Annotated in this window: 94 protein-coding genes and 1 pseudogene (1 of these 95 running past the window's edge); 56 read left to right on the forward strand and 39 right to left on the reverse strand. The window is 59.5% G+C overall.

All coding sequences use genetic code 11. The features are described 5' to 3' along the window. Positions 1–177 precede the first annotated feature (177 nt). Both AP059_RS15665 and AP059_RS15670 read right to left on the reverse strand, forming a co-directional pair. Positions 178–1,671, reverse strand: a complete 1,494-nt coding sequence (locus tag AP059_RS15665) for a CoA-acylating methylmalonate-semialdehyde dehydrogenase (RefSeq protein WP_059761707.1) — start codon at positions 1,669–1,671, stop codon at positions 178–180. An 81-nt stretch (positions 1,672–1,752) separates the two neighbouring features. Beyond that, on the reverse strand, positions 1,753–3,102 hold the full coding sequence (locus AP059_RS15670) for an aspartate aminotransferase family protein (RefSeq protein WP_048364310.1): 1,350 nt from the start codon (positions 3,100–3,102) through the stop codon (positions 1,753–1,755). Between the two features lie 123 nt (positions 3,103–3,225). Here AP059_RS15670 and AP059_RS15675 point away from each other — a divergent pair, with 123 nt between their 5' ends. The 3 genes from AP059_RS15675 to AP059_RS15685 all read left to right on the forward strand — a co-directional run bounded on the left by AP059_RS15675 (position 3,226) and on the right by AP059_RS15685 (position 5,903). Next, entirely contained in the window at positions 3,226–4,146 is a 921-nt protein-coding gene (locus AP059_RS15675) for a LysR family transcriptional regulator (RefSeq protein ID WP_059761706.1), read from the forward strand. Between the two features lie 61 nt (positions 4,147–4,207). Continuing rightward, on the forward strand, positions 4,208–4,810 hold the full coding sequence (locus tag AP059_RS15680; RefSeq protein WP_059761705.1) for an IMPACT family protein: 603 nt from the start codon (positions 4,208–4,210) through the stop codon (positions 4,808–4,810). A gap of 409 nt (positions 4,811–5,219) precedes the next feature. Further along, positions 5,220–5,903 carry an SDR family oxidoreductase gene (locus tag AP059_RS15685; protein WP_059761704.1) on the forward strand — a complete coding sequence of 228 codons (684 nt, stop codon included), beginning with the start codon at positions 5,220–5,222 and terminating at the stop codon, positions 5,901–5,903. A 34-nt stretch (positions 5,904–5,937) separates the two neighbouring features. On the opposite strand, the gene AP059_RS15690 is transcribed toward AP059_RS15685, so the two are convergent. Then, a complete protein-coding gene (locus tag AP059_RS15690; protein ID WP_059761703.1) occupies positions 5,938–7,023 on the reverse strand; it encodes a calcium:proton antiporter in 1,086 nt (361 codons plus the stop codon). A 224-nt stretch (positions 7,024–7,247) separates the two neighbouring features. On the opposite strand from AP059_RS15690, the gene AP059_RS15695 reads away from it, so the two are divergent. Continuing rightward, the gene (locus tag AP059_RS15695; protein WP_059761702.1) at positions 7,248–8,201 is read left to right on the forward strand and encodes an adenosine deaminase; all 954 of its coding nucleotides are present in this window, start codon (positions 7,248–7,250) and stop codon (positions 8,199–8,201) included. A 69-nt stretch (positions 8,202–8,270) separates the two neighbouring features. Here AP059_RS15695 and AP059_RS15700 read toward each other — a convergent pair whose 3' ends face one another. Further along, positions 8,271–9,176 (reverse strand): LysR family transcriptional regulator, encoded by a 906-nt coding sequence (locus AP059_RS15700; protein WP_059761701.1) that lies wholly within the window; start codon positions 9,174–9,176, stop codon positions 8,271–8,273. Positions 9,177–9,298: 122 nt separating this feature from the next. Between AP059_RS15700 and AP059_RS15705 the strand changes: the two genes are divergently transcribed. Beyond that, the gene (locus AP059_RS15705; RefSeq protein WP_059761700.1) at positions 9,299–10,312 is read left to right on the forward strand and encodes a zinc-binding alcohol dehydrogenase family protein; all 1,014 of its coding nucleotides are present in this window, start codon (positions 9,299–9,301) and stop codon (positions 10,310–10,312) included. 124 nt (positions 10,313–10,436) lie between these two features. Next, positions 10,437–10,607 carry a hypothetical protein gene (locus AP059_RS23080; protein WP_371260596.1) on the forward strand — a complete coding sequence of 57 codons (171 nt, stop codon included), beginning with the start codon at positions 10,437–10,439 and terminating at the stop codon, positions 10,605–10,607. Between the two features lies 1 nt (position 10,608). Here AP059_RS23080 and AP059_RS15710 read toward each other — a convergent pair whose 3' ends face one another. Both AP059_RS15710 and AP059_RS15715 read right to left on the reverse strand, forming a co-directional pair. Next, positions 10,609–11,805, reverse strand: a complete 1,197-nt coding sequence (locus AP059_RS15710) for a multidrug effflux MFS transporter (protein WP_059761699.1) — start codon at positions 11,803–11,805, stop codon at positions 10,609–10,611. A 118-nt stretch (positions 11,806–11,923) separates the two neighbouring features. Beyond that, positions 11,924–12,130 carry a heavy-metal-associated domain-containing protein gene (locus AP059_RS15715; protein ID WP_059761698.1) on the reverse strand — a complete coding sequence of 69 codons (207 nt, stop codon included), beginning with the start codon at positions 12,128–12,130 and terminating at the stop codon, positions 11,924–11,926. A 147-nt stretch (positions 12,131–12,277) separates the two neighbouring features. Between AP059_RS15715 and AP059_RS15720 the strand changes: the two genes are divergently transcribed. The 3 genes from AP059_RS15720 (at position 12,278) to cueR (ending at position 15,558) form a co-directional block, all read left to right on the forward strand. Then, a complete protein-coding gene (locus AP059_RS15720) occupies positions 12,278–12,658 on the forward strand; it encodes a hypothetical protein (protein ID WP_059761697.1) in 381 nt (126 codons plus the stop codon). Between the two features lie 97 nt (positions 12,659–12,755). Continuing rightward, on the forward strand, positions 12,756–15,143 hold the full coding sequence (locus tag AP059_RS15725) for a heavy metal translocating P-type ATPase (protein WP_156425772.1): 2,388 nt from the start codon (positions 12,756–12,758) through the stop codon (positions 15,141–15,143). 13 nt (positions 15,144–15,156) lie between these two features. Further along, positions 15,157–15,558 (forward strand): Cu(I)-responsive transcriptional regulator, encoded by a 402-nt coding sequence (cueR, locus tag AP059_RS15730; RefSeq protein ID WP_059761696.1) that lies wholly within the window; start codon positions 15,157–15,159, stop codon positions 15,556–15,558. A 13-nt stretch (positions 15,559–15,571) separates the two neighbouring features. Here cueR and AP059_RS15735 read toward each other — a convergent pair whose 3' ends face one another. Genes AP059_RS15735 through AP059_RS15745 form a run of 3 tightly spaced genes read right to left on the reverse strand, consistent with a single transcriptional unit; the run spans position 15,572 to position 18,329 of the window. After that, complete coding sequence (locus AP059_RS15735; protein WP_059761695.1) at positions 15,572–16,378, reverse strand: sulfite exporter TauE/SafE family protein; 807 nt, start codon at positions 16,376–16,378, stop codon at positions 15,572–15,574. A gap of 7 nt (positions 16,379–16,385) precedes the next feature. Beyond that, complete coding sequence (locus AP059_RS15740; protein ID WP_082706723.1) at positions 16,386–17,951, reverse strand: bifunctional protein tyrosine phosphatase family protein/NAD(P)/FAD-dependent oxidoreductase; 1,566 nt, start codon at positions 17,949–17,951, stop codon at positions 16,386–16,388. A 48-nt stretch (positions 17,952–17,999) separates the two neighbouring features. Next, positions 18,000–18,329 carry an ArsR/SmtB family transcription factor gene (locus AP059_RS15745; protein ID WP_059761694.1) on the reverse strand — a complete coding sequence of 110 codons (330 nt, stop codon included), beginning with the start codon at positions 18,327–18,329 and terminating at the stop codon, positions 18,000–18,002. Between the two features lie 92 nt (positions 18,330–18,421). Here AP059_RS15745 and AP059_RS15750 point away from each other — a divergent pair, with 92 nt between their 5' ends. Next, entirely contained in the window at positions 18,422–19,285 is an 864-nt protein-coding gene (locus AP059_RS15750; protein ID WP_059761693.1) for an MBL fold metallo-hydrolase, read from the forward strand. A gap of 46 nt (positions 19,286–19,331) precedes the next feature. Here the strand turns inward: AP059_RS15750 and AP059_RS15755 are convergent, their stop codons facing one another. After that, a complete protein-coding gene (locus AP059_RS15755; RefSeq protein ID WP_048364325.1) occupies positions 19,332–20,225 on the reverse strand; it encodes a PA4780 family RIO1-like protein kinase in 894 nt (297 codons plus the stop codon). Between the two features lie 207 nt (positions 20,226–20,432). Then, positions 20,433–21,227 (reverse strand): AraC family transcriptional regulator, encoded by a 795-nt coding sequence (locus AP059_RS15760; protein ID WP_059761692.1) that lies wholly within the window; start codon positions 21,225–21,227, stop codon positions 20,433–20,435. A gap of 82 nt (positions 21,228–21,309) precedes the next feature. Here AP059_RS15760 and AP059_RS15765 point away from each other — a divergent pair, with 82 nt between their 5' ends. After that, positions 21,310–22,341: a bile acid:sodium symporter family protein gene (locus tag AP059_RS15765; protein WP_059761691.1), complete on the forward strand. Its 1,032-nt coding sequence runs from the start codon at positions 21,310–21,312 to the stop codon at positions 22,339–22,341. Between the two features lie 58 nt (positions 22,342–22,399). Here the strand turns inward: AP059_RS15765 and AP059_RS15770 are convergent, their stop codons facing one another. Next, positions 22,400–23,674 carry an acetyl-CoA C-acetyltransferase gene (locus tag AP059_RS15770; protein ID WP_059761690.1) on the reverse strand — a complete coding sequence of 425 codons (1,275 nt, stop codon included), beginning with the start codon at positions 23,672–23,674 and terminating at the stop codon, positions 22,400–22,402. Between the two features lie 122 nt (positions 23,675–23,796). Here AP059_RS15770 and AP059_RS15775 point away from each other — a divergent pair, with 122 nt between their 5' ends. The 7 genes from AP059_RS15775 to AP059_RS15805 all read left to right on the forward strand — a co-directional run bounded on the left by AP059_RS15775 (position 23,797) and on the right by AP059_RS15805 (position 30,762). After that, a complete protein-coding gene (locus AP059_RS15775) occupies positions 23,797–25,149 on the forward strand; it encodes a 3-oxoacyl-ACP reductase (protein ID WP_059761689.1) in 1,353 nt (450 codons plus the stop codon). Positions 25,150–25,152: 3 nt separating this feature from the next. Then, entirely contained in the window at positions 25,153–26,007 is an 855-nt protein-coding gene (locus AP059_RS15780; protein ID WP_059761688.1) for a MaoC family dehydratase, read from the forward strand. Between the two features lie 149 nt (positions 26,008–26,156). Then, entirely contained in the window at positions 26,157–26,462 is a 306-nt protein-coding gene (locus tag AP059_RS15785) for a MazG-like family protein (RefSeq protein ID WP_048364331.1), read from the forward strand. Then, positions 26,459–27,208 (forward strand): methyltransferase domain-containing protein, encoded by a 750-nt coding sequence (locus tag AP059_RS15790; protein WP_059761687.1) that lies wholly within the window; start codon positions 26,459–26,461, stop codon positions 27,206–27,208. Before AP059_RS15785 ends, AP059_RS15790 begins: the two co-directional genes overlap by 4 nt. A gap of 24 nt (positions 27,209–27,232) precedes the next feature. Continuing rightward, positions 27,233–27,859, forward strand: a complete 627-nt coding sequence (locus AP059_RS15795) for a DUF4136 domain-containing protein (protein ID WP_059761686.1) — start codon at positions 27,233–27,235, stop codon at positions 27,857–27,859. Positions 27,860–27,883: 24 nt separating this feature from the next. Then, complete coding sequence (locus AP059_RS15800; protein ID WP_059761685.1) at positions 27,884–28,483, forward strand: DUF4136 domain-containing protein; 600 nt, start codon at positions 27,884–27,886, stop codon at positions 28,481–28,483. Positions 28,484–28,758: 275 nt separating this feature from the next. Beyond that, positions 28,759–30,762: a pilus assembly protein TadG-related protein gene (locus tag AP059_RS15805; RefSeq protein WP_059761684.1), complete on the forward strand. Its 2,004-nt coding sequence runs from the start codon at positions 28,759–28,761 to the stop codon at positions 30,760–30,762. Here the strand turns inward: AP059_RS15805 and AP059_RS15810 are convergent. Together AP059_RS15810 and AP059_RS15815 are read right to left on the reverse strand one after the other, a co-directional pair. Beyond that, positions 30,759–33,512 carry a PAS domain-containing sensor histidine kinase gene (locus AP059_RS15810; RefSeq protein ID WP_059761683.1) on the reverse strand — a complete coding sequence of 918 codons (2,754 nt, stop codon included), beginning with the start codon at positions 33,510–33,512 and terminating at the stop codon, positions 30,759–30,761. The genes AP059_RS15805 and AP059_RS15810 overlap by 4 nt on opposite strands. Then, a complete protein-coding gene (locus tag AP059_RS15815; protein WP_059761682.1) occupies positions 33,509–33,949 on the reverse strand; it encodes a TadE/TadG family type IV pilus assembly protein in 441 nt (146 codons plus the stop codon). Before AP059_RS15815 ends, AP059_RS15810 begins: the two co-directional genes overlap by 4 nt. A gap of 71 nt (positions 33,950–34,020) precedes the next feature. On the opposite strand from AP059_RS15815, the gene AP059_RS15820 reads away from it, so the two are divergent. Both AP059_RS15820 and AP059_RS15825 read left to right on the forward strand, forming a co-directional pair. Then, positions 34,021–34,494: a prepilin peptidase gene (locus AP059_RS15820; RefSeq protein WP_082706722.1), complete on the forward strand. Its 474-nt coding sequence runs from the start codon at positions 34,021–34,023 to the stop codon at positions 34,492–34,494. 119 nt (positions 34,495–34,613) lie between these two features. Beyond that, on the forward strand, positions 34,614–35,393 hold the full coding sequence (locus tag AP059_RS15825) for a response regulator transcription factor (RefSeq protein ID WP_371260594.1): 780 nt from the start codon (positions 34,614–34,616) through the stop codon (positions 35,391–35,393). 127 nt (positions 35,394–35,520) lie between these two features. Here AP059_RS15825 and AP059_RS15830 read toward each other — a convergent pair whose 3' ends face one another. From AP059_RS15830 to cpaB, 8 genes are read right to left on the reverse strand one after another with little or no spacing between them, the layout of a single operon-like run. After that, on the reverse strand, positions 35,521–35,790 hold the full coding sequence (locus AP059_RS15830) for a DUF3613 domain-containing protein (protein WP_059761679.1): 270 nt from the start codon (positions 35,788–35,790) through the stop codon (positions 35,521–35,523). A 13-nt stretch (positions 35,791–35,803) separates the two neighbouring features. Next, on the reverse strand, positions 35,804–36,496 hold the full coding sequence (locus tag AP059_RS15835; protein ID WP_059761678.1) for a tetratricopeptide repeat protein: 693 nt from the start codon (positions 36,494–36,496) through the stop codon (positions 35,804–35,806). Between the two features lie 14 nt (positions 36,497–36,510). Further along, complete coding sequence (locus AP059_RS15840; protein ID WP_059761677.1) at positions 36,511–37,395, reverse strand: type II secretion system F family protein; 885 nt, start codon at positions 37,393–37,395, stop codon at positions 36,511–36,513. A gap of 1 nt (position 37,396) precedes the next feature. Further along, positions 37,397–38,281: a type II secretion system F family protein gene (locus AP059_RS15845; RefSeq protein WP_059761676.1), complete on the reverse strand. Its 885-nt coding sequence runs from the start codon at positions 38,279–38,281 to the stop codon at positions 37,397–37,399. Positions 38,282–38,291: 10 nt separating this feature from the next. After that, positions 38,292–39,569, reverse strand: coding sequence for a CpaF family protein (locus AP059_RS15850; RefSeq protein ID WP_059761675.1), 1,278 nt, complete (start codon positions 39,567–39,569; stop codon positions 38,292–38,294). Then, complete coding sequence (locus AP059_RS15855; RefSeq protein ID WP_059761674.1) at positions 39,566–40,756, reverse strand: pilus assembly protein; 1,191 nt, start codon at positions 40,754–40,756, stop codon at positions 39,566–39,568. The genes AP059_RS15850 and AP059_RS15855 overlap by 4 nt, the downstream gene beginning before the upstream one ends. Next, a complete protein-coding gene (locus tag AP059_RS15860) occupies positions 40,753–41,979 on the reverse strand; it encodes a type II and III secretion system protein family protein (protein ID WP_059761673.1) in 1,227 nt (408 codons plus the stop codon). Before AP059_RS15860 ends, AP059_RS15855 begins: the two co-directional genes overlap by 4 nt. 27 nt (positions 41,980–42,006) lie before the next feature. Then, positions 42,007–42,942, reverse strand: a complete 936-nt coding sequence (gene cpaB, locus AP059_RS15865; protein WP_059761672.1) for a Flp pilus assembly protein CpaB — start codon at positions 42,940–42,942, stop codon at positions 42,007–42,009. A 343-nt stretch (positions 42,943–43,285) separates the two neighbouring features. On the opposite strand from cpaB, the gene AP059_RS15870 reads away from it, so the two are divergent. Both AP059_RS15870 and AP059_RS15875 read left to right on the forward strand, forming a co-directional pair. Then, positions 43,286–43,513: a Flp family type IVb pilin gene (locus tag AP059_RS15870; protein ID WP_082706721.1), complete on the forward strand. Its 228-nt coding sequence runs from the start codon at positions 43,286–43,288 to the stop codon at positions 43,511–43,513. A gap of 65 nt (positions 43,514–43,578) precedes the next feature. Then, positions 43,579–43,989, forward strand: coding sequence for a response regulator (locus AP059_RS15875; RefSeq protein WP_059761671.1), 411 nt, complete (start codon positions 43,579–43,581; stop codon positions 43,987–43,989). Between the two features lie 108 nt (positions 43,990–44,097). Here AP059_RS15875 and AP059_RS15880 read toward each other — a convergent pair whose 3' ends face one another. From AP059_RS15880 to pbpC, 3 genes are all read right to left on the reverse strand, one after another. Next, the gene (locus AP059_RS15880) at positions 44,098–45,780 is read right to left on the reverse strand and encodes a ShlB/FhaC/HecB family hemolysin secretion/activation protein (RefSeq protein ID WP_059761670.1); all 1,683 of its coding nucleotides are present in this window, start codon (positions 45,778–45,780) and stop codon (positions 44,098–44,100) included. 182 nt (positions 45,781–45,962) lie between these two features. After that, entirely contained in the window at positions 45,963–47,864 is a 1,902-nt protein-coding gene (locus AP059_RS15885) for a collagen-like triple helix repeat-containing protein (RefSeq protein WP_082712471.1), read from the reverse strand. A gap of 381 nt (positions 47,865–48,245) precedes the next feature. Further along, a complete protein-coding gene (gene pbpC / locus AP059_RS15895; RefSeq protein WP_082706801.1) occupies positions 48,246–50,588 on the reverse strand; it encodes a peptidoglycan glycosyltransferase PbpC in 2,343 nt (780 codons plus the stop codon). Positions 50,589–50,675: 87 nt separating this feature from the next. On the opposite strand from pbpC, the gene AP059_RS15900 reads away from it, so the two are divergent. After that, entirely contained in the window at positions 50,676–50,969 is a 294-nt protein-coding gene (locus tag AP059_RS15900) for a hypothetical protein (protein ID WP_048364350.1), read from the forward strand. 48 nt (positions 50,970–51,017) lie between these two features. Here AP059_RS15900 and AP059_RS15905 read toward each other — a convergent pair whose 3' ends face one another. Then, entirely contained in the window at positions 51,018–55,910 is a 4,893-nt protein-coding gene (locus AP059_RS15905; RefSeq protein WP_059763395.1) for an alpha-2-macroglobulin family protein, read from the reverse strand. A 174-nt stretch (positions 55,911–56,084) separates the two neighbouring features. Here AP059_RS15905 and AP059_RS15910 point away from each other — a divergent pair, with 174 nt between their 5' ends. Then, positions 56,085–57,431 (forward strand): MATE family efflux transporter, encoded by a 1,347-nt coding sequence (locus AP059_RS15910; protein WP_059763396.1) that lies wholly within the window; start codon positions 56,085–56,087, stop codon positions 57,429–57,431. 75 nt (positions 57,432–57,506) lie between these two features. Here the strand turns inward: AP059_RS15910 and speA are convergent, their stop codons facing one another. The 4 genes from speA to AP059_RS15930 all read right to left on the reverse strand — a co-directional run bounded on the left by speA (position 57,507) and on the right by AP059_RS15930 (position 61,857). After that, positions 57,507–59,423, reverse strand: a complete 1,917-nt coding sequence (speA, locus tag AP059_RS15915; RefSeq protein ID WP_048364353.1) for an arginine decarboxylase — start codon at positions 59,421–59,423, stop codon at positions 57,507–57,509. A 217-nt stretch (positions 59,424–59,640) separates the two neighbouring features. Then, positions 59,641–60,012: a translation initiation factor Sui1 gene (locus tag AP059_RS15920; RefSeq protein ID WP_048364354.1), complete on the reverse strand. Its 372-nt coding sequence runs from the start codon at positions 60,010–60,012 to the stop codon at positions 59,641–59,643. 225 nt (positions 60,013–60,237) lie between these two features. Next, positions 60,238–60,786: an NUDIX hydrolase gene (locus tag AP059_RS15925; protein WP_059763397.1), complete on the reverse strand. Its 549-nt coding sequence runs from the start codon at positions 60,784–60,786 to the stop codon at positions 60,238–60,240. Positions 60,787–60,789: 3 nt separating this feature from the next. Next, on the reverse strand, positions 60,790–61,857 hold the full coding sequence (locus AP059_RS15930; protein WP_048364356.1) for a DUF2333 family protein: 1,068 nt from the start codon (positions 61,855–61,857) through the stop codon (positions 60,790–60,792). A gap of 285 nt (positions 61,858–62,142) precedes the next feature. Between AP059_RS15930 and AP059_RS15935 the strand changes: the two genes are divergently transcribed. The 14 genes and pseudogenes from AP059_RS15935 (at position 62,143) to AP059_RS16000 (ending at position 80,796) form a co-directional block, all read left to right on the forward strand. Beyond that, complete coding sequence (locus AP059_RS15935) at positions 62,143–63,813, forward strand: response regulator (protein ID WP_059763398.1); 1,671 nt, start codon at positions 62,143–62,145, stop codon at positions 63,811–63,813. A gap of 1,499 nt (positions 63,814–65,312) precedes the next feature. Next, positions 65,313–65,828, forward strand: a pseudogene (locus AP059_RS23085) (methyl-accepting chemotaxis protein); the annotation flags it as partial. Between the two features lie 123 nt (positions 65,829–65,951). Further along, positions 65,952–67,724, forward strand: a complete 1,773-nt coding sequence (locus AP059_RS15945; protein WP_059763640.1) for a protein-disulfide reductase DsbD — start codon at positions 65,952–65,954, stop codon at positions 67,722–67,724. A 130-nt stretch (positions 67,725–67,854) separates the two neighbouring features. Further along, entirely contained in the window at positions 67,855–68,310 is a 456-nt protein-coding gene (gene aroQ, locus AP059_RS15950; protein ID WP_019408789.1) for a type II 3-dehydroquinate dehydratase, read from the forward strand. 25 nt (positions 68,311–68,335) lie between these two features. Further along, positions 68,336–68,794 carry an acetyl-CoA carboxylase biotin carboxyl carrier protein gene (gene accB, locus AP059_RS15955; protein ID WP_003439221.1) on the forward strand — a complete coding sequence of 153 codons (459 nt, stop codon included), beginning with the start codon at positions 68,336–68,338 and terminating at the stop codon, positions 68,792–68,794. Positions 68,795–68,811: 17 nt separating this feature from the next. Next, positions 68,812–70,173, forward strand: coding sequence for an acetyl-CoA carboxylase biotin carboxylase subunit (gene accC, locus AP059_RS15960; protein ID WP_059763400.1), 1,362 nt, complete (start codon positions 68,812–68,814; stop codon positions 70,171–70,173). A gap of 250 nt (positions 70,174–70,423) precedes the next feature. Further along, the gene (gene prmA / locus AP059_RS15965; protein WP_059763401.1) at positions 70,424–71,302 is read left to right on the forward strand and encodes a 50S ribosomal protein L11 methyltransferase; all 879 of its coding nucleotides are present in this window, start codon (positions 70,424–70,426) and stop codon (positions 71,300–71,302) included. A gap of 30 nt (positions 71,303–71,332) precedes the next feature. Then, positions 71,333–72,571, forward strand: coding sequence for a DUF3426 domain-containing protein (locus tag AP059_RS15970; protein WP_059763402.1), 1,239 nt, complete (start codon positions 71,333–71,335; stop codon positions 72,569–72,571). A gap of 174 nt (positions 72,572–72,745) precedes the next feature. Beyond that, positions 72,746–73,759 carry a tRNA dihydrouridine synthase DusB gene (gene dusB, locus AP059_RS15975; protein ID WP_059763403.1) on the forward strand — a complete coding sequence of 338 codons (1,014 nt, stop codon included), beginning with the start codon at positions 72,746–72,748 and terminating at the stop codon, positions 73,757–73,759. After that, on the forward strand, positions 73,756–74,076 hold the full coding sequence (gene fis, locus AP059_RS15980) for a DNA-binding transcriptional regulator Fis (protein WP_019408796.1): 321 nt from the start codon (positions 73,756–73,758) through the stop codon (positions 74,074–74,076). Before dusB ends, fis begins: the two co-directional genes overlap by 4 nt. Before the next feature lie 81 nt (positions 74,077–74,157). Then, positions 74,158–75,765 carry a bifunctional phosphoribosylaminoimidazolecarboxamide formyltransferase/IMP cyclohydrolase gene (gene purH / locus AP059_RS15985; RefSeq protein ID WP_059763404.1) on the forward strand — a complete coding sequence of 536 codons (1,608 nt, stop codon included), beginning with the start codon at positions 74,158–74,160 and terminating at the stop codon, positions 75,763–75,765. Between the two features lie 178 nt (positions 75,766–75,943). Beyond that, positions 75,944–77,242, forward strand: a complete 1,299-nt coding sequence (gene purD, locus AP059_RS15990) for a phosphoribosylamine--glycine ligase (RefSeq protein ID WP_059763405.1) — start codon at positions 75,944–75,946, stop codon at positions 77,240–77,242. Between the two features lie 98 nt (positions 77,243–77,340). After that, the gene (locus AP059_RS15995) at positions 77,341–80,118 is read left to right on the forward strand and encodes a hybrid sensor histidine kinase/response regulator (protein ID WP_059763406.1); all 2,778 of its coding nucleotides are present in this window, start codon (positions 77,341–77,343) and stop codon (positions 80,116–80,118) included. 81 nt (positions 80,119–80,199) lie between these two features. Beyond that, complete coding sequence (locus tag AP059_RS16000; RefSeq protein ID WP_048364366.1) at positions 80,200–80,796, forward strand: MarC family protein; 597 nt, start codon at positions 80,200–80,202, stop codon at positions 80,794–80,796. Positions 80,797–80,844: 48 nt separating this feature from the next. Here AP059_RS16000 and AP059_RS16005 read toward each other — a convergent pair whose 3' ends face one another. The 8 genes from AP059_RS16005 to AP059_RS16040 form a co-directional block, all read right to left on the reverse strand. Next, entirely contained in the window at positions 80,845–81,459 is a 615-nt protein-coding gene (locus AP059_RS16005; protein ID WP_131811525.1) for a hypothetical protein, read from the reverse strand. Positions 81,460–81,473: 14 nt separating this feature from the next. Continuing rightward, the gene (locus AP059_RS16010) at positions 81,474–82,217 is read right to left on the reverse strand and encodes a hypothetical protein (RefSeq protein ID WP_059763408.1); all 744 of its coding nucleotides are present in this window, start codon (positions 82,215–82,217) and stop codon (positions 81,474–81,476) included. Positions 82,218–82,242: 25 nt separating this feature from the next. After that, entirely contained in the window at positions 82,243–83,040 is a 798-nt protein-coding gene (locus AP059_RS16015) for a hypothetical protein (protein ID WP_059763409.1), read from the reverse strand. Positions 83,041–83,455: 415 nt separating this feature from the next. Beyond that, a complete protein-coding gene (gene cobJ / locus AP059_RS16020; RefSeq protein WP_059763410.1) occupies positions 83,456–85,129 on the reverse strand; it encodes a precorrin-3B C(17)-methyltransferase in 1,674 nt (557 codons plus the stop codon). Then, positions 85,126–85,857 carry a precorrin-2 C(20)-methyltransferase gene (locus AP059_RS16025; protein ID WP_059763411.1) on the reverse strand — a complete coding sequence of 244 codons (732 nt, stop codon included), beginning with the start codon at positions 85,855–85,857 and terminating at the stop codon, positions 85,126–85,128. Before AP059_RS16025 ends, cobJ begins: the two co-directional genes overlap by 4 nt. Continuing rightward, complete coding sequence (locus tag AP059_RS16030; protein ID WP_059763412.1) at positions 85,857–86,483, reverse strand: precorrin-8X methylmutase; 627 nt, start codon at positions 86,481–86,483, stop codon at positions 85,857–85,859. The genes AP059_RS16025 and AP059_RS16030 overlap by 1 nt, the downstream gene beginning before the upstream one ends. After that, complete coding sequence (gene cobG / locus AP059_RS16035; RefSeq protein ID WP_305728841.1) at positions 86,476–87,810, reverse strand: precorrin-3B synthase; 1,335 nt, start codon at positions 87,808–87,810, stop codon at positions 86,476–86,478. Before cobG ends, AP059_RS16030 begins: the two co-directional genes overlap by 8 nt. A 106-nt stretch (positions 87,811–87,916) precedes the next feature. Further along, positions 87,917–93,172 carry a dermonecrotic toxin domain-containing protein gene (locus AP059_RS16040; protein WP_059763414.1) on the reverse strand — a complete coding sequence of 1,752 codons (5,256 nt, stop codon included), beginning with the start codon at positions 93,170–93,172 and terminating at the stop codon, positions 87,917–87,919. Between the two features lie 257 nt (positions 93,173–93,429). Between AP059_RS16040 and AP059_RS16045 the strand changes: the two genes are divergently transcribed. The 14 genes from AP059_RS16045 (at position 93,430) to AP059_RS16110 (ending at position 107,361) form a co-directional block, all read left to right on the forward strand. Next, positions 93,430–94,641: a bifunctional cobalt-precorrin-7 (C(5))-methyltransferase/cobalt-precorrin-6B (C(15))-methyltransferase gene (locus tag AP059_RS16045; protein WP_059763415.1), complete on the forward strand. Its 1,212-nt coding sequence runs from the start codon at positions 93,430–93,432 to the stop codon at positions 94,639–94,641. Next, entirely contained in the window at positions 94,634–95,731 is a 1,098-nt protein-coding gene (locus AP059_RS16050; RefSeq protein ID WP_059763416.1) for a cobalt-precorrin-5B (C(1))-methyltransferase, read from the forward strand. Before AP059_RS16045 ends, AP059_RS16050 begins: the two co-directional genes overlap by 8 nt. Beyond that, positions 95,728–96,456 carry a cobalt-precorrin-6A reductase gene (locus AP059_RS16055; RefSeq protein WP_059763417.1) on the forward strand — a complete coding sequence of 243 codons (729 nt, stop codon included), beginning with the start codon at positions 95,728–95,730 and terminating at the stop codon, positions 96,454–96,456. The genes AP059_RS16050 and AP059_RS16055 overlap by 4 nt, the downstream gene beginning before the upstream one ends. Positions 96,457–96,504: 48 nt before the next feature. Further along, positions 96,505–96,807 (forward strand): type II toxin-antitoxin system RelE/ParE family toxin, encoded by a 303-nt coding sequence (locus AP059_RS16060; RefSeq protein WP_059763418.1) that lies wholly within the window; start codon positions 96,505–96,507, stop codon positions 96,805–96,807. Between the two features lie 3 nt (positions 96,808–96,810). Then, the gene (locus tag AP059_RS16065) at positions 96,811–97,101 is read left to right on the forward strand and encodes an addiction module antidote protein (protein ID WP_059763419.1); all 291 of its coding nucleotides are present in this window, start codon (positions 96,811–96,813) and stop codon (positions 97,099–97,101) included. Between the two features lie 107 nt (positions 97,102–97,208). Continuing rightward, positions 97,209–97,607, forward strand: a complete 399-nt coding sequence (locus AP059_RS16070; RefSeq protein WP_059763420.1) for a DUF2946 domain-containing protein — start codon at positions 97,209–97,211, stop codon at positions 97,605–97,607. A 47-nt stretch (positions 97,608–97,654) separates the two neighbouring features. Continuing rightward, entirely contained in the window at positions 97,655–98,149 is a 495-nt protein-coding gene (locus AP059_RS16075; RefSeq protein ID WP_059763421.1) for a copper chaperone PCu(A)C, read from the forward strand. A 48-nt stretch (positions 98,150–98,197) separates the two neighbouring features. Continuing rightward, positions 98,198–98,566: a DUF2946 domain-containing protein gene (locus AP059_RS16080; RefSeq protein ID WP_059763422.1), complete on the forward strand. Its 369-nt coding sequence runs from the start codon at positions 98,198–98,200 to the stop codon at positions 98,564–98,566. A gap of 99 nt (positions 98,567–98,665) precedes the next feature. Further along, positions 98,666–100,756 carry a TonB-dependent copper receptor gene (locus AP059_RS16085; protein WP_059763423.1) on the forward strand — a complete coding sequence of 697 codons (2,091 nt, stop codon included), beginning with the start codon at positions 98,666–98,668 and terminating at the stop codon, positions 100,754–100,756. Positions 100,757–100,841: 85 nt separating this feature from the next. Next, positions 100,842–102,218 (forward strand): PepSY-associated TM helix domain-containing protein, encoded by a 1,377-nt coding sequence (locus tag AP059_RS16090; protein ID WP_059763424.1) that lies wholly within the window; start codon positions 100,842–100,844, stop codon positions 102,216–102,218. 166 nt (positions 102,219–102,384) lie between these two features. Beyond that, positions 102,385–104,511 (forward strand): TonB-dependent receptor, encoded by a 2,127-nt coding sequence (locus tag AP059_RS16095; protein WP_059763425.1) that lies wholly within the window; start codon positions 102,385–102,387, stop codon positions 104,509–104,511. Positions 104,512–104,618: 107 nt separating this feature from the next. Further along, positions 104,619–105,407 carry an ABC transporter ATP-binding protein gene (locus AP059_RS16100; RefSeq protein ID WP_059763426.1) on the forward strand — a complete coding sequence of 263 codons (789 nt, stop codon included), beginning with the start codon at positions 104,619–104,621 and terminating at the stop codon, positions 105,405–105,407. After that, positions 105,404–106,354 (forward strand): ABC transporter substrate-binding protein, encoded by a 951-nt coding sequence (locus AP059_RS16105; RefSeq protein WP_059763427.1) that lies wholly within the window; start codon positions 105,404–105,406, stop codon positions 106,352–106,354. The genes AP059_RS16100 and AP059_RS16105 overlap by 4 nt, the downstream gene beginning before the upstream one ends. After that, a complete protein-coding gene (locus AP059_RS16110) occupies positions 106,351–107,361 on the forward strand; it encodes a FecCD family ABC transporter permease (RefSeq protein ID WP_059763428.1) in 1,011 nt (336 codons plus the stop codon). The genes AP059_RS16105 and AP059_RS16110 overlap by 4 nt, the downstream gene beginning before the upstream one ends. Positions 107,362–107,401: 40 nt before the next feature. Here AP059_RS16110 and AP059_RS16115 read toward each other — a convergent pair whose 3' ends face one another. Continuing rightward, a complete protein-coding gene (locus AP059_RS16115; RefSeq protein ID WP_131811526.1) occupies positions 107,402–110,806 on the reverse strand; it encodes a hypothetical protein in 3,405 nt (1,134 codons plus the stop codon). A 297-nt stretch (positions 110,807–111,103) separates the two neighbouring features. Between AP059_RS16115 and urtA the strand changes: the two genes are divergently transcribed. The 4 genes from urtA to urtD all read left to right on the forward strand — a co-directional run. Beyond that, on the forward strand, positions 111,104–112,369 hold the full coding sequence (gene urtA / locus AP059_RS16120) for an urea ABC transporter substrate-binding protein (protein WP_059763430.1): 1,266 nt from the start codon (positions 111,104–111,106) through the stop codon (positions 112,367–112,369). A 140-nt stretch (positions 112,370–112,509) separates the two neighbouring features. Then, the gene (gene urtB / locus AP059_RS16125) at positions 112,510–114,012 is read left to right on the forward strand and encodes an urea ABC transporter permease subunit UrtB (protein ID WP_059763431.1); all 1,503 of its coding nucleotides are present in this window, start codon (positions 112,510–112,512) and stop codon (positions 114,010–114,012) included. Then, complete coding sequence (gene urtC, locus AP059_RS16130; RefSeq protein WP_059763432.1) at positions 114,012–115,088, forward strand: urea ABC transporter permease subunit UrtC; 1,077 nt, start codon at positions 114,012–114,014, stop codon at positions 115,086–115,088. The genes urtB and urtC overlap by 1 nt, the downstream gene beginning before the upstream one ends. Beyond that, positions 115,088–115,343 carry the 5' end (the start) of an urea ABC transporter ATP-binding protein UrtD gene (gene urtD, locus AP059_RS16135; RefSeq protein WP_059763433.1) on the forward strand. 605 nt of this gene lie beyond the right edge of the window, so only the first 256 of its 861 coding nucleotides appear in the window; it begins with the start codon at positions 115,088–115,090; the stop codon falls past the right edge of the window. The genes urtC and urtD overlap by 1 nt, the downstream gene beginning before the upstream one ends.

The raw sequence follows: 115,343 nt of genomic DNA on the forward strand, positions 1-115,343 counted from the left end.
TGATACTCAAGGAGTTTTCCGTTTCGACTACGCCGGAAGTGGGGCGAATTATAGGCCGCTGGAATCCTGCGTCAAGCACTGATTTCACATTTCTGTCATATCGCTATAAAAGTGCAGAAATGCAGAGGCCAGCCTTAAGGCTGGCCTCTCGCCAGGTATCGTGCACCTACCTGCGTCTTACAAGCTCGGGAAAGCGAACTGCGATGCTTCATGACTGGCGCGTTGCGGCCAGCGCTGAGTAATCGCTTTGCGACGCGTGTAAAAGCGCACCCCGTCCGGCCCATATGCATGCAGGTCACCAAACAAGGAGCGCTTCCAGCCACCAAAGCTGTGATAGGCCACCGGCACAGGTAACGGCACGTTAACCCCCACCATCCCCACTTCGATCTCATCACAAAACAGACGTGCCGCCTCGCCATCACGGGTAAAGATGCACGTTCCGTTACCGTACTCGTGATCATTGATCAACTGCATCGCTGCCTCCAGGCTATTCACCCGAACGATGCACAAGACCGGTCCAAAAATCTCCTCTTTATAGATACGCATTTCTGGCGTCACACGATCAAACAGGCAGCCGCCCAAAAAGAAGCCTTCCTCGTGATCCTTAACACTCAGCCCGCGCCCATCCACCACCAGCTCTGCGCCAGCAGCTACACCTTGCGCCACATAGCCGCTGACCTTGTCACGCGCCGGGCCGGATACCAATGGCCCCATGTCCAGACCGCATGAAGTTCCCGCGCCAATTTTGAGCGCCTTGATCTGCGGAACCAGCTTGGCCACCAACGCATCCGCAACCTGATCGCCCACACACACAGCAACAGAAATCGCCATGCAGCGCTCGCCGCACGAACCATAAGCTGCGCCCATCAACGCACTCACCGCATTGTCCAGGTCAGCATCCGGCATCAGCACCGCATGGTTCTTCGCACCACCCAGCGCTTGCACACGTTTGCCGCGCTTGGTCCCTTCGGCATAGATGTACTCAGCAATCGGCGTCGATCCTACAAAACTCAGAGCTTTGACTTCCGGCGCCTCGATCAATGCATCCACAGCGATCTTATCGCCATGAACCACGCTCAAGACCCCCTTGGGCAGACCCGCCTCTTGCAGCAACTGTGCTATTAGCAGTGTTGAACTTGGATCACGTTCCGAGGGTTTCAAGATGAAACAGTTACCGCACACAATCGCCAACGGGTACATCCACAGCGGAACCATGGCTGGAAAGTTGAAAGGCGTAATCCCGGCAACCACACCTATCGGTTGAAAGTCTGACCACGCATCAATGTTCGGCCCTACGTTACGGCTGTACTCACCCTTCAAGATTTCCGGAGCCGAGCACGCGTACTCAACGTTCTCAATCCCACGTTTCAACTCGCCCGCAGCATCTTCTAACGTTTTGCCATGCTCTTCGCTGATCAACTGTGAAATGCGCGCTTCGTTCTGTTCCAGCAACTGCTTGAACCGGAACATCACTTGAGCGCGCTTGGCTGGAGGCGTATTACGCCAGGCCGGAAACGCCGCCTTGGCCGTGTCTATGGCTTTTTGAATGGTCTCGCGGCTGGCCAAAGGCACCTGATGAATCACTTTGCCTGTCGAGGGGTTATACACATCCGCCGTACGACCGGCGTCACTCACCATCTCACCATTGATCAAATGTTGAATCGTGCTCATTGCAACTCCAAAAACATGCTTGCAGGCGTGAACGGTACACGCCTGTCCAAAAACGAAAATGTCTCTTCTATATAGAAGGGATCAGTCGACCTGATTCAACGCCTCTCCCACTGCATCGAACAATCGATCCAATTCTTGGGGTTTGCTGTTAAACGTTGGCCCAAATTGAAGCGTGTCACCGCCAAAGCGCACGTAGAAACCCGCCTTCCACAGTTTCATTGCCGCATCGAAAGGCCGCACGATCGCATCGCCATCTCGCGGGGCAATCTGAATCGCTCCGGCCAAACCATAATTGCGAATATCAATTACGTTTTTAACGCCTTTCAAACCATGCAAGGCATTCTCAAAATACGGCGCTATTTCAGCCACGCTTTGTACCAGGCTTTCTTTTTGTAGCAGGTCCAGCGCGGCAATCCCCGCAGCACACGCCACGGGGTGCGCCGAATAGGTATAACCGTGTGGGAACTCAACCGCATACTCAGGCGTAGGTTGATTCATGAAAGTCTGATAAATCTCGGTGGTCGCAATAACGGCGCCCATCGGAATCGCACCGTTCGTGACCTGTTTGGCGATGCACATCAAATCCGGTGTGACGCCGAAGCTGTCAGCGCCGAACATCGAGCCGGTACGACCAAATCCGGTAATCACCTCATCGAACACCAGCAAGATGTTGTGCTGATCGCAGATTTCACGCAGACGTTTCAGATAACCCTGCGGCGGGACCAGGACACCAGCCGAACCCGCCATCGGTTCGACAAACACAGCGGCGATGTTCGACGCGTCATGCAATTCGATCAACTTGAGCAGTTCATCAGCCAACGCGATTCCGCCCAACTGCGGCATACCGCGCGAGAATGCGTTGCTGGCCAATAGCGTGTGCGGCAAATGATCGACGTCCGCCATCGCCTGACCAAACATCTTACGGTTGCCGTTCACACCGCCCAGGCTCGTGCCGCCAATGTTCACGCCGTGATAACCACGGGCACGACCAATCATTTTGGTCTTGGTCGACTGGCCCTTCAGGCGCCAATAAGCACGCACCATTTTCACTGCGGTATCCGCACACTCGGAGCCTGAGTCCGTATAGAACACATGATTGAGCGTACCTGGCGTCAGCTCGGTGATTTTCTCGGCCAACTGAAACGACAGCGGGTGTCCATACTGAAAGGCTGGCGAGTAATCCAGCGTGCCCAATTGTTTGGCGACCGCTTCCTGGATCTCGGTGCGGGTATGTCCAGCCCCGCACGTCCACAAACCTGACAATGAATCGTAAATTTGCCGACCTTTGTCATCCGTCAGATAACTGCCTTTGGCGCCGATGATGAAACGCGGGTCGCGATGGAAGTTACGGTTTGCCGTGTAAGGCATCCAGTGAGCATCCAGCTTGAGCTGGCTAGCCACGTTTAACTCGGCGTTTTCAGGCATGTTCATCAGCAAAACCTCGCAAGACAGAAAGCAGCGTGGGATCCAAATCCTTGTTGCAGCTAAATTGCCACGCCTATAAAGTCGGTGAAATCCAACTTTTCTAACCTTTAGTTAGGTGCTTACTAAACTATGAGCAGTCGCCGCTCCGATGCTTTAGCGCAAGTCAGTGACTTTGATATACGCCTGCTGCGCATCTTTCGCAGCGTTGTGGAGTGCGGCGGGTTTTCAGCGGCCGAAACTGTTCTTGGTATAGGCCGCTCAGCCATTAGCCAACAAATGAGCGACCTGGAGCAGCGCTTGGGTTTGCGCTTGTGCCAACGTGGGCGAGCAGGGTTTTCCCTGACAGAAGAAGGTCGCGAGGTGTATCAGTCGTCGCTGCAATTGCTCGGTGCCCTTGAAAGCTTTCGTACAGAGGTCAACGGCCTGCATCAACACCTGCGCGGCGAGTTGACGATCGGCCTGACTGACAACCTCGTTACCCTCCCCCACATGCGCATCACCCATGCACTGGCCCAACTCAAAGAGCGTGGCCCGGACGTGCAAATCCAGATCCGCATGATTTCGCCGAATGAAGTCGAGCAAGGCGTGCTCGATGGACGCCTCCATGTAGGGGTGGTGCCTCAGGCCAGCGCACTCTCCGGCCTTGAGTATCAGCCGCTCTACAGCGAACGCTCGCTGCTTTATTGCGCCGTTGGCCATCCGTTGTTCTATGTGGATGACCATCAGCTACCCGATCAACGGCTCAATGAACAAGACGCCATTGCGCCAACCTTTCGCCTACCGTCCGATATTCAAGCGCACTACCAGGCACTCAACTGCACCGCCAGCGCCTCGGACCGTGAAGGCATGGCGTTTCTGATTCTTACCGGGCGCTACATCGGCTACCTGCCAGACCACTACGCCAGTTTGTGGGTTCAACAAGGCCGCCTGCGCGCTCTTAAACCCGCAGCACGCTTTTATGACTTGAGTCTGGCCTCGGTCACCCGCAAGGGTCGGCGCCCGCACCTGGTACTTGAAAGTTTCCTTGAGAGCCTTGAAGCGACACGCTAACGTTCGCCCACCTTGTACTCCATCGCGATGGTCCTAAACCTGCCTCCAGCCCGGAACTGATATGCCCTCAACCCTGACCGGCCTTTGCGAGTATCGCGAAGAAATCCGTAAAAGCCGCTTTATCACCTTCGCCGCACCGATCACCAGCGCCCAACAGGCACATACGTTTATTGATCAACACAGCGACCTCAACGCCTCCCACAACTGCTGGGCGTGGAAACTGGGCGATCAATACCGCAGCAGCGATGACGGAGAACCCGGCGGCACTGCCGGACGCCCGATTTTGTCCGCGATAGAGGCCCAGGACTGCGATCAAGTTGTGGTCTTGGTGATTCGTTGGTACGGCGGTATCCAATTGGGGACTGGCGGGCTGGCCCGGGCCTACGGCGGCGGGGCAAACAAATGCCTGCAAAATGCCGACAAGTTTCCCTTGATCACGCGGGTGGCTCTGCGGTGCGCATGCAGCTTCAGCGAATGGGTGTTAGTCAAACTGCGTATCAGCGAGCTAAATGGCGTACTCCGCGAAGAAAGCTTTACCGCTAACGGCGTTGATTTACAGCTGGCCATAGCCGAAGAACACATTCAGGCACTGCAACAACAACTTGCCGACATCAGTCGCGGCAGGATTGTGCTTGAACGTTATCCACTCAAAGCGAATGACTGATCGCCCTTATTCCCCCACAAACAGTTGCCCACAGCCACTGTGCACCCGACTGTGGATAACCTGAGCACACACGCCTGAAAGCCACGGTCTGCGGGGCTTACAGAACTTTGTACGTTTTATGACCAATTCCACCCCGCTCACTTAAAACTGTCCTACAAACAGTGCGTTAAGCGTCTTTATTGCCCTAAGACACTTATCCCGCAGCGCTTATAACCCTGCGCACGAGTTGCACACAGTTCCTGTGGAGCAACCTGTGGATAACCCGTGCAAACCCAACGCGAATGCGCTGCCTGTAAAGTCCGCCTCAGTCTGTACGTTTTTTAACCAACCCGTATGGGTGTGCATCCGCCCCGTGAAGGAGTAAAACCTTCAGCGGTGATCCCTTCCTTCCTCTATAAGGACGCAACTTATGACTGTAAAAAAAGCACTCATCATCGGCGCATCACGTGGGCTGGGCTTGGGCCTGGTGAAAGAACTTTTGAACGATGGCTGGGACGTCACGGCCACGGTTCGCAATCCGGACAATGCACAGCCCCTTAAAACGCTCGGCGCGGTGCGTGTCGAACAACTGGAAATTGACGAGCAACAGGCCATCAAGGCGCTGAGCAAGAAACTGGACGATGAGGTTTTTGATCTGGTCTTTATAAACGCCGGTATCAAAGGCCCGGACGATCAACTCTCGGGGGATGCCAGCCTTGCCGACATCGGCCAACTGTTTCTGACTAACAGCGTGGCACCGATCAACGTGGCACAGGCTTTTGTCAGCAAAATCCGAAAAGGCAGTGGCGTTCTGGCCTTTATGAGTTCCGGCATTGGCAGCATCAAGTCACCCGACGCACCAGAAATGGCGCTTTACAAAGCCAGCAAAGCAGCACTTAACTCGATGACCAACACATTTATCGGCCAACTGGGTGAAGACCGCCCTACCGTGCTGACCCTGCACCCTGGCTGGGTGAAAACTGATATGGGCGGTGAAGACGCAGAAATTGATGTGCCCACCAGCACCCGTGGCCTGGTCGAACAGGTAAACGCGTACGCGGGCAAAGGTGGCCATCACTTCATCGACTACCAAGGTCAAACCATTCCCTGGTAAGCAGGCTGGGCGGTAGGCGTCTACCGCCCTTCAGTTAAAGGCCCAACAACGACAGCATGATGAACGTCGCAAACAGCACAAAATGCGTCATGCCTTCAATTGCATTGGTCTCGCCGTCATTCAAGTTGATGGCGCTGACCACCAGCGTGATCAACACCATCACCGTTTGCACCGGCGTCATCGCCATCTGAAACGGCTGACCGGTGTACAACGCCATCGCCTCCATCACTGGCACGGTCAAAATAACCGTCGACAAAGAAGCACCCAACGCCACGTTAACCACCGACTGCATCCGATTGGCCAATGCTGCGCGCAAAGCCGTCAAAATTTCCGGGGCCGCAGAGATCGCCGCCACCAGTATCGCCGTGATGACCGGCGGTGCCCCCGTCCCTTCCAAACCAAGGTCGAGGGTCTTGGACATCACTTCAGCCAGTGCGCCGATCACAATGATGCCGAACACCAACACCCCGACCGACAACTTCAAATGGGCGGGCGAGCCTTCAGGGGCGCGCTTGCGGCCTTTTTTCTCCGGGTAGCTGTAGCTGAAAAAGTAGCTGTGCGGCCCGACTTGCATGCGCAGGAACAAGGTGTAAAGCAGCACCATCGCGCCAATGGTGAACGCCGAGTAAATTTTCCAGTCTGCTTCGGGGATAAATTCGGGCACCACCATCGACACGCCCATGGCGGTCAAAATCATCACACTGTAGGTGCGCGCAGAGTCGTCGTTGTAGGACTGCTCACCGTGCTTGATGCCGCCCATCAACGCTGCCAAGCCGAGGATGCCGTTGATATCGAGCATCACAGCCGAATAGATCGTGTCCCGTACCAACGTCGGTGATGCTTCATTGCTCATCATGATCGCGAGTATTACGACCTCAACCAACACGGCTGACAGCGTCAGAATCATCGTCCCATAGGGGTCACCAAACTTTTCGGCCAAGACTTCGGCGTGATGGGCCACGCGCATGGAGGCACACACGATGGCCGCGATCAGCACAAAGCCTGCGATCAATGCCGTCACCTGCCCGCTACTGAGCAACCAATGCTCCAGCGGGAAGGCCACACACGCCATGACAATCGCCAGCAGCAGGAGTTTTTCATCTTTCAATAAAGTCAGCATCGCGAGCCTTTTTGCCTGAGAACCAATACACGTCGTTGGGTTACAGACTGCCGCAGCCCGCTAACGTTTCGTTACATATTAGTTCACGACCCGTGTCACTCGATGGATTCAAACCTGTGCAGTCACCGCGCTGTGACAAATAGCTTGGTCGGGTTTTACCAAATATGTCGCAGCTGACCTGTAGAATGCCGCCATCTGCACCTGATTTGATGAGAAAAACTGTTATGTACGACTGGCTCAACGCCCTGCCAAAAGCTGAACTGCATTTGCACCTTGAAGGCTCTCTGGAGCCTGAACTGCTGTTCGCCCTGGCTGAACGCAACAAGATCGCCCTGCCGTGGAACGACGTTGAAACGTTGCGCAAAGCGTACGCGTTCAACAACCTGCAAGAGTTCCTCGACCTGTATTACCGGGGCGCTGACGTCTTGCGTACCTCGCAAGACTTCTATGACCTGACGTGGGCGTACCTGTTGCGCTGCAAAGAGCAAAACGTGATTCATACCGAACCGTTCTTTGACCCCCAGACCCACACCGACCGTGGCGTGCCGTTCGAAGTCGTACTCAACGGCATCGCCGCTGCACTCAAAGACGGTGAGCAGCAACTGGGCATCAGCAGCGGTTTGATCCTCAGTTTCTTGCGCCACCTGAGCGAAGAAGAAGCCGAAAAAACCCTCACTCAAGCCCTGCCTTTTCGCGATGCTTTTATTGCGGTCGGCCTGGACAGCTCGGAAATGGGCCACCCGCCCAGCAAGTTTGTGCGCGTGTTTGACCGTGCCCGTGACGAAGGCTTCCTGACCGTTGCCCATGCAGGTGAAGAAGGCCCGCCCGAATACATCTGGCAAGCCCTCAATCTGTTGAAAATCGAGCGTATCGACCACGGTGTGCGAGCGATTGAAGACGAACGATTGATGAAGCACATCATCGACAAGCAAATCCCGTTGACCGTGTGCCCGCTGTCCAACACCAAGCTCTGCGTGTTTGATCACATGTCGCAACACAACATCCTCGAGATGCTGGAGCGCGGTGTGAAGGTGACCGTGAACTCCGATGACCCGGCGTACTTCGGCGGTTACATGACCGAGAACTTCCACGCGCTGCACACCCATTTGGGCATGACCCAGGATCAGGCCAAGCGCCTGGCGCAAAACGGTCTGGATGCCCGTTTGGTCAAGCCGTAAACACGAGCGCCACCAACGCTGCGATCTTTTGAGCGAGCACCGCAAAACGATCGCAGCCTTGGGCAATTGCTACAGGTCACGCGCCAACATTGCACAACGCTCACTGAGCATGTCACGCAACAATTTCACCGGTTTACTCAACTGCGCGCGGTGTGCACACAGCATATTTAATGGCGCCCGCTCGCCCTCAAGCTCTGGCATCAGCACCTTGAGCCTTCCCGCACGCACATCTGCCGCCACGTCCAGCCAAGACTTGTAAGCAATGCCCGCCCCGGCCAACGCCCACAAACGCACCACATCAGCATCATCGCTGAACCTGTCGCCGCTCACTGTTAGCCCCAACTCTCGCTTGCCATCATGAAACTGCCAATGGTCGTGCACCCGTGTGCCGAGCATGTACAACAGGCAATTGTGTTGCAGCAATTGCTCAAGCTGGCGCGGTTCGCCAGCGCGCGCGATATAGGCGGGCGAGGCACATAACACCCGGCGATTGTCCGGCGCGACCGGCAACGCAACCAAACTGGAGTCCTCAGGTTCGCCATAGCGCAAGACGATGTCCACCGGTTGGCGAAACAGATCAACAATCCGATCCCCCAGCAGCAGCCGCACCGTCAGCTTCGGATGCTCACGCTGAAACTCATCCAGCCACGCCAGCAATACATTGCGCCCGAAGTCCGACGGTGCTGACAGCTGCAACACGCCACTCACTTGATCCTGCCCGCGCGCCAAAAGCCGTCGTCCTTCATCCAGACTGCTCAGCGCCTTGCGTGCATAGTCGAGAAAGCCCTGGCCTTCTGCGGTCAAACGCAAGCTACGCGTGGAGCGCGCCAGCAAGCGCGCGCCCAGCTGAGTTTCGATCCGTTTGAGTGCCGCACTCGCCACCGCAGGTGACATGTCCATTACTCGCGCAGCCGCAGACAAGCTGCCCAGGTCAGCGGCGCGTACAAACAATTGCAGGTCGTCAAAACGCAGCATGGTGAATAAAACCGTCGATTATCAAAAAAATATTGAAAGAGCCTGCTGTTTTAGCCGGTTTTACTGCGCGGTGAAATAGCGAATCATCGCCTTCTCCAGTTTCCCTTCACAGGATGCGCCCCATGAAAGCTGTCGCTTACTACCATTCGCTGCCGATTCAAGACCCGCTGGCCCTGCAAGACATCGAGCTGCCCGAACCGATTGCCGGGCCACGCGACCTTTTGGTGGAGGTCAAAGCGATCTCGGTCAACCCTGTGGACACAAAGGTGCGTGAAAACGTACAGCCCGACGCGGGCACGGCCAAAGTCCTGGGCTGGGACGTGGCGGGCGTGGTCAAGGCCGTCGGCAGTGACGTGAGCCTGTTCAAGGTGGGTGACAAGGTGTTTTACGCAGGTTCCATCGCCCGCGCAGGGGCCAACAGTGAGCGTCATGTAGTCGACGAGCGCATTGTCGGGCACATGCCAAAGAGCCTCGGTTTCGCTGAAGCCGCGGCACTGCCACTGACCGCCATCACCGCATGGGAGTTGTTGTTTGAGCGCCTCGCCATCGCCCAAGGCCAAACGGATCTGCAACAAAGTTTGTTGATTGTCGGCGCAGCAGGCGGCGTCGGCTCCATCCTGACGCAACTGGCCAGCCAGCTCACGGCGCTTAAGGTGATTGGCAGCGCCTCGCGTCCTGACACTCAAGCCTGGGTACGCGAGCTGGGCGCCGACGTTATCGTCGACCACAGCCAGCCGTTAAGCGCCGAGCTGAAACGCCAAGGCATCGACGCCGTCACCCACGTGGCCAGCCTGACCCAGACCGATCAGCATCTGGACCAACTGGTCGAAGCGCTGGCCCCACAAGGCAAGCTGGCGTTGATTGATGACCCCAAGACCCTCGACATCACCAAGCTCAAACGCAAAAGCCTGTCGCTGCACTGGGAGTTTATGTACACCCGTTCGCTGTTCCAAACCCAGGACATGATCGAGCAGCATCACCTGCTGAACCGCGTCGCCGAGCTGATTGATGCTGGCACCCTGCGCACCACGGTCGGCGAGCACTTTGGCGCCATCAACGCGAGCAACCTGCGACGTGCCCATGCACTGCTGGAAAGCGGTAAAGCCAAGGGCAAAATCGTACTCGAAGGGTTCTGATCAAACACGAGAAGGGACGGATGCGGCCATTTTTCAACCGTCAGTCAGAGACTTGATGCCCGTCATATTTCATCGCGTTTTCGGGCATACACTGGCCTCCTTTGCGAACCTGAGGAGGCCAGAAATGAAAATCCTGATAAAAGCGTTAGCAAGATCCCGCGACTGCCAATGGCAAGTTCAAATCGACCAGCAAGCCGTTAACTTTCGCAGTGAATCCGAGGCCAGAGCCTTTGTGGATACACTGCGAACACGCCTGCAAGCCCCGCACAGATTGCCTGAGCGCATGGCGGGGTAGATCAGATCGACGTTTGAGCGGCAATCCGCGCGGTGTACAACCGCCGGGTTGCCACCGCAATCGCCACTGCCAGCACACCGCACAAGCTGATGACCATCGCCATCGGCATGGCACTGCCATCATGCAGCAACCCCACCAACCAGGCGGCCGCTGCGGCCACGCTGAACTGCAAGCAACCCAGCATGGCCGACGCACTGCCTGCACGTGCGCCCTGCCCGCTCATTGCACACGCCGAGGCATTCGGGATGATGCAGCCAAGGCTGGCGATGCAGATAAACAGCGGGATCAATAGCGGCCACAGCTGTTCGGTGTGCAAAGAACTGATCGCCAACAGCGTCAAGCCCGCCGCCAGATACACCCACACCATGCGCGACAGCAAAAAGGCCGGGCCGCGTTTGGCCAGCAAACGGGCGTTGATTTGCGCCACCAAAATAAAGCCTGCGGCGTTACTGCCAAACAGCCAGCCGTAGTGCTCGGCGGGCACGCCATACAACTTGATGAACACAAACGGCGAGCCCGCGATATAAGCAAACATCCCGGCCATTGCGATCCCGCCGGTCAATGCATGCCCCAAAAACTCGCGATCTTTGAGCAACCGACCGTATTGACGCAGCGCACCCGACAGCGGTTGACGCGGCACGTTGGCCGGCAAGCTTTCCGGCAGGCCCAATGCCACTGCCAAGGCCGCCAGGGCGCTGAAGCCCGTCAACACGATGAAAATCGCTTGCCAGCCATACAGATTGACCAGCAAACCACCGAGCATCGGCGCCAGAATCGGTGCCAGCCCCATGACCAGCATCAGTTGCGAAAACACTTTCGCCGACCCCACCGCATCGCACTTGTCGCTGACAATCGCCCGCGACAGCACCATGCCCGCACACCCCCCAAGGGCTTGCACAAAGCGCGCCCCGATCAGCCATTCCAGCGACGGCGCAAACGCGCAGGCAAAGGAGGCCGCAGTGAACAGCCCCACGCCAACCAACAAAGGCAGGCGCCGACCGAAACGGTCCGCGATGGGGCCGTACACCAACTGGCCAATGGACAAGCCCAGAAAATAAACGGCCAGCGTGAGCTGGATGTGCTTTTCATCGGTTGCGAATGCTTGCGCCATCGCCGGGAAGCCCGGCAAGTAAAAATCGATGGCCAAGGGACCGAAGGCGCTCAAGGCGCCCAGAATCAGGATGGTTCTAAAGTTCATCAGGTGTCCAGGTCAGGCTGCTGTCTGCGCGGCCCGATAGTCTAGCCGTGCCTGAACACCTTGAACATAAAGATAGCGAGCTAGCTAATAAAAACCCTGACGCGTCAGCGGCGAAAGTTTATTCACCCGGGGCGGTACGCGCTTTAAACCCGGCCAGGTTGATAACGTTAATGATGTCCAACTCGGGCAGATGGCTATCAACTTTGACCGTGTGGTTCGCCAGATCCACGTCCACTTTGGCGTCTTCGTCTAAATTGTGCAGCGCACGGGTCACTGCACCCACACAGCCGCCACAGGTCATACCGTCAACTTTAAATGTTTGCATGATGATTGCTCCTTGGTTAGAGAGGCGTTGAGTGTTGGCCTTGCCATCGTGGCAAGGTCAAGCGTGTTGTTGCCAACCGATGCTGGCAATCTGTTTCGCGGTCGGCCAAGCTGCAAACCTTATGATTTAAAAACAGGATACGTAGCCATGCGCTGGTCCGCTTTGAGCCTAGTCAGCCTTTTGGGCCTTGCCAGCTTGCCGATGTGGGCAAATGCGAGTGAGGACTACGGGGTGTTAATCATTTCCCGCGAACGTCTTGAGGTGCCCACCAACTGTGAGATTGGCCTCTATGTAAATGACCAACTGGCCGGACGCTTGTTCCAGGAACAAGCCACAGCGTTCAATTTCCCGCCGGGCAAAATCAGCTTGCGGCTCAAACTGTTGCCCGGGCAAGTCCCCGGCTGCTTGCCCGGCATGCTCGCGCCATCGTCACAAGACATCACCTTGAAGGCAGGCGATGTCCGTAAATATCGCATTGCCCTGAAAGAAAAAGGGATGTACCTGCTACCCGCCAAGCTGGAGTATTAAGCGCGCCTCAAAGGTCGCAAGTCACGATCAACAAGGGGCCTTGACCTTGCCACGGGGTCAAGGTCGATTCTATGGATAGATAACTTCTTGAGGAGGATTGCTCGTGCCCACCCAATACGACCTGCCTATCGCTGGCATGACCTGCGCCAGTTGTGCTGGACGCGTGGAAAAAGCCCTGGCCAAAGTGCCCGGCGTTACAACGGTCAGCGTTAATTTGGCGACTGAACAAGCCCGCGTCGAAGCGCCCGCCGACAGCCTGCCTGCACTGGTTGAAGCCGTCGCCCACGCCGGTTATAGCGTGCCCAGCCATAGCCTGGAGCTGAGTATTGGCGGCATGACCTGCGCCAGTTGTGCGGGTCGTGTTGAAAAAGCACTGGCCAAGGTCGCCGGCGTCAAAAGCGTCAGCGTCAATCTGGCCAGTGAGCGGGCACATGTCGACTTGCTGGGCCACGTCGATCCCGCCGTACTGATCGAGGCTGTTGGCCAAGCAGGCTACACCGCTCAATTGACCGACAATGTGCAAGCCGTTGAAGACGATCAACACACACGTCTGCGCCGTGAGCGATGGTCCTTGGTGGCCGCCATTGTGTTGGCGTTGCCGCTGGTGTTGCCGATGTTGGTCGAGCCTTTTGGCCTGCACTGGATGCTGCCTGCGTGGGTGCAATTTTTGCTCGCCACCCCGGTGCAATTCATTCTGGGTGCGCGCTTTTATGTCGCCGCCTGGAAAGCCGTCAAAGCCGGTGCGGGCAATATGGACCTGCTGGTTGCGCTGGGCACCAGTGCCGGTTATGGGTTGAGCCTGTACGAATGGGCCATCGCAGCGCCCGGCAGCATGCCGCACCTGTATTTCGAAGCGTCTGCGGTGGTCATCGCCCTGGTGCTATTGGGCAAATACCTCGAAAGTCGCGCCAAACGCCAAACCGCCAGCGCTATCCGCGCGCTTGAAGCGTTGCGCCCCGAACGCGCCCTGCGAGTGGTCGATGGTCAGGAACAGGACGTAGCCATCAGTGACTTGCGCCTCAACGATCTGGTGCTGGTCAAACCCGGCGAACGTTTCCCGGTAGACGGCGAAGTGGTCGAAGGTCAAAGCCACGCCGACGAAGCCCTGATCAGCGGTGAAAGCCTGCCCGTGCCCAAGCAGCCTGGGGATAACGTCACCGGCGGCGCCATCAACGGCGAAGGCCGCCTCGTGATCAAAACCCTGGCCCTGGGCACCGAAACCGTTCTGGCCCGCATCATTCGCCTGGTTGAAGACGCGCAAGCCGGTAAAGCCCCGATTCAGAAGCTGGTGGATAAAGTCAGCCAGATTTTCGTCCCGGTGGTGTTGCTCATTGCCTTGGCGACCTTACTCGGCTGGTGGTTCTATGGCGCGCCAATTGAAACCGCGCTGATCAACGCCGTGGCCGTACTGGTGATCGCCTGCCCATGCGCACTGGGCTTGGCCACACCGACCGCAATCATGGCTGGCACTGGCGTCGCGGCCCGCTACGGCATTTTGATTAAAGATGCCCAAGCGCTGGAGCGCGCCCACGAAGTCAGCGCCGTGGTGTTCGACAAAACCGGCACCCTGACCTCCGGCACGCCGCAAATCGCTCACTTCAGTGCGCTGGATGGCGATGAAGCACGCTTACTGCAAGCAGCAGGCGCCTTACAACGTGGCAGCGAACACCCCTTGGCCAAAGCCGTGCTGGACGCTTGCGCGGCGCGAAACCTGAGCGTGCCCGACGTCACCGACAGCCAGTCACTGACCGGGCGCGGCATTGCCGGCACGCTGTTGGATCGGCGGCTGGCGCTGGGCAATCGTCGCCTGCTGGAAGAAACCGGCCTCAAACCCGGCACCCTTGCCGACGCGGCCACCGCCTGGGAGGCCGAAGGCCGCACCTTGTCGTGGCTGATCGAGCAAAGCCCGCAGCCCCAAGTGCTGGGCCTGTTTGCCTTTGGTGACACGCTCAAAACCGGCGCGCTGAGCGCGGTGCAACAACTCACCGAACGCCACATCAGCAGCCACCTGCTGACGGGCGACAACAAAGGCAGTGCCCGGGTCGTGGCCGAGGCGCTGGGCATTAAAGACGTGCACGCCGAAGTGCTGCCCGCCGACAAAGCCGCAACCGTGGTCGAGCTGAAAAAGACCGGCGTGGTGGCGATGGTCGGCGACGGCATCAACGACGCCCCGGCGCTCGCCGCAGCCGATATCGGGATTGCAATGGGCGGCGGCACTGACGTGGCCATGCACGCAGCGGGCATCACGTTGATGCGCGGTGATCCGCGACTGGTGCCCGCCGCCCTGGAGATCAGCCGCAAAACCTACGCCAAAATCCGCCAAAACCTGTTTTGGGCGTTTATCTACAACGTGATCGGTATTCCGTTGGCCGCCTTTGGCTTCTTGAACCCAGTGCTGGCGGGCGCCGCAATGGCCTTCTCCAGCGTCAGCGTGGTCAGTAACGCACTGTTACTGAAGTTCTGGAAACCCAAGGACCTTGAGTGAGGAGACAGTCGTCATGAATATCGGCCAAGCCGCCAAACACAGTGGGTTGAGCGCCAAGATGATTCGTTATTACGAAGCCACCGGCCTGCTCAAGCCTGCCCACCGCAGTGACAGCGGCTACCGCCTGTACAGTGACGAGGACTTGCACACCCTGGCGTTTATCAAACGCGCGCGGGACCTGGGGTTTTCATTGGAAGAAGTCGGCAAACTGCTGGCCTTGTGGCAGGACCGCCAGCGCGCCAGTAGCGATGTAAAAGCCCTGGCGCGTCAGCACATCGACGAACTGAACCAAAAGATCGTCGAACTGAGCAGCTTGCGCGACACCCTGCAAGACCTGGTTGACACCTGCCAGGGAGATCACCGCCCCGACTGCCCGATCCTCAAAGGGTTGGAGTCGGGGAGTTGCTGCGCCTGAATCGGCTGTTTCGTCAAAGGCTCATCATGAGCACTTTGGCGAACATCAACACACTGACCGCCGCACATAGCACCGCAAAACCTTGTTGCAACAACTGAGCGGACACCTTGGGTGCAATCATTCGGCCCACGATCATCCCGGCGAGTGTCGCCGCAATAAACACCACACCGTCGCCCGACAGGCTCACGCCCTGACGCATCAAGTTGCCCAGCGTGCCAAGCGACACCAGCGCCACCACCATCAGCGAAGTGGACACCACCGCGTGGATACGCACGTCACTGAACTTACGAAAAGCCGGCACGATCAGAAAGCCGCCGCCCACACTCAACAACCCGGTCAGCAAACCCGATGTAGCGCCGATCGACACCAGCGTCATGCTGCACCGCGCATTCCAGGTCAAACGCCCGGTGCTCGGGTTGAGCATGCAGTTTTTCTCCAGCACACTTTCGCTCGCGTCCTCGCGCGCATCGGCTCGCGCCTGCCAAAACATGCGCCCGGACACAAACACCATCACCGCACCAAACAGCAGTACCAGCACCTTGGCCGGCAACAGCTTGGCCAGATACAACCCCAGCGGCGAAGTGATTGAGCCGATCAACGCCATCAACGCAGCCGCCTTGTAACGCACCAGGCCTTTACGCAGCCCGTCCAGCGCACCCAGCGCCGCCGCCGTGCCCACCGCCAACAAGGCGACAGGCGTCGCTTGCGCCAGGGTCCAGCCCAAACCCAGGGTCAACGCCGGAATCGCCAGAATGCCGCCCCCGGCGCCGGTCAACCCCAACACCACGCCCACCAACATACCTAACAGAATGATCAACATGGCCGGCTCAGTTATCCGAGCAGTCGGTGAACCACTCGCGCCCTTTGAGCATGCCTTGCCAATAAAACCACGGCAGGAAAGAGGCCTTGAGGAACCACGCCGAGGAGCGTGCCACGCTCGGGTCCAGCGCGAAGGTGGGCAGCAGTTTCCCGCCATAACCGAATTCGGCCAGAATCACTTTGCCTTTTTCGACCGTCAGCGGGCAGGAGCCATAACCGTCATAACGCTTGGGCAATGCCGCCCCTTTGCGCAAAGCGATCAGGTTTTCAGCCACTACCACGACCTGCTTGCGCACTGCCGCCGCGGTTTTGGCATTGGGCGTACCGCACACATCCCCCAGCGCAAATATGTCGGCATGACGCGGGTGTTGCAGCGTGGCCGGGTCGGCCTCAAACCAGCCGCCACTGTCGGCCAACGGGCTGCGGCGAATCACATCCGGTGCTTGTTGCGGCGGGACGACATGCAGCATGTCGAAGGTTTTGGCATGCCGCGTGACGTGGCCGTCAGCATCGGTCACCTCAAACCACGCGGTTTTGTTCGGGCCATCAACCTTCACCAGCGTGGACTGGAAGGCCAGCTTGGCCTTGTAGGCTTCAACGTATTTCATCAGCGGCGGCACAAAGATGGGCACACCGAACAGCACGGTGCCCGCCAGGTTGAACTCCACGTTCATGGCATCCAGCACCCCCTGTTTGCGCCAATGGTCACAGGCCAGGTACATCGCTTTTTGTGGCGCACCTGCACACTTGATCGGCATGGGCGGTTGGGTAAACAGCGCAGTTGCGCCGCGCAGAGTGCGCACCAGCTCCCAGGTATAAGGTGCCAGGTCGTAGCGATAGTTGGACGTCACACCGTGCTTGCCCAACGTGTCTTCCAGCCCTTCTATTTTTTCCCAGGCCAGCTCAAGCCCCGGGCAGACGATCAATTGTTGATACGCCAGTTCAGAGCCATCACTCAACAGCACCACCTTGCGCTCCGGGGCGAAAGCCGACAGCGACGCCTTGATCCATGTCGCGCCTTTGGGCATCACCGCGGCGGTGGCCCGCACGGTGTTTTTAACGTCATAGGCGCCACCGCCCACCAGCGTCCAGGCGGGCTGGTAGTAATGCTCGGCACTGGGTTCGACCACCGCAATGCGCAGCGCTGAATCACGTTTGAGCAAACTGGCACTCACCGAGATACCCGCCGAGCCACCGCCAATCACCACCACGTCGTAGGCGGCCTCATCGCGAGCCGGTTGGGTGGCTGACTCATACAGTTTGGAAGATCGGTTGCCCGTGCGGCAGAAGGCCAGAATCGGTGTGGGCAGTTGCGCCAGCAATGCGCGCATCTGCTCAACATCCTGCGCGGTGGCGCCACGGGTGCTTATCGGCAGGTATACAAACCTCAGGCCCAGAGCTTGCGCCGCCTGCTGCAAGGCTGCGTGCTCGGGTTGTTGGGGCCCACCTTCATGATCGGGCCGATTGCACATCACAGTGGCAAATCCCAGCGAGGCTAATGAGTGGAGATCAGACTGACCGATTTGACCCGCCACCGAAAAGGACGCGTCGATTCGCTTGATGTTTTGCTCCATTGAGCACTCCAGGCACCGTAAAAATGAAAAATCAGGTCTCGCCGCGCGTCACTTTTTCAGCGCTTGGCCGCAGTACAAACCCGACAGGGTTTGCATCACAGAGACCACTTCGAAACTGGCGAGCGAGTAAAAAATAAACTTGCCCATGCGCCGGGTATTGACGACCCCTTCATCACGCAAGACACCCAGTTGTTGAGAAAGCGTAGGCTGTCGAATACCTGTCAGCGCTTCAAGCTCGCCCACGTTGCGCTCACCCTGGGTCAGTTGGCACAGCAATAACAGGCGATCTTCGTTGGCCAGCACCTTGAGCAGCGTGCACGCTTTGGACGCAGAGTCGCGCAGTAGCCCGATTTCTTCGCCAGTAAGTTGAGCACTCATGTGAGCCTCCGTGACATGATGGCCGACAGTTTACGACTCGATAATATATGTTTCAATATATTGATAACTGTATCAATTGATGTGAGGCCGCCATGCTCCCCGAAATCAAGGGCTTTTACGATCCCGCAACGTCCACCGTCAGCTACGTGGTGTACGAAACCAACGGTTGCGCCTGCGCGATCATCGACCCCGTACTCGATTACGACGCTAGCGCCGCACGTATCAGCACCCACAGCGCAGACCTGATCGCTGAGTTTGTGCAGGCACAGGGCCTGACCGTGCAATGGCTGCTGGAAACCCACGCCCACGCCGACCACCTGTCCGCCAGTGCCTACCTCAAGCAAAAACTGGGGGGCCAAATCGGCATCGGCGCGCCCATCACTCACGTACAACGGGTGTTCCGCGACATTTATAACCTCGAGCCTGAGTTCAGACAGGACGGTTCGCAATTCGACAAATTATTTAAAGCCGATGACGTGTTTTACATCGGCACCCTTGAAGTACGCGCGCTGCATGTGCCGGGGCACACACCGGCCGACATGGCCTACCAGATTGAAGGCAACAGCATTTTTGTCGGCGACACCTTGTTCATGCCCGATGTCGGCACCGCGCGTTGCGACTTTCCCGGCGGCGATGCGCGCCAGCTGTATCAATCCATCCAACGCCTGCTGGCGCTGCCGACCGACACCCGCCTGTTCATGTGCCATGACTACCCGCCCGAAGGCCGCGACGTCGCGTGGTCAACCACGGTTGGCGAGCAACGCGCGAGCAATATCCATGTGAATGACAGCATCGACCTTGAAGGTTTTGTGACGATGCGCACCACCCGTGACGCCACGCTCTCTGTCCCGCAGCTGCTGATCCCGGCGATCCAGATCAACATCCGCGCGGGCAACCTGCCACCGGCCGATGACAGTGGCTTGTGCAGTTTGAAAGTGCCGCTGAACCGGTTTTGAACGGGCACAAAAAATCCGGCCGAAGCCGGATTTTTCATTGTGCGAATCACTGCATCCAGGGCGGAGGCGGCTCTTCGGTTTTGCCAGGGGGCGCGTCATCGGCAGCACGTACCGCCTGACGACGTTCTTCGTCCAGACGTGCAGCTTCAATCTCACGAATAACGCCGCCGACATCTGCCAGCTCGTCCGGCTCGTCAAACTCGCCTGTCAACACGCTGCCAGGGTGCAAGGTGCCCGCTTCGTAAAGCGCCCACATTTCCTTGGCGTATTTGGTGCTCTTCAATTCAGGCGCAAAACGCCCGAAGTAAGACGCCATGTTGCCCACATCACGTTCCAGCATGCTGAACGCGTGGTTGTTACCCGCCGCATCAACCGCTTGCGGCAGGTCAATAATGACCGGGCCAGTCGGTGTGAGCAGTACGTTGAACTCGGACAAATCACCGTGAACCAAACCGGTGCATAGCATCAGCACAATCTGCTGAATCAGAAACGCGTGGTATTCACGGGCTTGATCCGGCTCTAGCACCACGTCGTTCAGACGCGGCGCAGCGTCGCCGTATTCATCGGCCACCAGCTCCATCAACAGCACGCCCTCAAGGAAGTCGAACGGTTTGGGAACCCGCACACCCGCGCCCGCCAGACGGAACAGGGCGGCAACCTCGGCGTTCTGCCAGGCGTCTTCGGTTTCTTTGCGACCAAACTTCGAGCCTTTGGCCATCGCTCGGGCCTGACGGCTATTGCGAACCTTGCGACCCTCCTGATATTCGGCGGCCTGGCGAAAACTTCGTTTATTAGCCTCCTTGTAAACCTTGGCGCATCGCAGCTCATTGCCGCAACGGACTACGTACACAGCTGCTTCTTTACCACTCATGAGTGGGCGCAGCACCTCGTCGACCAGACCGTCTTCGATCAGGGGTTCTAAGCGTTTTGGAGTCTTCATCAGCTTTTATTGTGGGTCCTTTATTACCAAACACGCGAATGTCACTCGTTATACGGCAATCCGCGCATCTCGGGGAGAGGGGCACCGTGTTCCAAGTCGCTTGCAAGCACTCCCTGTGCAGATAAATCTCGTCTGTCGCCTCGTGCGTCAAACGCTCTGGATGATAGACGAGCGCCAGATTTTGAACAGCGTCTAATCCTTGCGGCCTCAACCTTGGCGAAACAGCTCCCCCGGTGTAAAGCCAAACATTTTTTTGAACGCCGCGATAAACGCCGAAGTGGACTCATACCCGCAGGACAGAGCGGCACGAGTGACATGCCCGCCCTCCTCCAACACCCGCAATGAGGCCAATAAGCGCGCCCGCTGACGCCAGCCGCGAAAGCTCAAACCTGTCTCACGCTGAAACAATCGCATCAGGGTTTTGTCTGACATGCCCAAACGGGCCGACCACAACCCCACGTTGACTTCGGCATCGGGCGTTGCAATTAATTCATTGCACAACACCAGCAATCGCCCATGACGCGGTAACGGCAACGAAAAACCGACCTCAGGCAAGTTCGCCAACTGGTCCAGCAGCACCTGCACCAGCCGCTGCTCAGGGCTACCACCTTCGGGGTAGTTCACCGGCAATGCACAAAAGCTTTTAATCAACTCGCGGGCCAGTGGCGTGACCTCCAGCACCCGGCACTGTTCGGGCGCCCAAAGACAATCCTCGCGGCGCACATACAAGCTGCGCATTTCCGCGCGCATCGAGGTGAGCACCTCATGCTCCAGCCCCGCCGGAATCCAGATGCCCCACTGCGGTGGCGCAAAGAAGCTGCCTTCGTCGGTATGCACGCCCAGCACGCCGCTAATGGCGTAGGAGAACTGCACCCAATCGTGCTGATGGCGTGGCGTCCACGAACCGGCGCCCAAACTCTCGGCACGCGCATAGAGCGGTCGCGGCAGCACAGCAAGCTCAGGTATTGCCCGCTGGGGGCCACGTTGTCCGTTTGGCGGCATGAATTGGCCTTATATCGCAAGACGACTATTAAGGCCGACGTTAGGCTATGTCATCAATTCTTACAATGTCCCGGTACCTGCCATGTCCGTGCTCAAACACTTAAAACGCGTATTCACCGACTGGTTTCTGTGCGGCATGTTGCTGGCGACATTGCTGGCGTATGTGTTTCCGCGTTTCGGCAGCACAGGTGGCGCCATGCACGCCGAATGGGTGATCAACATCGGTGTGTTTCTGGTGTTTTTCCTGCACGGGGTCAACCTGTCCAGCGAGCAAATCAGTCACGGCCTGAAAAACATGCGCCTGCACCTGATGGTGCAAGGCTTCACCTTCATCGTCTTCCCGCTGCTGTGGCTGCTGGCCGACACACTGCTGGGCACGCGCATTGCGCCGTTGCTGATGCTCGGCTTCTTCTACTTGTGTGCCTTGCCATCGACCATTTCTTCTTCCGTGGCGCTCACCGGCAGCGCAGGCGGCAACGTACCTGCGGCAATTCTGAATGCCAGCCTGTCGAGTGTGCTGGGGATATTTTTAACCCCGTTACTGGTGAGTTTCGTGGTGGGCAGCGGCTCGGGCGGGATTGATCTGGGTGCCACCCTGCTCGACCTGTGCGCCATGTTGCTGCTGCCCCTGGTGCTTGGCCAACTGGTGCGCCCGCTGTTGGGGCGCTTCTTCGCCCGTCACAAGCGATACACCAACATCGTCGACAAAGTGGTGATCCTGCTGCTGGTGTACGCCGCGTTCTGCAACTCGATGGTCTCGGGGATGTGGCAACAACAAGGGGCTGCGGTAATCCTTGGCGCCTTCATCGGCAGCGCGTTGTTGCTCGCAGCGATCTTGTGGATGACCACCCGCACCGCCCGCGCCCTGAAATTCAGCACTGCGGATGAAATCGCCGCGGTGTTCTGCGCCAGCAAAAAATCACTCGCCGCCGGTGCGCCGATGGCCGCGCTGATCTTCGGCGCCAACCCGGGGTTGGGGCTGATTTTGCTGCCGATCATGATCTACCACCCATTGCAGTTGATCGTGTGCTCGGTGATGGCAGAGAACTACGCAACGCGCACTCGGCAAGAGGCACAACACCTCGTTCGCGCGGCGGCCCCCGCTCCGTTGTAGGCGCTGGCGAAGGGGCGAGTGTTTGAACCTCTCAAACCTCGCAGCCTTCGGGCCTGGGTTAACGTTCGATGATGGCGGTTACACCCTGCCCGCCCGCCGCACAGATCGAGATCAACCCGCGGCCACGGCCTGCGGCGTCGAGTAACTTGGCCAAGTTGGCCACGATGCGCCCGCCCGTCGCGGCAAACGGGTGCCCCGCCGCCAGCGAGCTGCCTTTGACGTTGAGCTTGCTGCGCTCAATGGCACCCAGCGGTGCGTCCAGGCCCAGCCGGGTTTTGCAATACTGGGGGTCTTCCCACGCCTTCAACGTGCACAGCACCTGCGCGGCAAACGCTTCGTGAATCTCGTAGTAGTCAAAGTCCTGCAAGCTCAAGCCATTACGCGCCAGCAGCCGTGGGACGGCATACACCGGGGCCATCAGCAAACCTTCGCCACCCTGCACGAAATCCACCGCTGCCGTTTCGCCGTCCCGCAGATAAGCCAAAATGGGCAACCCTTGGGCCTTGGCCCACGCTTCACTGCCCAGCAACACGACCGAGGCGCCGTCGGTCAGCGGCGTGGAATTGCCCGCCGTCAGCGTGCCTTTGGCACTGCGCTCAAATACCGGCTTAAGGGCAGCCAGTTTTTCCAGGGTCAAATCCGGGCGCAGGTTGTTGTCACGGGTCAGCCCCAGAAACGGCGTGACCAAATCATCTTCCCAGCCCTCGTGATACGCCGCCGCCAGCGCCTGATGACTGTGCAAGGCCAAGGCATCCTGCTCGGCGCGCGGGATGGCCCAAGTTTGCGCCATCAGCTCACAATGCTGGCCCATCGACAACCCGGTGCGCGGCTCGCCATTACGCGGGAACGCAGGCTTGAGAAACTGCGGGCGCAATTGCAACACCGTCTTGAGCTTGTCCAGCGGTGCCTTGGTGCGATTGAACTGCAACAGCCATTTGCGCAGGCCGTCATTCAACCCGATCGGCACATCGGACGTGGTGTCGACACCGCCTGCAACCCCGCACTCGATCTGCCCCAGCGCAATTTTGTTGGCCACCAGCAAGGCCGCCTCCAAGCCGGTGCCACACGCCTGTTGCAGGTCGTAGGCCGGGGTTTGCGCGCACAGCCGCGAGCCGAGCACGCACTCACGCGTGAGGCCCAAATCCCGCGAATCCTTCAGCACGGCCCCGGCCACCACTTCGCCCAACCGCTGGCCGTGCAAGTTAAACCGTTCGATCAGCCCTTCCAGCGCGGCCGTCAACATCGCCTGATTACTGGCGTTCGCATACGGCCCATTAGCGCGGGCAAACGGAATTCGATTACCGCCAATAATCGCCACACGGCGCAGAGTCATACGTTTTCCCCTTTGATTGAGTCGCCATTTGTCGTTACAAGCGTAGGCGTTATCACCCTTAACGAACGACCCTTGTCTTTTAGTGGTCAACCCTTTGAACCCCATGTGTCGGAGAGTGTTCCATGTCAGACCGTTATATCGACTTCGCCAACTCATTCCTCGGCCAGCGGCTGGTCAGTGCGGTAGGGCTTGCGTCACCGGTGCGACTGGAACGCTGGCAGGCTGGCCGCTTGCGTCCGGTCGAAGGCCCGTTACTGCTTGGCGGCGGACCGTTGGTCGGGCAAGTCAATCACTTTGCCAGCAAGCTCACCGACGCGGTTTTCAGTTATGGCCCCGAACCGCTGGTGGCCACCCCGTGGATTCCAGGCCAGGGGCCCACCCTCAAGGCCGTGGTGTTTGATGCCAGCCACCTGCTGCACACCGATCAACTCAAGCAACTGCGCGAGTTTTTTCAGCCATTGCTGCGCAGCCTGCAACACTGCGCCCATCTCGTGTTACTGGGGCGCGCGCCCGAAACCCTGAGCGACCCGTTTGCCGCCAGCGCCCAGCGCGCGCTCGAAGGCTTCAGCCGTTCATTGGCCAAGGAGCTGCGCAACGGCAGCACCCTGCAACTGCTGTATGTGGCCGAGGGCGCCGAGGACCAGCTCGAAGGTGCGCTGAGGTTCTTTCTGTCACCCAAAAGCGCGTTCATCAGTGGCCAAGTGTTGCGCCTGACCCCGTGTGCAACCCACGTCACCGATTGGACGCGGCCGCTGGCCGGGCGCAAGGCATTGGTCACCGGGGCGGCGCGCGGCATCGGTGCCGCCATCGCCGAAACCCTGGCCCGCGATGGTGCCGAGGTCACGTTGCTCGACGTACCGCAGACCAAAAATGACCTTGAAGCGCTGGCTGCGCGTTTGGGCGGGCGCAGCATCACGCTGGACATTTGCGCGCAAGACGCCGCCCCACAGCTCATCGAGCAATTGCCGGACGGTGTCGACATCGTGGTGCATAACGCCGGTATCACGCGGGACAAAACCTTGGCCAACATGACCCCCGAGTTTTGGGACGCGGTGTTGGCGGTCAACCTCAACGCCCCGCAAGTGCTGACCAAAGCCCTGCTGGACAGCGGCACCCTGCACGATGACGGCCGGGTGATTGTGCTGGCGTCCATCAGCGGCATTGCCGGTAATCGCGGGCAGACCAACTACGCCGCCAGCAAAGCCGGGCTGATCGGTTTGGCCCAAGCCTGGGCACCGTTGCTGAGCGAGCGCGGCATCAACATCAATGCGGTGGCGCCAGGGTTTATCGAAACCCAAATGACCGCGCATATTCCGTTTGTGCTGCGTGAAGCAGGCCGACGCATGAGTTCACTGGGCCAGGGCGGCTTGGCGCAAGATGTTGCCGAAGCCGTGGCGTGGCTCAGCCAGCCGGGGTCAGGCGCGATCAGCGGGCAGGCGCTGCGCGTGTGTGGCCAAAGCCTGTTGGGGGCATGAGACATGAACGTTAAGTGGCTCGACCTCGACACTGCGCCGCACTTGCCCGCGCTCTATGCCCATGCCGCGACCAAACGCAGTATCACCGGCGACACGTTGCCCGAAACAGGATTGCGCTGCTGGGTGGCGGTTCAAGCCAAACCGCTGCAAGCGTTTCGCGCTGTCTGCGATGTGCCCGATAGCCCGCTTTTACCGCCGACGTATCCCCATGTACTGGCCTTCGGGCTGCAAATGCAGTTGCTGAGCGACCCACACTTTCCTTTCCCGCTGCTGGGGCTGATTCACCTGAGCAATCAGATTCGGGTGTTACGGCCTATGGGCGGCGTCACCCAATTGCGCATTGGCGTCTACGCGCACAACCTGCAAAAGCATGCCAAAGGCGCGACGTTCGACGTGGTCACTCAGGTGGATGACCTGCTCGGCCCGCTGTGGGAAGCGCAAAGTACCTTGCTGTGCAAAGGCGTGGAAATGCCGGGCGAGGTACCCGAGCATGCCGCCAGCGTGGTCAGTGGCATGAGCGAACTGACGCGCTGGTACGCGGCAAACGACATTGGGCGCCGCTACGCGAAAGTGTCCGGTGACTACAACCCGATTCACCTGAGCACTGCCAGCGCCAAGCTGTTCGGTTTGCCGAGTGCCATCGCCCACGGCTTGTGGCTCAAAGCCCGCACGCTGGCGGCACTGGGTTCACACCTGCCCGCAGCGAATATTGAGATCACCGCCGACTTCAAAAAGCCGGTGCGCTTGCCCAGCGAGGTTATTTTGCTGACCAGCGCGGCGGGTTCCAGTGGCGACTTTCAGCTCAATGGCCACGGGGACCTGGTGCACATGACAGGGCGCTGGCGACCGTTGGGATAACGCGTAATCGCGGCGGTAAACCCCGTAGGCTGCGAAGCGTTGCGTCGCCACGGGTTTGGCGACAGACAACGCGCAGCCTGCAACAGCGACTACTTGCACCAAGGCGCATTCAGTCGCAAGCTTTGCGCCTTCTGGAGAGCACACCTGCAATGAACCTCGACGAACTGACCCAACGCCTGCACCGCATCCGCGATAACAACGACTGGAAGCCCTTTCACAGCCCGAAAAACCTGGCCATGGCGGCCAGCGTCGAAATGGCCGAGCTGGTGGAGATTTTTCAATGGCTGAGTGAAGACCAGTCGCGCCAGCTCCCGGCTGAAAAACTGGCGCACGCCGGTCAGGAAGTAGGCGATATCGTGTTGTATCTGTTGTTGCTGTGCAGCGAACTGGGCCTGGACATGAACGAAGTGGTGCGCAGTAAATTAGCCGACAGCGAAAGGCGTTTCAGCAAATGAGTGACCGTCACTTCGATCAACTGGCCACCCGCTTCGCCGAAAAAATCTACGGCGGCGCCAAAGGGGCCATTCGCCTGGCCGTGTTACAGGCCGACCTTGAAGAGTCGCTGCCAAAACGCCCGTTGCGCGTGCTGGATATTGGCGCGGGGCTTGGGCATATGTCGCTGTGGCTGGCCCAGCAAGGCCACGACGTGACCCTGGCCGAACCGGCCGCGCCCATGCTCGACGGCGCACGTCAGCGCTTCGCCGAAGCAGGCCAAAGCGCTACGTTCATTCAAGCCTCATGGCAAGAACTGCTGGGCCAACTGACTGAACCTTACGACCTGGTGTTGTGCCATGCGGTCCTTGAATGGCTGGCCGAACCCCACGCGATCTTGCCCGTGCTGCATCAACTGACCGCCAAAGACGGCTGGCTGTCACTGGCGTTTTATAACCGCGATGCGCTGATCTATCGCAACTTGCTCAAGGGTCACTTTCGCAAGATGCGCAAGAACGACATGGCCGGCGAAAAACAAAGCCTCACCCCACAGCAGCCGCTCGACCCACGGGAGCTGGCAACGGCGATGCAAGGCTTATGGCAGGTCGAAACACAAAGTGGCGTGCGCGTGTTTCACGACTACATGCCGGTCGAGTTCCAGGCGCGCGCCGAACTTGACGCGCTGGTTGAAATGGAACTGGCGCACCGTCGCCATCCCGCCTTCGCAGGTTTGGGCCGCTACCTGCATTGGGTGTGCCGCCCGGTTTAATCGCTCACGTTTGAGGGGAGCCTCATGTATCGCCGCGTTGGGTTAATTGTTTTGAGCCTGGGGCTGGGCGCCTGCCAAAGCCCCAACCCTTATACCGCCACCTCGCTGCCGATGCCGGGTGCACCGGCGCATGCCGCCAATGCAGTGGACTTAAGCGCCTACCCGGCCCCGCCCCGCGATTACGGCCGCTACCAAAGCTGGGGCTGGCTCAAGGGTCGCCTGCCCGCAGGAACGGCGTGGGCCGACTCGGCACAGATCGCCGACGCGGTGAGTAATGCGCTCGATCAACGCGGTTTGCGCCCGGCGCAACCCAACCAGGCGCCTGACCTGTGGGTGAGCGCAGATTTACACACAGAAAAACGCTTGCGTCAGGTTCAGGACGACTATGGTTATGGGGCTGGATACGGCGGGGTCTATGGAGACCGTTATGGTCGCTATGGCAACCAATACGGTATGTACAACACCGTGCCCATCGTGCGGACCTACGAAGTGGAAGTCATGGTAGTGCGGCTCAGCCTGTATGACGGTAAAACCGGCGAACCCGTGTGGAGTTCCAGCGCTGAAACCAGCAGCAAGGGCAGCCTGAGCGAACGCGAAAAAGCGTTGCGCGAATCGTTGAACACAGCAACACAGGCCTATCCTCCTCATTAAGACTTGTTGAAGTGGAGAGTCATCATGCTACGTCGTATCGCGCTCGTGGGGCTGGCGCTGTTACTCAGCGCTTGCGAATCCATGCAAGTCACACACGATTACAACCCTTCAGTCGACTTTGCCAACTACCAGACGTGGGCCTGGAAAGAACCCGCCCTGCAATTTGTGCCCAATAACCCGATGCTTAAAAGCGACCTGACCCTGCAACGCATCACGCAGGCGGTGGCGTATCAGCTGGACCAGCGCGGGTTGCGCCAGGTGACGCCTGCTACCAAGGCCGACCTGTGGGTGCAGACCTACCTGATCGTCGCCGAGCGCCAGGAGCAAGTGGTCACTAACTACGGTTATGGCTACGGCGGCCCTTGGGGTGGACCGTGGGGCGGTTATTGGGGCGGCCCATGGGAAGGTTACTGGGGCCGCCCGGCTTACGATGAGGTGCGCAACATCAACTACCAGGTGGGCACGTTGCAGATCGACCTGATAGATGCCAAAACCGACAAGCTGGTGTGGCGCGGCAGTGCTGAAAAGGTGGTCGACACCAGCCCCACGCCACAAGAGCGCAGCGCCGCCATCCATGAAGCAGTGAGCAAAATCCTCAGCGACTACCCGCCTAAGCCGAAATAGGGCCACGGGTGCGCATCGTTAATCGCTGACGTCTATTGCGCGGCTGAGTAGCGATCGTAAAACCCTGGAATGTGGTGCATCAAGCACAGCGCCGTTATCAGGTTTACGATCGCTTCGCACTCGCACGTTGCCTTCGGCCGCTGCGACGGTGGCCATGAGTTGGCCGCTCAGTCACCAAAGCTGGCAACTCGCCAGCGCACGGCGCACACCTTGACTACACTCCTTTTCACCCTTGGAGAGTTGCGCTCGGCAGCAAGCCGGCAAAGGAGTGCTCGATGTCTCCCCAATTGCGTGGCGTGTGCTTAAGCGGCCCCCGGCAACAACGGGGTGCAATCGGTTTGATCGCAGCACTGACCCTGGGTCTGGTGCTGTTGTTCATGTTGCTGGTGGTGGACAGCGGGCGCTTGTATCTGGAACAGCGCAAGTTGCAACGGGTTGCCGATGTGGCCGTGCTGGAAGCCGTCAGCCGGGGCGGCAATTGTGCAGCCGCCGCCGGTTCGAACACCGCCACGGTCTACTCCGTCGCCAGCGCCACACGCAACAGTTTCACGCCCTCTACCACCCAAACGGTGAGCGCCACCTGCGGCACGCTGATTACCGGCAGTGACAAACTGCGCAGGTTCAGCGCCGATGCGAACAAGTCCGACGCCATCCGCGTTATCACCACCACGGTGGTCCCGACCAGCGTCGCGGGTGGGTTATGGGACCTGTTTTCCAAAGGCACCTTTGGCTTTAACACCCGGGTGACGGCAAGTGCGGTGGGGGCGTCACCCAACGCCACACTGGCGCAAATCAGCATTCGCAGTACATTGGCGAGTGTCACCACAAATTCACAGGCCGCCGTGCTCAACGCCGTGATCGGCGGGCTGGCGGGGGGCAGCCTCAACCTGACCGTGGGGGGCTGGGATGGGCTGATCAAGAGTGATATCAACCTGCTCAGCTATATGAACCAGTTAGCCATTGACCTGAAATTGACCGCGGGGGATTACACCAGTCTGCTTGCAGCCAAAACCAACCTGACGCAACTTATCCAAACCGCCGCCACCGTAATGAATGCCAACGGTGCAACCGCCGATGTGAAAGCGGCGTTGTTGGGGTTAGAAACGGCCGTAAAACTAAACCCCGCTGTGGTCACGCTGGGCGATTTGCTCAAGCTGCAAACTGCAAGTTCCACCGCCGGGCTAGACGCCAATCTACAACTGATGCAGTTGCTTCAAGCATTCCTTCAGGTGGCGAATGCCAACAACGCCGTAGCCCTGACGTTGCCGGTCAACATCCCGGGCGTTCTGAGCGTCACCGTGCGTTTGAAAGTGATAGAACCACCGCAGTTTTCAGTGGTGGGCGACCCAAGCAAGCAAAACCTCTTCGTACGTACAGCGCAAGTTCGGGCACTGATTTCGTTGAACGTTCCGTTATTGAGCAACATCGCCGGTTTAACCAATGCCATCACCGACCTCGTCGGCGGTCTGACGCCGGTCCTCAACAGTCTGCTGAGCCTCAATCTGGTCGCCACATTGGGTAATGCGCTTTGCCTGCTGGGTGCTGGTTGCCAACAGCTCGACGTTCTTCTGCTACCCACCCCGCAAATTGATATCAGTGTTGATGCCGCCTCTGCCACTGCGCAGGTCACAGGGTATACCTGCCCGACAGGCAGCAGCGGCACCAAGAGTTTGACGGTTGCAACGACCAAGTCGTTGGCCACCATCCGGGTAGGTAAAATTGATCCTGTCACGGCATTCGCTTCCAGCGCCCCGCCTACGCCTCTGGCGGTGCCGATTGTAGATGTGGGGATAAAAACGTGTCACCGCATTCTGGGCCTGATCGGCACCTGCGGCGATCGCACCCCATTCGCAGGAGGCGGAATCGGCCTGACGGTGAACGCACAGGTTGCTCCGTCGCCCTCTTCGCAGACGCTGATCTTCTCTAAAAACAGCGTCCCGGATTCCACCCCTACAAATCTCAAGCTGCCACCGACCATTCAAAGCACACCGGCCACCCAAGACGTTATCAACAGCCTGGGTACGACCCTGGCGGGTGTGAAAATTCAGGCGTATACCCCGTCGAACAATAATCCGTTAAGCACCGTTGTCCAAACTGCGACAAACGCCATCAGTGGAGTTGTGACGCTGCTTTTACCTTCGCTGACCAGTTTGCTGGGTTCTCTGCTGGACCCCATTGTTAACAGTCTGCTAAAGACCCTCGGCATCAGCCTGGTCGATGTACAAATCGGTGCGAACCTCACCTGCGGGCAAGGCGGGCGTGCTCAATTGGTGCTTTAAGCGGTTGCAACCACGCCCGGCAACGTCACGCAAAACCGTGCGCCGTGTTCGGTGTTGCTGACGCTCAGACGCCCGCCCATGTTGTCGATGATCCCGTAGCTCACCGACAGCCCCAGCCCGGTGCCAACGCCAATCGGTTTGGTGGTGAAGAAAGGCTCAAAAATGCGCTCCAGCAACCGCGGATCAATCCCGCCCGCGTTGTCTTGGACCCATAGCTGTACAGCGTCGTGATCAGGTTGCAGGCCAACGGCGATCCAGGGCTGGAAGTCGCGATCAGTCTCACGTTTGCTCAGCAGCGCATCACGGGCATTGACCACCAGGTTGATCAGCACTTGCTCCAGTTGATCGACGTGACCGCGCACTTGCGTCAGGCTTTGCAGCCCTTCACAACGCACCTCAACCCCTTTGCCCCGCAACCCTTCACTGAGCAACGACAAGGTGCCTTCGACGGCAACCGCAGGGTTGAACAGGTGTTGCTCTATTTCCGAACGCCGCCCAAATACCCGCATGTGATCCACCACCCGCGCAGCGCGTTGCACTTGGGCGTCGATGCGGTTGAGCTTGTCTTGCAGGTAATCAATTTGCACGTCGCCGTTGCTCAGGCGCTTGAGCACGTTGACGATGGCCATGCGCATCACGTTCAACGGCTGGTTGATCTCGTGCGCCAGCCCGGTCGCCATCTCGCCCAGGGTGGCCATTTTCGCGCTTTGGGTGAGTTGCTGTTGCGCACGCCGCACCTCGGTGTTGTCGCGCCCCACGGCCTGCACTTCGATCAACTGCCCCTGCGCATCAAATACGCCACGGTCCGACCACACCCACCACGCGTGTTCACGCCCCGGCAGTTGCAGGCTGATTTCGGCGGTGCTGACCGGGAACTCGGGGGTCAACGTGGCCAGGCGCTGCACAAACGCCTGATGCTGCTGCGCCGATAACCAACGGCTCAAATTGATCCCCGGCAGTTGGTGCGGCGCGCACTCCAGATAAGTTGCCAAGGGGCGGTTGCCAAAGCTGAGGGTCAGGTCGGGGCTGTAGCGACAAATCATCGCCGGTGAGTCTTCGACCAGCATGCGGTAGCGCTCTTCGCTGTGCCTGACCCGCTCAGCGGCCTCGCTCGCTTCGGTGATGTCCAGCCACAAGCCCACCGCTTCGACGGGCAAGCCCAAATCGTCGCGCAGCAGTTTGGCCTCATCGAGCAGCCAGTGATAAGCGCCGCCTCGATCACGCAGTCGATAGCGGCTGCTCACGCTGCCTTCACGCAGCAATTGGCGTGTGCGTGCGAAGTACTGTTCGCGGTCGTCGGGGTGTACCCATTCAATTAATTCGCCTGCCGTGCATTCTTCCAGCGTCCAGCCCAGCAAGGGCTGCAAACTGGCGCTGAAGAAGACGGGCAGTAACGCGCCCTCGGCATAACGTTGTACATAAATCACTGCGGGCGAACTGGCGATCACGCTGTCGAGCCGGGCATGCGCCGCAGCCGCCTGTTGCTGCTGGTTTTTAATGTCGCTGACATCGAGCATATAACCCACGATGCGTCGCGCGTCGCCTGCCCCCAGCACTTGCCCCTGAAGGCGATACCACATCGCAGGTTGTGTGCTGTCAGCCTGATGCAACCGGGCGCACAGCAAGCAAGCCTTGTCATGCACCAGCAGCTCATTGAAACGGCTGGCCACTTCATCGCGATCAGCCGGGTGAAACAGCCCCAGCCATTGCTCGCGAGACAAATAAGCGCTCTGCCCCGGCACCACACTGGCCGCCAATGGCGGCGCCAGCTGGAGTTGCTCAAGGGCTGGCGACCACTCCCACCAGCCGCTGCCCAGTAACCCTTGCAACGCCTCCATGCGCTCCATCTGCCGGGCATGTTGAACCTCACGCAAGCGCCCCAACAACGGCCCAGCCAACGCCGCGCAGACTTGCAACCAATCGTTATCGCCCATCGCGGGCGGATGCGCAGAGGCCGGGTACATCCCCAACAACAACCACGCGCACACGCCCTGATGATCGCTGTAAGGCACCAAAAAACCGTCGGCATTGGCGAACAACCCGTTGAGCCTTGAATGTTCGCGGTTGCCGTGAAGGGGTTCAAAGCGCTGGGGGGCCTGGCCGTAAAGGCTGTCGAGTGCGCTGCCGGCGGGTTGATCGACCTCCCAGAGCGCCGGGGCGTCATGGCGATGAAACGCGCTGTAGATCGTCCATCCCGCTTGCGCGTTATCCGCTAAGGCCAAGGCGACGCACGGCACATGCCAGAGCTGCGCCACCTGTTGCAGCATGTCGCTCACCACCGCCTGTAAACGTGAAGGGCTGCATTGGCGCACTTGCTCGCTCATGTGCGTGGTGAGCAGTTGGCAACGTTCGCGACTGTGGGCCTGTTGGTTGCCCAGCAAGAGGTCGCTGATGTCCAACAGTTGCAGCAGCCAGCCGTCAGCGTGCGGTTGCACCCAGCCCCGGGTGTGCACAACGTGGCTGCCTGCCCCTTGAAACACGAGGTCCAGACTTTGGCCCTGCCAGTCCACTGGCGTGCCTTCGAGTGCCAGCGTGCTGCCGGGCACCAGATAATCAATCAGCAAGCGCGCAGGGCCATTGCCCATGACCACACCGTGATGCTGCGCGCCGTGTATTTCCAGAACATGGCCCTGCGGGTCGAGCCGCACTTCAATCCCCGCCTCCAGGCGCGGCGCCGAACGGGCGGGCACAGGTGAACCCGCATGAGTGCGGCCCAGCAGGCGCCCGAGCAAACGCTCGCTGGTAATCAAAATTGCAGGCTCGACTGGGCCGTCAACGTCGTCGGCAGATTGGGCACCCTGATGTTACCCGGCAGCACCAGCACTGGCAGGACCGTACTCAGCGCCGACGACGGCAGGCTGACCGTGACCGTCAAAACACCCGCGCTGTAAACCGCCGTTTTCTGCACGCTGCCCTTTAGGCCCGTGGGCACCCACGACAGTTGTTCGCCCAGCACGGTCAGCGCGCGCGCCTGCACATCCGCGGTGTAGGTACTGGGTGACACGGTGGGGTCCAGCGCCACACTGCGGCGCACCGCCTCAGCCGTCGAGTGATGGAATGATTGCATCAGCAACAGCGGCAAGCTGTAGCTGACAACCCCGTAAAACACTGCAAAAAACACCACAAACACCAGCGCAAACTCGATGGCAGCCGCGCCTTTTTGTTTTGTGCGAAGGCCTGTTTTCATGACTGCGTCTACCCTGACAACCACACGTCATATCAGCATAGAATCATTCGCCAAAAAGGGACGCCGAATACGTGACGCATTTAATCGTTCTGTTCATGTGGTTAGCGGCGTGTGCCATTCAAGACCTGTATCAGCGCCAGATCGCCAACACCTTAACCTTGGGTGGCACAGGGCTGGCGTTGTTGTACCTGCTCTGGAACGGCCATACCTGGCTCGGCGCGCCGGCCAGCGAGGGCGGCCTGGCCCTGCTGATTGTGCTGCTGTTGACACTGCCCGGTTACGCGCTCAATAAATTCGGCGCCGGTGACGTGAAGCTGCTGATCGCACTTGCTCTGGCAACCGATCGTCTGACGGTACTGGGCACGTTTATCGGTGCAGGTGTGTGCTTGCTGACGTGGACTCTTTTCGCGTCAAAAATCTTCCCGTTGATCTATCAACGGGTTACACCCTCTGAGACCCCGCCACTGGACGCCGCGCCAAAAAAAGTCCCCTTCGCGCCCTTCCTGCTGGCAGGTTTTAGCCTGACGACACTGTGCCTGACGTAGTTCAGACATAGGATGAGCTCCATGTACAGCGTGGGAAAGTAGGTCTACTTTTAAACAAGCTTCCTCAAGAAGAGGAAAGCTGGACGCCCTTAATTGGCTTGCCAGGCATGGAGTAACGCGTGAACACGCCCAGTCCTCTAATAAAAGTAATGGTGGTCGATGACCAACCGTTGATTGTCGAAGAACTCTGCGAGTTTCTGGAGAGCAGCGGTTACCGCTGCGTGCCATGTGCATCGGGCCGTGAGGCGCTCGAAAATTTCAAGGACGACCCTGAGATCGGTCTGGTGCTGTGTGATTTGCACATGCCCGACATGAATGGCATCGAACTGACCCAACACCTGCAAAAATTTGCGGGCAAAAAAAGGCTGTTTGAAAGCATCCTCCTCACCGGTCGCGCCGACAAACAAGACGTGATCAAAGCGCTGCGTTGCGGGGTCGCCGACTACTATCAAAAACCGGTCGACCTCAACGAATTACTCGAAGGCATTCAGCGTCAGGAAACACTGTTGCGCGAACGAATGAAGAGTGAACAACTCGGGCATTTGAACCAGAAGCTACAGTTCCTGGCCGACTCCATTGACGACCTCTACCAAGACATGGAAGCCGTGCGCCGCCCGCCTCGTACCACCTCCAGCGACACGGGTTCAAGCGAGGACAGCAACGCCTTGATGCCTGCCATCTTCCAGCAACTGTCGCCGCGCCAATTGGACGTGGCCCGGTTGGTGGGCAAAGGCCAGACCAACTATCAAATTGCCTGTGATCTGGGCATCACTGAAAACACCGTCAAGTTGTATGTCTCGCAGGTACTGCGCCTGACCCACATGAACAACCGTACTCAGCTGGCACTGGCCTTGTCCCCCAACGCCAACGCGCAACAGCACCGATTGACCGCGCACTGACCCTTCCCGCGCTGTAGGCGCTCCGCCAGCCGGAGCGCCGTGGTTGAAGCCGCCGCACACAACCTGCGCCAGCGGCTACGCACTGCATCCAGGCCATAATCCGCTACCTGGGCCGTGACAGCCCCCATCAATTGGACTTGCCGCTCCCGCCACTCGATTCCTGTTTGTAATACTCGGGAATCTCATGGTCATAACTTTTCAACAAGCGTTGCAGGCTTTGTTCGCGCTCTTGCGGGGTGACCGTTTGCGGCACGGCTGACTGCGCTTTACCGCTGACTTGAATTTGCAACCAGTTTTCGGTTTCTTGCTGATAGGTGGACGATGGCCCAGGCTCGATGGCCCACACGCTCATCGGCATTACGGCCAATAACAACCCCATACGCACTGTTAACGGCATGGCACACCTCCAATTATTTTATGGCTGCAACCTGATCACTGGCCGCTTTGGCTGGCACCTTGAGCGCTTGGGCGCGCGCTTGGGCATCGCTCACTTGTTGCGGGGTCAAACCGGCACGCGTGACCAGCTCCGCCGCCTGCTGCCAGTTGTCTTGATAGATCAACAACGTCACCAAATTCAACGCCGCCAACCCGTCGTCTTCCTTGCTCAGTTCCAATGCCGTCAGAAACTCGAAACGCGCATCGTCAACACGCAACAAATTCAGATACACCACGCCCAAGTCATTGCGGATGTTGGCATCGGTGGGCGCCAGCCGGGCGGCATTTTGCAGATACGTCAGCGCCTGTGCGTTGTCCCCACGCCCCACCGCCAACTGGCCCAGGCCATGTTCACCGTCAGCCGCTAAACAGGTGCCCAGCAACCCGCGATACAGCGGCTCAGCTTCGCTGCGCCCCAACTGGCGATAGATGCGCGCCTTGCGCAACTGCACTTGCCCGTAGCGCTCGGGCAGGCTTTGCAGGTTGGCCAGGCTGGCGTGCAGCTTGCCTTGCTTGGCCATGTCATCCGCCAGGTTCATGGACAGCTCCTGATCGCCACTCAACTTGGCGCAACTGCTGTTCAGGGCCAGCCACGGCGGATTACTGGCCCCAGGGGTCGCGCAGCCGCCTAACATCAGCAGCCCAAACGCAGCGATCACAGCTTTCATGCACACACTCCTGATCATGAGCCAAAGGCCCGTGAGATAGCGATAATGCTCGGCCCGCCCAATACCATCAGCAAGGCCGGGAACAGAAACAACATCATGACCACCGACATCTTGGCCGACATTTTTGAGATGTATTCCTGCATACGTGTAAGGCGCCGGTCATCGAGCAGGCTTTTCAGTGCCTGCAATGACTTCATCGCGCCGCCACCCTGTTGAATCAACTGCTGAAGAATCACACACGTGTCATCAAACTCGTCCACGGCCAGCAAGCTCGCGGCTTTTTGCAGTTCCTGGCTCAGCTCCAGCCCCGAGTCCACCCGGGCCAGCACCAGTCGCAACTCTGCGGTCAGCACCGGCAATAACTGTCGTGCTTCTTGGCTCAGTACCCGCAAAGCCTGTTCAACCGCCATGCCGGACTCAAACAGGATGCGCAGCAACGGGATAAACGTGGAAACTTCAGTGGCCACCTGCTGTTGACGCCGAACGGCTGCGAACGCCAATAAACGCTTGGGCAGCAGATAGCCAACCGCCATGCCTAAAAGCAGCACGATCCACACGTTGCCCGAGCGCGGATACAGCACTTCATGGCCCACAAACGTCAGCCCGGCCACCACCACCGGGGTGCCAATCTGGAGCGCGGCAAACAGCGAGCGCTGACCCGCTGTGCGCCAGCCCACGCGGTTGAGCAGTGTCTGTGTTTCGGTGTCGAGGGTGATGGAGCGCTGGCCGATTTTGCTATTGCCCAGCGCCCGCAGCCACACATTGAGCTTGCCGGCCCTGGTGGTCTCACCTTGTAAGCGCTGGACCACACGTTGCTGACGCAGGCGTTGCTGGATCACGGCATTGATCACCAGCGCCAAAGCGCCCAGCAGCAAAACGGCACTGATCAGCAACGCCATGTCATACGCTCCTTACCATCCGCCACAGCGAAAAGCTGCCTATCACCTGCATCGCCAGAGCTGCCAGCAGTAAATGCTGCCCCGCTGAGTCGTTCCATAACGTGGGCAAATAGCCCGGGTTGGTCAGTGAGAAATACGCCACTAAAAGAACCGGCAGCACGCCAAGCACAATGGCGGTGATGCGCGTTTCACCAGTCATGGCCTTCAGTTGTCGAGCACCTTGCTCACGCTCGCGAATCAGCACGATCAGGTTTTCCAGCAGCTCGCTGGCGTTCCCGCCATAGCGGTGGTTGACCCTCAAGCCGAGCGCAAACAGACGAAACTCATCACGCTCATACAGCTGGGCAAAGTCTTGCACCGCGTCGGGCAAGCTCACGCCCAGCTGTACGTTGCGCGACACACGGCTGATGCCCGTTTTAAGCGGGTCACTCGACGCCTCAATGGCATGTAGCACGGCGTCAGCCAACGTGCGACCGGCCTTCAAGCTGCGCACGCAGTGATCAAGCAACTGCGGCAGTTGCTCAACCATGCGCCGCACCCGACGTTGATAGCGCCAACTGATGAACACCCTCAACAGCAACGGCGGCAGCAGCACACCCGCGATGAAAAATGACCACCCGCCCAGTAAACCTGCCACCGCGATCACACCCGCCCACAGGCCAATCCACAGCCCCAGGCGTTCAGAGGGCCGCCCTAACCCGGCTTGCAAAAAGGCCCGGTCCAACCAGGCCACGCCCACCGCCTTGGCGCCCGATTGAGGCTGCCCTTGGGCCAGGCGATCAAGCACCCGGCTGGTGGCAGGATCGCGCATCACATGAAAAACAATAAACAGCCCCAAGCCGAACATCAGCACCGCGAGCAAGAGCAATATCAGGGCCGGGATCATGGGCAGCGCCTCAACCGTGGAGATTCACAATCGGTTCACGACGCAATTTGTCGCCCGCCGGGTTGAGTGCTTCGCGCATAAAGCCAAAACCGGTGCGCCGGTCCAGTCGAAACAGGGTGTTGGTCACGTAAACGTCATCGCGCACGCCGACCACTTCCAGCACCTCGCTGACACAGCGGCGTCCATCGGGCATGCGCGTCAGTTGAATAATCACATCCAGGGCGGCGCAGATCATTTGGCGCAAGGTTTTCTCTGCCACCGTGCGCCCGGTCAGGCCCACCAGGGTTTCCAGGCGCAGCAGTGCATCCTGCGCAGTGTTGGCGTGTACGGTACTCATCGAGCCGTCGTGGCCGGTGTTCATCGCCGTCAGCACATCGAGCACTTCGACGCCGCGAATCTCCCCCAGAATGATGCGGTCGGGGCGCATGCGCAGGGCGTTGCGAATCAAGTCGCTGGCTTTGACTTCGCCGTGGCCTTCGGCATTCGGCGGGCGGGTTTCCAGACGCACGACGTGCGGGTGCCCCAACTGCAATTCGGCGACGTCTTCAATGGTCACCAGGCGCTCGTACGGGTTGATCAACTGGCTGAGGATGTTAAGTAGCGTGGTCTTGCCGGTGCCCGTACCGCCGCTGATCAAAATGTTGCAGCGCTTGCCCACCGCCTCTTGAATAAACTCGTAAATCGCCTGGTCGATGGTTTGCATCGCCATCAGGTCAGTGCTTTTAAGCATGTCTTTACGAAACTTTCGAATCGACAGGCACGGGCCGTCCAGCGCAATCGGCGGGATGATCGCGTTCACCCGGCTGCCATCCGGCATACGCGCATCCACCATCGGCGAGGACTCATCGAGCCTGCGCCCCAGCGGCGCCAAAATACGCTGCATCACCCGTTCAACGTGGTGATCGTCAATAAAGCGCAGCTCGCTCTGGTGCAGGATGCCGTCGCGTTCAACAAACACCCGGTGCGGCCCGTTGACCAGAATCTCGGTAACGCCCGGGTCGCGCAGCAGCACTTCCAGCGGGCCGAAACCGGTCAGTTCGTCGACGATTTCTTCGGCCAAACGCTCCATTTCATAGCGCGAGATCGCCAGGTGCAGGCGGGATACGTACTCGGCAACTTTGTCCGTCACAAATTGCGACAACGCCTGACGGGAGTCTTCAAGCAGGTTTTTGCCGGACTCTTCGATCGCATCGATGATGTAGCGATGCAGCACCAGTTTCAGGCTGTCGTGATCAGCATGCCCATTCTTGGTATGCAGGCCCGCACCGAATAATTTTTCGCCGCTCATTTAACCCCCCACAGGCGGTTCAACCAGTTGGCAGACGGTTTTTCCAGCCCCTCGGAACGTTTGGCAAAGCGCTCGCCCAAGGTTTTGAGGCCCTGACTCAGCGCTTCGCGCGGGGCCAACTCGAACAGGGTGGTGGCCTGGTTTTTGGCGTTCATGCGCAGTTCGTCGCTGGGGGGCAAGGTGGCCAGCACTTCAAGGCCAAAACTTTTGGCCAGTGCATCGGCGTCCGGCGCGACGCCGCGCAGGTAACGGTCCACCAACAGTCGCGCATGTTCGAGCTTCATGCCCTTGGCGCGCCACAGGTTGAGAATGGCCAGGTTGCGGCGGCAATCGAGTACGTTTTGATCGGTGTACCACAGCAACTTGTCGCAATGGCTGACAAAGGTGCGCAAGGCTTCACTGTCAGGCTGGCCCGTGAGGTTCACCACAATGTGCTGGAAGTGCTGACGCAAGGCGCTGAGCAACATGTACAACTCGGCGGCGCTGGTGTGCTCCAGCGGTTCGTCGCTGTCACTGTAGGCCAAAATCCGCATCCCGCCGGGGGCGGTGGTAAAGGCACTGTCAATCAGCGTGCTGTCCAGGCGGCGCAAATGCCGCAAGGCGTCGCCAAAGTAGAACGTGCTTTCAAGGCCCAACATCGCAATGCTGTCGCCACGCGGCAAACCCAAATCCAGCAACAGGGTGTGTTGACCGCTCTTTTGCACCACCAGCCCCAGATGACTGGCCAGCAACGCGCCGTCCGCATTGCACTGCGCGCTGTACATCACGGTCAAGCCACCCAGTTGCGCGTTCGGCGTGACCGCTGGCAGACGCTTGCTCAGGCGCCGCACCAGCCCTGCGACCTCGCTGGAACGCGAACCATAGGCGACAAAGTCACGCGCTCCGGCGCGCATGGCGTTGAGCACCAGTTGGTTGTCCATGCCATCGCCCAACGCAACAATCGCCAGCATCGGCTTGGCTTCCAGCGCGCCTTCAATCAACGCGCACTGGGCCACGACTTTTTCGCGGTCCAGCCCCACAAACACCAACCCGGCGAAGGTCACATCCACCAGTGCCAGCAGCTCGTCCAGGCTGCTGGTGCCCGCCCCCACCACTTGCCCCAGTGGCGCCAGCGCCCCCTGCAACCATTCAAGATCGGTGTTGTTGCGCGTCAGTGCGAGAAACGTCTGGCTCAGGCTTTCGCTCATTTGGATAACCCGCTACGGCGATTGAAATTGCCGTTTTCAAGGAAATACAGGCGATACCAATTGGGGTCGTAGTTGCGCAGTTTTTCGCCAGGCAACGACGGCAGTTGCGCGTTGGCCGCCAAGGGTTGAATCAAATGCGGGGTGACAATCATCAGCAACTCGCGCTCTTCGCGGCTGATGTTGGAGGAGCGGAAAAACGCCCCCAGAATCGGGATATCGCCCAGGCCGGGGAATTTATCCACCTGGGAGCTGTTGCGCGAGCTGATCAACCCACTGATGACAAAACTCTCGCCGTCGGCCAGCGAGATGCTGGTGTCGGTGCGGCGCACCGTCAGGCCGGGCACCAGCGTACCGGCGATGTTCACCGCATTGGTGTAATCCAGCTCGCTGACTTCGGGGGCGACTTTGAGCAGGATGCGATCACGGCTCACCACTGTCGGGGTCAAGGTCAGGCGGATACCGAACTCCTTGTACTCAATCGACACGTTATCGCTGCCGCTGCTGGGCACCGGGATCGGTACCTCGCCTCCCGCCAGAAACGTCGCACTTTGACCGCTCAACGCGACCAGGCTGGGACGCGCCAGGGTGTAGGCAAAACCGCTGCCTTCCAGGGCATTGATCATCGCCCTGACCCGCCCGCCGCCAAAGCCGATGTTGAAGTACTTGTTATTGGCGGGAGGGCCGCCCGTGATGATGTTTTCGGCCGTGGTAATCAGCGCCCCAGGCGAGCCGAGCAGAAAGTTGCTGCCCATGCCAAAAATCGAAGTGCTGGCTTCCTGAAGCTTGGTGCGGCTGACTTCGACAAAACGAATGTCGGTCTGTACCTGACTGGGCAAGGTCGGGTCTTCAGAGGGCGCAAGGGACGCCGTGGTGAAGCCGGTGCTGGCCTTGCCTTTGACGAACACCATGCTCTGGCGTGGCGATTTGGAGCACGCGGTCCAGACCATCAAGCTGGTAGTGCCGGGGGCGACGCCCGTCAGCAGAAAGGCACTGTCACCATTGGCCTGCACATCGGCAATGCTCGGGTCGCCCACTGCAATGCGGGTAATGCTGACCGGCGAATCCAGTGCTTGCTGGGTGCCTTGCGCCACTTCCAATACGGAGGGCAATGCCCCCAATGACGCGCAACTGGCCGAGGCCGCCGCGGCCATTTGCACACACACACCACTTAACACCAGCGTCCAGACAGCGCGTTTTAACAGCGGCACACAACGTTGACTCATGCTGGGCTTCCTTGCAGATCAGGAATTTTATTGGGCAGGCTGTTGGGCGGTTTGAGCGCCCCGAATAATCTCTATACCGCGCACCCGAGGGGCGCCAGCAGGGCGAGTGGCCGGGGCTTCGACCGGGCTTGCCATGGCTAATTGATTGAACTGATAAAGCCCGCGCCTGGCCGCTTGCACGTTGCTGGAGGCGTCTTCATCCCCAGACCAGTACTTGCTCAAACGCTGTTCTTGCGCGCTGCGCACCGCCAGTCGCAACGTCCCGGCCTGCGTCGCGAGCATTAATTGATTGACCAATGGTTCGGGAATGGCGAGCACCACCGTGCGCGCACTGACCCGGCGCGCCGCTTGCTGTTGCGCCTGCTCGGGCGTGGGTGCCGGGCTGGCGGGCTGGCCGTCACTGGTCAGCCCCAGTTCATCGCCCAGACTCAACACCCGCACCGCCGGCAGCACCAGTTGCGCCGAGGGTTCAGGGTTGGCCGTGTCCTGGCGCAGGAACAACAAAATATCAACGTAATCACCGGGGCCAAACTGCCCGGCAGCACCGCTCACCTCGTCAATTGCCACGGCCAGCGCACGCTCGTCCGGGCGAATCATGCGCGCCAGCGGCCCGCCCACTTCGAAGCTTTGTTCGGTCAGCCAAGTGCCTGCATTGAGCGCGCGCCACGGCGTTCGCCCCACCGCCTGTTCGATAGAGGTCAAGCTGCCAACGGGCGCTGTACGCAATTTTTCCAGCGTCAAATCTTCGGCAGTCAGGGCCACATGCGGGGCTACATCACGGCTCAACACCACCACCGATTGCTTGGTCTGATCCTCAAGATTAGCGGCGCCCTGCTCCACCACTTGGGCCACAGGCACGGGGGCAACAGGCTGATTGCGGGTCAACATCAACCCCCAAAAACCGGCTGCAATGGCGCCTAAAAAAAGGACGGCGGCCAGTACCAGACTGCGACGATTGTTCATATTGGCACTCCCTTCCCACTGCGTAAGGCAGACGAAAAATCATTCGCAATCAGGTAGCTATGAACGTCAAGACGGCTTGCAACCATTTCGCTATTTGAAGGTAGCGCAGCTAGGACAAAACGCCATTACTGAGCGGATTATTTCTAGCTGATAAATCAGCCACTTTGATTTGTTTACCTTTTTTGGATCCGCTTCGCCTGAGCGGGATGGATTAATACTTTGTGATTAATCCTTTCTTACAGTTGTGAGCTTGAGCTTTGTTGACAATGCTGTGGTGGCAAATAGGAATTATGTCGCACCACCGTTACACAGTGCCCGCCTCGGCGCACTAAGGAGAAGTCAGATGCTTTTAGATACTGTTCTTAAAGTGTATGCGCCGGTTCAGGCGTTCTGCGTCTACCACACGCAGCAACTGATCAAACGCAAGGACGGGGCATCAGGTATTGAATACGCGATTATTGCGGCGATGGTTGCCGTTGCACTGGCGGCATTTGTGCCCGCTATCTCAGGTGCGGTCAGAAACACATTCAATACTCTTACGACGGCTATAGGCGGCACACCCCCAGCTTAGTTTTAGCCTGCGCTTTTATCTGTCAGGGCTACACTTGGCCTTTCCCCCAGCAACAGGACTGCAAGATGACCGCCTCTTCGTCACGCCAACAACTGCTTCTTGTGGATGACGAAGAGGACGCACTTCTGGAGCTGGCCGAGCTGCTGGAGGGCGAGGGTTTTTGTTGCTTTACCGCGGTGTCAGTCAAGATCGCGCTGCAACAGCTGACCAAACACCCCGACATTGCGCTGGTGATCACCGACCTGCGCATGCCTGAAGAAAGTGGCATTGCGCTGATCAAGCGCCTGCGCGAACACACCGCCCGCCAACATCTGCCGGTGATTGTCATGTCGGGCCATGCCGACATGGACGATGTCAGTGATTTGCTGCGCTTGCAGGTGCTGGACCTGTTCCGCAAACCCATCTACCACGTACGTCTGTTCGACACCCTCAACAACCTCTTCCCACTGCCCACCCTAAGACTGGCTGAGCACTGATCCCCCGTCATTGTGAGCACTGTACCCCGCGTAGGAACGGCCGCCAGCTGCGATGTTGAACGTGGCAGGTCAAACATCGCAGCCTTGGTCAGCCACCCCAAGTACGTCTTACAACTGGTAACTGAAGCTCAAGGTGTAGCGCGGGCGACGGTTGAAGCTGTCCAGCGCCATGTCGGACATGGGTTTGGCCACTTCGAGGGCGATGTTGTAATAACGCTTGTCGCCAAAACGCAGGCCCACGGCCGCCGATGACATGTCCGAACCTTTGAACGGTAAATCGTTGAACCAGGTTTTGGCCTTGTCCAGCACCCCATACGGCTGCAGCAATTTCACCCACTCACCGTCCCGGTTAAAGCTGTAGTTGACCTCATACGCCACCCCCCAGCCTTTGTCGCCGGAGGCTTGGTCGTCGGGGTAGCCACGGCCAAAGTTCTGCCCGCCAAACACCGCGCGCTCACTGTCGGGCAGGCTGTCGCTGCTCCAATACAACGCGCCGGACATCACGCCCTGCCAGTTTTCAAAGAAGGTGTCGCTCTGTACGCCCGACAGGCGCAGGCGGAAAAAATCGAGGTCGTATTGGTTACCGGTCAGGCTGGTTTCGCTCTTGGCACCCAAGCCCTTCATGCCCTGATACAAACCGGCGCTGACGATGCGCAATTGCTTGGCATTGGATTTGCGCCAATCCCCCTCAAACGCCAAGGCGCGCACATCGGTTTTTTCGCTGATGCTGACCGGAAAACCGACCACATCGTAATCCGTTCTGTCGTTCACCCCATACAGACGCGTGCCGACGCTGAGCCACTGGTTAGGCGCGGCAATCAGCGGGTGGCTGACGCCAATCGAGAAGCGATCATTCTCGCGGTGCGGTTTGAGTTCAAAGCCGTCGCTGGTGGCAATGCTGCTGCCGGGGTCGCTGCGATAACGCGCACCGTACAGGCTCAACTGGGTGCCTTCGGCATTCAGGTATTGGCTGTAGTCGATGCGGTAGTAATGTTCTTTGTCGTTACCCGGCGGGAACAGCCCGCTCAACGTCAGTTGCTCAGCCATCGCCGTTTGCGAGTTGCTGCTCACACCCAACAACGCCTGCGTGCTGTCACGGCTGCCTTGGGTGAGGCTCATGCTGGTGGTGAACGGCTTGCGGCTGGCGTTGATGGTCAAGGTTGAGGCGCCATCGGTGGTGCCCGGCGGCGGCACTTGCGCTTGCAGGGTGACACCCGGAATGCGGCCCATCAACGTTGCGTAACGGTCGAAGGTCTTACGCGTCAAAGGGCGCTCGCCCTTGAGCTTGTCCACCAACTCATCAATAAAGCCTTTCACCCGACCGACATCGCCTTGCACGGTGTAGTCACGAATGTAGCCTTCCACCAGCACCACCCGCACCAGCCCTTGCGCAAAGTCCTGCGGCGGTAGATAGGCGTAAGACAGCAGATAACCATCGGTTTGATAGCGCGTGGTGAGGGTGCGCGTGGCATCGATCAGTTGTGCCAGGCTGATTTCATGCCCAAGCAGCGGTTGATACGCCGCGCCCAACTCCTTGAGCGGGTACACCGTGCCCCCTTCAATCTGCAATTTACGAATGGTCAGCTTCGTGCCCATGACCAGCGGCGGTGGTTCGACGGCCCCAGGCTTGGGTAGTTGCAACGCAGGCTTTTGCGGGCGATAAGCATCGACCGGCAGGTTGGGCGTGGGCAGGGTTTGCATCGTGTCATTGCTGTTGAGAAAACGCGGCAGCGGCTCAGCCAACGCATACGGGGTCAAAGCCAGACACAGAAAAGGAACGCAAGTACGCATATGACACTCCTTGGTCAACAACCGCGACATGACGAGGTGGACGCGTCGTCTGACTGCAACGCTACCCGGTGCAATTCCTACATTCCTCGCATGAAAAAAGACGAGAGATTCATCTGAACCTCTCGTCTCAACCAACTGTAGGCGCTGTAGGTAAGGCCGTCGAACCGGCCAGGTGCAATTCGTTAGTTTTTCTTGCCCAGATTGCCCAGGCCACCGAGTACGCCACCCAGACCACCGGTTGCAGCCCCGCCCTGGGCGGGTGTGCCACCGTTCAACAGCCCCCCGACAGCCCCCACTGTAGCGCCCACGGTATTGACCGTTTGACCGACCGCGCTCACCACTTGATTGTTGCTGCCCGCATCCACTTTGACCCCGACACTGCTGACTGCACCGCCCACTTGATTGAGCAGGCCACTGACCGGTGCGCCCACGCCCGTCGCCGCCCCGACGTTTTGCGTGACCGTCGTCACCGCACTGGTGACCGGGTTAAGCGCGGTGCCGACCGTGGTGGTGACTGCGGCCAAAGGCGCTCCGGCTGCGTTATTTGCGACACCTGTGCCGCCCAACGCCCCACCGATGGACGCCACGGTATTGCCCAGGGCATTGCCATTAGCGCCCGCCGCATCCACCACACCGCTGGTGCTGCCACCTGCCAGACCGGTGCTGACACCGTTAACCACGCCACCGACGGTTTCCAGCAAGCCGGCGCCAGCGATGCCCGGCAAACCACCTGAACCACCCCCCGCGCCACCACCGGTGGCCGGAGCTGGATTGACATAACCCCCGGCTTTATCAGTTGCACCCGCGACGCCGCCCAACACACCCCCTACCAAGCTGGTGACCGGGTTGCCATTACCCGTGCCCGCCACCTTGTCACCGAGGCCACCCACCACCGTGCCTACTTTGTTCAGCAAACCGTCCACGGGAGCGCCAACGCCTGTCGTTGTGCCCACTTTGCCGGTGACGTTTTCCACCAGCGAGATCACCGGCACCAGCACTTTGTCATTCACCCCGCCCGTCACCTTACCCAACGGTCCGGTCGTGACAGAGCCGGTCAAGGTATTGCCAAGCATCGTGACGGTATTGCCCAAATTGCCCACCACACCGCCAGTTGCGTCCGTGACTTTATTCACGACACCGCCCACCACCGGTATCTGGTTGATCGGCGTGTTGTCGATCAGGGTGCTGACACCCGTGCCCAGCGATGTGACACCTTTACCCAGGTCGCTCACCGCAGTCGTCGCGCCTGCCACAGTGATGCCCAGCGAGTCTTTGTCAGTGCCCAGGGTGCCGATGCCCTTGGTGATGCCGTCTGTGACCGAGGTCACCGCATTACCGGTATTGACCACCAGACCGCCGGCTGCGCCTACCACCGGTACGGTGGTCAAGGTGTTGCCCAGGCCACTGACCGTTGTGCCCACACCGCCGAGCGCCGTGCCAATCTGGCTGACAACCTGACCGGTGACTAACGGCGTGGTCCCTGCGCCAGTGCCTCCGCCTGTTCCACCACCGGTGCCGCCGCCCGTTCCGCCACCGGTGCCACCGCCCGTGCCGCCGCCAGTGCCACCACCGGTGCCTCCACCGGTGCCACCGCCCGTGCCACCGCCAGTTCCGCCACCGGTGCCTCCGCCCGTGCCGCCGCCAGTGCCACCACCGGTGCCTCCGCCCGTGCCGCCACCGGTGCCGCCACCGGTGCCGCCGCCCGTGCCGCCACCGGTGCCGCCGCCTGTGCCACCACCAGTTCCGCCACCGGTGCCGCCGCCCGTGCCACCACCAGTTCCGCCGCCATCGCCGCCGCCCGTGCCACCACCAGTTCCGCCGCCATCACCGCCGCCTGTGCCACCTCCGGTTCCGCCGCCATCGCCGCCGCCTGTGCCGCCGCCAGTTCCGCCACCATCGCCACCGCCAGTTCCACCATCGGTTCCGCCGCCCGTACCGCCATCGCCTCCGCCTGTGCTGCTGTCGGGGGTACTGGCAGCCACATGACTTTTAGAACCGCCACCGCCGCTGCTGCAACCCGACAGGCTGACAGTCATGACCAACAGTAAGGCAGTACTTGTTTTTAACCACAGTTGAGTATTCATGATCGATTCCCTTGCACCTGCTTGCCTGAGTTCGAAAGTTCTCTGCTCTGTCGTCAGAGATACGTTCATCCGTTACAGACATAACAACCCCAAGGGTCCGTTTGAACAATTCACAACTTGGTATTAACCCCTTATATAACGAGGCGTTTAATACTCTTGGGGATTAATACTTAGGGAGGGATCAGGGTTAAAAAAACCCTGGAATATCACGGATTTCTCACGTTTTAAAAAACTTCGTCAGCCGACTATAACGAACGCTATAACCGTAATTGACACCTTGGCTGTAGTCGCTGCCGCAGGCTGCGATGGACTGCCTGGCAGGCCCGTTTCCTCGACAGCCCCACGGGCTTAAGCGCAACCTGCGCCAGCAACTACAGCGAGTTACTCCACCACGCTGAACCCGACCCGCGCAGTTTGCCCGCCTTCGTCGAGTACGCTCAGCTCATAACGCCCGCGTTGCTCAAGCGTGGTGCTGAGTGAGTCCTGGTGAGCGCTGTCGCCCAATGGCGCGCCATTGAGAAACCACCAACGGCGCCCGTCCCCACCCAACGCCGACACCGTGAGCCGTAGCGCTTGCACACTGGCGGCAGGCTGGCGCAAACGGTCACCGTCGCGCACGCCCACAATCGACAGCGGCGTGACCGAATGCAGCGCAGGCGGCGGGCACTGCGTGGAGGCTTTGGGCAAGCGCGCTTCACGTCGCTCAACCCTGGGCAGCCACGGCTCCAGCGGCGCAGGCCACAGGGCGACGTCTTGCTCCTGCGCGCCGGGGCACTGCGCCCCCACACGTAAACCTTGTGCATTGACCCATATCGTTTCGCGCAAGCCCACGCCCAAAGGTTGGTCCGCCGCCAGCAAGGTGGGCGGCGTGGTGTGATCCAGCGTCCAGGCAAAGCGCTGGCGTCGGCAGTTAGGATCTGCCTTGTTCAGCGGCTGCCCCAACGGCCAACAAATGGCCGCCACCCCGACATTGCCCGGCACCGCTTGCACCGGCGCGACAATACCGCGCTGGCTGTCGCGGTTACTCAATACATCGTGCACTTGCAGCATCAGCGGTGCTGCCGACGCCAGGCCGAACTGGCCGGGCACCGGCGTGCCGTCAGGGCGCCCGATCCACACGCCAATCAAATAACGCGGCCCCACGCCTATCGCCAGTGCATCGCGAAAGCCATAACTGGTGCCGGTTTTCCACGCCAGCGACGGCCGCTGCACCAGTTCGGCACGAGGGTCACGATCAGGGCGTGCCTGACCACTGAGGATGCGCCGGATAACCCATGCTGAACCCGGCGATAACAAACGACGCTCGTGGAGTTCATCGCTGGGTTGCAAGCGCAAATTGGCGCTTTTACCGTCGCGCGCCAATGCACTGTAACCACTGACCAGGTCTTCCAGTCGGCTGCCTGCGCCGCCCAGAATCAATGCCAGATTGGGTTCCGCCAGCGCAGGCAAACTCAAGGGCACGCCGCCATTGCGCATGTGCGCGGCGAACCGTTTCGGCCCGTAGGCTTCGAGCAATTGCACCGCAGGCAAGTTAAGCGACATGGCCAACGCCGCGCTGGCCGACACCGGGCCACTGAAGCCCATCGAGAAATTCCCCGGCCGGTAATCGCCGTAGCGCCGTGGCACGTCTTGCAGCAGTGACTCGGAATGAATCAGCCCTGCGTCCATCGCCATGCCGTACAAAAACGGCTTGAGCGTGGAACCCGGCGAACGCAGCGCGCTGATCATGTCCACATGGCCAAAGCGCCGCGTGTCGTTGATGTCCACCGACCCCAAGTACGCACGCACCGCCATGTTCTCGGTCTCGACCACCACAATGGCCGCCGAGGTGTGGTCGGGCAACCGGGCGCGCCAACCCAGCAGCAGGTCTTCAAGGCGACGCTGCAAGTTGGCATCCAGTGTGGTGCGGATCAGCGGCGGGCTGTGGGGGCGATTCAAGCGCCGCGCCAGCAACGGCGCCAGGCTTGGCTCCAGACGTGGAGCCAGCAACAACGGCTCTTGCAGTGCTTCGTCCACCGCCGTTTGTGGCCACACCCGGTACTCGGCCACGCGCCGCAGCACTTTGTCGCGCGCCACCTGCGCCCGCGCCGGGTGCCGGTCAGGGCGCAACCGGCTCGGGGCTTGTGGCAGCACGGCCAACAGCGCCGCTTCGGAATGCGTGAGGTGCTGCGGCGACTTGCCCAAGTAGGCCCAACTGGCCGCCGCAACACCTTGCAACGTGCCGCCAAACGGCGCGCGATTGAGGTACAGGTTGAGGATCTGGTCCTTGGACAAATGCCATTCCAGCTGCGCCGTGCGCCACAGTTGGCGCACCTTGCCGGTCAGTGTGCGCTCGTGCGGATCGAGCAGGCGCGCAACCTGCATCGACAAGGTGCTGCCGCCCGACAACACGCGCCCGCCCGTGAGGTTTTGCCACGCCGCACGCCCCAGCGCCAACGGGTTAACGCCGGGGTGACGGAAAAACCAGCGGTCCTCATAGGTCAGCAACGCGTCGAGGTAATACGCCGACACCTGATCCGTGCTCACCGGGTAGCGCCACACGCCGTTGGCATCGGCGAAGCGCCACAGCGGTGTGCCGTCTTCGGCCAGCACCACGCGGGCCAAGTCATCCTTGGGCAACGGCAGCGGCCACACGCGGTCGGCCAGCCACAGCAAGGCGCACGCCAGTAGCACGCTGGCGAGGCTGCAGCACAGGATCTTTTTAAGCCGGGTCGACACTAACATTCGCGGGTTACGCAACTTTGCATCCTGACTGGTTGCCCAATGGGTATCTCTGGCACAGTGGCCGTCTTATTAATCGGAACATCCCCCATGCACGTCGAAAGTTTTGTTGGAAATCTGGGCCTATGGTTGGGCACGTTGGTGCGCTGGATCGTCGAAAGCCTGAGTGGCCTGTTCAACGCGATCACCCAGGCGGGCGGTAATTTCATCGATGGCATGGCCCGTGCGCTGGGCATGGACACCTCGATCGTGAGCATCGCCGTGCTGGTCATCGGGTTGCTGTTTTTGTACAACGCGGTACGCGCCTTCATGCGGGCGTCCATCATCGGTGGCGTCATCTGGCTGCTATTGGGGCTGTGGGTGTTGAGTTGGGTCATTAGCTGAAACACCGTGCAGCAGGAGCGAGCGGGCCTCACTCCTGCTGTAGGGGGGTTAGCGGCCCTTGATCACCATGTCACCCGGTGTTTCGCCTACGGCTTGCCAGTTGGGACGGTACATCGACTCCACTTGCGGTGGCGGCACACGGTAGGTGCCAGGCGTCACGGCCCGCGCCAGGTACAACAAGTGCGCGGTGCCATAACCGTCCAGGTTGAGGGCGGCCACGTAACGGTCGTCGCGATACTCCTGATGCTGCACGCTGGCGTTCTGCATCGATTCGCGCCATTGCTTGACCTGGCTGCTGGCGTTTTCAAGGCTGGCAGCGCTCTGGCCCAGGTTCTGGTTTTCCAGTTCAAGCCCCGCTGGCAGCAAGTCCACCACCAAGGCATCCGGTACACGCTGCTTGGCCGTTACGGCCAGGTGCACCAATACCAGATCGCCGCTTTGCAGGTTTTTCAGGTTCAACGGTTCGCCGTTCATGCCCAGATAGTCACGGCGGATGCTCATGTTTTCACCCCCCGCGGCGGGTGCCTGCTGTGGATAACCCGAAATCGTCAGCTGTTGGTACACCGGTACGCTGCCTTGGTTGCGCAGGGTCAGCGGTGATGCCAACAACGGCCCCTCCAGTTTGAGCCCCGGCTGGGCGTTGTTCAGCTCACGGGTTTGGCCAGCGCTGGTGAGTTGCGCCGACCAGTCCTGCTCAGGTTTGCTCAGCAAATCACGACCGGCGAGGAACAACGAGTTGCGCTCCTGGGTCGACAACCACGGGTTGGCGGCCAGTTGGTCAGACAGCGCGAATACACGGGCTTCGCGCTGGCCGCTCATCAGGTTGTTTTCTTCGAGCAGGGCCAGAATCAGCGCCTGATCACGCAGCGGGCTGCCGTAATCACCCAGCCACTCATTGGCTGTGCGGGTCACGGCCAAACCCGCCACCAAGGCTTGATCGGCGCGAGGCTGGTCACCCATCTTTTGCAAGGCAATCGACAGTTGCACCAGCGGCAGACCCGAACGCGCATCACTGCGACGCTCAAAAATACTGCGCAGCGCCCCCAACGGTGCTTGTTGACTGCGCGCCAATACCAGAGCGGCGTACGCTTGCACGGCAAAGCGGGTGTGATCGAGGTTGTTGCTGTAATCGGCTTCGATCAGGTTGCGCTCCTGCACGTATCGCAGCAGGCGCTCGCTGGCCTTTTTCAGCGCGTCAGGCGGCACCGCGTAACCTTGGTCGCGGGCGCGCAACAGGAAGTCGGTGACATACGCCGTCAGCCAATACTCTTCCTGACCGTCTGCGCCCCACAGGCCGAAGCTGCCGTTGTAACGCTGCATGCCCAGCAGGCGTTCGATGCCCATCTCGATTTTGCGTTTACGCTCGGCATCCGGCTCGCCTTCAAGGCCCAGCCGTTTAAGCAAGGCTGCATCGGCATACAACGCCGGGTACAAACCACTGGTGGTTTGTTCGGAGCAACCGTACGGGTACGCCTTGAGCGCACGGATCTGTTCGCCCAGGTTCAACGGCGGACGGCTCGACAGGCTGAGCATGGCTTCACGCCCCGCTGGCTCGAACGCCTGCAACTCGCCTTCGGGCAGGCTCCACGGCTGATCATTAAGCACGGTGCGGTAATGCTTGAGCAGCGCCGGGTACGCCGGGCGCACGCCCAAGGTCCATTGGCGGGTGAACGGCGCCAGTGTTTCACCGGGCAGGTTCAGCCCGTTGACCGTGACGTTCACCTGCCCGGTGCCGTAGCCGCCCAGGGCTTTGACCGGGATCTGCAAGGTGCTGCGCTGACCGGGGCTGAGCGTCACTTTTTGCGTGTCCAGGCCCAGCAGGCTGAGTTGACCTTCGGTGTTCAAACGCACATCGAGGGTTTGCGGGGTGTCGGTGAGGTTGGACAGGTCCAGCGCCAGCCGGGTCTCGTCGCCGCCCGCCATGAAACGCGGCGCAGCCAGCTCGGCCACCAGCGGTGCGGCGACCACGGTGGTGGCTTGTGCCATGCCGTAGCGGTCGTCGGTCCAGGCTTGCGCCATCAAGCGCAGCTCGCCGTTGAAATCGGGAATGTTGACGCTGACTTCGCCTTCGCCCTGCTCGTTCAGGGTCACGGGGGCGCTTTGCAGCGCGACGATGGTCACGCTGGTGGCCGGGCGCTTGCCGCCTTTGGCCAGCGCCGCGTCACCGCCGAACGCCATGCTGGCCAAACGGCCCTGCCCGGCTTCGATCAGTTGCCCGTAAATATCCAGTTGGTCAGCACCATAGGCCTTGCGCCCAAACAGGCTGGCGTACGGGTCGGGTGTCGGGTAGTCGGTGATATTGAGTACACCCACGTCCACCGCCGCCAGCAACACATGGGCTTGTTTGGGGATGCTGCCGTCTGCGTTTTTGGCGTGGATCTTGACCGTCAGCGGTTGCTTGGGGCGCATCTTTTGCGGGGCATCCAGCGTCAGCGCCAGCTTGCGCTGTGAACGATCCAGCGGCAGGTGCAGCACGCCCACGGCGCGTTTCGGGGTGATGTTGGTTTTGCGCTCGCCGGGACGAATCACCAGCGCGCTGACATACAAATCGTGACGCGCCCAGCGCGGATCCAGTTTGACGTCGAAGGTTTTGCCCTCGGCCGGCACGTCGATTTCTTCCCACCACAGCGGACCGTCGCTGCCTTCAACCAGCAAGTAGCCTTTGCCTGCGGCGGGCGGTGTGACGGTGACTTTGGCCGTGTCGCCATCGGCATACGCGGCTTTGTCCAAGGCCAGCTTGACCTGATCGGGACGCACCGCACCGCCTTCGGCGTTGTCTTGTGCCTGATACCCAGCCCAGAATCGCAGGCTGCTGATCAGCCCGGTTTTCGGGTCTTGCACTTCAACCCGGTACGGGCCCCATTCCACCGGGAAACTGACTTTAGCCGTGCCGCCTGCCTTGAGGCTCACGGTTTCTTCGCCCAGATTCAAAAACTTCTCGTTGTAGTGATAGCTCCAGCCATCGTTGTCCGAGTAGTTCCAGTAGTAGTCACGGCGCTCACGAATCAGCCGCACGTTGACGTTATCGGCCGCCAGTTTGTTGCCCGCGTTGTCCGCAATCAGCACCTCGAATTCAGCCGGGCCGTCGCCGTTGGTTTCAGTGCCCTCAAACAGACCGCGCACCCCCGGCAGGCGTTCGGCTGGCCACACCGGTTGCACCAGTCGACGGGTAATGGGGCGTCCGCCCGACTCTTGCAAACTGGCTTGCACGATCAATTGCAGCGGCGATTTGGCGTCACTCCACTTGCTTTCAAGGCTGATGGTTTCTTCGCCTTGCGCGTTGAGCACGCTTTCATCGAGCTCAAAGTCCTGGGTCAATTCCTGTTCGGTCACCGAACCAAATTGATAGCCGGGCAAGGCTTTAACCGCTTCACGCAAAGGACGCACATAGACCTGACCACTCAGGCGATTACCGGCCGCCGGGGCGCCGTACAAATAGCGGCCATTGACCTGAATCTCGGCGGTTTGATCGGGGCGCAGCGGCGTATCGCTGCCCTTGAGTTCCAGCGCCAGGCGTTCGGGCAGGAAGTCTTCAACCAAAAACTCATAGAGCTGCGGCTTGCCGTCACCCAGATCAAACACCAGTTGCCAGCGCCCGGTCGGGGCTTCGCTGGCCAGTTGCAGCGGGTATTGGTAGAAACCCGATGCATCCGGCTCCCAGACAAACTTGCGGCTGACCTGCTCGTCCGGGCGACGCACTTCAACACTCACCGGCTGTGGCTTGACCGGGTTGCCATCACGGTCACGCAGCAAGGCGTTGAGCAACACGGTTTCGCCGGGGCGATACAAATCACGCGGGCCAAACACAAAAAATTGCAGCGGGTGCGCCCGCGGGCCGCCGATGTCGAACTCGGCCAGGTCCAGCGCGGCGGTGTTCAAACGCAGCAGGCTGGTTTGATCGCCCTGACGCGCCAACAGCACCTCGGCCTTGGGTGGCAATGCCAGCTCGGCATGGCCGTCCTTGCCGGTCTTGCCTTGGGCGAGCATTTTGCCTTTGCCGTCGAGCAGTTCCAGCTCCACGTCGCCCAGCGCACTGCCGCCTTCCAGCGCCTGAGTGAAGACATCCAGACGCTTCTGATAACGGTGTACCGAAAGGCCAATATCACTGAGCGTGAACAGGGTGGCGGGGGTTGAATAGTTGTAAGTGCCGCTGGCTTTCATCACCGCCAGGTACACCCCCGGCTGCTGCAACGGTTTGATGCCCGAGGTGGGCAGGATCACGGTTTCGCGGGTATTGCGTGCCGGATTCAGGTCAAAGCGCGCGCCGTATACCAGGTCGGCCATGCCCAGCAGGTCCTTGGCTTCATAGCTTTGCAGGCTGCTGTTGCGGCCCCATTGGCTGAGAAACGCCGGCAAGGATTCGGGCTTGACCCGAAAGAACTCCACATCGACTTTATCGACGTTCAGCGCGATGACGGGCAAGCCTTCGGCCAGACGGGTCGGCAGCAGCGTGCCGCGGCTGGCGAAGCCGACAGTGGGTTGCAGGTCGCGGGTTTCGAGACGGCTGACATACTCGCTAGCCAGTTTGGCGTCGTTGACTGCCCGCAAACCGGGGTCAACCGTGAAGATCAATTTGCGCTGCGGCTCAAGGTGGCGCAGGCGCAACTCCATCAAGTTGTCGGAGAGTTCCCAGGCACCGTCGACCTTGCCGGTCTTGGCATCCACCAGATGCAATTTATCGCCAAAATGTTGCTGCGGGTCCAACGGCACCGAGAAACTCACGGACAAGGTGCTGGCACCGTCCAGTTGCACTTCGGAAACATCCACCACGCTTAACTCGCGCCCGGCGTAGCGCTCGGCAAGGGTTTTGACATCCTGCACCGGTTTGGCGGCTTGCGCTGCAACAGACGCCGTGGGCGCCGCAGGCTTGCCGGAAGAGGAAGAGTCGCAAGCGCTCAGCAGCGCCAGCGCGCAGGCCAGGAACAGTCCTTTGTTAAACATGGTGTACTCGTTGGCTAGGCATTTAAGGGAGGGACTATATAACAGCGCGCCGCGCGTAGTCGCTGTCGAGGCAAGAAGGCTGCGATCGATGGTCGACTCTCGCCGCCTTCGTGCCTCGACAGCGACTACGCCAGCCATCATCCGGTTACAATGCCGCCCCCTTAAGGAGCCTGCATGTCGTCTTCCCTGCTTGCCGACTGGCGCGACCGCCTCACCCATCGCCGGGTTTGGGCGCTGGCGGCGCCGATGATTTTGTCCAATATTTCTGTGCCGCTGGTGGCGCTGGTCGACAGCACGGTCATCGGCCACTTGCCCCACGCCCATCAATTGGGTGCCGTCGCCGTGGGCGCCAGCCTGTATGTGTTCCTGGCCTGGATGATGGGCTTTTTGCGCATGGGCACCACCGGTTTCGCCGCCCAGGCCGCCGGGCGCGGAGACGGTACGGCGTTGCGGCAAATTTTGTTGCAAGGCTTGTCTCTTAGCGTGTTGCTCTCCCTGTTTCTGGGGGCCATTGCGATTCCGTTCAGCGGGATCGCGCTGAGCGTGATGCAGCCCTCAGCCGAGCTGCACGCGTTGACGCTGGACTTCTTCCACACGCGCCTGTTTGGCTTGCCCGGTGCGTTGGCCACGTATGCGTTGGTCGGCTGGTTTTTGGGCACGCAAAACGCGCGGGCACCGCTGGCGATTTTGCTCACCACCAACCTGGTGAACATCGCCCTCAACCTGTGGTTTGTCCTGGGGCTGGACTGGGGCGTGGTCGGTTCGGCGCGCGCCTCGGTGATTGCCGAGTGGAGCGGCGCCCTGCTCGGCCTGTGGCTGACTCGCGGCGCACTGCGCCGGTTTCCGGGCACGGTGGTGTGGGCCGCGCTGCGGGTGTGGCACAACTGGAAACCGCTGTTGGGGGTCAACCGCGACATTTTCATCCGCAGCCTGATGCTGCAATCGGTGTTCTTCCTCATCACCTTGCAAGGTGCGCGACTGGGTGATGCCACGGTGGCGGCCAATGCACTGTTGCTCAACGGTTTGTTGTTGGCGGCGCATGCGCTGGACGGTTTGGCGCATGCCGTAGAAGCCCTGTGCGGCCACGCCATCGGCGCCCGCGATCGCACCGCCTTGCGCCGTTCGATGGTGGTGGCCAGCGGTTGGTCGCTGATTGCCAGCGCAGGGTTTGCGGTGCTGTTTTTGTTCGGCGGGCATTTGTTTATCGCAATGCAGACCGACATCCCGAGCGTGCGCGACACCGCCTTCCAGTACGTGCCGTACCTGGCGCTGTTGCCGCTGATCGCGGTGTGGAGTTACTTGCTGGACGGGTTGTTCATTGGCGCCACCCGTGCCCGTGAAATGCGTAACGCGATGGTGATCAGCGTGATCATCGCCCTGCCCGTCGCCTGGGCGTTGCACCAGTATGGCAATCACGGGCTGTGGATAAGTTTTCTGCTGTTCATGGTGCTGCGCAGCGTCACGCTGGGTGCGTATGCATGGCGCATGCAGCGCAAAGACGAATGGTTCCATCCCCGCTAATCAGCGCACTTCGCCAGCGCCTGCGCAAAACAAAAACGCCGCCCAAAGGGCGGCGTTTTCTAGGCGTGGCGAAACTTACGAAGACAGGTACGACGAACGCGTCAGGCCCAGACGCAAGGCGTCCAGGTACTGGGCGCGCTCTTTGACGCTGATGTTGGCGCTGGCCACTTTGTCACGGTAGTGATTCATCAACTCCTCGGGCGACAAGTGCACGTAGCGCAGCATGTCTTCGATGGTGTCGTGGGTCTCGATACCGGCGTGGTACACGCTGCCGTCAGCGTTCTGGTAGATGTTCACCGAGTCGGTGTCACCGAACAGGTTGTGCATGTCACCGAGGATTTCCTGATAAGCGCCCACCAGGAAGATGCCCAGCAAATAGTCTTCGCCTTCGTTCAGGCTGTGGACCGGCAAGCTGGTCTCGATGCTTTGCTCGTCGACGTATTGCTTGATCTTGCCATCAGAGTCGCAGGTCAAATCTTGCAACACGGCACGGCGCAGCGGCTCTTCGTTCAAGCGGTGCAACGGCAAAATCGGCAGTACCTGGCCAATTGCCCAAGTGTCCGGCAGGCTCTGGAACACAGAGAAGTTGCAGATGTACTTGTCGGCCAACTTGTCATTGAGTTCGTCCAGCACTTGGCGGTGCGAACGCTGACGCGCTTTCAAGGAGTTGTGCAGGCGACGGCAAACGGCGAAGTAGCATTGCTCAGCCAAGGCTTTTTCAGCCAGGGAAATCTTGCCGTCTGCGTACTGGGCGGCAATGTCGCTCATGTAGTGCGTGGCACGCCAGTAGGTTTCGGTGACCATTTCAATGTCGGTCGGGCCCAGCAGGTCCACCAGCCATTGCACGGTTTCAGGCAGGCTTTCTTTGTTCTCGATGAGCGGCACGTCGTCGTTGTGTTTTTCGACGTCGGTCACTTGCACCACCAGCATGGCGTGGTGCGCGGTCAGGGAGCGGCCGCTTTCAGAAAAGATGTTGGGATGCGGCAGGTTTTGCGCGTCGCAGAACTCTTTGAGCATGCCGACCACAACACCGGCGTAATCGTCCATGTCGTAGTTGATCGAGCTGGCGTTGCGCGAGTGCGTGCCGTCGTAATCCACGCCCAGACCGCCGCCCACGTCGATGTGGTCTACCGGCAGGCCGAGGTTGCGCAGCTCGCCATAGTAGCGAATCGCTTCTTTGAAGCCGTGCTGATAGTCAGCCAGGTTGGCGATCTGCGACCCCATGTGAAAGTGCAGCAGGCGAATGCCTTGGTCCAGACCGGCGGCGCGGAAGCGCTCAACCACCGACAACAACTGCGCCGCCGACAAACCAAACTTGGATTTCTCGCCGCCGGTGTCTGCCCACTTGCTGGAGGCCAGGGACGACAGGCGCACGCGCAGGCCCACTTGTGGCTTGACCTTGAGCGAGGCCGCTTCTTCGATCACCAGGTCCACTTCGGACTCTTTCTCGATCACGATGAACACGTTGTGACCCAACTTCTGGCCCATCAGCGCCAGACGAATGAACTCGCGGTCCTTGTAACCGTTGCACACGATGGTGCCGCCTTTAGGGGCCAGCGCCAGCACGGCCAGCAGCTCAGGCTTGGAGCCGGCTTCAAGGCCAATCGACACGTCTTTGGTGGCGATGATGTTTTCGATCACCGCCTCTTGCTGGTTCACCTTGATCGGGTACAGCGCGGTGTACTTGCTCTGGTATTCCAGACGCTCGATGTTGGCATCGAAAGCGCCGGTCAGTTGGCGTACACGGTCTTGCAGGATATCCGGGAAACGCACCAGTAACGGCAAGGACAAACCGCTGCTTTTACGCAGTTCGTCGACTTGCTCGTACAGATCGATGGGCGAGCTGTTCGGGCCGTTCGGACGGACTTCTACGCGACCGGCTTCATTGATCGCGAAATACCCGGCCCCCCAATGGCGAATCCCGTAAACACTGCGGCTGTCCGCAACTGTCCATTGGCTGCCATCGTCTTTGCGTGTGCGTCGTACGGACATCGAAGTCCCCTATAAATAAGTCAAATAGCCCAGCCTGAAAGCAAGCTGGCGCAGTCTAAAGCGTGAATATGAAGATTCGTCTGCACAGGGGTAGACCCTGATCACAGCGTGGAGTTTAGAAACCCGTCGTAACAGGCTCTGTGAAAACCATGGCCAGCGGTGACTGTCAGCCCGGTGGGGCAACAGCCTGGCTCAGCGGTGGTTTTCACAGAGGCTGCTAGCCGCCGGACTTCTTGGCTTTAAACCCGAGTTTGACCAATTCGGCTAACAGCAGATCAACGTGCTCGCCCTGGATCTCGATGATGCCGTCTTTCAACGCACCACCGGTGCCACAGCGTTTTTTCAACGTAGTGGCCAGGTCTTTGAGGGCGTCTTCGGCCAGTGGCACACCGGTGATGGTGGTCACGGTCTTGCCGCCACGGCCTTTGCTTTCGCGGCGCACGCGAGCAATGCCGTCACCTTCGGGGATGCGGGTTTGTTTGCAGGTACAGGCGTCCACCGGCTGACGACAGTCCGGACAGTGACGACCTGCGTCGGTGGAAAATACCAAGCCACCAAGGGCGGCGAAGGATGCGGCTTTTTTGGCCACCGGCAATCCTCTAGATGGAGGACGAAAAATTGGCCAGCACATGACGCGGGAGCATCAGGGGTTACCGACCGCGAAGCCCCACTCTGGCAGGGGCAGCGCAACTCAGGCGGCGAACCGCTTGAGCCTGAAAAAGGTCGCGCAGTGTAACGACAAAATCGCCGGTGCCCAAGAGCCAATCAGCGGCAATTTACAAACGTTTTCACACCACGGCGCCTTCACCTGCGCCTACGAAGAAATTGTCGGGGTCTGGACCAGGTAACGTTCGAGCGCCGCCAGTGAGTCCGGGCAGTAGCGCTGGGTTTGACTGCGGCGCAACGCCTCGGCCACCGGCATAAAGCTGGCGCTTTGCACTTCTTCAGGCTGGACCTGCAACGGCCCGTCCCAGATGGCTGAAAACACCGCACACCACAGGTGATTATCCTCACCCTTAAAATAGAAGCGCTCATGGGCGGTCAACGGCACACCGCTGACACCCAGCTCTTCTTGCAGCTCGCGGGCGGCGGAGTCGGCGTAGCTTTCATCCACCCCCACCATGCCGCCCGCCGCCACGTCCCAGTAGCCGGGGTACAGCGCCTTGCTCAGCGTGCGCTGATGCACGCACAGCTCACCCGCCGAATTGAATAACAGAATGAACGTGCCGCGCCCGATTAACCCTCGGTCACGCAGTTCGGCACGAGGCAAGACACCCAATAACCGGTCTTCACGATCGACCCAGGCGACTTGCTCGGCATCAGAGGCCGTACGGTGCGCGGCCTCCAAGGCTGAAATAGCCATCACTTATCCTTGTGAGAGCAATTGACGAAGGTCCATGACCGCCGCATTGGCGCGGGAGATGTAGTTGGCCATGACCAACGAATGGTTGGCCAACATGCCATAACCGCTGCCATTGAGAATCATCGGGCTCCAGACAGGCTCTTGTGCTGCTTCCAGCTCGCGAATGATCTGACGGACACTGACCGTTGCGTTCTTTTTAGCCAACACGTCGGCAAAGTCAACTTCGATGGCGCGCAACAGGTGCGACAACGCCCATGCCTGACCGCGTGCTTCATAGAACACGTTGTCGATCTGCATCCACGGTGTTTCGACGATTTCTTCATCCACCACCGGCACTTGGCCCGGTTGCAAGGACTCGGTTTTCAGCGTGCTGTTGAGCTTGACCCGACCCACACTGGCCGACAGGCGCTGCGACAACGAGCCCAAACGCGTGCCCACATCACCCAGCCAGTTGTTCAGGTTGTCGGCACGGGCGTAGAACAGTGCGTTTTTCTGGTTCGGGTCGGACAGGCGCGCCTGGTAGCGGCTCAGCGAGTTGATGCCTTCCTGATACTCAGACTCGCTGGATGGCAGCATCCAGCTCTTGTTGTCGAAGTTGAAACGTGGCTCGGCCTTGGCCAAATCCGCATCTTCGGCCGACTGCGATTGCGAGCGGGCGAAGTCTTTGCGCAGGGCGCGGGTCAGGTCACGCACTTGCACCAGCACGCCGTATTCCCAGCTTGGGATGTTGTCGAGCAGCACGCCTGGCGGGAAGCGGTCATTGGACAAATAGCCGCCCGGCTTGTTGAGCAGCGTACCGGCCACGGTTTTGAGGGTTTCAACCGTGGTGAACCCCGGCACCATTTGCTTGCCGTCACGGTCAGCCGCCTGCTGGGCATTTTGCTGCACCGGGAACAGGTCAGGCTCCTGGCTCCAGTACCAGCCAAAGCCCAGGCATACCAGCACATACACGCCCAACAGCGTCGCGATTGAGCGGCTTAGCAGAATGCTTTTGAAATAGCCACGCGGCGCTGTTTTGGTCTCTTTGACCGATTCGCGGGCGCTGCCCTCACGTTTTTTCCAGTCCAGCATGGCTATATCCTTTCGATTACTGAATTCAACGGTTCGACCACAACCCTAACCCATCGTGCCTTCGGTACCTGCTTTAAATCGCCTGCAGGTTGATCTGCAACAAGACGGTCTGGTGGCGCGAGCGGCACTATAAATCATGCTCGCGACGCTGCCACACCCATCGCAACGATTAAAAATGGCACGCTGGCAGTTAATTTCAAGCGGGGACTCGTGCATTTTGAAAGAGGTGCTAGCATAGAGCCACCAGTCGAACCTCAGCATGCCCCCTCACGAAGCAGTCAGGATATGACCGAGCAAGAAGACCCTAGCCGCGAGCGCCTAAAGAACCACTTTGCCCAACGGGTCATCCACCAGGCACGTCAAATTCTTGAGATCTGGCAACGCTTGCAGGGCAACGAGTGGTCCCCGCCAGACCTGGCCGAACTCAGCGAGGCGAATCAACGCCTGCTGCGCTTTGCCGAACGCTTTGAACAACCCGAGCACTCACAACTGGCGCGCGCCATCAGCGACGCACTGCAACACATTGATGCCAATGGTGGGCGGTTGAGCAGCACGCTGATTAGCGACCTCAACCGTTTGATGCAGCGCCTGTCGCGTACCGGTTTGCGCCACGGCGATCAACTGGAGCAGACGTTCCTGCCGCCGCTGCGCAAACCCGTCTACATCTTGTTGCAAGACCTTGACCGTGCTGAACGGCTGGCTAAACAGCTGGATTTCTTCGGCCTGGGCGCGCAATCAATCACCAGCGTCAAAGCGTTTCGCAGTGCGATGGTCGAACGCTTGCCGGCCGCGATTGTGATGGACGTGGACTTCAGTGGCGCAAACCTGGGCCTGGAACTGGCGGCACAAGCCCAATTGGGCCTGGAGCAAAAGCTGCCCCTGTTATTTTTCAGCCTGCACGAAACCGACACCCCGACCCGTCTGGCGGCCGTGCGCGCAGGCGGGCAAGAGTTTCTGACCGGCACCCTCGAAGCCTCCAGCCTGATGGAAAAAATCGAGGTACTGACCTGCGTGGCGCAGTACGAACCGTACAAAGTGCTGATCATCGACGATTCAAGGGCGCAAGCGCTGCACACCGAGCGCCTGCTCAACAGCGCCGGCATCGTCACCCGCACCCTCATCGAACCGATTCAGGCGATGGCTGAACTGGCGGATTTCCAGCCCGACCTGATCATCCTCGACATGTACATGCCCGCCTGCACCGGCACCGAACTGGCCAAGGTGATCCGCCACAATGATCGCTACGTCAGCGTGCCGATCATTTACTTGTCGGCCGAAGACGACCTGGACAAGCAACTGGACGCCATGAGCGAGGGCGGCGACGACTTTTTGACCAAGCCGATCAAGCCGCGCCATTTGATTACCACCGTGCGCAACCGGGCTGCCCGTGCGCGGCACCTTAAAGCGCGCATGGTGCGTGACAGCCTCACCGGCCTGTACAACCACACTCACATCCTGCAACTGCTCGAAGACTGCACCTTTCGCGCACGCCGCGAAGACCGTCCGCTGAGCTTTGCGATGATCGACATCGACCATTTCAAACGGGTCAACGACTCCTACGGCCACCCAATGGGCGACCGCGTGATCAAAAGCCTGGCGCTGTTTCTCAAACAACGCCTGCGCAAGACCGATTTCATTGGCCGTTACGGCGGCGAGGAATTCGCCATCGTCATGCCGGACACGGATCAGGAGGCCGCGCACAAGGTGCTGAACACCATTCGCCAGCGCTTTGCCGAAATCCATTACCCGGCGCAGCCCACCGATCTGTGCTGCACGTTCAGCGCAGGCGTGGTTGAACTCAAGGGCGACACTGACGGCCTGATCATGGCCTCGCAGGCGGACGAAGCGCTGTACCGCGCCAAAAATAATGGACGCAATCTGGTCGAGCGCTACCACCCGGCAAGGCCAATTGCCACTATTTGCATGGAATTGCAGGATTCCGTCACATCGCTGTAACGCCAGTGCAATAACTTCAGCCGCTTCTCAATGCGTCGTAGGCAAAATCCCACATGCGCCTGAAGCTGCTTACCAACCTCAATACTGCGTTGCTGGTCGCCGTCTGCCTCGCTCTCGGCGCTACGTTGTGGTGGTCGCAACACGCGCTGGAGCGGCCATTTTTATTGATGGAGCGTTACGTCAACCTGTCACAGCAGTTCCAGAATCAGGTCGCGCGCAATATTGAAGATTACTTGGCCAGCGGCGATGCCCTGCGTTTAAGCGATGCCACGACGGCGCTCGACACGCTGAAAACCGAGTTAGGCCCCTTACCGCCCGCACTGGCCAGCGCCTTGCGCCCCAGCCTTGAAAGCCTGAGCGCCTACAGCAACAGCGAGCTGCTGGCGGCGGGCAAATTGGCCGGCGACCCGCAAGCGTTGCTGATTCAGGCCGAGCGCGAGCTAGGCGCCACTCTGGAGCAACTCGCCCAGTACGCCAGCCAAAGCTCTGCACCCGCCGCGCAGGACTATTTAAGCCCTCTGGTTGAGGCGTTTCAGCACGTGGCCAAGCTATCGCTGAGCCGCGAAAAGCTCGTGAGCAGCGGGCGCAGTGAACTGGCTTCTGACGTGGAACGCGAACTGACAACTCTCCAGGCTCAAGCCCACACCCTCGACGCACTGCCCTTGCTCGGCGTCAGTGCCAAAAGCGCCTCGGCCAGCGATGATTTTGCCGCCCTGATGGGGCTTGAGTCCCAACAGAGCGGGCAAGCAGAGGACGCTGCTGTCAGCCTCAAGCGCGAGCTCAATAACCTGCTCAATCGCTACCCTGGCGAACTTAAACGCACGCAAACACAAATCGAGCAACGCACACAACTGGCCGCAGCCACCCATGTGAAATTGGACGCGGTGCAACAGGCCATTGCCGGGCTTGAGCCGGTGGTGCGCGCCGAGCACGGGCAGATCCAGCAAGAAGTGCGGTTGATTCAAGCCGTGATGATTGCCCTCATCCTGCTGATCGCGCTGTTGATCGACACCCTGCAACGCAAGCTGGCCAAGGTACTGACGCACCTGGCGCCGATGCTCGGGACGTGGGCGCAAGGGGACTTCAGCCGCGATATTCAACTGGGCAACACCAACCGCGAGTTGCACGACATTCAGGCTTCACTCAATCGGCTGCGCACGTATCTGGTCAATCTGGTCGGCACCTTGCGCGTAAACGCCGAACAAGTGGCGGGCAGCAGCCAAGCCTTGGCCGAACTGAGCAACGGGCTGCACAGTGGCGCCGAACGGCAAGCGGGGGACACGGCTCAAATCCGCGATGCGCTGGGCGAGTTGGAAGCCACGATTTCTCAGGTCGCAGGGGACGCCAGCCAAGCGGCCGATGCCAGCCGCAGTGCCGGACTGGCCGTGGCGCAGGGTCAGCGCGTGATCGGTCAAAGCCTGACCGGCCTGCATGCGCTGGTGGGCGAGGTGCAAGGCAACGCGCAAATGATCGAGCAGTTGGCCGAAGAGTCCGCAACGATTGGCGGCGTGTTGACGGTGATTCGCTCGATTGCCGACCAAACCAACCTGTTGGCGCTCAACGCCGCGATTGAAGCCGCCCGCGCAGGCGAGATGGGCCGCGGATTTGCCGTGGTGGCCGAAGAAGTGCGCACCTTGGCGCAGCGCACAGCTGGCGCCACCGGGGAAATTCAAACCTTGATCGGCGGGCTGCAAGCAGCCGCGCGCCAATCGGTAGAAGGCATGCGCGCCCAAGTGGTACACGCACAGGCGACGGCACAACAGGCTCAGGCAGCGGACGGCGCACTGGATGAAATCGTCGAGGCGATTGCCACCATCGCGGACACCGCTGTGCGCATTGCCGACGTCACCGCCCAGCAGAGTGGCGCGGTCAGTGAAATCCGCGATCACAGTGAGCGTATTCACCAATTGGGCGATGACAACCTGCAACGCATCGGCCAGGGCCGTGATCAGGGCGAACGTTTGCTGGTGCTGGGCGGCGAGCTGAACGCCGCCGTGCAAGCGTTTCGGGTGTGACCCCGCAGGCAGCGCCCGACTGCAAAAAGCCCGTAACGGCTACAGGTGTGCGTGCTCGAAGCTGACCTGCACAGTGTTTCTCAGTCCGTTATCATGGCCGCACGTTTGATTTGCGAGATCACTATGCGCCGCCTGCTTTTGCTTATGTGTTTACTCTTCGCCGTGCCAGCCCTGGGCGCGGGGTTGCTGGATAACCGACCCAGCGCCACGCTGGGGGCGATCAATAACAGCCGCGATTTCTTGCCGGTCAGCGAGGCGTTCAAGCTCAACCTGATCCAGAGCACCCCTGAAAACATCAAGCTGCGCTTTGTACCGACCGACGGTTATTACCTGTACCAACACCGTTTCGCCTTCAAGGCCGAGCCAGCCGATGTGGCTCTTGGTCCGGTGCAATTGCCGCCTGGCGAACCCAAGCATGATGAGTATTTCGGCGATGTGCAGGTCTATCACGGCATCGTTGACGTGGACGTGCCACGCCCAGCCAACGATCCGCGGGCGTTCACGCTGGTGGTCACCTATCAAGGCTGCGCCGACAAGGGCTTGTGCTACCCGCCCGAAACCGTACGCCTGAATATTGAAGGCACGCCAGCCGCCGACGCCGCCACTCCCGGCGCCCCGACTGCATCCTGGAGCTGGCGCGAACTGGCGATCTTTTTCCTGGCGGGGCTGGGCCTGACCTTTACCCCGTGCGTGCTGCCAATGCTGCCGATTCTGTCGGGGGTGGTGTTGCGCGGCCAGGTCGGCGGGTGGCGCGGTTTCAGCCTGTCGCTGGCTTACGTGCTGCCAATGGCTGCCTGCTTTGCCCTGCTCGGCGCGCTGATGGGCATGTTCGGCGCTCAGCTCAATCTGCAAGCACGCTTGCAGTCCGCCTGGGTGCTGGTGCCGTTCGCGATGTTTTTTGCAGTGTTTGCGCTGGCGATGTTTGGGGTGTTCGAACTCAAACTGCCACGCGCCCTCAGCAATCGCCTGGACCGTGTGGCCAATAACACCCAAGGCGGCTCGTTGTGGGGCGCCGCCGTACTGGGCGTGGTCTCCAGCTTGCTGGTATCGCCCTGCGTGTCGGCGCCGCTGGCCGGTGCGCTGCTGTATATCAGCGCCAGTGGCGATGCATTGGGCGGCGGCTTGAAGTTGCTCGTGTTAGGGCTGGGCATGGGCACTCCGCTGGTGATCGTCGCCACCGGCGGCGCGGCCTGGCTGCCTAAAAGCGGACCGTGGCTGGTCACGGTGAAAAATGCCATTGGCGTGTTGCTGCTGGGCTTGGCCATCGGCCTGCTCAGCCGCGTTCTGCCCGGCCCGGCCACCTTGCTGTTGGTCGGCTTTCTGGCCGCCGGGGTGAGCCTGTTTCTCGGCACGCTGGAGTTTATCGACAAGTCCCCTCGCCAGCGTCTTGCGCAATTGGTGGGCCTGTTCCTGCTGGTTTACGCGCTCATGTGTTGGTATGGCGCATTAAGCGGCCAGGGCGATCCCCTCAAACCTGGACCTGGCCAGACCCCTAGCGCAACCCAGGGCAGCGCCGCACAACCCGCCAGCCAATGGCTCACCGTCAGCACCCCGGCACAGCTTGACGCCGCACTGGCCCAAGCCAAAGCCGCAGGGCAACCGCTGTTGCTCGACTGGTACGCCGACTGGTGCATCAGCTGCAAAGTGATTGAGCACGAGGTGCTGAACAACCCGCGTGTGCTGGATTTACTCAAAGGCTATCAACTGGTGCGTTTCGACATCACCGCCAGCAACCCCGAGCAACGCGCCCTGCTCGACCGCTACCAACTGTTCGGGCCTCCTGCACTGATGTTCTTTGACAAAAAGGGCTCAGAAATCAGTGACCAACGGGTCATTGGCGAGATCAATGCACAAGACTTCGCCGAACGTGTCGTCAAGGCGAATGACCAGATCTAGCACCTGAGTCACAAACTTTGCGCGAACATCGGTCATCGTGCTGGCTATTGCAGTTAACTGGACAGCGATTATGCTTTTGGGCATAGTCGCCCGGCACTGACAACTGCGCACAGATAATAAGGAACAGCACATGGCGACTTTCCTGGTGCTACACGGCCCCAACTTGAACTTGCTCGGCACCCGCGAGCCGGGCGTCTACGGCGCCACGACGCTGGCGCAGATCAATCAGGATCTGGAACAACGGGCCCGCGAAGCCGGTCACCATTTGCTCTACCTGCAAAGCAATGCCGAGTATGAATTGATCGACCGGATTCACGCTGCACGCGATGAAGGCGTGGATTTTATTTTGATCAACCCGGCGGCGTTCACCCACACCAGCGTGGCATTACGTGACGCGCTGCTGGCGGTGAGCATCCCATTCATCGAAGTGCATTTGTCTAACGTGCACAAACGCGAACCTTTCCGCCATCACTCCTACTTCTCCGACGTTGCGGTAGGTGTGATCTGCGGCCTTGGCGCCAGCGGTTATCGACTGGCCTTGGAGGCCGCCCTGGAACAGCTTGAACTACAAGCTAAACGCCCCTGACCGACCCATTGGGAGTTGACGATTCATGGATATCCGTAAAGTTAAGAAACTGATCGAACTGCTGGAAGAGTCCGGCATCGACGAGCTGGAAATTAAAGAAGGCGAAGAGTCGGTACGCATCAGCCGCCACAGCAAGACTCCTGCTCAGCAGTTCTACGCCCCGGCTCCAATGCAAGCGCCTGCCGCAGCGCCAGTGGCTGTTGCTCCGGTTGCCACCGTGACTGAAGCCCCTGCTGCACCAAAACTGAACGGTTTTGTGGTCAAGTCGCCAATGGTCGGTACGTTCTACCGCACCCCGGCACCTACCTCACCTGCCTTCGTTGAAGTGGGCCAGACCGTCAAGGTCGGCGACACCATTTGCATCGTTGAAGCGATGAAGATGATGAACCACATCACCGCTGAAAAAGCCGGTGTTATCGAGTCCATCCTGGTAGAAAACGGTCAGCCGGTTGAGTTCGACCAACCGCTGTTCACCATCGTTTGAACCACGGGGAGCCAACGATGTTGAAGCCTCAGAAGAAGCTGGAAAAAGTCCTGATCGCCAACCGTGGCGAGATTGCTTTGCGCATCCTGCGGGCGTGCAAAGAAATGGGGATCAAGACGGTCGCGGTGTACTCAACTGCCGACAAAGAGCTGATGCACCTGGGCCTGGCTGACGAAACCGTCTGCATTGGTCCGGCACCGGCCAACCTGTCTTACCTGCACATTCCGGCCATCATCGCGGCCGCTGAAGTGACCGGCGCCACGGCGATTCACCCAGGCTATGGCTTTTTGGCTGAAAACGCCGATTTTGCCGAGCAAGTCGAAAAATCCGGCTTTGCCTTCATCGGCCCTAAAGCTGACACCATTCGCCTGATGGGCGACAAGGTATCGGCCAAGCACGCCATGATTGCTGCGGGTGTACCTACGGTTCCAGGTTCTGACGGCCCACTGCCTGAAGACGAAGAAACCGCGCTGCGTATCGGCCGTGAAGTCGGCTACCCGGTGATCATCAAAGCCGCTGGCGGCGGCGGTGGTCGCGGCATGCGCGTTGTACACCGCGAAGAAGACCTGATCGAAGCGGCCAAGCAGACTCGCGAAGAAGCGGGCGCCTGGTTCAGCAACCCGATGGTCTACCTCGAAAAATACCTGACCAACCCACGTCACGTGGAAGTTCAGGTTATTTCTGATGGCCAGGGCAATGCGATCCACCTGGGCGACCGCGATTGCTCGCTGCAACGTCGTCACCAGAAGGTACTCGAAGAAGCGCCCGCACCGGGCATCGACGAAACCGCACGCGCCGAAGTGCTGGCTCGCTGCGTAAAAGCATGCGTGGACATCAACTACCGTGGCGCGGGCACCTTCGAGTTCCTGTACGAAAATGGTCGCTTCTACTTCATCGAGATGAACACTCGCGTGCAAGTAGAGCACCCGGTGTCCGAAATGGTCACTGGCATCGACATCGTTAAAGAGATGTTGAGCATCGCCGCCGGTAACAAGCTGTCCTTCACCCAGGCTGACGTGAACATTCACGGTCACTCGCTGGAATGCCGGATCAACGCTGAAGACCCGGCGACGTTCATGCCCAGCCCTGGCATGGTCAAGCACTTCCACGCACCGGGTGGCAATGGCGTTCGCGTCGACTCGCACCTGTACAGCGGCTACAAGGTTCCGTCCAACTACGACTCCCTGATCGGCAAGCTGATCACGTGGGGTTCGACCCGTGATGAAGCCATGGCGCGCATGCGCAATGCCCTGGACGAAATCGTGGTCGACGGGATCAAAACCAACATCCCGCTGCACCGCGATCTGGTGAATGACGAAGGCTTCTGCAAAGGCGGCGTCAACATTCACTACCTGGAACACAAACTGGCTAACCAGTAAGTTTGTGCCCTGATCAACAAAGCCGCTTTCGAGCGGCTTTGTTGTGTCTGGCAAGCGCAAAAACCGCAGGCTGCGATCTGTTGAGCGTTAAAGGATCGCAGCCGGCGCCAGCGTCTACCCATATTCTGCGATTACCGTCAGCAGCGTTTTTCATCGCTTTTGATTACCCGTCACGCCCCCTGCTCGCGTAAACTTGCGCGCTTCTCGCAGCCCGACGGCTGCACACTTCTATTTTTCAAAGGTGCCCGCCATGCCTTGGCTGCAAGTACGCCTCGCCATCAGCCCGGAACAAGCCGAAACCTACGAAGACGCGTTCCTCGAAGTCGGTGCCGTTTCGGTCACGTTCATGGATGCCGAAGACCAACCGATCTTCGAACCTGAACTCAACACCACACCACTGTGGTCGCACACCCATTTGCTGGCACTGTTCGAGGGCGGCACCGAAGCCGAACTCGTGCTGTCCCATCTGGCACTGCTGACCGGCTCACCACTGCCAGAACACCACGCCGAAGTCATCGAAGACCAGGACTGGGAGCGCAGCTGGATGGACAACTTCCACCCGATGCGTTTCGGTCAGCGCCTGTGGATCGTGCCAAGCTGGCACGCCGCACCGGAGCCGGGCGCGGTGAACCTGCTGCTTGACCCGGGCCTGGCCTTCGGCACTGGCACCCACCCCACGACCGCGCTGTGCCTTGAGTGGCTCGACGGCCAGGACCTCAAGGACTGCAACGTGCTGGACTTCGGTTGCGGCTCGGGCATTTTGGCCATTGCGGCCCTGCTGCTGGGCGCCAAAGAAGCCGTCGGCACCGACATTGACGTGCAGGCGCTCGAAGCCTCCCGCGACAACGCCGGGCGCAACAACATCGACCCAGCCCTGTTCCCGCTGTACCTGCCGCAAGACTTGCCGCAAGTACAGGCTGACGTGCTGGTCGCCAACATTCTGGCTGGACCGCTGGTCGCACTGGCGCCACAACTGTCCAGCCTGGTGAAACCGGGTGGCCGCCTGGCACTCTCCGGCATCCTCGCCGAACAAGGCGATGAAGTGGCCGCGGCCTACGCTCAGGACTTTGATCTGGACCCTATCGCCAATCGCGATGGCTGGGTGCGCATCAGTGGTCGTCGGCGCTAGAATGCACGCCTGTCTAACCCGGATGGCCGCATGAGCGATAGCTTCGTAACACAGTGCCCCCATTGCCAAACCAGCTTTCGCGTCAGCCATTCTCAATTGAGCATGGCCCGTGGAGTGGTGCGCTGTGGCGCCTGCCTGCAAGTGTTCAATGCCGCACAGCAATTGCTCAACAAGAGCACTGAAACAGAGCAGCAGCCTGTCGCTGCCGCCCCTGTTGCTGTCGTGCCCGAGGCCGTCGAGCCACCCGCCAGGCCCGAGCCTATCAGCCAGACGCAATGGCAGGCAGGCGAACTCGACCTCGAGCATCTGGATCTGGACAAAGAGCTGGCCAAGCTTGAGGAGCTGGAAATTCAGCCCAGCAAAAGCTTTGGCCAGCTGCACACACCTAAAGAAGACACGCTGAGTGCGCACCGCGAAAGCGCCACCGGCGAAGACAACCCTTGGCCCGACAGCCTGTTCAGCGATTCGGCCGCAGAGCGCGCCGACACCTTGGCATTGGCGCAAACACCGGCTGAGCCGAGCAAACCCGGTCGCACCGAGCCGTCACTGTCACGCGATCTCGACGAGTCCGATGACACGCCGCCCCTTGAGCATTCGCTGCAAGAGGAGCAAGAGCCGCCGCTGATGCCTATGTCCGCTGTGGATGACGATGACGACGACGAGCCAATCGCCGCGCCGTCTGTCACCAAGGGCAAACGCAAGCGTAACGAGCCGGGTGTACGCGAAGAACTGCTCCAGGACTTGGTGGATGACCCGCTGCAACTGGATTGGCAAAAGCGCAGTACGCCGTGGGGCAAGCGTCTGCTGTGGCTATTGCTGGCGTTATTGGCTGGCGCCGCACTGGCCGGGCAATACATCGCGGGCCACTTCGAAGAGCTGGCCCGACAAGACCAGTATCGCCCGCTGTTTCAGCAACTGTGCCCGACGCTCGGCTGCACCGTGCCGTCCAAAGTCGACATTGATCGCATCAAAAGCAGCAACCTGGTGGTGCGCAGCCACCCTGAGTTCACCGGTGCGCTGGTGGTGGACGCGATCCTGTACAACCGCGCGCCGTTCTCGCAACCCTTCCCGCTGCTGGAACTGCGCTTCGCTGACCTGAACGGCAAAATGATCGCCAGTCGTCGCTTCAAACCCGGCGAATACTTGAGCGGCGACCTGGCCAAACAAGCCGAAATGCCGCCCCAGACGCCAATCCATATCGCCCTGGACATCCTCGACCCAGGTCCGAAAGCCGTTAACTACAGCCTGAGTTTTCATTCCCCGGAATGATCCCCTGCGCGCCTGGTGGCAAACGACACGCCTGATGGTTGTCGTTTGCCATTGGCTTTATGCCTAAATTGTTCAAAAAACATCCAACCCAGCCTTTATCCAGTCATCGAGAGCGGGTATCATGCCAACCCTTTTTCGAACTCCCAAGATCCGGCCCCACAACAGGGAAGTCCTATGTCGGCGGTACGCATCGGCCCATATACATTGCTCAACGGTTTGATTCTCGCCCCGATGGCGGGGGTCACCGACCAGCCCTTTCGTCAGCTTTGTCGACGGATGGGCGCAGGCTTGGTTGTTTCGGAAATGGTCACCAGTGACATGAGTCTCTGGAACAGTCGTAAATCGCGCCTGCGCATGATTCACGACGGTGATCCCGAGCCGCGCTCGGTACAGATCGCCGGCGGTGATGCGCAAATGCTGGCAGACGCCGCCAGGGCCAACGTGGAATTGGGCGCACAGATCATTGATATCAATATGGGTTGCCCGGCAAAAAAGGTCTGCAACAAGGCCGCCGGTTCCGCCTTATTGAAAGACGAAGCATTGGTGAACGAGATCCTGCAAGCCGTTGTGGCTGCGGTTGATGTGCCGGTCACCCTGAAAATCCGTACCGGCTGGGACCGGGACAACAAAAACGGCCTGACGGTGGCCAAGATCGCCGAGCAGGCAGGCATCACAGCACTGGCGGTACACGGCAGAACCCGTGCCGACCTTTACACCGGCGAAGCCGAATACGACACCATCGCCGCGATCAAGCAGGCCGTGTCGATACCGGTCTTTGCCAACGGCGACATCGATTCACCCCACAAAGCCCGGCATGTGTTGCACGCGACCGGCGCTGATGGACTATTAATTGGCAGGGCGGCTCAAGGGCGGCCCTGGATTTTCCGCGAAGTTGATCATTTTCTGCGAACCGGCCAGCTGTTGCCGGCACCGCCGATGAGCGAAGTGGAACGTATTCTGCTAGAGCATCTGGCCGCCTTGCATGCCTTCTATGGGGAGGTATTGGGCGTACGCATTGCCCGCAAGCATGTCGGCTGGTATCTCGCAACCTTGCCGGGCGCCAAGGAGTTTCGCGCCCACTTCAATCGTTTAGAAGACACGGAAGCACAATGCGCCAACGTTCAGGCGTTTTTCGCCGAACGACACAAGAGCCTGGGGACAGGGGACGAAGGATGGGTGGCCGCATGACGATGATGACCGAGACATTAGTGAGTGGAACAACGCCCGTGAGCGACAACGTCAATTTGAAACAGCACCTCAATACGCCGAGCGAAGAAGGCCAGACCCTTCGCGGGAGTGTCGAAAAGGCGCTGCACAACTATTTCGCCCACCTGGAGGGCGCTGAAGTCACGGACGTATACAACCTGGTACTTTCCGAAGTCGAGGCCCCCCTGCTCGAGTGCGTCATGAACTACGTCAAGGGCAACCAGACCAAAGCCTCCGAGATGCTGGGCCTCAACCGCGGCACGCTGCGCAAAAAACTCAAACAGTACGATCTGCTGTAAGCATTCAATCAAACCTGAAAGGCGTCCTCGTAAAACGGGCCGCCTTTTTTGCTGACTCCTTTGCTTTTGATGGAAATCGAGATGACCGATCAGACTACCCGCCTGCCGATCCGCCGCGCTTTAATCAGCGTTTCCGACAAAACCGGAATCCTTGATTTCGCCCGTGAACTGGAAGCCCTCGGCGTCGAGATCCTGTCCACTGGCGGTACGTTCAAGTTGCTGCAAGACAACGGCGTGGCCGCAGTTGAAGTCGCCGATTACACCGGCTTCGCGGAAATGATGGACGGTCGGGTGAAAACCCTGCATCCCAAAATCCACGGCGGCATCCTGGGCCGTCGCGGCATTGACGACGACATCATGAACGAGCACGGCATCAAGCCGATCGACCTGGTAGCGGTCAACCTCTACCCGTTCGAAGCCACCATCAACAAGCCGGGTTGCGACCTGCCTACCGCCATCGAGAACATCGACATCGGCGGCCCGACCATGGTCCGTTCGGCAGCTAAAAACCACAAAGACGTGGCCATCGTGGTTAACGCCAGCGATTACGCCAACGTGCTGCAAAACCTCAAAGCCGGCGGCCTGACCTACGCTCAGCGTTTCGACCTGATGCTCAAGGCCTTCGAACACACCGCTGCCTACGACGGCATGATCGCCAACTACCTGGGCACCGTGAACCAGGCCGCACAAACCCTGAGCACTGAAGACCGCGGCCTGTTCCCACGCACCTTCAACAGCCAGTTCATCAAGGCGCAAGAAATGCGCTACGGCGAGAACCCGCACCAGAAAGCGGCGTTCTACGTTGAAGCCAAGCCTGCCGAAGTCAGCATCGCTACCGCGACTCAGCTGCAAGGCAAAGAGCTGTCGTTCAACAACGTGGCCGACACCGACGCTGCGCTGGAATGCGTGAAAAGCTTCGTCAAACCGGCGTGTGTGATCGTCAAGCACGCCAACCCGTGCGGCGTAGCCGTCAGCCCGGACGCCGAAGGTGGCATCCGCCAGGCTTACGAACTGGCGTATGCCACCGACACCGAGTCCGCGTTCGGCGGCATCATCGCCTTCAACCGCGAGCTGGACGCCGAAACGGCCAAGGCCATCGTTGAGCGTCAATTCGTTGAAGTCATCATCGCCCCGTCCGTGAGCGCCGAAGCGCGCGCCATCGTCGCCGCCAAAGCCAATGTACGCTTGCTGGCCTGTGGTGAGTGGAGCGCAGATCGCGCACCGGCATGGGACTTCAAGCGCGTCAACGGTGGTTTGCTGGTGCAAAGCCGTGACATCGAAATGATCGGCAGCGAAGACCTCAAAGTCGTCACCCGGCGCGCACCCACCGAGCAAGAGATCAACGACCTGATCTTCGCCTGGAAAGTGGCCAAGTACGTGAAGTCCAATGCCATCGTTTACGCCAAGGGCCGTCAAACCATCGGCGTGGGCGCGGGCCAGATGAGCCGCGTAAACTCGGCGCGCATTGCGGCCATCAAGGCCGAACACGCGGGCCTGCAAGTGCAAGGCGCGGTCATGGCGTCGGACGCTTTCTTCCCGTTCCGTGACGGTATCGACAACGCCGCCAAAGCCGGTATCACGGCCGTGATCCAGCCGGGCGGCTCGATGCGTGACAACGAAGTGATTGCAGCCGCCGACGAAGCGGGTATTGCCATGGTGTTCACCGGCATGCGCCACTTCCGTCATTAAGCATTATTGAAGGCGCCGCATAGTCTGTAGCCGCTGCCGCAGGCTGCGATAAGACCCGAAGGGTCTTCAGCGATCTAAACATCCTGCAACCGCTTCGCGGTTGATCGCAGCCTGCGGCAGCGGCTACAGAGCCTGACGTGCGCCCCACAGAATTCAGCGTCATCCGAGGTTTTTTGAAATGAATGTTTTGATCATTGGCAGCGGTGGCCGCGAACACGCACTGGCCTGGAAAGTAGCTCAGGACCCCCGTGTCGCCAAAGTATTCGTTGCCCCAGGCAACGCCGGCACCGCCACCGAAGCCAAGTGCGAGAACGTCGCCATTGACGTGCTGGCCCTTGAACAGTTGGCCGACTTCGCCGAGAAGAACGTTTCCCTGACCATCGTCGGCCCCGAAGTGCCATTGGTAGCGGGCGTGGTCGATCTGTTCCGCGCCCGGGGCCTGGACTGCTTCGGCCCGACCGCTGGCGCTGCCCAGCTCGAAGGCTCGAAGGCGTTCACCAAAGATTTCCTGGCGCGTCACAAGATCCCGACCGCCGACTACCAGAACTTCACCGAAATCGAACCGGCGCTGGCGTATCTGCAAAAAGTCGGCGCGCCAATTGTGATCAAGGCTGATGGCCTGGCCGCCGGTAAAGGCGTCATCGTTGCCATGACCCTGACCGAAGCCGAAGACGCCGTGCGCGACATGCTGGCGGGCAATGCGTTCGGCGATGCCGGTTCGCGCGTGGTGATCGAAGAATTCCTCGACGGCGAAGAAGCCAGTTTCATCGTGATGGTCGACGGCAAGAACGTGTTGCCAATGGCCACCAGCCAGGACCACAAACGCGTTGGCGACGGCGACACCGGGCCCAACACGGGCGGCATGGGTGCTTACTCCCCTGCCCCGGTGGTCACCGCACACGTTCACCAACGTGTGATGGACCTGGTGATCTGGCCGACCGTGCGCGGCATGGCTGAAGAAGGCAATGTCTACACGGGTTTCCTGTACGCAGGGCTGATGATCGACAAAGCTGGCAACCCGAAAGTCATCGAATTCAACTGCCGCTTTGGCGATCCCGAAACCCAACCGGTGATGTTGCGTCTGCAATCGAGCCTGGTGCTGTTGGTTGAAGCCGCACTGGCTCAAGCACTGGACAAGGTTGAAGCACAATGGGACCCGCGCCCCAGCCTGGGTATCGTTTTGGCAGCAGGCGGCTATCCTGGCGACTACGCTAAAGGCGCGGTCATTCACGGACTGGACGCCGCTGCAAAGCTCGAAGGCAAAGTTTTCCACGCAGGCACGGCGCTGAATGCCGCAGGCGAAGTGGTGACCGCCGGTGGTCGCGTGCTGTGTGCAACGGCGATGGGTGACACGGTTCAGGCCGCTCAGGAGCAAGCGTACTCATTGGCCAAGGCCATCGAGTGGGACGGCTGTTTTTACCGTAATGACATTGGCTACCGCGCCATTGCACGCGAACGCGGTGAAAATAAGGAGTAAGCCATCCTTATGGATAGGCAGGGGTGCCAACCCTTGCCTAACTGTTCCAGCGCCGCGCATAGTTATCATTAGGCTTTACTCTACGAAGGGACTTCGCCGTGCGCTGGCTCAGGATCGCCACAGGTTTTATTGTCAGTTTACTGACCGCCATGCTCGTCTTTCTGCCGGCACATGCTGCCCAAGGCAGCAGCTGGTCAGTGCTCTCAGATCCTGAAGGCACCTTGCAAATAGGCGACGTGCGTTCTGCCCGGTTTGCCAATCAATTCAGCCCTGTCGAACTCGATCAGCTTAAAGCGGCTGAAGCGGGCGAAGCGTTATGGGTGCGCTTTCGACTGGTGCCCGACAAACACGAACAAATCCTGCGCGTTTTTGCCCCCGATTTGTCCCGCCTGGACATGTACGTACTTGATGATCAAAAACTGATCAACGAAGTGACAACGGGCAATAATCTGTCCCAAGCCGACAAACCCCTGCCAAGCAGTGACTATATGTTGCCGCTGCCTCAAAGCAGTCACACGCTGGATGTGTACTTGCGCATGGTCTCCGATCATCAATTGCGCCCTTACATCACCCTCGATACAGCGGTGATGCTCGCAGCCAATCAGGGCAGGCCCCTGCTCTATGGTTTGTTACTGGGCTGCATGATGATGCTGGTGCTGCACAACCTCACACGTTTTGCGTTCACCCGCTCCATCAGTAGCCTGTGGCTGGCGGTGTGTGAAGGCTTGCTGCTCAGCAGCTCGGCCTTGTTCCTGAACCTGATAGGGCCTTGGCTGCCCGAGTGGCATGGCGCACAGACGCCGGGGGCGTATCTGGCGCTGCTGTTGACCGCACCGTGCGGCTTGATGTTCGCCTACAGTTTTTTCTCGACCCGTGGCCCGCATCCACTTAACCGCCTGCTGCTAGCCAATATTCTGATCATCAGCCTGGGCGGCTTGCTGCTGCTGTTCATCGACAGCCTGCCCCTGAACCTGATGACCTACGCATTCGTCGCCCTGGCCAGCCTGAGCATTTTGCTGGTCTCGGTGTACCACCTGCAAAAAGGCTATCGCCCCGCGCGCCTGTTCGTGGTGGCCATTGCGATTTTCAATATTGGCACGCTGGTGATTCTGCCCGCCCTGTTGGGCCTGACGCTGATCGCTCCCCAAGAACTGGTTCTGGCGCTGATGGCGATCGTCTGCATCAGTGGTTTTCTGATGAGCCTGGCGTTGAGCGAACGCAACCGCAGCATCACCGAGGATGCGTTCAGCATCAGCCGCGAACTGGCCGCCAGTAATGCCGAGGTCAATGCCAAGGCCGAGTTTTTGGCCAAAATCAGCCACGAGATTCGCACCCCCATGAACGGCGTTCTGGGCATGACCGAGCTGCTGCTTGGCACCCCGCTGTCGGTCAAACAGCGCGATTACGTGCAGACGATCCACAGTGCAGGCAACGAGTTGCTGACACTGATTAACGAAATTCTCGACATCTCCAAACTTGAGTCCGGGCAAATCGAGCTGGACGACGTGCAATTCGATCTCAACGCGCTGATTGACGATTGCCTGAGTATTTTCCGCACCAAGGCCGAACAGCAAAACGTTGAACTCATCAGCTTCATTCAGCCACAAGTGCCGCGCGTCATCAGTGGCGACCCGACTCGCTTGCGACAAACCCTGCTCAGCCTGCTCGAAAGCGCACTGAAGAAAACCGACGAAGGCGAAATCCTCATCGTGGTTGCCCTCGAAGAGCGAACCGGCCCGCCGCGTCTGCGCATTACGGTTCAGGACTCCGGCCAACCGATGGATGAGCAGGAACGGGATGCACTGCTGCACGCAGAACTGCACAGCAAGAACTTCCTGGCTGCCACTCGCCTGGGCGGTCATCTGGGGTTAGTGATTGCCCGCCAGTTAATCATGTTGATGGGCGGTGAGTTCGGCATTAAACCCGGCCTGAGCAAAGGCAGCAGCTTGTGGATGACCCTGCCTCTTGACCCGCAGCATCTGGAGCACCAGACCTCAGACCTGGACAGCCCGCTCAAAGGGGCACGGGTGCTGGTGGTCGACGACAATGACACCTGCCGCAAAGTTCTGGTGCAGCAATGCACCGCGTGGGGCCTTAACGTCAATGCTGCCGCCTCGGGCAAAGAAGCCTTGGCCTTGCTGCGAACCAAAGCTCACTTGCGCGACTATTTCGACATTGTGTTGCTGGACCAGAACATGCCCGGCATGACTGGCATGCAACTGGCCGCCAAGATCAAGGAAGACCCGAGCCTGAACCACGACATTTTGCTGGTCATGCTGACGGGTATCAGCAATGCCCCCAGCAAGATCATTGCGCGTAACTGCGGGATCAAACGCATCCTGGCAAAACCGGTGGCCGGCTATACCCTCAAAACCACCCTCGCCGATGAACTTAGCCAGCGCAACAAAGGTCATGCCACCAGCAAACCCCAGCCCAGCCACCCGGCATTGCCGACGACGGTGCCGAGCGACTTCCGCATTTTGGTGGCCGAAGACAACAGCATTTCCACCAAAGTTATCCGCGGCATGCTGGGCAAACTGAACTTGCAACCCGACACCGCGTGCAACGGCGCCGAGGCACTGAAGGCCATGAAAGCCGAGCGCTACGACCTGGTGCTGATGGATTGTGAGATGCCCGTGCTGGATGGCTTCTCGGCAACCGAACAACTACGCGCGTGGGAAGTCAGCCATCAACGGGTACGTACACCCGTGGTGGCGCTGACCGCCCATATTCTGGCCGAGCACAAGGACCGCGCCCGCCAGGCGGGGATGGACGGCCACATGGCCAAACCGGTTGAGTTATCGCAGTTGCGCGAACTGGTCGAGTATTGGGTGGCGCAGCGTGAGCTGCGTCAATCTCAGATACAGCCTTCCTAGCTACATTACCTGCAAGCCTGCCGACAGAGTTCAAACTGCCTGATAGACTTTCGGCGCCTTCCTTCGATGTGAGCTCATACCATGCTCCATGTGCTGTTCAGTGTGTATTTGAAGATGCTGGTGCTCTACAGCCCGTTCTTCGTGCTGTCGTGCTTTATCAGCCTGACGCGTGGCTACTCGAACAAGGAACGCCGCCGCCTGGCCTGGAAGGTCGCCCTCGCGACGTTGATTTCCAGCGTGTTGCTGTACTTGTTTGGACGCACGATTTTCAACGTGTTCGGCATCACCGTGGATGCCTTTCGCATCGGCGCCGGCAGCGTGTTGTTCATCTCGGCGCTGGGGATGGCCCAAGGTAAATCAGCCGTACAAACCGACAACGTTCAGCAAGACGTCACCATCGTGCCACTCACTATTCCGTTGACGGTTGGCCCCGGCACCATTGGTGCCTTGCTGGTAATGGGCATCAGCCAGCCGCACTGGGATGACAAGCTGATGGCGATTGTCAGTATTGCCCTGGCAAGCCTGACAGTGGGCGTGGTGCTGTACTTGTCCAACCGGATTGAACGCATCCTGGGTGAGCAAGGCTTGCAGATTGTCAGCCGTTTGATGGGCCTTTTTGTGTGTGCGCTGGCCGCGCAAATTATCTTTACCGGCGTTAAAGGCTACATGGTGCCTTAAACAAAAAACCGCTGCTCAAGCCCTGAAAGCCATAGGCAGCGGTTCTATTTACAGTTCAACCTCTTTAATCATTGTCGCGGCCCACTCACCCACCACCTGCTGCACCTCGGCTCGCTGGCTTTCATAGACCCCCGGTTCGAACAGAAAGCTGCCGCCTTTTGCGTTCAACTGCACGAAACTCAAACCTGGATTAGCCTCTGGAGACGTGCAGGTAAGCTGCAACCCGCACACAAAAATCAGGAACTCGCCGTGGTGTGTCATCTCACACGGAACACATTGATAGCGGGTCGAACGCGCCTCATCTGGAGGGTTCATCAAGTAACTCAAAGCATCTCGCTCCAGGGACAAACCATCAAACATTGCCCCCAGGTGCTCAGCCAGGGGCTGGGTGTTTCCGGTACCCGCGATCTGCACTTGATAATCACGCACCTGGTGAACATTGGAGATCAGTAAAGGCCGCTCGACTATATAAGACGTGAGGGTCAAGCCCAGATTCAACAGCGCATATTGATAATGCGACAACCATGCCCAACCCCCTGTTTCGCCCCCCCGGTTTGCAAACACTTCGGCATACAAAAGGCAGTCCTGAATATCCTGCTTTTCGCCTTCGGGCATGCCCGGGACGAAAACAACAAGCGTGCCTCCAATCATTGTTGCCTTCATGAGTGTGTCACCCCTTAATTTTTTGTTAAGCCCGGCGGCTGGCAAGGAGGCTGTACGCAGGCCCAGGGCATCACGTACTGCTCGGGTTTGTCACCCAGCTTTTTGACCACCGTGCCCCTGAGATTCGCGTAATTACGCCCACTTAACTCATACGAATAGGCTTGAAGGACTAACTTGCTTTCAGGATCGGTCACGAGGGTTTGATTTAAAAAATCCGTGGCCAAAACCGTATGCGTTGTAAAACTTAACATCAGGGTGTGAAGCACCGGACCCACGCCCATGAGTGCAAACTTCACACACACCTGGAAGCGATCGGGCACGGGGCACTCGGTGCTCTCTAAATGCTCCGTGTGCAAAGGCCGCACGGTCTGCTCGCGCCATACAGCCAATGCGCGTTCTGAAGGTGGCGAGGTCTTGAGCGAGGCGATCAAGGCAACAAAACCCGCCGTGACATCAGCCGTAAAAAGGCCGCCAATTTGGGTCGCTACAACCGCGTCGATGCTTAAAGTCTGTACACCGTCCAGGGAAAAGTAAGGCTCGTTTAATCTGATCCAGTACAGGTTGTCGAGCATCGTTTGACAGGCCCGTTCTCGCTCAACCTGTTGCGCCGCCAGCGAGTATTTGGCCCGTGCACTCAACTGTGCCAACAACAATGAATGTGAAACATCCGCTATTTGCTGTGCGGGGATTACAACCCCGGGCAGCGGCGCTATGACCATGCCTGCATTTACAAAGATTTGTTCAGGTTGTTTGAACATCGGGACGTCCTCGCTGGCCGACGGATTAAAGCTCTATGTTTTCAATAAAGTGTTTGCCTGACGCTTCGAGCTTATTAATGATGGTCTGTCGAACCACCGCGTATTGGCGCTGGTTAAGCGAGGTATTACTGGCCGCCGCGTACAGGTCAACGTTAGTGTGGCTCCACTCCCAAAACAGGACTTTGGTCACCCGGGTGGACGAGGTGAACTGCAGACACGTCTTGATCATGAGCACCCCACCGTCACGCGTCGCGATGCACGGCAGAATCTGAAAGTTACCCGAGTTCACACCCTTGGTTTCATTTTCAAACAGGCTCAGAGCTTTGGGCGTGTCTTTAAGTGCGTTGAAGACTTGGGCAACCACTTCCAGAATCACCTTGTTGGGTCCCACCACACTGGCAATGATTTCCAGAGCGACTTGATCCATTGTGAACTTCTGCTTAAGCCCGGTTACTTTGTGCATGGACTCCCCGGTTGTCGTCCAGCCGCACTTGCTTAGAATTTCATTGTAGTAATTGAAACGTTCCACACGATGCGTATCTTTATTTGGGAACTTCTTGTCGACGGCCAACTGGGCAAATAACACGCCGTCTTGCACATCCTGTTTCAGTTGCTCACTCAGGTCGCCTACAAACGACACCACGCTGCTCCCCGTGACCAGCGCACTGTCGCCCTCCGCCGCCACTGCCTTTAGAGCCGAGGCCCTGAGGGTCTTGAAGCGGGGAATGAGCGAGGGGGCGACTACGGGAAGCTCCAGACTGCTCACAAAACCAAGACGCTCAACGTCATCAACGCCGTTCACACTGCTGTTTTTAATGTCCATATCATTCACCTGTGCGGCCATCATGGCCTTTAAATGTTTATTACGGCCTGCCGAATGCAGACAATAAAAACACTAGACAGCCCACTTGTTTACGTCCACCTCGCTGAATAATTAACTGCGCAAACACCATGCAACACTTAACTCAACGCCCCTGAGTTATATAGTTACCACGTGCTCGCACAGCCCACGAAAACGTGCACTTACGCGCCCACCATTGTTTTTATTTATTCACGTCAAAATATTAAAAGCCGACACACCTTGCACTTCAACACACCCTATTACCTTAATCAGTAACTATCGAAGACTTAGTGCACGCGCACCGGCGAACATTCTGACGTCGCTAACGCATCAAAATGAATGAAGGATTGATAACACTTAAAGTTATGGCCCTGTTACGGGCCATAGCTTCATGAGGTCAAGGCTTATCGCCATACCAGCGTGGCGTATAAACCCACTCGCGCCCGTCAGCACGAGGGAAGGTGCAGGTGGTCGACGAACCGATAATGACCATCGTGCGCATATCCACTTGGTCCGGCGTCAAGTCACCCAGGGTGGTCACCCGTAACGTCTGACCCGGCCGCCCGATATCACGCCCCAACACGACAGGGGTTTGCGGCGTGCGATGACGGGCAACGATTTGCAGCGCAACACCCAGCTGCCAGGGCCGCGAGCGTGAAATAGGGTTGTAGAACGCCAATGCCAGGTCAGCCTCGCCCGCCAGATCCAGACGCTTCTCGATGATGCTCCAGGGCTTGAGGTTGTCAGAGAGCGACATCACGCAGAAGTCGTGACCCAAAGGCGCACCGGCCTGTGCGGCGGTCGCCAGCGAGGCCGAAACACCGGGCAATATTTCAAGCTCAACGCTGTGCCATTGCGGGTCGCTGGACGCGTGCAACGCCTCAAGCACTGCGGCCGCCATCGCGAATACGCCGGGGTCGCCAGAGGACACCACCACCACTGAGCGACCTTGTGCGGCCAACTCGAAGGCATGCCGGGCGCGCTGCATTTCTTCGCGATTGTCCGTGCAATGCAGCACTTGCTCAGGACGAAACGGCCCGGCCATGCGCACATACGTTTCATAGCCCAACACGTCATTGGCCTGTGCCAGCGCGGCCTTGACCGCAGGCACCATCAGCTCCGCAGCGCCAGGCCCCAGCCCGATCACGGACAGACGACCGCGTGCGCAGCCTAATCGCTGAGGGTCCAACGGCGCAGACGCTACCCCCAATACCACGCCACTCAGCGGATTTCGCCAGGTTAACGGCTGAGCACACACGTCATCACCGGCTTGGACAAAGCGCAACGGCACCTCCCATTCAGCAGCCAGCTCATGCAGTTGAATGTCTGCCATCAACGTGTCGTCGGCCACGATGCAAGCCAAGGATTGCCAGGCCAGTTTCGCCTCCCGCAAGGCTTCACGTATTGCCTGAGCGCTAACCACTGCGTTCAGCCTGGCCACTACGTTGCGTGGGTAGATCCGCAGCTCGTCCGCCACGGGGGCGCGCTCATCGCTGCCCACATGGATCGCCAAACGCGCCTGCGCACTGACCGCCAGTTGAGCGCTGGCCAGCCATGGGGCGTCACCTTCAATGCGCACCGACTCACCGGCCAACAGATCTGAAACAAAACGTTTGCCCAGCTCCAGATCGCCCAAGGCGTAGCCACTGGGCGGGTTCAGCAAGCAGGTTCCAAAACGCAGTTCGCCGCTGGTGGTGATGGCAGGTGAAATGCCCAAACCGGCAGCGATCTTGCGCGCCAGATCATTCACTCCGCTCAACCCGCCCAACAATGGCACCACGGCGCTGGCGTCTTCGGCCACCGCCAACACGGGTGGTTCGGCGCCTTTTTCCAGCAGCAGCGGTGCCAGCGTGCGGATCACGATACCGGCCGCACACAGCGCAATAATCGGTGTGTCCAGCTGATACAGCTGCCGCAGGTTTGCGCCAAAGTCGCTGTAGACACGATCAGCACCGTCAACCCGTTCGGCCAGGCCGTAAATCAGTGCATCCGGGTACAGCTGCTGAATACGCCGTGCTGTCGCCAGGCTGCCATTGCCCAGAATGACAATGGCCGGTGCGGTACGGCTCATCCTTGCCACCGTTCGCCGGGCACAATGATCAGCGAGAAGTAAGGCGAGGACATCGGGTCGACTTGATTAAACGGCACGATTTTCTGATTGCTCATAGTCGCGCGCTCAACGTACAGGGCACGGTCGGCCAAACCCAATTCGCTCAGGACTTCACGCACCTTATGAAAGTTGCGCCCCAGCTTCATGATGACGGCAGCATCAGCATCGGCTAAACGACGCTTGAGTTCATCGTGCGGCAAAACACCCGACAACACCGACAGGCTCTGGTTGCGGTACACCAGCGGCACACCCAACACCGACGCGCCGCCCAGCATCGAACAGACACCCGGTACGACTTGAGCCTCGAAGCGGTGTGCCAGTCGGTCGTGCAAGTACATGTAAGAACCATAGAAGAACGGATCACCTTCGCAGATCACCGCCACATCACGGCCAGCCTGCAAATGCTGCGCGACGTCTTCTGCAGCCTGATCATAAAAATCGCTGATCACTTGCTCATACGACAGCGGTGCGGGCAGCACTTCGGTGGTGACCGGGTACACCAGCGGCATCAAACTTTGCGCACCTTGCAGGTGAGCCTCGATGATGCCGAACGCATTGCCTTTTTTACCTTTGGCCACGAAATACGCCACCACCGGCGACTCGCGCAGCAGGCGCAAGGCTTTGACCGTAATCAGTTCAGGATCGCCGGGGCCTACGCCCAAGCCGATCAAACGTCCAGGTTGGGTCATTACTCGATCTCCGTCGCCAGTGCGTTAACCGCGGCGGCGGCCATTGCGCTGCCACCACGGCGGCCTTGCATGATCACAAACGGCACGCCACGGCTATCTGCCGCAAGCATGGCCTTGGATTCGGCAGCACCGACAAAACCGACCGGAAAGCCAAGGATCAGTGCAGGCTTTGGCGCACCGGCGTCGATCATTTCCAACAGGTAAAACAGTGCGGTCGGTGCGTTACCGATCACCACCACGCTGCCTTCCAGGTAGGGGCGCCACAACTCAAGAGCCACGGCGGAGCGGGTGTTGCCCTGCTCTAGCGCCATCTCGGCCACGCCGTCTTCTTTAAGGGTGCAGATCACCTGGTTGTTGGCGGGCAAACGGGTGCGCGTGACCCCTTCAAGCACCATGCGCGCATCGCACAAAATCGGCGCGCCAGCGGCCAGCGCATCGCGTCCGGCCTTGCCTGCACCCGGCGAGAAACGCAGGTCTTCGATAGCGTCGACCATGCCGCAGGCGTGAATCACGCGCACAGCGAGTTTTTCAAGGTCGGCCGGGATGCTGTCCAGGTTAGCCTCGTCACGAATAATGGCGAACGAGTTGCGATAGATCTCTTGACCGTCGCGGATGTAATCAATCATCGGTGTTGCTCCGTTGGCGGGCCTCAAGCCAGGCGCCTGCCGCTTCAATAGTGAGGTTGCGCTCGCGCAGAACGCCGAAACCGGCATGTTCTGGGGCACGTAAATAGAGGTCGTAATGACCGGGCGCTACGGCCAGCAATGTGACCGGCGCAATGTGGGCAGCCGCGCAAGAACGCGGGCAGCCACTGAGGTGGATGTTGAGGGGTTGCGACAACAGGGTCGCGAGCTGGCGCGCATCCTGCTTTGTGTCTGCCAAGCCTTTGGCACAGGCGCTGGACCCGGTGCAGGCGACCAGGTGCGACAGCGGATCGGTGATCTCACACAGCAAGCCCAAGGCCACGAGTTGCCGGGTTACCTCGGGCGCCAGCTCGGCGCGTAAATTGGGTAGCAGCACGCTCTGCCACGGCGTAAAACGCAAAGTCCCATCGCCGTAATCGCTGGCAATTTGCGCCAGCCCGCTGAGCATTTCCGCATCCAGTCGTCCCAACGGCGGCGCGGCCCCCACATACACACGGCCCGTTTCTCGTTGTGGATAAGTGCCAATGTGCAGAGGCGTCTCAAGGGTATGACGGCGCCATGCGGCCAGTTGAACGGGCGCAGCACTCAGACGTTCTGCCAATTGCTGGACGAACTGGGCAACAGGGACCTCCTTGAGCAGGTGGCGCATGCGCGTGTGCTCAGGGCGCGCCATATCGAGAAACAGGTTCAGCACGGCCATGACCAGCTCATGCCCCTGGGCAACCGGGACCGCTGCCAATGCCGCGTCGTGTGCCGGACAACCTGCCAGGCCGAAACCCAGCAGCACCTGCCCATCGTGCTCGAACGCGGATAACCACAGATCATGCGGATGTTCCAGCATCGCCAGTGCTTCACCCCCATCGAGCTGAACGGCGAACTTGGCCGACAATTCGGACAACCGGGGAGTTGCTTCCAGACTGGCGAGTACCTCTTGGGCCAATGGCCAAGTGTCCAGCGCCATGGCCGGGTCAATGCCCGCAGTGGGGCTGAGCATCAGGTTACGCACCTCATCACTGGCCGCCGTGTTGGGGCCAAGTCCCGCTGCCAGCAAAGGCGCAATCAGGGCGGAGTGCTGGGTACCTACCCCGCGAATTTGCAGATTGGCACGGTTAGTGGCTTCGATCACGCCGCTGGCATATTGCCTGGCCACATCAGCCACTGCCTGCGCCTGGTGCGCGGTGATTGAGCCACCGGCCAGTTTGACCCGGCAAATACCGCCGTCCATTGCCGAAACAATGCGCAGCAACCCCGGACACCCCGAGGGGCGAACTGGTGTTTGGGACGGGGTATTTGAAGAGGGTGTGTTCACGGGTTAACCAAGGCAGGCAGTACGCTCTTTGAGGGCGCGTATTATGCCTGCTTTGGGCAACTGCATGAAAAGCTTGCCGGACGGAATGACAGGGGCTACCCCGACATTACGCGGATACGGGGTAATTACGCCCCAAACGCATTAACAGCAATACGACTGTATCGGCATTGGCCAACATTAATTCGACGCGTTTGGCAGGATCATTTTTGAAAACCTGCCGCGCTTCTTCCAGTGTGTTCACTCCCGCAATACTTTTGACCTTGGCTTTGGCAGGCCCTGGCGGCATGTCCGACCACCCCAGCGTGTCAGGATCAAGCTTTTGAAAAATATGCTCGGGGGGCAGTTGAGGGCTGTGACATTGCTGGACGCTTTCAGTCAGCTCTTTCAGCTCATGCCCAAGAGGCTGGTCAGTGTCGAACAAATCCAGGTAAGGAAAACCCGGATTCAAATAATGAATGTCTTCAGTGCCCAGTACCTGGTGCGTTATTTCGTGCAGTAGAAAGGCTGCCTGCATCTGGCGGTTGACCGCAAAGGACGTAGCCGTCTGTTTGAGGTACGGGTGGGTCAGCGGATACGGCTGCTCAAACACCGGTTTGAAAAACTCCTCGGTCAAGTACACACGCTTGGTGCCATCCCAGCGGTTGATAAAAGCTGAGGCGTGCGAATCGAATCGAGAGCGGCACGCCACGTATTTATTGGAGGTGTGTGGCGACATATCAGGGTGCATAAAACGCGCAAGCATGTCGTCGAAAGCGCGACTGAGCTGATCTTCCAGGGCTTGATCGACGCTGCCTACATCAAAGAAACGGGCGATCAATTCACGATTTTGTATCGCCTGCGGGCCTGGCTCATGCAAGGTTTGCAGCGCATCCCTGCTGCGTTGCAAATAATCAGTCGCCAGTGAATGAGCCTCGCGGATGGCAAGCGCCTTGTCAGGGTAGCGTCGCTCAATACTTTGCATGCCAATGGCTCTGATTTCATAACTCAGCGCATTGGCCGCCAGGGTGGTATAGCCGCCCAGTCGCGAAAGTACGGCGCCCCCGAATAGAAACTCGTCTGTATCTACCTCCCAGGCCTGTCGAGCGTTGAGTCTGATCAATGGCCCTTCACGGTGCTCACCCATATAGATGCGCCACCGCTGACGCCACTGATAAATCCGAAACACCTGCCCTCGCCACTGCACATATTTAAGGTCCGATCGCGGATCACTGTAGATCTGACTATCGAGGTCTTTATTCAGGTCGATCAGTGCAATGTCATTGGCCTGGAAGGGCCTGAGCGCCACTTGCTGTTTTTCGAGCGTGATATCTGTCGCAGAGGGCAGCCCCGGCTGCGTCGGTTTAAAGGTCACAGTGCCGTTTTCAAGGCCAGGGTGTAGCGTGCGGCGGCTTGAGGCCAACATCACCAAGGCGATGGCAAACTGTTCAACCGACAAGACCCACTCACCTTTTTTCAAGGACGCTACCCCTTCACGCGCCAAGCCAACGCCTTGCCACACAACGAATGGAATACTCAACTTGCCAGGCACGAACATGATTGCGGTGCTGACCACCAACGTAAGCAGATATTTAAACGACTCCCAGTCTTTCTCCGCAGTGGTTTTGGACTGCAAGGCCGCCATCGCCAACAGTAAGTGGTAGTTGTCGTTGTAGAGATGTAGAAACAGATTCCCCGCGATGGGGCGACTGGCCAGCGTGACAGGCGCCGGCGTGGACAGGTCCCCCAACGCCGTTGAAGCGATGTAACGCGGTAAGTGAGGCTCGACAAAACCACCGTTGGCGTAAGTTTTGTGCTCACTGGCGGGCAGACGCTGCAACAGCAGGGTTTGCAGCGCAGTGCTGCTGTGTATGTCAGCCAACACAGCCGTTTCGCTGGCATATTCGGTCAACGAAAAATGCTGGCTGTACATCACCCACAGCAGGCACGGCCCGGTTTGAGCGCCCAACGGACCAATCATGTAAATACCGGTTGCCGGGTCCGGCGCTCGTCCGGCATCCGCTATCAGCTCCAGGGGTTTAATGATGATCGCGACATCCTTGAGCGCAGCGCGCGCTGTTCCGTCCGGGTGGTTCAGCACATGCTCCAGATAACCATAAGCGGTCTCGCTGAGCATGCCATTGAGCTTTTCTCGCAGCCCTTGTTCCAATGTTTGCAAAACAAGCTGCTCGGCAAACTGATGCTGGCGCAAAGCGACCCCATCATGCCCTGGCGCCAACCGGGTTTTGAGCACCTGTTGGTACGCCCCCCCGATGTCCAGTTTTCTGACCATACGCTTGAGGTAGTCGGCATCCAGCGCCAACGGCAAGGCGGCACCATTGCTTGAACGTAAAAAAATCGCCCCGCCCACCAGCCGATAAAAACCGCTCAGTGCGAACTGTGTGAGGGTCTGAACTTCGCGAGAGGTGGCCGCGGGTAAAAAAGACGGTGTACTGCCAACAAGAACCGGCGCCGCAACGTAAGTATCAACCACCACCTCAATAGCATCGGGGTCAAGCACAAGGCCGGGAAAGTCTGCCAGCAGGCGCTCTTTGAGGTGTGTTCTTGAATAGTCGTTGATGTCAGGAATGTCTCGCAGGTAATAGCCTTTTTCCTGCACAACATATTGATAACGTTGAAGCAGGTTGGCGTATTGCAGTTGCTCATCCGCCGAGGCATTTTTCAGCCAGTCAGGCAGCGAAGCCTTGAGCACTTGTGCATCTGCCAAGGCTTGCGCATAACCAAATGTGACGCCAGCATGCCCCTCAACCAGTTGACTCAGCGCCATATTCTCAAGCGCTTGCGCGCTCATCTTTGTGTCGCGGGCGCTCTGGCATAGGTAATCGGCGTCTTTAAGCATTTTGCCAATGGCCTGGTTTTGACTATCGCGAACAAAGTCAGATTCGATCCGGTCAAAATAAAGCCACGACTCACTCTGCGCAGATTGCCCATCGTGCAGCCGGTCCAAATAAGCCTCGACCAACGGTTGTTCGGCGCAGCTCACATGGTTCAGCAATCCCCAGCGTAAGGTCTTGTCCAGCCAGCGCGCCTCAAGCCGGGCGCGACAAATGTCCAGAGACTCAAACCCTTCAAAGCCCAGGAGCGGTGTCCAGATAATCGCGCGGCCCGCATTGATCGACTCCAACCCCCCTCGCTCGGTGACCAGCAAACAATTGGCCACGCCCACGGCGTTCAGCGTGCCTCCCAGTGCCAACGACAAGTGATAAACGTCGGGCACGAAATGCTTGAGAGCAGGTCGGGCAGCACTCACCGGATACCCCAGAACGGTTTTGACAATCGCCTGGTCAGTCAAGCCCAGACTATTGTCCAGGTAGTTGAGGCGTACTTCAGCACGGAGCATCACCATCCTTAACATCGCCAGCCGATTCGCCAGCGAGTCATCAGCCAGCGGGTTGTGCGGGGCAAAAAAGAATGCCGTTAGCTGCTGCTGATAATGCTGGGCAAAATTCTTTACCGCCTGGTCCAGCACCGTCAGCAACTTGGTCCCGCCCAATGTTTTGAGCGGCTTTACTTCGTCACTGACTTTCGATGTCACCCCCACCTGAATGCGCGCAGGATCAAGGGGAAAAGTGTGGCGGCTCGTAAAATGCTCCAAAAGCGCATCAACCAGCGAACTGGCGCGATGCACCACCGCCCCGGGGGATAGCGGGTCCCTGTCGTAAATCTGGACCACGGTATAAGCGATATCCAACCCCGGGTGCCCTGCACGCATCAATGGCTCCAACAACTGCTGCGGGGCGACTGAACGAGGCGTTGGCCAGTAACGAAGCAACGCATCGCGCTGCGCTTGTACCTTTGGCAGTTTGAGGCTGAGCAAGTCTGCCAGGCCGCCATTGTCATTGCTCGCCAGCCTCAACCCATTGGTGTTGGGCACAAAACGACTGTCCCAGCGACCTTGACTATTGAGCCGCAGAAAAACGGGATCGATCAGGCTTCGAATATCAAGCGCATGGTCCAGCGCCGCCAGCACTTGAGTTTGAGCCTGATATTGGTGCAACAAGTAGCCAAAGTCGCGAGCCTGTTTGAGGCGGATATCCAGCATGCATTGGTCGAACACATCACCTTCGATATTTTCGACATTCAGACGCGGCGCAGACATTCCTGCCAACAATGCCTGCTGATCCAGCGGGGCGTAATGTGCAATGGACTCGTATGCCAAAGGGTCCCTGAGTGGTTTTAGCACCTGGGCCTTGAGCCTGCCGCGAGAGGGCAGTTTTTCCAGGCCTCGGGAGGCGCTGAACAAAAACACCGCCGAGCTTTGGCCCGGAACAAAAATACCCAACAGTGAACACAGCAACACCTCGCCCCCGCCCTCTTGAAAAACCCGTAACCGGATCGCCTGAACCTTGCGTGGCCCATGTGCACCGGATACCAGTTGCTTCAAATCCAGGAACTCTTCTGCGCTGATTTCCCCGTCGTGATGCGCCTGTACGACGTGCTGAAAAAAAATGTCGCTTAAACGCGCCACACAATAAGCGTGCGCGGTGGGTTGAGGGGCCTGCGCTTCGCGCCAAAAGTCTGCCAGCGCCTCATTCATCTGCGTGGGCAGTTGCGCGGTTGCTGCCCGCAATACGCGAGTAAAGCGGGTCAGCAAGGTGTCATCGTCATCCTGGACATGCGCAATAAACGGCCCTGAAAACCTGTGGTATTCATCCGTGGCAAGTTGGCCCTTGACGAAAAAATCCAGGGCGACACTGCTCAGGCTGGTCACTGTTTCATCGGGTACAGGAGAATGATTCCCCCGCCGGGTGCTGTGAACCCGAATGCTATGAGCGTCTAACGATTGCCCCGCAAACTCTCGTTCCAGCTGCACCTTCAACTGGGCATCCAGCAAAGAACGCAAGGACGGCACCGCGACCAGAGACGCTAGCGTGTCCTCCTGACTTTGTTGCACTAAATCCGCGATGCTCTGGCTGGCGTGAGCCTTGATCGACAATGACAAGGGTTTGGCCACTAACTGGAGCTGACCGGGTTGCTTCAACGCCGGCCGAACATCGGCCGGGACAACATGCAGCCACTCAACACGCTTGATGGGATCATCCAGCGCCTGCTCAAGCCCATGACGCAAAGCATCGACATCGGTGTATCGCGCCAGCCCGCCCAGTACCGTCAGTAAGTACACGGGCTCATCCAGGGAGGCATTGTGTCGAAGCATGTAAGCACCGGCCAACAGAGCAGGTCGGGACTGATGCCGGGACACAAACAGGCTATTGGCCCAAAGCCCGGTGTCATCCTCAAGTACCTGTTTTAACCACGCGCTTTCAAGTGCAGTAATGACACCTGATGACTCAGCAGCCGCCAGCCCGCTGCGAAAAGTGTCTTGCAGGGACTGCGGAGCATAAAAAGAATGTCCTGTAAGGTTCATGGGGTATTCCTGAAAAAGAACTCAGACGTTACCCATCTGCGTGATCAGGCATGCGTTACATAGTTAGTGGGTTTGCGGGGATTTTGTAAGCGCGGGCTTATCGATACACCCTCCCGCCAAAAATACCGTCTGTACGCTGAGCGACCACACGCAAAGGCATCCCCGCGCCAAGCCGCGTATCATGCGGCCCTTCTCTATCGCCCGGCCTTTGAGCGGCACGGCGAGCAGACAGATTGATCTTGAACATGAGGATTGGCATGGCGCCCTGGCTAACAGTTGTGGGAATCGGTGAAGACGGCTTCAGCGGTCTGGGCAAAAACGCCCGGCGAGCGCTGTTGAGCGCGAGCACAGTGATGGGCAGCCAGCGTCAGCTGGATCTGCTGCCTGTGTGTATGCGTGCCGAACGCCAACGCTGGCCAAGCCCTTTTTCACTGGCGCCCGTCATGGCGCTTCGTGGCGAGCCGGTCTGTGTGCTGGCCAGTGGCGATCCGATGCTGTTCGGCGTGGGCGCCAGCCTGGCGCGCACCATTGCCAGCGACGAAATGCAGATATTGCCGTCACCTTCTTCGTTTTCATTGGCCGCCGCACGCTTGGGCTGGCCCTTACAGGACGTGATCACGTTATCGGTGGTGGCGCGTCCCCTTGCTGCCCTCAACGCCCACTTGCACAGTGGTGTACGCCTGCTGGTATTGAGCAATGACGCCAGCAGCCCTGCCGCCATCGCGGCACTGTTGCGCGAGCAAGGCTTTGGGCCTAGCCGCCTGTGCGTGCTTGAACATCTGGGCGGCCCGACCGAACGACGCGTCCAGGCGTGCGCCGCCGACTGGGAAAACCCGCCCCTCGCCGATCTGAATGTGCTGGCAATCGACTGTGTGGCCGATGCCAGCGCACAACCGCTGTCGCGTATCGGCGGCCTGCCCGACAGCGCCTTCAAGCATGACGGCCAACTGACCAAACGCGATGTGCGCGCGATCACCCTCGCCCGCCTCGCCCCTTTACCCGGCCAACTGCTGTGGGACGTGGGCGCGGGCAGCGGTTCCATCGGCATCGAATGGATGCGCTGCTACCCCAGCTGTCGCACCGTGGCTATTGAGGCTGACAGCGGCCGCCAAGAGTTGATCGAACACAACCGTGACGCGCTGGGCGTGCCCGGCCTGCAATTGATTCGCGGCAAAGCCCCGCAGGCGCTCGAGGGGCTGGAGCGACCGGACGCCATTTTTATCGGCGGCGGCGTGACCCGCGAAGGCGTGCTTGACACCTGTTGGCAACAGCTCAAACCCGGCGGCCGGCTAGTGGCCAATGCCGTAACCCTGCAAAGTGAACTGTTGCTGATGAGCTGGCGCGAACAACATGGCGGTGAGCTGACGCGCATTCATATCGCCCAGGCCCAGCCCTTGGGCGACTTCGACACCTGGCGCCAAGCACTGCCGATTACCCTTTTAGACGTGACCAAAGCCCTTGATGCGTGACGAAACCGCCGAACAACCCGCACCGCTGCGCAGCGGTCTGACCACTGGTAGCTGCGCGACGGCGACCAGCCTGGCCGCCGCCCGCCTGCTGCTCAGTGGCATAAGCCATGACGCGGTTGAAATCACCCTGCCCAAGGGCAAAGTCGTGACCATGCGCCTGGAGTTCTGCCGCCTTCACGCGCAGGGTGCCGAAGCCGGGACCCTCAAGGATGCAGGCGACGACCCTGACGTGACCCACGGCGCGCTGCTGTATTCGCGTGTGCGCCTGCTACCGCAGGCTGGCATCTCGTTTGTCGCCGGCCAGGGCGTTGGCACCGTGACGCGCCCCGGCCTGGTGCTGGCTGTAGGCGAGCCTGCGATCAACCCGGTGCCGCGCAGGATGATCACCGATCACTTGCTGCAATTGGCCGCAGAGCACGGTTATGGCGGCGGGTTTGAAGTCACGGTCAACGTGCGCGATGGCGAGTCGCTGGCGCTCAAGACCATGAATCCCCGGCTGGGGATTCTGGGCGGGCTGTCGATTTTGGGCACCAGCGGCATCGTGCGCCCGTTCTCCTGCGCGGCCTACATCGCCTCAATCCATCAAGGGATCGACGTGGCCAAAACCAATGGCTATTTGCACATTGCCGCCTGCACCGGCAATGCCAGCGAAGACACCATGCGCCGCGTGTACCACTTGCCGGAAATCGCCCTGATCGAAATGGGCGACTTTGTGGGGGCGGTGCTCAAGCACCTGCGCAAAGTCCCTGTGGATAAGTTGAGCCTGTGCGGCGGCTTCGGCAAAATCAGCAAACTGGCCGCCGGCCACATGGATTTGCACAGCCGCCATTCCAGTATCGACTTGGCGCAGTTGGCGCAATGGGCCGCCACCATTGGCGCCGACGCTGAGTTGCAAGCTGCCATCCGTGCGGCCAATACCAGCCAGCAAGCCTTGGCCATGGCCAGCGCCGCGGGCATCGCGCTCGGAGACGCTGTGTGCCAGCACGCACTCAACTTTGCCCGCAGCGTGGTGCCTGCGCAGGTGCAAGTCGAAGTCTTCGCCATCGACCGTCAAGGGGGCATCGTTGGCCACGCCGGGGCCTTTACATGACGCGCATTTTATTACTCGGCGGGGTCACCGAAGCACTGGCCATTGCCCGCACGCTGGGGCCGCAGCACGTTTACAGCCTGGCGGGTATGGGCCGCGTACCGACTGACTTGCACTGCCAAGTGCGGGTCGGCGGGTATGGCGGCGCACAAGGATTGGCACAGTACATTCGCGAGCAACGCATCGACCTGCTGCTGGATGCGACCCACCCGTATGCCGCGCAAATCAGCCACAACGCGGCTGAGGCGGCCCGCTGCTGCGCCATTGCGTGCTGGGCCTTGCGCCGTCCGGCCTGGCAGGCACAGGCCGCTGATGACTGGCGTGAAGTTGCCGACTGGGCCGAACTGGTTGCCGCCCTCAAACCGTTCAAACGACCGCTGTTTACCTTGGGCAAAGAACCGCTGGCGCACCTGCATGAGATTCCAGCCGATCAGTTCTGGACCTTGCGCGCGCTGGACCCGTATCCCGGCAATGAGCGCTGTGAAGTCATCGGCGCACGCGGTCCGTTCAGGATTGAAGACGAACGGTTGCTGTTTGAGCAGCGCCACATCGACGTACTGATCAGTAAGAACAGCGGCAGCAGCGCCACCGAGCCTAAACTGCAAATCGCCCGTGAACGCGGGGTGCCCGTGTTGATACTCAAGCGCCCGGCGCTGGCGAAGGTAGACCGGGAGTTTTGGACGGTGGGGGGTGTGCTGGAGGCATTGAAACAGAAAAAATATTTTTGAATGTGTAATTGATGGCGTGAGTGTATCCTTGGGGATACGATTCGCCACATGATAAATTTCGAACAAACCCATGAGTTCTCAAAATGGCTAAGCTCATTAAAAGACAAGGTTGGGCAAGCACGTATTCTGGCTCGCATCCGAGCCGCTGGATTAGGCCATTTCGCTGACTGCGAGCCTGTAGGCGAACGCGTTTACGAAATGCGCATCCATTGCGGGCCTGGTTACAGGATCTACTACACCCGCAAAGGAGAAGTGGTTTACCTGCTGCTTATGGGTGGAGATAAAACCACTCAGGCGCGCGACATAAAACGCGCAAAAAACATGGCACATATGTTGGGTAATGAGGACTGAACCATGACCGAGCAACTTACCCGTTTCGATACCGTTGATTACTTGAAAAGCCCTGAAGAAATGGCGGCCTATCTCGATGCATGCTTCGAGGAAGACCCAGGTGACGGCAGTCTGATTCGCGCGGCACTTAACGATATCGCTCGCGCTCAAGGCATGAGCCAGCTATCTCGGGACACAGGGCTGGGCCGCGAGAGCCTCTACAAAGCACTCGGCAGCAGTGGCAATCCGGAGTTCGCGACTGTCATCAAAGTCATGAAAGCACTGGGACTCAAACTGCACGCGAGCGCAGCCTGAGGCTGCGCCACGGTATTGAGCGACACTTCGCCGCACTCGCTCTTTTTACTTACGCTCACCATTCAGGCTAAATAGCCGCCTTGGTCGCGTAACTCACGGAACTCGTCATGTCACGACAACGCTTTGCATTTGCCTGGATCGCCTGCTTTGCAGTGCTATTCAACATGCTCGCCATGTCGATGGCAGGCGCGATGACTGATGCCACCTCGGCCCCCACCGAACAGTTCATGTGGAGCAGCTTTTGCACCTCTACCGGCACCCAGATGGTGGCCGTGTCGTTAGGCAAAGTTGACGCTGGCGGCAGCCAAAAAGACGATCATTCGACAATGCAGCACTGCTGGTGCTGCTCAGGCTCGGCGCCGTTAGTCGCTTTGCCGGCGCATATCCCCACGCTGTATTTCGCCGCCATCGAGCATGGCCACAGCCTGATCGCCGACCACCTGAAGCGCCCCACCCCGCGCCAGCAATGGCCGAGCCTCAACCCCCGCGCCTCGCCTCTGGTGTGATTCAGCCTCGCAACCCCTTTGCGTTTGAATCGTTCCGGAGAACTGCCATGTTGAACCTGTCACTGGTCAAGCACGCCCTGATTGCGGCGGCTGTGTTATTGCCTGCCTGCTTTGCCAACGCCCACGAATATAAAGTCGGCGCACTTCAAATTGCTCACCCGTGGTCACAAGAGTTGCCACCGAATGCGCCCACTGTGGCGGCGTATTTCGTCATCAAAAACACCGGCAACAGCGCTGATCGTTTGCTGAGTGCCGAGACGCCAATTGCCGAAAAAGCCGAGATCCACGAGCACGTCATGCAGGGCGACCTGATGAAAATGCAGCATGTGCCCACGGTTGATATCCCGCCAGGCGGCACTCTCACGTTCGCGCCAATGGCCTATCACGTGATGCTGTTCAACCTCAAAGACCGCAGCCTGCTGCAGGACGGCAAACACTTCCCGCTGACCCTGAATTTTGAAAAGGCAGGTGCGGTGCAAGTGGACGTGAATGTGCAAAAACAACCTCCGGCCGCCAGCATGGAACACCAGCACGCCCACTAACGGCCAAGGTTTTTAAACCCGGTGCGCGCGTCTCGCGCCAGGCCGCCCATGTCGCAGATTCGCGGCAGTTGGCTGAGCCTGTTTGCCATGTTGATGATCTTCATCGGCCCGCTGATTTCCCAAGCGATGCCGATGGATCATCACGCCTCCATGCCCATGCCGATGGACATGCGCATGGCTGCGCACAGCGAACACGCAGAGCCTCAGCAACCGCCCGAGGACCATCACGCGCTCTGGGAAAAATGCGGCTATTGCACGCTGCTGTTCAGTTGCCCCGCGCTGCCCGGTGCCGTTGATCTGGTCGTGTTCGATACGCCAGCCCCCAAAACGTACCTGGCGTCCAACCCACGGCTAGGGCATGCCCGCCAACCGGTGTTCCCCGGCGCTCGCTCCCGCGCCCCGCCCGTATTCCTTTAAGCAACGACACAACCTCAACCCCCGTGCCCCCTGTATGCGCTGCTTTAGACAGCCGCAGGTAGGTGGCCGAGTTGTACTCGCTTGAATATTGGAATGCTTATGTCCCGTTTTACTGCTGCCTCCCGTTTGCCTCACGCCCAAGCGGTGTTTCCTTTCGCCCTCAGCGCCCTGTGTTGCGCAGTATTTGCACCCGCGGCGCTGGCTGCTGAGCCGGCAGATGCACACGCCACACACGTGCGCGAACTCAGCCCGACCGTGGTCACCGCGCTAGCTCCCAGCTCGCCGCTGACCATCGTCACCAACCCCAAAGACCCGCGCCAGCCGGTGCCCGCCAGTGACGGCGGCGATTACCTGAAGACCATTCCCGGCTTCGCCCTGATCCGCAACGGCGGCACCAACGGTGACCCGGTATTGCGCGGCATGTTCGGCTCACGGCTCAACATCCTCAGCAACGGCGGCATGATGCTCGGCGCCTGCCCCGGCCGCATGGATGCACCCACCTCCTACATCTCGCCGGAAACCTACGACAAACTGACGGTCATTAAAGGCCCGCAAACCGTGCTCTGGGGACCGGGTGCCTCGGCAGGCACGATCCTGTTTGAACGTGAACCGGAACACTTCGGCGAACTGGGTACACGGGTCAATGCCAGTGTGCTGGCCGGCTCCAACGGCCGCTTTGACAAAACCATCGACGCCGCCGCCGGTGGCCCGCTGGGCTATGTCAGGGTGATCGGCAACACCGCGCACTCTGACGATTACAAAGACGGCAATGGCGACACCGTGCCCTCGCGCTATGACAAATGGAATGGCGACATCGCCCTGGGCTGGACCCCCGACGCCGACACGCTGCTGGAACTCACCGCAGGCAAGGGTGATGGCCAAGCGCGTTCGGCAGGACGCGGCATGGACGGCAGCCAATACAAGCGCGAAAGCCTGGGCCTGCGCTTTGAAAAGTCCAACATCGGCGAGGTGCTCGACAAGATCGAAGCGCAGGTTTACTACAACTACGCCGACCACGTGATGGACAACTACACCCTGCGCACCCCGTCGGGCACCGGCATGATGGCGGGGCCGATGGCGTCCAACGTCGACCGCCGCACCCTCGGTGCACGGATCAAGGCCACTTGGCGCTGGGCCGACTACCAGTTGATCAGCGGCCTCGACGCGCAAACCAACGAACACCGTAAACGCATGGGCATGGGCATCAACACCTACAAGGATCAGAACTGGAGCAAAGACGCTGACTTCCACAACTATGGCGCCTTTGGCGAACTGACCTGGTACGCCGCTGACCGCGACCGCGTGATTGCGGGTGCCCGCATAGACCGTGCCTCAGCCAAGGACTTTCGTGCCCGCATTGGCTCGGGAATGATGAGCAAGCCTAATCCGACGCTGGATAAAACCCGCGCCGATACTCTGCCCAGCGGCTTCGTGCGCTATGAGCACGACCTGGCCGACAGCCCCACCACCGTTTACGCAGGCGTGGGCCACACCCAGCGCTTCCCGGACTATTGGGAGCTGTTTTCACCGACCTCAGGCCCCGCAGGTTCGGTGAACGCGTTTGATGCGATCAAGCCCGAAAAAACCACCCAGCTCGACCTGGGCCTGCAGTACAAGACAGAGAAGGTGGAGGCGTGGGCCTCGGTGTATGCCGGAGAGATTCGCGACTACATCCTGTTTGACTACGCCAAGGGCTCGTCCCAGGCACAGAACATCAACGCGCGGGTGATGGGCGGCGAACTGGGGGCCGCGTACCAACTGACGTCCCACTGGAAAGCCGACGCTACCCTGGCCTATGCCTGGGGTAAAAACACCAGCGATGGCAAGGCATTGCCACAAATGCCGCCGCTCGATACCCGCCTCGGTCTGACCTACAGCGAGGACGACTGGAGTGCCGGTGCCTTGTGGCGTGTGGTCGCGCCCCAGGACCGAATTGATCGCAACGCTGGCAACGTGGTGGGCAAGGACTACGACAAAAGCGCTGGCTTTGGTGTGTTCTCGCTCAACGGTGCCTACCGCCTCAACAAAAACCTCAAGGTCAGCGCCGGGGTCGACAACCTGCTGGATAAAAACTACAGCGAGCACCTGAACATGGCGGGCAACGCGGGCTACGGCTACCCGGCCAGCGACCCGACCCCGATCAACGAACCCGGCCGCACGTTGTGGACCAAGATTGATGTGAGCTTTTGATAGCCCTGTGACCTTCTGACCCCAACCCTCTCCCTCAGGGAGAGGGCTTCAATCACAACACGCGCTAACTTGCGGAGCCGCTCACATGAGCCAACCCACACCGTCTTTCTACAACCTGGCCTGGCGATGGCATTTCTACGCCGGGCTGTTTGTCGCACCCTTCATGATCCTGCTGGCCCTGACCGGGATTATTTACCTGTTCAAGCCACAGCTCGACCCGCTGCTCTACGACCACCTGATCAACGTCAGCCCCGGCCATCACCGCCTCAGCGCCGACCAACAACTGCAACGCGTCCAAACCACCTACCCACAGAGCCACGTCAGCCAGTACCTGCCAGCGCTCAACCCGCAACGCAGCGGCCAGTTCGTTATTCATAACGCTGGCCGCGAGCTCAATGTGTTCATCAACCCCTACAGCGGCGAAATACTGGGCGAGCAAGATGCCAAGCTCAACCTGCAAGCCGTGGCCCGCGCGCTGCATGGCGAGTTGATGATCGGCACCCTCGGCGACCGGCTGGTGGAGCTGGCCGCTGGCTGGGGCGTGGTGCTGGTGATTTCCGGCCTGTATTTATGGTGGCCGCGCGGGCAATCAGCGGCCGGTGTGTTATGGCCTCGCGTGAGCCGGCGCGGACGCGTGCTCTGGCGCGACCTGCACGCGGTGACAGGTTTTTGGGGCGCCGCCTTGCTGCTGTTCATGTTGATCAGCGGCATGACCTGGACCGGTTTTTGGGGCAAGCAATATGCCGACCTGTGGAACCAGTTCCCGGCCGCGATGTGGAACAACGTCCCTCAATCGGACTTGCAAGCGCGCAACCTTAATACCGCCACCCGCCAAACCGTACCGTGGGCCATGGAAAACACGCCCATGCCGCTCTCCGGCGCCCACGCCGAACACAGTGGCCACACTGCTCACGCCAGCGGCCCCGCCGCACCGCGCGTGACCCTGCAACAAGTGGTCGACACCGCGAACAGGCGCAACGTTGAACCCGGTTACAGCATCACCCTGCCGACCACTGCTGAAGGGGTTTTCACCGTCGCCGTCTTTGCCGATGACCCGCGCAACGACGCCACGCTGCATGTCGATCAATACACGGGCGAAGTGCTGGCCGATGTGCGCTGGCAGCATTACAGCAACGTCGCACGCGCCACGGAAATGGGCGTGATGCTGCATGAAGGCAAACTCTTTGGGTCGCTGAATCAAATCGCCATTTTGCTGGTGTGCCTGATGATTCTGCTCAGCTCGATCAGCGGCCTGGTGATCTGGTGGAAGCGCCGTCCACAAGGGCGTTTAGGCGTACCGCCGCTGCGTCATGCACTGCCAACCTGGAAGACCGGGGTGGCGATCATGATGCTCCTTGCCGTGCTCTTCCCGCTGGTGGGCGCCTCATTGCTTGCGGTCTGGGCCGTGGACCGCTTGCTGCTGATTATTCGTTCTAAACAGCAACATGAGCGCTGCTCATAGGCAACGTGAATGCTTCGAGAGATGCCGTCTAGAGACTTGGGGATAATGGCGCCCTGATAAAACGCCCGAAAAAGCCTGTTACTTTATAACGGCTTTATTTAAGCTCCATCACCCGCCGCCAGGAGGCAGCGGGCATACCTCCAGAAAAAAGCGACTGACTGCCCCGATGAATAAGTACCTGCTTTCCAGCCTTTGCCTGTTGGCGATCAACCACGCGCACGCGGATGACACTGCGCCGTCGTTGATGCTACCCGCCGCCACCATTACCGCGCCAGAAGTCGATGACGAACACATTGACCTCAAAACCGCTACAAGCGCCGGTTCGCGCCTGAACCTCAACAGCCTCCAAACCCCCGCCAGCGTTGAAAACCTGACCGGCGAGCAGATTCGCGCACGCGGTGACCGCAGTGTGCAGGACGCCGTGACCCGCACGACCGGCATCAGTTTTACCGGATCGCCCGGCAACGGCGGTTCAGCGTATGCGGCCCGGGGCTTCGTCGGCGAAGGCTCGGTCATGCAGCTTTACGACGGCGTGCGCATGTACAGCGGTGCGGGCACCGTGACGTTCCCGGTGGACGACTGGTCGGTAGAGCGCATCGACGTGCTGCGCGGCCCGGCCTCGGTGTTGTATGGCGAAGGCGCGACGGGCGCCGTGATCAACGTGATCCCGAAAAAGCCCTTCAGCGGCGAAATCGAAAACCATGTGCGCATCGGTTACGGCTCCTACGACACCCGGCAACAGGCGCTGGACAGCGGCGGTTCGCTGACTGACACCCTCAGCTATCGCTTGAACATCAACCACCTCCAGAGCAATGGCTGGATCGACCACGGTGAATCTGAAAAAACCTTCATCAGCGCCGCCCTGCGCTGGCAGGCCACCGATGACCTGGCGTTCACCCTGAGCCACGACTACGGCGATCAGGAGCCGCAAAACGATTTCGGCGTGCCGTTGATCAATGGCCGTTATCACAAGAGCCTGCGCGACAAGAACTACAACGTGCGTGACGCCAAGTTGCACTACAACGACCAGTGGACGCGCCTCAACAGCGAATGGCAGATCAGCGACAACCTGAGCGCCAGCAACGAACTGTATTACCTCAAGGCCCAGCGCCGTTGGCAGAACGCCGAGAACCACGGCTGGGATCAAGACCGTCAAACGTTATTGCGCAGCGGCTACTTCAGCATCAAGCATGATCAGGAACAGATCGGTGACCGTCAGACGTTCACCCTCAACCATGATCTGTTCGGGCTTAAAAGCAAAACCCTGGTGGGCATGGACTACAACCGTATCCATTTCAGCCTGCACAGCAACTCGCCGTACCACGATGTCGATGCAGACGGGCAGCCCGTTGATCTGTACCACCCGGATCGCGGCGAATTCCAAAGCGCGTCGCCCTACCGCGACCAGTTCACCACCACCACGCAACAGGTATCGCTGTTCGCCGAAAACCGCACTGAACTGACAGATCAACTGTCGCTGGTCACCGGTGTGCGCCGCGACATCGTGCACCTGGACCGCGACGACTTTGCCGCAAACGGCGACACCACGCGCAGTGACCGCAGCCTGTCAGCCAACAGCTGGAAAGTCGGCCTGGTGTACGAACTGACCCCCGACATGTCGATCTACGCACAACAAGCCACCAGCGTCGATGGCGTCGGCGGGTTGATCAGCCTGGACGCCGGTCAGCAAAATTTTGATCTGGCCCATGCGCGTCAAACTGAAATCGGCTTCAAGCAGATGTTCTGGAACCAGCGTGGCGAGTGGACCTTGGCGGCGTACCACATCGTCAAAAAGGACTTGCTGACCACCGACCCCAACAACGCGACTCGCACCCTGCAAGTGGGCGAGCAGTCCTCTAATGGCCTGGAAGCCAGCCTTGACCTGCAACTGCCCAACCGTTGGGCACTGCAAGCCAACGCGTCGATCGTGCGCGCCGAGTACGACACCTTCAACGACGACGGCGTGTCGCGCAAAGGCAACCGCCCCACCGACGTGCCGCGCCGTACCGCCAACCTGTGGCTGAGCAACGCCATCACCGACGACGTGCGCGCCGGCGCAGGTGTGCGTTATGTCGATTCGCGCTATGCCGACACCGCCAACAACGTCGAGCTACCGAGCTACACCGTAGTTGACGCCACCGTGAGCTGGAAAGCCTTGCCTAAAACGACTCTGGGCGTGCGATTGAACAATTTGTTCAACCGCCAGTACGCCGTAAGCCAATACAATGGCGGCCAACAATGGATCATGGGCGAGCCGCGCTCGTTCTTTGTGACTGCCGATTACGCCTTTTAAGCACGTCCGTAACACCCCGCAGGCTGCGCACTCTTGATGCTCAAAGAGCAAAAGCTCGCAGCCTGCGCCTGCACTGATCGGCGTTAACTCAACCCCCCGGATTTTTTATGACCCGTCTCACCCTCACTCAACTCGCCTGGTCGCCTTTGGGCCACGGCCATTGCCATCACCAGTTCCACCTGCGTGATGCCAGCCTGCACGTGGCCGCAGGGGAGTTCGTGGGGTTGATCGGGCCTAACGGCAGCGGCAAAACCAGCCTGCTGCGCTGCGCCTATCGCTTCAGCAAGCCTGAATCCGGCAGCGTGCATCTCGAACAGCACAACCTGTGGCAACAGTCGCCCCGCTGGTGCGCACAACGCATCGCCGTGGTGTTGCAAGAATTCCCCGATGCTTTTGGCCTGACCGTCGACGAAGTGGTCGCGATGGGCCGCACCCCGCACAAAGGCTTGTTCGACGGCGACACCGAGGCCGATCGCCAACTGGCGAAAAACGCCCTCGAATCGGTGGGCCTGCACGGCTTTGAAGACCACGCCTTCGCCACCTTGTCCGGCGGTGAAAAACAGCGCGTGATCCTGGCCCGCGCCCTGACCCAGCAACCCGACCTGTTGGTCCTCGACGAGCCAACCAATCACCTCGACCCGCGCTATCAACTGGCGTTGTTGCAACTGGTCCAACGGCTGAACATCGCCACCCTGGCCAGCATCCACGACCTCAACCTGGCCGCCGCCTTTTGCGACCGCCTGTACGTCATCAACCACGGCAACATCATCGCCAGCGGCACGCCCCGCGAAGTACTGACCGTAGAGCTGTTGCGCGAGGTGTTTGGCGTCGACGCGCTGATCGACGATCATCCGCTGTCCGGCTACCCGCGCATCACCTGGATAACCCAACCATGAACCTGATCCGCCTCGCTCTATGCTTAAGCGTGTTGTTCGGTGCCCAACTGGCCCAGGCCGACGCCACCACCTACCCGCTGACGATCAAAAGCTGCAACCGCGACGTGACCTTCAATGCAGCGCCCAAACACGCGGTCAGCCACGACATCAACATGACGCAAATGATGCTCGCCCTGGGCCTCAAACCGCACATGGTCGGCTACAGCGGCATCAGTGGCTGGAAGGCCGTAACGCCGCAGATGAACGTGATCCTCGACGGGCTGCCGGAGCTGGCAAGCAAGTACCCGTCAGTCGAGACCCTGCTCAACGCCAACGTCGATTTCTTCTTCGCCGGTTGGGACTACGGCATGCGCGTGGGCGGCGATCTCACCCCGCAAACCCTGACCCCGCTGGGCATCAACGTGTACGAGCTGACCGAGTCGTGTGCGTTTGTGATGAAACGTCCACCGGCGAGCATGGAGGACACCTATAACGACCTGCGCAACCTCGGCAAAATCTTCGATGTACAAGACCGCGCCAACGCCCTGATCGCACGCATGCAGCAGACAATCGCCGAGGTGCAAAAGACCCTGCCTGCTACAAAGCCGCGTGTGTTTTTGTATGACAGTGGCGAAGACCGCGCCATGACCTCGGGCAAACTGGGCATCCCCCATGCCTTGATCGAAGCCGCAGGCGGCAACGACATCCTGAGCGATATTGACGCCAGTTGGACCCGCATCAACTGGGAGACCGTGGTCGAGCGCAATCCCGAGGTGATCGTGATCGTCGATTACAGCGAAGTCAGCGCCGAGCAAAAACAGCACTTCCTCCAGACCAACCCCGCACTGCAATCGGTCGATGCCGTTCGCAACCAACGCTTCATCGTCATCCCTTACGTGCAAGCCACGCCGGGCATCGACAATGTGCTGGCCATCGAAACGCTCGCCAAAGGCTTTCATCCCCAATGATGTCTCACCGCTACACGTTGCTACTGGTGAGCCTTGGCGCACTGCTGCTGGTGTCATGCGTGGTGTCGTTGGGCTTTGGCCCGGCGCGGGTGCCCGTGGACGTGGTCTGGCACATCGTGCTGCACAAGCTGTTGGGCATCGGTGACGTGAGCTGGAGCGCGGGGCAGGAACATATCGTGTGGCTGATCCGCGTGCCGCGCATGCTGCTCGGTGCCTTGGTCGGCGCCGGGCTGGCGTTGATCGGTGCCGTGCTGCAAGCCGTGACGCGTAACCCGCTGGCCGATCCACACCTGCTGGGCGCGACCAGTGGCGCCACGTTGGGTGCGGTGATTGTGGTGCTGCACGTGGGCGAAATCGTCGGCCTGCTGACCTTACCCATCGCCGCCTTTATCGGCGCACTGTTGAGCATGCTGCTGGTGCTGGCCATCGCCAGCCGTCACGGCCGATTAGACAGCGACCGCCTGTTGTTATGCGGGGTTGCTGTGTCGTTTGTGATGATGGCCGTGGCCAACACCTTGTTGTTTTTAGGCGACCATCGCGCCAGCTCCGCCGTGTTGTTCTGGATGCTCGGCGGCCTGGGGTTGGCGCGCTGGGAGCTGCTGGCCATCCCCAGCGCCAGCGTGCTGCTGGGGCTGGTTTTACTGCTGGGCATGGCCCGCCCGCTCAACGCGCTGATGGCGGGCGAACAAACTGCCGTCACTTTGGGCCTGAATGCGCGCAATGTGCGGCTCAAGGTGTTTTTGATCGCCTCGTTGATGACCGGTGTACTGGTGGCCATCAGCGGTTCAATCGGTTTTGTCGGGCTGATGATCCCGCACATTGCCCGCCGTTTGGTGGGCGCCGAGCACCGGCGGTTATTGCCTGTTTCAGCGTTGCTGGGCAGCGTGTTTCTGGTGTGGGTCGATGTAGCCGCACGCACCCTGATCGCCCCCGAAGACTTGCCCATCGGCGTGGCCACGGCGGCGATTGGTGGGCTGTTTTTTATTGGGTTGATGCGCAAGCGTTAAACCTCGCGGCGCTTGCATTTGGCACGCTGCCCGAGGCGTCTCAAAGCTCGTCTTTACCGTGAGCGGGCGAGCGCACCCACGGTAACTCAGGCTTGACCATGACCGGCGCCGTGGCGAGCCCCTCAGCAGTCACCCATGCGGCACGTGCCCAGTGCGCACCGGGGCTGACGACCACCAGCTCGCCCGCCTTGAGCAGCTTGGCGATGTATGCACTTTTCGTCTCGATGCCTTTATCAACCCAGTCCTGATCCAGGTACTGGTTTTCCCAATAGTCATAGCCCACGACCGACTGGCACAAATCGTTTTCGGCCTGACCGGGACGACGTGCATATTTCAGTAGTGCGCCGTCATTGCCTGACAAAAAAACGATGTTTACGGCAAATCCCAGCCGCGCCAGGTTCTTGGCCACATAACAAATGTCCATCGGCCAGAACATATGATCGACCCAGTTGCGTTGCTGGGGCCTGGCAATACTCGGTTTGATCGGAGGGTGCGCATTGTGCACCGCGATCGGCCCATACCCGGTCGGCAAGCGAGGTAATGGCCGTGAAGTGCCCGAAGAGCGCTCAAACAAAGCATTTAAAAAAATGCGGTCCTGAGCGTTCGCGGGTACGCCATTGATTTGAGGTTCAACGGGCAGATAAAGAGTGTCTGCCGATGAGTAAAGCACCGCGCCGACTATTGTTTGGGCGTGCGGCAAGACCATTTTCCGGTGGCTGTAGAGTGCCGCGTCGTCGACATGACTAAACATCGGCCCAAGCGCCGGCACATTGGGCGCGGGTTCTTGACCGACCGGCGCAACCCTGGCGTAGGGCTGCCATGTACTCGTCACACGGCCTGGCGCGGCCCACACGTTGCTGGTTAACAGGACGTCCATGTGCCCTGCGGCCGCTATTTTGCGCACGTAATCAGAGGATCGAAGTGTGTGGTTGTTCAACAACACCTGCAGGGGTGTGTGCGGCCCGAATGCGCTGTCCAGTACCCACAAGGTGTTGAGGTTTGTGGTGCGGTAGCTCAGCAAAGCCTCGTTGCGGGTAGAGATAAACATCTGAGGATAATCACTGCGCCAAGGAGAGTGGTCACGGGCCATGCTCGACAGCACCGCCAGGTCTACCAGATCCGAAGGGTCAATGAAGTCGGCAAAGACGTCGTCTGTGGCCAGGTTCACAGGGGTTTTTGGCGTGGCTATATAGACCGCGTTAAGGCTGAATCCGGCCGGAAAGCTATAGTCTGTCGAGCCAAAAGGGCGAGGGAATATCTGCCCCAGCAGGGCACTGCGCGCGGACAGTGGTTCTGTAACGAGATACTGCTCACCGGTCGCACGCTTAAGGATGACCCCGAACTGAGTCGTGACACGTGCGCCCATTCGTGCATGAACGTAGCGCATGGCATCTTCAGCCTGCGAAAAAAGTGGGCCGTAAGCCGGTTGCAGATTGAGCCGACTCATCTCAACGGGTGGCTGAACGGGCTTCCAGGCAGGCGTCACCGGGCCACGAGCGCCCCATAACGGGCTGCTCACCACGACACTCAACCCCCCTGCACGCGCGACCTGCGCCACGTATTGACTGGGGGCCAGTGTGTTGGCGCGCAGTTTGTTCTGCGTCTGATTGTTGCGCGCCTGCTCGGGATGCGCCTCGGGCGGTGAAACCCGGGCCAGTAATTTTTTCTCAAGATCAGAGCCACTCGGGGCGTATTTGAGCAGTGCACCGTCTTGTGCTGAAAAATAACGCACCCGCCCGCGACGATCGAGTAGGGCCGCACGCACTTCATGAGGGGCGAACATGTTGCGACATACACGCTCTTCATTGGCAGGGCGCCAGAGTTGCAGGGGGCGAACACGGCGCGTGTGATAAGTGGCGAAGATCACACAGCCAAAAGGGATATAGGCTGCCATCTCGGGAGGGAAAACCGTTTGTTCGTCAAACGTTTCAGTGCTCAAAGCCAACGGTTCTGTCACGACAAAAAGATTGTCCTGACGCTTGAGAATCAGCCCCCCGTACGTGAAGTCCACCCGACGTGCAATCAACTCGTGGGCGTATCGCGCGGCATCGTCCATATCAACGAAAACCGGGCTGAGCGTGCGCCGCATAAAACCTTCAAACGGCAGCCATGCGTCCCAGACTCGCCCCTCCCTGCCCCACACATCACTGCGGCGTACCACCTCCAACTGACCTGCATAGGCCAACGCACGTACCAGCGCGACGAACTGTACGGCGCCTGACATCACATCGTGCACTATCGCCATACCGTCGCCCTTATCTTGCGGCAACTTTGCAAACTGCATTTTCTCAACCGGAGAAGACCTGGAGATGTACTTCAACAAGGCCCCGTCACGGGTCGCAATATAAAGAGGCAACGCATGAACCTGATCAGGAGGGCCGAGCGCTTGTGCCACTGAGAGGGCTTTCTCCAGTGCTTCAGGGTGCAAGAAGTTTTTAAACAACGACACCTGATCGGGCGGTAAAAGGGCCGGATCGCGGTATTCAGAATCACAGCCGTACAGCGCAACAATCGTAAAATTCGCAGGCAATTGTGGGCGCCGCTCACTGTCATGGGTAAACGCCCGCACCAGCGCAAAGTCCAGCGCTTCAGTCACTGGTTGCGAAACCACAAACTCATTACTCGTGCTGTTTTTGAGGATAAAACAGTAATGCTGACTCGACGTTTGTGCAGTCAGTGATTGCCCATACTCAAGGGCCAATTGCTCACTGGCCAGCACCGGGCCGAACGCTGGCCGTTGAATAATCACATCGTCCGTATCGAGAGCGCGCAGGGGCAAAGAAAAGAACCCCGGCGATAGCCTGCCCGTTTGCCCGCTCCACACTTCATTGGACTCAATGACGTCAACCTGCAACGTGTCAGCCACTTGCTTGAAGTAGCCCTGCAATCCGTTCATCCGTTCGCCTCCTTCCTCGACCAGCGACAGAAAAGCGAAGAGTTCTTGGGCGTCTTCTGTGGGCCGCGCTTGAACTTTGAGCAACGAGCCATTGAAACCGGACAAGTAATGCACATCAGCAAAGCGGGCCACACCCAACAGGCTGTATATATCGCCGGGTAAAAAAAAGTTGGCCAGCGTGATGACGTCCGCCCTGGACACTCCGGCTGGCGCGGTTTCACCCCCGCCAAGTTGATGCGCCCTGGAGTAATAAAAGCCGTAACACGTAAAGCCGTGAGGGTGTTTGAGCTGACCTTTTTCATCGACTGCAATAAATTGCGTCGGGCTAAAGCGCTCACCCGTTACCTTCACCGGGCGCGATGCCAGGTAGCGGCCTTGGGCATTTTTTAAAATCACCCCGGCGTACTGCTCCGCACGCTTATCACCTATCAATTGATGGGCAAATCGTGCGGCATCATCGGGGTTTAAAAAGGGTGGGCTCAAGGAGGGCAAACGGCCCGGTGTATTGCTGGGGAACAGCACCTGTGGAATGTCATAAACAGGTTCCATAGTTTTAAATTCCTGTATTGAGTCGTGATCGGCAGGTGCGCGATCCCACTCATACTTCGCCTTGCAGGTGTTGCGCAGGTGGTAGTTAGTTACCGGCCCTTGACCCGCAAGCACCAAGGCAGCGCACGCCAGCGCACCGCCCCTGCCATCAAGCGCCAAACGGGTGCACCGATGCGCCCCCTCTTTGCGCAAGGCCCCGGTCTTGAGCGCTGTTTGAATCCCGGCACAGCCTTTGCAAAAGCCTGCTCATTGTCCGAATCCATCCCTGATGAACATCGAGTTCCTGGAGATCGCACCATGAAGCGTCGCAGCCTGATCAAAGCGTTCACCTTGTCGGCCTCCATTGCCGCCATGGGCCTGACCTGGACGGTGCACGCCGCCGAGACCATCAAGGTGGGCATTCTGCATTCGTTGTCCGGGACCATGGCGATCTCTGAAACATCACTCAAAGACATGGCCCTGATGACCATCGACGAGATCAACGCCAAAGGCGGGGTCAACGGCAAAATGCTCGAAGCGGTGGTGGTCGACCCGGCGTCCAACTGGCCGCTGTTCGCGGAAAAAGGCCGCCAGTTGCTGACGCAGGACAAAGTCGCCGTGGTGTTCGGCTGCTGGACCTCGGTGTCACGCAAGTCCGTGTTGCCGGTGTTTGAAGAACTCAATGGCTTACTGTTCTACCCGGTGCAATACGAGGGCGAAGAAATGTCGCCCAACGTGTTCTACACCGGAGCTGCGCCCAACCAGCAAGCGATTCCGGCGGTTGAGTACCTGATGAGCGAAGACGGCGGCAGTGCCAAGCGCTTTGTGCTGCTGGGCACCGACTACGTATACCCGCGTACCACCAACAAAATCCTGCGCGCTTTCCTGCATAGCAAAGGCGTGGCCGACAAGGACATTGAAGAGGTCTATACCCCGTTCGGGCACAGCGATTACCAGACCATCGTGTCCAATATCAAAAAATTCTCGGCGGGCGGTAAAACAGCGGTGATCTCCACCGTCAATGGCGACTCCAACGTGCCGTTCTATAAAGAGCTGGCCAACCAGGGCATCAAGGCCACCGACGTGCCGGTGATTGCGTTCTCGGTGGGCGAAGAAGAACTGCGCGGCATCGACACCAAACCGTTGGTGGGCAACCTGGCCGCGTGGAACTACTTCGAGTCGGTTGAGAACCCGGTCAATCAGAAGTTCGTCGCTGACTGGAAAGCCTATGCCAAGGCCAAAAACCTGCCGGGCGCCGACAAGGCCGTGACCAACGACCCGATGGAAGCCACCTACGTGGGCATTCATATGTGGGCGCAGGCGGCTGAGAAAGCCAAGTCCACCGATGTGGATAAAGTGCGCGAAGCCCTGGCCGGCCAGACCTTCGCGGCACCCTCGGGTTACACCCTGACCATGGACAAGACCAACCATCACCTGCACAAGCCGGTAATGATTGGTGAGATCCAGCCAGACGGTCAGTTCAGTGTGGTGTGGCAAACCGAAGGCCCGATCCGCGCGCAGCCGTGGAGCCCCTACATTACGGGCAACGACAAAAAACCGGATTACGCGGTGAAGAGCAACTAGTCACTTAAAAGCCCCTCTCCACCCTCTGCCGGAGGGCGAGGGGCTGATGTGTGGCGTTTAGTCCCCTCTCCCTCTGGGAAAGGGCCAGGGTGAGGGTCAGCGCCCTGAAGCTCGACCACCTGCAAACAGGGACACTCGCTATGCCCACTGCCCTTTATCGTTTGATCCTCGCGTTGCTGCTGTGGCTGCCCCTGGCCGCCCACGCCGATGACGCCAGCGACTTTGCCGCGGCCAACCTGCCACAGCAGGTCAAGCTGCTGGAAAGCTGGGCCGCCCAGCCAGACCCGGCTCGCACCGAATTGATCATGGCCCTGCTACACGGCCAGATCACGGTCGACGGCCAACCCAAAACCGTGCGTCTGAACAACCGCCTGCGCGGTTTGATCGACACCGCACTGGCCAGCCATCAACTGCTCTCGGCCGACCCCACGCTGCGCCTGAGCGCTGCGCAACAATTGCAAAAGACTGCCCAGCCTGCGCAGTTGGTGCTGCTCAACCGTCGCCTCACCCTCGAAGCGGACGACAAGGTGTACGCAGCCCTGAACCTGGCGCTGGCCAATTTGCAGTTGGTCGATGCCGACCCGACGGTGCGTTTGGCCGCCGTGCGCCTGCTCGGCGAAACCGGCGAGCCATTGGCCCGCACCCGCCTTGAAACCCTGTTGCAGCCCGAGGTCGAGACCGATGCCCGCGTGCGCACCGCCGCCGAGACCAGCCTGGCGCAAGTCAAACGTAAGCTGTTGATCGGCGACCTGCTGGGTCAAGCATTCAGCGGCCTGTCACTCGGCTCGATTCTGCTGCTCGCGGCCCTCGGGCTGGCCATCACCTTCGGCCTGCTGGGGGTGATCAACATGGCCCACGGCGAAATGCTGATGCTCGGTGCCTACTCCACGTATTGCGTGCAGTTGCTGTTCCAGCGCTTCGCCCCCGGCGCCATCGAGTTTTATCCGTTGCTGGCCCTGCCGGTGGCGTTCTTCGTCACGGCGGGCGTGGGCATGGTGCTGGAGCGCACAATCATCCGTCACCTCTACGGCCGCCCGCTGGAAACCTTGCTCGCCACGTGGGGCATCAGCCTGATCCTGATCCAGTTGGTGCGTGTGCTGTTTGGCGCGCAGAACGTTGAAGTGGCCAACCCGGCGTGGCTCTCGGGCGGCATTCAAGTGCTGCCCAACCTGGTACTGCCCTACAACCGTCTGGTGATCATCGCGTTCGCGCTGGCCGTGGTGTTTCTGACGTGGTTGTTGTTGAACAAAACCCGCTTGGGTCTCAACGTTCGCGCCGTCACTCAAAACCGCAACATGGCTGCCTGCTGCGGCGTGCCCACCGGGCGCGTTGACATGCTCGCGTTCGGTCTGGGTTCGGGGATCGCCGGGCTGGGCGGCGTGGCCTTGAGCCAGGTCGGCAACGTCGGCCCCGACCTCGGCCAGGGCTACATCATCGACTCGTTTCTGGTGGTGGTGCTGGGCGGCGTCGGCCAACTCGCAGGCACGGTGTACGCCGCATTGGGGCTGGGTATCGCCAACAAAATCCTCGAACCGCAGATCGGTGCCGTGCTCGGCAAAATCCTTATCCTGGGGCTGATCATTCTGTTCATTCAGAAACGCCCGCAAGGTCTCTTCGCGCTTAAAGGACGGGTGATCGACTGATGAATCAGCCACTGATGCTCACCGCAACCCAAAAAGCAGGCCCGGCCCTGACTGCACTGATTGGCGGACTCGTGCTGCTGGTGCTGCTGGCCTTGCCCTTGCTCTCATTGCTGCCCGCCGACAGCCCGTTTCAAGTCTCGGCATACACCTTGACCCTGGTCGGCAAAATCCTCTGCTATGCCATCGTTGCGTTGGCGCTCGACCTGGTGTGGGGCTACGCCGGGCTGTTGTCGCTGGGCCACGGTTTGTTCTTCGCCCTGGGCGGCTACGCGATGGGCATGTACTTGATGCGTCAGGCGTCGGGTGATGAATTGCCCGCGTTTATGACCTTTTTGTCGTGGACTGAATTGCCGTGGTACTGGGTCGGCACCGAGCATTTTTGGTGGGCCATGTGCCTGGTGGTACTGGCGCCCGGTTTGCTGGCGCTGGTGTTTGGGTTTTTCGCCTTTCGCTCACGGATCAAGGGCGTGTATTTCTCGATCATGACCCAAGCCCTGACCTTCGCCGGGATGCTGCTGTTTTTCCGCAACGAGACCGGCTTTGGTGGCAACAACGGTTTCACTAACTTTCGCAGCATTCTGGGCTTTGGCATCACCGAACCCGGCACTCGCGCCGCGCTGTTTTTCGCCACGGTGCTGTTGTTGGCGGGTAGCCTGTTTGTGGGCTGGCGCCTGGCGCGCAGCAAGTTTGGTCGGGTGCTCACCGCGGTGCGCGATGCTGAAAACCGCCTGATGTTTTGCGGCTACGACCCGCGCGGTTTCAAGCTGTTTGTGTGGGTGTTGAGCGCCGTGCTGTGCGGTTTGGCCGGAGCCTTGTATGTGCCGCAAGTGGGCATTATCAACCCCGGCGAAATGTCCCCCACCAATTCCATCGAAGCGGCGGTATGGGTCGCACTGGGCGGGCGCGGTACGCTGATCGGCCCGTTGCTGGGCGCAGGCGTGGTCAACGGCATGAAGAGCTGGTTCACCGTAGCCTTCCCTGAATACTGGCTGTTCTTTCTGGGCGCACTGTTTATCGTCGTGACCCTGTACCTGCCCAAAGGCATCATCGGCTTGCTGAAAAAGAGGGGCGAATAATGCGCATCACGCCAACGGCAGCATTTATGCTCGAACCCGCATTTGACCCCAACAAAGACGCCGGCAGCAGCCGCGACGCCATCGGCCTCGGCCAAGCGGCAGGCCGAGGGTTGAATACGCGCCACGGCACGATCCTGACCCTGGAAGGCATCAGCGTCAGCTTTGAGGGGTTCAAGGCGCTCAATAACCTCAATCTGTACATCGGCGTCGGCGAACTGCGCTGCATCATCGGGCCCAATGGTGCGGGCAAGACCA

The organism is Pseudomonas sp. TAA207, assembly GCF_001529285.1.
GTDB classification, from domain to species: domain Bacteria; phylum Pseudomonadota; class Gammaproteobacteria; order Pseudomonadales; family Pseudomonadaceae; genus Aquipseudomonas; species Aquipseudomonas weihenstephanensis.

Coding starts and splice junctions, on each gene's coding strand:
- AP059_RS15665 (WP_059761707.1), bottom strand. CDS start 1,671: ATGAGCACGATTCAACATTTGATCAATGGTGAGATGGTGAGTGACGCC.
- AP059_RS15670 (WP_048364310.1), bottom strand. CDS start 3,102: ATGAACATGCCTGAAAACGCCGAGTTAAACGTGGCTAGCCAGCTCAAG.
- AP059_RS15675 (WP_059761706.1), top strand. CDS start 3,226: ATGAGCAGTCGCCGCTCCGATGCTTTAGCGCAAGTCAGTGACTTTGAT.
- AP059_RS15680 (WP_059761705.1), top strand. CDS start 4,208: ATGCCCTCAACCCTGACCGGCCTTTGCGAGTATCGCGAAGAAATCCGT.
- AP059_RS15685 (WP_059761704.1), top strand. CDS start 5,220: ATGACTGTAAAAAAAGCACTCATCATCGGCGCATCACGTGGGCTGGGC.
- AP059_RS15690 (WP_059761703.1), bottom strand. CDS start 7,023: ATGCTGACTTTATTGAAAGATGAAAAACTCCTGCTGCTGGCGATTGTC.
- AP059_RS15695 (WP_059761702.1), top strand. CDS start 7,248: ATGTACGACTGGCTCAACGCCCTGCCAAAAGCTGAACTGCATTTGCAC.
- AP059_RS15700 (WP_059761701.1), bottom strand. CDS start 9,176: ATGCTGCGTTTTGACGACCTGCAATTGTTTGTACGCGCCGCTGACCTG.
- AP059_RS15705 (WP_059761700.1), top strand. CDS start 9,299: ATGAAAGCTGTCGCTTACTACCATTCGCTGCCGATTCAAGACCCGCTG.
- AP059_RS23080 (WP_371260596.1), top strand. CDS start 10,437: ATGAAAATCCTGATAAAAGCGTTAGCAAGATCCCGCGACTGCCAATGG.
- AP059_RS15710 (WP_059761699.1), bottom strand. CDS start 11,805: ATGAACTTTAGAACCATCCTGATTCTGGGCGCCTTGAGCGCCTTCGGT.
- AP059_RS15715 (WP_059761698.1), bottom strand. CDS start 12,130: ATGCAAACATTTAAAGTTGACGGTATGACCTGTGGCGGCTGTGTGGGT.
- AP059_RS15720 (WP_059761697.1), top strand. CDS start 12,278: ATGCGCTGGTCCGCTTTGAGCCTAGTCAGCCTTTTGGGCCTTGCCAGC.
- cueR (WP_059761696.1), top strand. CDS start 15,157: ATGAATATCGGCCAAGCCGCCAAACACAGTGGGTTGAGCGCCAAGATG.
- AP059_RS15735 (WP_059761695.1), bottom strand. CDS start 16,378: ATGTTGATCATTCTGTTAGGTATGTTGGTGGGCGTGGTGTTGGGGTTG.
- AP059_RS15740 (WP_082706723.1), bottom strand. CDS start 17,951: ATGGAGCAAAACATCAAGCGAATCGACGCGTCCTTTTCGGTGGCGGGT.
- AP059_RS15745 (WP_059761694.1), bottom strand. CDS start 18,329: ATGAGTGCTCAACTTACTGGCGAAGAAATCGGGCTACTGCGCGACTCT.
- AP059_RS15750 (WP_059761693.1), top strand. CDS start 18,422: ATGCTCCCCGAAATCAAGGGCTTTTACGATCCCGCAACGTCCACCGTC.
- AP059_RS15755 (WP_048364325.1), bottom strand. CDS start 20,225: ATGAAGACTCCAAAACGCTTAGAACCCCTGATCGAAGACGGTCTGGTC.
- AP059_RS15760 (WP_059761692.1), bottom strand. CDS start 21,227: ATGCCGCCAAACGGACAACGTGGCCCCCAGCGGGCAATACCTGAGCTT.
- AP059_RS15765 (WP_059761691.1), top strand. CDS start 21,310: ATGTCCGTGCTCAAACACTTAAAACGCGTATTCACCGACTGGTTTCTG.
- AP059_RS15770 (WP_059761690.1), bottom strand. CDS start 23,674: ATGACTCTGCGCCGTGTGGCGATTATTGGCGGTAATCGAATTCCGTTT.
- AP059_RS15775 (WP_059761689.1), top strand. CDS start 23,797: ATGTCAGACCGTTATATCGACTTCGCCAACTCATTCCTCGGCCAGCGG.
- AP059_RS15780 (WP_059761688.1), top strand. CDS start 25,153: ATGAACGTTAAGTGGCTCGACCTCGACACTGCGCCGCACTTGCCCGCG.
- AP059_RS15785 (WP_048364331.1), top strand. CDS start 26,157: ATGAACCTCGACGAACTGACCCAACGCCTGCACCGCATCCGCGATAAC.
- AP059_RS15790 (WP_059761687.1), top strand. CDS start 26,459: ATGAGTGACCGTCACTTCGATCAACTGGCCACCCGCTTCGCCGAAAAA.
- AP059_RS15795 (WP_059761686.1), top strand. CDS start 27,233: ATGTATCGCCGCGTTGGGTTAATTGTTTTGAGCCTGGGGCTGGGCGCC.
- AP059_RS15800 (WP_059761685.1), top strand. CDS start 27,884: ATGCTACGTCGTATCGCGCTCGTGGGGCTGGCGCTGTTACTCAGCGCT.
- AP059_RS15805 (WP_059761684.1), top strand. CDS start 28,759: ATGTCTCCCCAATTGCGTGGCGTGTGCTTAAGCGGCCCCCGGCAACAA.
- AP059_RS15815 (WP_059761682.1), bottom strand. CDS start 33,949: ATGAAAACAGGCCTTCGCACAAAACAAAAAGGCGCGGCTGCCATCGAG.
- AP059_RS15830 (WP_059761679.1), bottom strand. CDS start 35,790: ATGCCGTTAACAGTGCGTATGGGGTTGTTATTGGCCGTAATGCCGATG.
- AP059_RS15835 (WP_059761678.1), bottom strand. CDS start 36,496: ATGAAAGCTGTGATCGCTGCGTTTGGGCTGCTGATGTTAGGCGGCTGC.
- AP059_RS15840 (WP_059761677.1), bottom strand. CDS start 37,395: ATGGCGTTGCTGATCAGTGCCGTTTTGCTGCTGGGCGCTTTGGCGCTG.
- AP059_RS15845 (WP_059761676.1), bottom strand. CDS start 38,281: ATGATCCCGGCCCTGATATTGCTCTTGCTCGCGGTGCTGATGTTCGGC.
- AP059_RS15850 (WP_059761675.1), bottom strand. CDS start 39,569: ATGAGCGGCGAAAAATTATTCGGTGCGGGCCTGCATACCAAGAATGGG.
- AP059_RS15855 (WP_059761674.1), bottom strand. CDS start 40,756: ATGAGCGAAAGCCTGAGCCAGACGTTTCTCGCACTGACGCGCAACAAC.
- AP059_RS15860 (WP_059761673.1), bottom strand. CDS start 41,979: ATGAGTCAACGTTGTGTGCCGCTGTTAAAACGCGCTGTCTGGACGCTG.
- cpaB (WP_059761672.1), bottom strand. CDS start 42,942: ATGAACAATCGTCGCAGTCTGGTACTGGCCGCCGTCCTTTTTTTAGGC.
- AP059_RS15870 (WP_082706721.1), top strand. CDS start 43,286: ATGCTTTTAGATACTGTTCTTAAAGTGTATGCGCCGGTTCAGGCGTTC.
- AP059_RS15875 (WP_059761671.1), top strand. CDS start 43,579: ATGACCGCCTCTTCGTCACGCCAACAACTGCTTCTTGTGGATGACGAA.
- AP059_RS15880 (WP_059761670.1), bottom strand. CDS start 45,780: ATGCGTACTTGCGTTCCTTTTCTGTGTCTGGCTTTGACCCCGTATGCG.
- AP059_RS15885 (WP_082712471.1), bottom strand. CDS start 47,864: ATGAATACTCAACTGTGGTTAAAAACAAGTACTGCCTTACTGTTGGTC.
- pbpC (WP_082706801.1), bottom strand. CDS start 50,588: ATGTTAGTGTCGACCCGGCTTAAAAAGATCCTGTGCTGCAGCCTCGCC.
- AP059_RS15900 (WP_048364350.1), top strand. CDS start 50,676: ATGCACGTCGAAAGTTTTGTTGGAAATCTGGGCCTATGGTTGGGCACG.
- AP059_RS15905 (WP_059763395.1), bottom strand. CDS start 55,910: ATGTTTAACAAAGGACTGTTCCTGGCCTGCGCGCTGGCGCTGCTGAGC.
- AP059_RS15910 (WP_059763396.1), top strand. CDS start 56,085: ATGTCGTCTTCCCTGCTTGCCGACTGGCGCGACCGCCTCACCCATCGC.
- speA (WP_048364353.1), bottom strand. CDS start 59,423: ATGTCCGTACGACGCACACGCAAAGACGATGGCAGCCAATGGACAGTT.
- AP059_RS15925 (WP_059763397.1), bottom strand. CDS start 60,786: ATGGCTATTTCAGCCTTGGAGGCCGCGCACCGTACGGCCTCTGATGCC.
- AP059_RS15930 (WP_048364356.1), bottom strand. CDS start 61,857: ATGCTGGACTGGAAAAAACGTGAGGGCAGCGCCCGCGAATCGGTCAAA.
- AP059_RS15935 (WP_059763398.1), top strand. CDS start 62,143: ATGACCGAGCAAGAAGACCCTAGCCGCGAGCGCCTAAAGAACCACTTT.
- AP059_RS15945 (WP_059763640.1), top strand. CDS start 65,952: ATGCGCCGCCTGCTTTTGCTTATGTGTTTACTCTTCGCCGTGCCAGCC.
- aroQ (WP_019408789.1), top strand. CDS start 67,855: ATGGCGACTTTCCTGGTGCTACACGGCCCCAACTTGAACTTGCTCGGC.
- accB (WP_003439221.1), top strand. CDS start 68,336: ATGGATATCCGTAAAGTTAAGAAACTGATCGAACTGCTGGAAGAGTCC.
- accC (WP_059763400.1), top strand. CDS start 68,812: ATGTTGAAGCCTCAGAAGAAGCTGGAAAAAGTCCTGATCGCCAACCGT.
- prmA (WP_059763401.1), top strand. CDS start 70,424: ATGCCTTGGCTGCAAGTACGCCTCGCCATCAGCCCGGAACAAGCCGAA.
- AP059_RS15970 (WP_059763402.1), top strand. CDS start 71,333: ATGAGCGATAGCTTCGTAACACAGTGCCCCCATTGCCAAACCAGCTTT.
- dusB (WP_059763403.1), top strand. CDS start 72,746: ATGTCGGCGGTACGCATCGGCCCATATACATTGCTCAACGGTTTGATT.
- fis (WP_019408796.1), top strand. CDS start 73,756: ATGACGATGATGACCGAGACATTAGTGAGTGGAACAACGCCCGTGAGC.
- purH (WP_059763404.1), top strand. CDS start 74,158: ATGACCGATCAGACTACCCGCCTGCCGATCCGCCGCGCTTTAATCAGC.
- purD (WP_059763405.1), top strand. CDS start 75,944: ATGAATGTTTTGATCATTGGCAGCGGTGGCCGCGAACACGCACTGGCC.
- AP059_RS16000 (WP_048364366.1), top strand. CDS start 80,200: ATGCTCCATGTGCTGTTCAGTGTGTATTTGAAGATGCTGGTGCTCTAC.
- AP059_RS16005 (WP_131811525.1), bottom strand. CDS start 81,459: ATGAAGGCAACAATGATTGGAGGCACGCTTGTTGTTTTCGTCCCGGGC.
- AP059_RS16010 (WP_059763408.1), bottom strand. CDS start 82,217: ATGTTCAAACAACCTGAACAAATCTTTGTAAATGCAGGCATGGTCATA.
- AP059_RS16015 (WP_059763409.1), bottom strand. CDS start 83,040: ATGGACATTAAAAACAGCAGTGTGAACGGCGTTGATGACGTTGAGCGT.
- cobJ (WP_059763410.1), bottom strand. CDS start 85,129: ATGAGCCGTACCGCACCGGCCATTGTCATTCTGGGCAATGGCAGCCTG.
- AP059_RS16025 (WP_059763411.1), bottom strand. CDS start 85,857: ATGACCCAACCTGGACGTTTGATCGGCTTGGGCGTAGGCCCCGGCGAT.
- AP059_RS16030 (WP_059763412.1), bottom strand. CDS start 86,483: ATGATTGATTACATCCGCGACGGTCAAGAGATCTATCGCAACTCGTTC.
- AP059_RS16040 (WP_059763414.1), bottom strand. CDS start 93,172: ATGAACCTTACAGGACATTCTTTTTATGCTCCGCAGTCCCTGCAAGAC.
- AP059_RS16045 (WP_059763415.1), top strand. CDS start 93,430: ATGGCGCCCTGGCTAACAGTTGTGGGAATCGGTGAAGACGGCTTCAGC.
- AP059_RS16050 (WP_059763416.1), top strand. CDS start 94,634: ATGCGTGACGAAACCGCCGAACAACCCGCACCGCTGCGCAGCGGTCTG.
- AP059_RS16055 (WP_059763417.1), top strand. CDS start 95,728: ATGACGCGCATTTTATTACTCGGCGGGGTCACCGAAGCACTGGCCATT.
- AP059_RS16060 (WP_059763418.1), top strand. CDS start 96,505: ATGATAAATTTCGAACAAACCCATGAGTTCTCAAAATGGCTAAGCTCA.
- AP059_RS16065 (WP_059763419.1), top strand. CDS start 96,811: ATGACCGAGCAACTTACCCGTTTCGATACCGTTGATTACTTGAAAAGC.
- AP059_RS16070 (WP_059763420.1), top strand. CDS start 97,209: ATGTCACGACAACGCTTTGCATTTGCCTGGATCGCCTGCTTTGCAGTG.
- AP059_RS16075 (WP_059763421.1), top strand. CDS start 97,655: ATGTTGAACCTGTCACTGGTCAAGCACGCCCTGATTGCGGCGGCTGTG.
- AP059_RS16080 (WP_059763422.1), top strand. CDS start 98,198: ATGTCGCAGATTCGCGGCAGTTGGCTGAGCCTGTTTGCCATGTTGATG.
- AP059_RS16085 (WP_059763423.1), top strand. CDS start 98,666: ATGTCCCGTTTTACTGCTGCCTCCCGTTTGCCTCACGCCCAAGCGGTG.
- AP059_RS16090 (WP_059763424.1), top strand. CDS start 100,842: ATGAGCCAACCCACACCGTCTTTCTACAACCTGGCCTGGCGATGGCAT.
- AP059_RS16095 (WP_059763425.1), top strand. CDS start 102,385: ATGAATAAGTACCTGCTTTCCAGCCTTTGCCTGTTGGCGATCAACCAC.
- AP059_RS16100 (WP_059763426.1), top strand. CDS start 104,619: ATGACCCGTCTCACCCTCACTCAACTCGCCTGGTCGCCTTTGGGCCAC.
- AP059_RS16105 (WP_059763427.1), top strand. CDS start 105,404: ATGAACCTGATCCGCCTCGCTCTATGCTTAAGCGTGTTGTTCGGTGCC.
- AP059_RS16110 (WP_059763428.1), top strand. CDS start 106,351: ATGATGTCTCACCGCTACACGTTGCTACTGGTGAGCCTTGGCGCACTG.
- AP059_RS16115 (WP_131811526.1), bottom strand. CDS start 110,806: ATGGAACCTGTTTATGACATTCCACAGGTGCTGTTCCCCAGCAATACA.
- urtA (WP_059763430.1), top strand. CDS start 111,104: ATGAAGCGTCGCAGCCTGATCAAAGCGTTCACCTTGTCGGCCTCCATT.
- urtB (WP_059763431.1), top strand. CDS start 112,510: ATGCCCACTGCCCTTTATCGTTTGATCCTCGCGTTGCTGCTGTGGCTG.
- urtC (WP_059763432.1), top strand. CDS start 114,012: ATGAATCAGCCACTGATGCTCACCGCAACCCAAAAAGCAGGCCCGGCC.